Annotated in this window: 110 protein-coding genes, 1 tRNA gene, 4 pseudogenes and 2 riboswitches (1 of these 117 only partly in view); of the genes and pseudogenes, 53 read left to right on the forward strand and 62 right to left on the reverse strand. The window is 59.8% G+C overall.

What is annotated here, in order from left to right; translation table 11 throughout:
* Positions 1-2: 2 nt before the first annotated feature.
* From grxD to ASC97_RS11875, 4 genes are all read right to left on the reverse strand, one after another.
* The gene (grxD, locus tag ASC97_RS11860) at positions 3-338 is read right to left on the reverse strand and encodes a Grx4 family monothiol glutaredoxin (RefSeq protein WP_057468545.1); all 336 of its coding nucleotides are present in this window, start codon (positions 336-338) and stop codon (positions 3-5) included.
* 315 nt (positions 339-653) lie between these two features.
* Positions 654-887 carry a BolA/IbaG family iron-sulfur metabolism protein gene (locus ASC97_RS11865; RefSeq protein ID WP_037061327.1) on the reverse strand — a complete coding sequence of 78 codons (234 nt, stop codon included), beginning with the start codon at positions 885-887 and terminating at the stop codon, positions 654-656.
* 19 nt (positions 888-906) lie between these two features.
* Positions 907-3,141, reverse strand: coding sequence for a phosphoribosylformylglycinamidine synthase subunit PurL (gene purL, locus ASC97_RS11870; RefSeq protein ID WP_057468546.1), 2,235 nt, complete (start codon positions 3,139-3,141; stop codon positions 907-909).
* 208 nt (positions 3,142-3,349) lie between these two features.
* Complete coding sequence (locus tag ASC97_RS11875) at positions 3,350-4,768, reverse strand: aminotransferase-like domain-containing protein (protein WP_057468547.1); 1,419 nt, start codon at positions 4,766-4,768, stop codon at positions 3,350-3,352.
* Positions 4,769-4,847: 79 nt separating this feature from the next.
* Here ASC97_RS11875 and ASC97_RS11880 point away from each other — a divergent pair, with 79 nt between their 5' ends.
* Positions 4,848-5,105 carry a DUF1127 domain-containing protein gene (locus tag ASC97_RS11880; RefSeq protein WP_057468548.1) on the forward strand — a complete coding sequence of 86 codons (258 nt, stop codon included), beginning with the start codon at positions 4,848-4,850 and terminating at the stop codon, positions 5,103-5,105.
* On the opposite strand, the gene ASC97_RS11885 is transcribed toward ASC97_RS11880, so the two are convergent.
* From ASC97_RS11885 to ASC97_RS11910, 6 genes are all read right to left on the reverse strand, one after another.
* Positions 5,106-5,504 carry a hypothetical protein gene (locus ASC97_RS11885; RefSeq protein WP_057468549.1) on the reverse strand — a complete coding sequence of 133 codons (399 nt, stop codon included), beginning with the start codon at positions 5,502-5,504 and terminating at the stop codon, positions 5,106-5,108.
* Between the two features lie 52 nt (positions 5,505-5,556).
* Complete coding sequence (purQ, locus tag ASC97_RS11890) at positions 5,557-6,228, reverse strand: phosphoribosylformylglycinamidine synthase subunit PurQ (RefSeq protein ID WP_057468550.1); 672 nt, start codon at positions 6,226-6,228, stop codon at positions 5,557-5,559.
* Positions 6,225-6,482: a hypothetical protein gene (locus tag ASC97_RS11895; RefSeq protein WP_057468551.1), complete on the reverse strand. Its 258-nt coding sequence runs from the start codon at positions 6,480-6,482 to the stop codon at positions 6,225-6,227. The genes purQ and ASC97_RS11895 overlap by 4 nt, the downstream gene beginning before the upstream one ends.
* A gap of 18 nt (positions 6,483-6,500) precedes the next feature.
* Complete coding sequence (purS, locus tag ASC97_RS11900) at positions 6,501-6,743, reverse strand: phosphoribosylformylglycinamidine synthase subunit PurS (RefSeq protein WP_057468552.1); 243 nt, start codon at positions 6,741-6,743, stop codon at positions 6,501-6,503.
* A 30-nt stretch (positions 6,744-6,773) separates the two neighbouring features.
* Entirely contained in the window at positions 6,774-7,538 is a 765-nt protein-coding gene (purC, locus tag ASC97_RS11905; RefSeq protein WP_037061342.1) for a phosphoribosylaminoimidazolesuccinocarboxamide synthase, read from the reverse strand.
* A 228-nt stretch (positions 7,539-7,766) separates the two neighbouring features.
* Positions 7,767-10,061: a putative bifunctional diguanylate cyclase/phosphodiesterase gene (locus ASC97_RS11910; RefSeq protein ID WP_057468553.1), complete on the reverse strand. Its 2,295-nt coding sequence runs from the start codon at positions 10,059-10,061 to the stop codon at positions 7,767-7,769.
* A 533-nt stretch (positions 10,062-10,594) separates the two neighbouring features.
* Here ASC97_RS11910 and ASC97_RS11915 point away from each other — a divergent pair.
* Positions 10,595-10,939, forward strand: a complete 345-nt coding sequence (locus tag ASC97_RS11915) for a hypothetical protein (RefSeq protein WP_244481450.1) — start codon at positions 10,595-10,597, stop codon at positions 10,937-10,939.
* A gap of 76 nt (positions 10,940-11,015) precedes the next feature.
* On the opposite strand, the gene ASC97_RS11920 is transcribed toward ASC97_RS11915, so the two are convergent.
* Positions 11,016-11,288, reverse strand: coding sequence for a hypothetical protein (locus tag ASC97_RS11920; RefSeq protein WP_057468555.1), 273 nt, complete (start codon positions 11,286-11,288; stop codon positions 11,016-11,018).
* Positions 11,289-11,874: 586 nt separating this feature from the next.
* Entirely contained in the window at positions 11,875-12,429 is a 555-nt protein-coding gene (locus ASC97_RS11925) for an RBBP9/YdeN family alpha/beta hydrolase (protein WP_057469329.1), read from the reverse strand.
* Between the two features lie 158 nt (positions 12,430-12,587).
* Between ASC97_RS11925 and ASC97_RS11930 the strand changes: the two genes are divergently transcribed.
* Together ASC97_RS11930 and ASC97_RS11935 are read left to right on the forward strand one after the other, a co-directional pair.
* Positions 12,588-13,391, forward strand: coding sequence for a DUF2189 domain-containing protein (locus tag ASC97_RS11930; protein ID WP_057468556.1), 804 nt, complete (start codon positions 12,588-12,590; stop codon positions 13,389-13,391).
* Between the two features lie 74 nt (positions 13,392-13,465).
* Positions 13,466-13,963, forward strand: coding sequence for a low affinity iron permease family protein (locus tag ASC97_RS11935; RefSeq protein ID WP_057468557.1), 498 nt, complete (start codon positions 13,466-13,468; stop codon positions 13,961-13,963).
* Between the two features lie 23 nt (positions 13,964-13,986).
* Here ASC97_RS11935 and purB read toward each other — a convergent pair whose 3' ends face one another.
* The 4 genes from purB to ASC97_RS11955 form a co-directional block, all read right to left on the reverse strand.
* Positions 13,987-15,294, reverse strand: coding sequence for an adenylosuccinate lyase (gene purB / locus ASC97_RS11940; RefSeq protein ID WP_057468558.1), 1,308 nt, complete (start codon positions 15,292-15,294; stop codon positions 13,987-13,989).
* Positions 15,295-15,357: 63 nt separating this feature from the next.
* Entirely contained in the window at positions 15,358-15,849 is a 492-nt protein-coding gene (locus tag ASC97_RS11945; RefSeq protein WP_057468559.1) for a hypothetical protein, read from the reverse strand.
* A gap of 19 nt (positions 15,850-15,868) precedes the next feature.
* Positions 15,869-16,546, reverse strand: a complete 678-nt coding sequence (rpe, locus tag ASC97_RS11950) for a ribulose-phosphate 3-epimerase (protein WP_057468560.1) — start codon at positions 16,544-16,546, stop codon at positions 15,869-15,871.
* Positions 16,547-16,583: 37 nt separating this feature from the next.
* Complete coding sequence (locus ASC97_RS11955) at positions 16,584-17,666, reverse strand: branched-chain amino acid ABC transporter substrate-binding protein (protein ID WP_057468561.1); 1,083 nt, start codon at positions 17,664-17,666, stop codon at positions 16,584-16,586.
* A gap of 169 nt (positions 17,667-17,835) precedes the next feature.
* On the opposite strand from ASC97_RS11955, the gene ASC97_RS11960 reads away from it, so the two are divergent.
* The 7 genes from ASC97_RS11960 to ASC97_RS11990 are packed head-to-tail and all read left to right on the forward strand — an operon-like array spanning position 17,836 to position 23,531.
* Positions 17,836-18,330: a flavin reductase gene (locus tag ASC97_RS11960; RefSeq protein ID WP_057468562.1), complete on the forward strand. Its 495-nt coding sequence runs from the start codon at positions 17,836-17,838 to the stop codon at positions 18,328-18,330.
* A 21-nt stretch (positions 18,331-18,351) separates the two neighbouring features.
* The gene (locus tag ASC97_RS11965) at positions 18,352-19,281 is read left to right on the forward strand and encodes an AAA family ATPase (RefSeq protein WP_057468563.1); all 930 of its coding nucleotides are present in this window, start codon (positions 18,352-18,354) and stop codon (positions 19,279-19,281) included.
* A gap of 2 nt (positions 19,282-19,283) precedes the next feature.
* Positions 19,284-20,546: a vWA domain-containing protein gene (locus tag ASC97_RS11970; RefSeq protein WP_057468564.1), complete on the forward strand. Its 1,263-nt coding sequence runs from the start codon at positions 19,284-19,286 to the stop codon at positions 20,544-20,546.
* Positions 20,543-20,872, forward strand: a complete 330-nt coding sequence (locus ASC97_RS11975; RefSeq protein WP_057468565.1) for an XdhC family protein — start codon at positions 20,543-20,545, stop codon at positions 20,870-20,872. Before ASC97_RS11970 ends, ASC97_RS11975 begins: the two co-directional genes overlap by 4 nt.
* Positions 20,872-21,579 (forward strand): XdhC family protein, encoded by a 708-nt coding sequence (locus ASC97_RS11980; RefSeq protein ID WP_057468566.1) that lies wholly within the window; start codon positions 20,872-20,874, stop codon positions 21,577-21,579. Before ASC97_RS11975 ends, ASC97_RS11980 begins: the two co-directional genes overlap by 1 nt.
* Positions 21,576-23,210 carry an NTP transferase domain-containing protein gene (locus tag ASC97_RS11985; RefSeq protein WP_057468567.1) on the forward strand — a complete coding sequence of 545 codons (1,635 nt, stop codon included), beginning with the start codon at positions 21,576-21,578 and terminating at the stop codon, positions 23,208-23,210. The genes ASC97_RS11980 and ASC97_RS11985 overlap by 4 nt, the downstream gene beginning before the upstream one ends.
* Positions 23,211-23,213: 3 nt before the next feature.
* The gene (locus ASC97_RS11990; RefSeq protein WP_057468568.1) at positions 23,214-23,531 is read left to right on the forward strand and encodes a TfoX/Sxy family protein; all 318 of its coding nucleotides are present in this window, start codon (positions 23,214-23,216) and stop codon (positions 23,529-23,531) included.
* Between the two features lie 7 nt (positions 23,532-23,538).
* Here the strand turns inward: ASC97_RS11990 and ASC97_RS11995 are convergent, their stop codons facing one another.
* The 4 genes from ASC97_RS11995 to ASC97_RS12010 all read right to left on the reverse strand — a co-directional run bounded on the left by ASC97_RS11995 (position 23,539) and on the right by ASC97_RS12010 (position 26,693).
* Complete coding sequence (locus tag ASC97_RS11995) at positions 23,539-23,961, reverse strand: NUDIX domain-containing protein (protein ID WP_057468569.1); 423 nt, start codon at positions 23,959-23,961, stop codon at positions 23,539-23,541.
* A gap of 6 nt (positions 23,962-23,967) precedes the next feature.
* The gene (locus ASC97_RS12000) at positions 23,968-25,470 is read right to left on the reverse strand and encodes a DEAD/DEAH box helicase (RefSeq protein ID WP_057468570.1); all 1,503 of its coding nucleotides are present in this window, start codon (positions 25,468-25,470) and stop codon (positions 23,968-23,970) included.
* A gap of 287 nt (positions 25,471-25,757) precedes the next feature.
* Positions 25,758-26,180 carry a GFA family protein gene (locus ASC97_RS12005; RefSeq protein WP_057468571.1) on the reverse strand — a complete coding sequence of 141 codons (423 nt, stop codon included), beginning with the start codon at positions 26,178-26,180 and terminating at the stop codon, positions 25,758-25,760.
* 33 nt (positions 26,181-26,213) lie between these two features.
* Positions 26,214-26,693 carry a hypothetical protein gene (locus ASC97_RS12010; RefSeq protein ID WP_057468572.1) on the reverse strand — a complete coding sequence of 160 codons (480 nt, stop codon included), beginning with the start codon at positions 26,691-26,693 and terminating at the stop codon, positions 26,214-26,216.
* A gap of 175 nt (positions 26,694-26,868) precedes the next feature.
* Between ASC97_RS12010 and ASC97_RS12015 the strand changes: the two genes are divergently transcribed.
* Genes ASC97_RS12015 through ASC97_RS12030 form a run of 4 tightly spaced genes read left to right on the forward strand, consistent with a single transcriptional unit; the run spans position 26,869 to position 31,051 of the window.
* Entirely contained in the window at positions 26,869-27,996 is a 1,128-nt protein-coding gene (locus ASC97_RS12015) for an efflux RND transporter periplasmic adaptor subunit (protein WP_057468573.1), read from the forward strand.
* Positions 27,993-28,703 (forward strand): ABC transporter ATP-binding protein, encoded by a 711-nt coding sequence (locus tag ASC97_RS12020; RefSeq protein ID WP_057468574.1) that lies wholly within the window; start codon positions 27,993-27,995, stop codon positions 28,701-28,703. Before ASC97_RS12015 ends, ASC97_RS12020 begins: the two co-directional genes overlap by 4 nt.
* Complete coding sequence (locus tag ASC97_RS12025) at positions 28,700-29,845, forward strand: ABC transporter permease (protein ID WP_057468575.1); 1,146 nt, start codon at positions 28,700-28,702, stop codon at positions 29,843-29,845. The genes ASC97_RS12020 and ASC97_RS12025 overlap by 4 nt, the downstream gene beginning before the upstream one ends.
* A 6-nt stretch (positions 29,846-29,851) precedes the next feature.
* Entirely contained in the window at positions 29,852-31,051 is a 1,200-nt protein-coding gene (locus tag ASC97_RS12030) for an ABC transporter permease (protein WP_057468576.1), read from the forward strand.
* A 37-nt stretch (positions 31,052-31,088) separates the two neighbouring features.
* Here the strand turns inward: ASC97_RS12030 and ASC97_RS12035 are convergent, their stop codons facing one another.
* The 3 genes from ASC97_RS12035 to ASC97_RS12045 form a co-directional block, all read right to left on the reverse strand.
* Complete coding sequence (locus tag ASC97_RS12035; protein WP_057468577.1) at positions 31,089-32,396, reverse strand: M23 family metallopeptidase; 1,308 nt, start codon at positions 32,394-32,396, stop codon at positions 31,089-31,091.
* 97 nt (positions 32,397-32,493) lie between these two features.
* On the reverse strand, positions 32,494-33,321 hold the full coding sequence (locus ASC97_RS12040) for a ferritin-like domain-containing protein (RefSeq protein WP_057468578.1): 828 nt from the start codon (positions 33,319-33,321) through the stop codon (positions 32,494-32,496).
* Positions 33,318-33,791, reverse strand: a complete 474-nt coding sequence (locus tag ASC97_RS12045) for a peroxiredoxin (RefSeq protein ID WP_057468579.1) — start codon at positions 33,789-33,791, stop codon at positions 33,318-33,320. The genes ASC97_RS12040 and ASC97_RS12045 overlap by 4 nt, the downstream gene beginning before the upstream one ends.
* 118 nt (positions 33,792-33,909) lie before the next feature.
* On the opposite strand from ASC97_RS12045, the gene ASC97_RS12050 reads away from it, so the two are divergent.
* Positions 33,910-37,299, forward strand: a complete 3,390-nt coding sequence (locus ASC97_RS12050) for a YhdP family protein (RefSeq protein WP_057468580.1) — start codon at positions 33,910-33,912, stop codon at positions 37,297-37,299.
* A 55-nt stretch (positions 37,300-37,354) separates the two neighbouring features.
* Here the strand turns inward: ASC97_RS12050 and tyrS are convergent, their stop codons facing one another.
* Positions 37,355-38,611, reverse strand: coding sequence for a tyrosine--tRNA ligase (gene tyrS / locus ASC97_RS12055; protein ID WP_057468581.1), 1,257 nt, complete (start codon positions 38,609-38,611; stop codon positions 37,355-37,357).
* A gap of 116 nt (positions 38,612-38,727) precedes the next feature.
* Between tyrS and ASC97_RS12060 the strand changes: the two genes are divergently transcribed.
* Positions 38,728-39,849 (forward strand): anhydro-N-acetylmuramic acid kinase, encoded by a 1,122-nt coding sequence (locus ASC97_RS12060; RefSeq protein ID WP_057468582.1) that lies wholly within the window; start codon positions 38,728-38,730, stop codon positions 39,847-39,849.
* A gap of 116 nt (positions 39,850-39,965) precedes the next feature.
* Here the strand turns inward: ASC97_RS12060 and ASC97_RS12065 are convergent, their stop codons facing one another.
* On the reverse strand, positions 39,966-40,643 hold the full coding sequence (locus tag ASC97_RS12065; protein WP_018902229.1) for an alpha/beta hydrolase: 678 nt from the start codon (positions 40,641-40,643) through the stop codon (positions 39,966-39,968).
* A 203-nt stretch (positions 40,644-40,846) separates the two neighbouring features.
* On the opposite strand from ASC97_RS12065, the gene ASC97_RS12070 reads away from it, so the two are divergent.
* The 8 genes from ASC97_RS12070 to ASC97_RS12105 all read left to right on the forward strand — a co-directional run bounded on the left by ASC97_RS12070 (position 40,847) and on the right by ASC97_RS12105 (position 48,618).
* Complete coding sequence (locus ASC97_RS12070) at positions 40,847-42,013, forward strand: cysteine desulfurase family protein (RefSeq protein WP_057468583.1); 1,167 nt, start codon at positions 40,847-40,849, stop codon at positions 42,011-42,013.
* A gap of 143 nt (positions 42,014-42,156) precedes the next feature.
* Positions 42,157-43,626 (forward strand): Fe-S cluster assembly protein SufB, encoded by a 1,470-nt coding sequence (gene sufB / locus ASC97_RS12075; protein WP_057468584.1) that lies wholly within the window; start codon positions 42,157-42,159, stop codon positions 43,624-43,626.
* A gap of 72 nt (positions 43,627-43,698) precedes the next feature.
* A complete protein-coding gene (sufC, locus tag ASC97_RS12080) occupies positions 43,699-44,454 on the forward strand; it encodes a Fe-S cluster assembly ATPase SufC (protein WP_037066373.1) in 756 nt (251 codons plus the stop codon).
* A gap of 23 nt (positions 44,455-44,477) precedes the next feature.
* The gene (sufD, locus tag ASC97_RS12085; protein ID WP_057468585.1) at positions 44,478-45,752 is read left to right on the forward strand and encodes a Fe-S cluster assembly protein SufD; all 1,275 of its coding nucleotides are present in this window, start codon (positions 44,478-44,480) and stop codon (positions 45,750-45,752) included.
* Positions 45,753-45,764: 12 nt separating this feature from the next.
* The gene (locus ASC97_RS12090; protein ID WP_057469330.1) at positions 45,765-47,006 is read left to right on the forward strand and encodes a cysteine desulfurase; all 1,242 of its coding nucleotides are present in this window, start codon (positions 45,765-45,767) and stop codon (positions 47,004-47,006) included.
* An 11-nt stretch (positions 47,007-47,017) separates the two neighbouring features.
* The gene (locus tag ASC97_RS12095) at positions 47,018-47,398 is read left to right on the forward strand and encodes an SUF system Fe-S cluster assembly protein (protein WP_057468586.1); all 381 of its coding nucleotides are present in this window, start codon (positions 47,018-47,020) and stop codon (positions 47,396-47,398) included.
* Between the two features lie 76 nt (positions 47,399-47,474).
* Complete coding sequence (sufA, locus tag ASC97_RS12100; protein ID WP_057468587.1) at positions 47,475-47,867, forward strand: Fe-S cluster assembly scaffold SufA; 393 nt, start codon at positions 47,475-47,477, stop codon at positions 47,865-47,867.
* Positions 47,868-48,000: 133 nt separating this feature from the next.
* Complete coding sequence (locus ASC97_RS12105; RefSeq protein ID WP_057468588.1) at positions 48,001-48,618, forward strand: LysE family translocator; 618 nt, start codon at positions 48,001-48,003, stop codon at positions 48,616-48,618.
* A 105-nt stretch (positions 48,619-48,723) separates the two neighbouring features.
* Here the strand turns inward: ASC97_RS12105 and ASC97_RS12110 are convergent, their stop codons facing one another.
* From ASC97_RS12110 to ASC97_RS12130, 5 genes are all read right to left on the reverse strand, one after another.
* Entirely contained in the window at positions 48,724-48,996 is a 273-nt protein-coding gene (locus ASC97_RS12110; protein ID WP_057468589.1) for a DUF982 domain-containing protein, read from the reverse strand.
* A 93-nt stretch (positions 48,997-49,089) separates the two neighbouring features.
* Entirely contained in the window at positions 49,090-51,954 is a 2,865-nt protein-coding gene (gcvP, locus tag ASC97_RS12115; RefSeq protein WP_057468590.1) for an aminomethyl-transferring glycine dehydrogenase, read from the reverse strand.
* Positions 51,954-52,316 (reverse strand): glycine cleavage system protein GcvH, encoded by a 363-nt coding sequence (gene gcvH / locus ASC97_RS12120; RefSeq protein WP_057468591.1) that lies wholly within the window; start codon positions 52,314-52,316, stop codon positions 51,954-51,956. The genes gcvP and gcvH overlap by 1 nt, the downstream gene beginning before the upstream one ends.
* A 23-nt stretch (positions 52,317-52,339) precedes the next feature.
* Positions 52,340-53,476: a glycine cleavage system aminomethyltransferase GcvT gene (gene gcvT / locus ASC97_RS12125; protein ID WP_057469331.1), complete on the reverse strand. Its 1,137-nt coding sequence runs from the start codon at positions 53,474-53,476 to the stop codon at positions 52,340-52,342.
* A gap of 154 nt (positions 53,477-53,630) precedes the next feature.
* Positions 53,631-53,723: riboswitch (glycine riboswitch) on the reverse strand.
* Positions 53,724-53,831: 108 nt separating this feature from the next.
* Positions 53,832-54,101 carry a hypothetical protein gene (locus tag ASC97_RS12130; RefSeq protein WP_057468592.1) on the reverse strand — a complete coding sequence of 90 codons (270 nt, stop codon included), beginning with the start codon at positions 54,099-54,101 and terminating at the stop codon, positions 53,832-53,834.
* Positions 54,102-54,233: 132 nt separating this feature from the next.
* Here ASC97_RS12130 and crcB point away from each other — a divergent pair, with 132 nt between their 5' ends.
* The 7 genes from crcB to ASC97_RS12165 all read left to right on the forward strand — a co-directional run bounded on the left by crcB (position 54,234) and on the right by ASC97_RS12165 (position 59,755).
* Positions 54,234-54,611, forward strand: coding sequence for a fluoride efflux transporter CrcB (gene crcB, locus ASC97_RS12135; protein WP_057468593.1), 378 nt, complete (start codon positions 54,234-54,236; stop codon positions 54,609-54,611).
* Between the two features lie 90 nt (positions 54,612-54,701).
* A complete protein-coding gene (locus ASC97_RS12140) occupies positions 54,702-55,697 on the forward strand; it encodes an RluA family pseudouridine synthase (protein ID WP_057468594.1) in 996 nt (331 codons plus the stop codon).
* On the forward strand, positions 55,694-56,347 hold the full coding sequence (locus tag ASC97_RS12145; protein ID WP_057468595.1) for an HAD-IA family hydrolase: 654 nt from the start codon (positions 55,694-55,696) through the stop codon (positions 56,345-56,347). The genes ASC97_RS12140 and ASC97_RS12145 overlap by 4 nt, the downstream gene beginning before the upstream one ends.
* Before the next feature lie 9 nt (positions 56,348-56,356).
* The gene (locus ASC97_RS12150) at positions 56,357-57,142 is read left to right on the forward strand and encodes an ATP12 family chaperone protein (protein WP_057468596.1); all 786 of its coding nucleotides are present in this window, start codon (positions 56,357-56,359) and stop codon (positions 57,140-57,142) included.
* Between the two features lie 70 nt (positions 57,143-57,212).
* Positions 57,213-57,671 carry a hypothetical protein gene (locus tag ASC97_RS12155; protein WP_057468597.1) on the forward strand — a complete coding sequence of 153 codons (459 nt, stop codon included), beginning with the start codon at positions 57,213-57,215 and terminating at the stop codon, positions 57,669-57,671.
* 32 nt (positions 57,672-57,703) lie between these two features.
* Complete coding sequence (locus ASC97_RS12160; protein WP_057468598.1) at positions 57,704-59,236, forward strand: acyl-CoA carboxylase subunit beta; 1,533 nt, start codon at positions 57,704-57,706, stop codon at positions 59,234-59,236.
* Positions 59,237-59,362: 126 nt separating this feature from the next.
* A complete protein-coding gene (locus ASC97_RS12165) occupies positions 59,363-59,755 on the forward strand; it encodes a DoxX family protein (RefSeq protein ID WP_057468599.1) in 393 nt (130 codons plus the stop codon).
* A gap of 39 nt (positions 59,756-59,794) precedes the next feature.
* Here ASC97_RS12165 and sugE read toward each other — a convergent pair whose 3' ends face one another.
* From sugE to ASC97_RS12210, 9 genes are all read right to left on the reverse strand, one after another.
* The gene (gene sugE, locus ASC97_RS12170) at positions 59,795-60,109 is read right to left on the reverse strand and encodes a quaternary ammonium compound efflux SMR transporter SugE (protein WP_057468600.1); all 315 of its coding nucleotides are present in this window, start codon (positions 60,107-60,109) and stop codon (positions 59,795-59,797) included.
* 146 nt (positions 60,110-60,255) lie between these two features.
* Entirely contained in the window at positions 60,256-61,089 is an 834-nt protein-coding gene (fghA, locus tag ASC97_RS12175; protein WP_057468601.1) for an S-formylglutathione hydrolase, read from the reverse strand.
* A 1-nt stretch (position 61,090) separates the two neighbouring features.
* A complete protein-coding gene (locus tag ASC97_RS12180) occupies positions 61,091-61,552 on the reverse strand; it encodes a YaiI/YqxD family protein (protein WP_057468602.1) in 462 nt (153 codons plus the stop codon).
* Between the two features lie 102 nt (positions 61,553-61,654).
* Positions 61,655-62,233: an S-(hydroxymethyl)glutathione synthase gene (gene gfa, locus ASC97_RS12185; RefSeq protein WP_057468603.1), complete on the reverse strand. Its 579-nt coding sequence runs from the start codon at positions 62,231-62,233 to the stop codon at positions 61,655-61,657.
* Positions 62,234-62,336: 103 nt separating this feature from the next.
* Positions 62,337-63,464, reverse strand: a complete 1,128-nt coding sequence (locus tag ASC97_RS12190; RefSeq protein ID WP_057468604.1) for an S-(hydroxymethyl)glutathione dehydrogenase/class III alcohol dehydrogenase — start codon at positions 63,462-63,464, stop codon at positions 62,337-62,339.
* Between the two features lie 136 nt (positions 63,465-63,600).
* A complete protein-coding gene (locus ASC97_RS12195) occupies positions 63,601-64,869 on the reverse strand; it encodes a hypothetical protein (protein ID WP_057468605.1) in 1,269 nt (422 codons plus the stop codon).
* A 100-nt stretch (positions 64,870-64,969) separates the two neighbouring features.
* On the reverse strand, positions 64,970-66,979 hold the full coding sequence (locus tag ASC97_RS12200) for an acetyl-CoA carboxylase biotin carboxylase subunit (RefSeq protein ID WP_057468606.1): 2,010 nt from the start codon (positions 66,977-66,979) through the stop codon (positions 64,970-64,972).
* Positions 66,980-67,066: 87 nt separating this feature from the next.
* Entirely contained in the window at positions 67,067-67,774 is a 708-nt protein-coding gene (locus ASC97_RS12205; RefSeq protein WP_057468607.1) for a hypothetical protein, read from the reverse strand.
* Between the two features lie 97 nt (positions 67,775-67,871).
* Positions 67,872-68,798, reverse strand: a complete 927-nt coding sequence (locus ASC97_RS12210; protein WP_057468608.1) for a DMT family transporter — start codon at positions 68,796-68,798, stop codon at positions 67,872-67,874.
* A 390-nt stretch (positions 68,799-69,188) separates the two neighbouring features.
* Here ASC97_RS12210 and ASC97_RS33940 point away from each other — a divergent pair, with 390 nt between their 5' ends.
* Positions 69,189-69,359: a hypothetical protein gene (locus ASC97_RS33940; RefSeq protein WP_156390360.1), complete on the forward strand. Its 171-nt coding sequence runs from the start codon at positions 69,189-69,191 to the stop codon at positions 69,357-69,359.
* A 290-nt stretch (positions 69,360-69,649) separates the two neighbouring features.
* Here ASC97_RS33940 and ASC97_RS12215 read toward each other — a convergent pair.
* Positions 69,650-69,734 (reverse strand) — tRNA-Leu (locus ASC97_RS12215).
* 184 nt (positions 69,735-69,918) lie between these two features.
* On the opposite strand from ASC97_RS12215, the gene lipB reads away from it, so the two are divergent.
* Positions 69,919-70,632 (forward strand): lipoyl(octanoyl) transferase LipB, encoded by a 714-nt coding sequence (lipB, locus tag ASC97_RS12220; protein ID WP_443216740.1) that lies wholly within the window; start codon positions 69,919-69,921, stop codon positions 70,630-70,632.
* 67 nt (positions 70,633-70,699) lie between these two features.
* On the opposite strand, the gene ASC97_RS12225 is transcribed toward lipB, so the two are convergent.
* Together ASC97_RS12225 and ASC97_RS12230 are read right to left on the reverse strand one after the other, a co-directional pair.
* On the reverse strand, positions 70,700-71,068 hold the full coding sequence (locus ASC97_RS12225; protein WP_057468610.1) for a hypothetical protein: 369 nt from the start codon (positions 71,066-71,068) through the stop codon (positions 70,700-70,702).
* A 268-nt stretch (positions 71,069-71,336) separates the two neighbouring features.
* Positions 71,337-72,035 carry an HAD family hydrolase gene (locus tag ASC97_RS12230; RefSeq protein WP_057468611.1) on the reverse strand — a complete coding sequence of 233 codons (699 nt, stop codon included), beginning with the start codon at positions 72,033-72,035 and terminating at the stop codon, positions 71,337-71,339.
* A gap of 196 nt (positions 72,036-72,231) precedes the next feature.
* Between ASC97_RS12230 and rpiA the strand changes: the two genes are divergently transcribed.
* From rpiA to gor, 3 genes are all read left to right on the forward strand, one after another.
* On the forward strand, positions 72,232-72,930 hold the full coding sequence (gene rpiA / locus ASC97_RS12235; RefSeq protein WP_057468612.1) for a ribose-5-phosphate isomerase RpiA: 699 nt from the start codon (positions 72,232-72,234) through the stop codon (positions 72,928-72,930).
* A gap of 17 nt (positions 72,931-72,947) precedes the next feature.
* Entirely contained in the window at positions 72,948-73,508 is a 561-nt protein-coding gene (locus ASC97_RS12240; protein ID WP_057469332.1) for a DUF2059 domain-containing protein, read from the forward strand.
* 111 nt (positions 73,509-73,619) lie between these two features.
* Positions 73,620-75,005, forward strand: a complete 1,386-nt coding sequence (gor, locus tag ASC97_RS12245) for a glutathione-disulfide reductase (RefSeq protein ID WP_057468613.1) — start codon at positions 73,620-73,622, stop codon at positions 75,003-75,005.
* Positions 75,006-75,181: 176 nt separating this feature from the next.
* Here the strand turns inward: gor and ASC97_RS12250 are convergent.
* From ASC97_RS12250 to ASC97_RS12255, 3 pseudogenes are all read right to left on the reverse strand, one after another.
* Positions 75,182-75,764 (reverse strand): annotated as a pseudogene (locus ASC97_RS12250) (hypothetical protein); the annotation flags it as partial.
* Position 75,765: 1 nt separating this feature from the next.
* A pseudogene (locus ASC97_RS35285) lies at positions 75,766-76,135 on the reverse strand (hypothetical protein); the annotation flags it as partial.
* A 1-nt stretch (position 76,136) separates the two neighbouring features.
* Positions 76,137-76,991: pseudogene (locus tag ASC97_RS12255) on the reverse strand (TadE/TadG family type IV pilus assembly protein); the annotation flags it as partial.
* Between the two features lie 278 nt (positions 76,992-77,269).
* On the opposite strand from ASC97_RS12255, the gene ASC97_RS12260 reads away from it, so the two are divergent.
* Positions 77,270-78,643, forward strand: a complete 1,374-nt coding sequence (locus ASC97_RS12260) for a class II 3-deoxy-7-phosphoheptulonate synthase (RefSeq protein ID WP_057468615.1) — start codon at positions 77,270-77,272, stop codon at positions 78,641-78,643.
* Between the two features lie 114 nt (positions 78,644-78,757).
* Here ASC97_RS12260 and ASC97_RS12265 read toward each other — a convergent pair whose 3' ends face one another.
* The 3 genes from ASC97_RS12265 to ASC97_RS12275 all read right to left on the reverse strand — a co-directional run bounded on the left by ASC97_RS12265 (position 78,758) and on the right by ASC97_RS12275 (position 82,312).
* Positions 78,758-79,666, reverse strand: coding sequence for a hypothetical protein (locus ASC97_RS12265; protein WP_244481451.1), 909 nt, complete (start codon positions 79,664-79,666; stop codon positions 78,758-78,760).
* A gap of 134 nt (positions 79,667-79,800) precedes the next feature.
* Complete coding sequence (locus ASC97_RS12270; RefSeq protein WP_057468616.1) at positions 79,801-80,325, reverse strand: DUF1003 domain-containing protein; 525 nt, start codon at positions 80,323-80,325, stop codon at positions 79,801-79,803.
* A gap of 91 nt (positions 80,326-80,416) precedes the next feature.
* Complete coding sequence (locus tag ASC97_RS12275) at positions 80,417-82,312, reverse strand: LTA synthase family protein (RefSeq protein WP_200959460.1); 1,896 nt, start codon at positions 82,310-82,312, stop codon at positions 80,417-80,419.
* 249 nt (positions 82,313-82,561) lie between these two features.
* Between ASC97_RS12275 and ASC97_RS12280 the strand changes: the two genes are divergently transcribed.
* Positions 82,562-83,392 (forward strand): TolB family protein, encoded by an 831-nt coding sequence (locus ASC97_RS12280; protein ID WP_057468618.1) that lies wholly within the window; start codon positions 82,562-82,564, stop codon positions 83,390-83,392.
* A 25-nt stretch (positions 83,393-83,417) separates the two neighbouring features.
* Positions 83,418-83,601, forward strand: a riboswitch (cobalamin riboswitch).
* 41 nt (positions 83,602-83,642) lie between these two features.
* On the forward strand, positions 83,643-84,338 hold the full coding sequence (gene bluB / locus ASC97_RS12285; RefSeq protein WP_057468619.1) for a 5,6-dimethylbenzimidazole synthase: 696 nt from the start codon (positions 83,643-83,645) through the stop codon (positions 84,336-84,338).
* 3 nt (positions 84,339-84,341) lie between these two features.
* Here bluB and ASC97_RS12290 read toward each other — a convergent pair whose 3' ends face one another.
* A complete protein-coding gene (locus ASC97_RS12290; protein WP_057468620.1) occupies positions 84,342-85,424 on the reverse strand; it encodes a DUF2865 domain-containing protein in 1,083 nt (360 codons plus the stop codon).
* Positions 85,425-85,552: 128 nt separating this feature from the next.
* Positions 85,553-87,865, reverse strand: coding sequence for an NADP-dependent malic enzyme (locus tag ASC97_RS12295; RefSeq protein WP_057469334.1), 2,313 nt, complete (start codon positions 87,863-87,865; stop codon positions 85,553-85,555).
* 244 nt (positions 87,866-88,109) lie between these two features.
* Here ASC97_RS12295 and ASC97_RS12300 point away from each other — a divergent pair, with 244 nt between their 5' ends.
* Positions 88,110-88,919: a UDP-2,3-diacylglucosamine diphosphatase gene (locus ASC97_RS12300; RefSeq protein WP_057469335.1), complete on the forward strand. Its 810-nt coding sequence runs from the start codon at positions 88,110-88,112 to the stop codon at positions 88,917-88,919.
* A gap of 143 nt (positions 88,920-89,062) precedes the next feature.
* Complete coding sequence (locus ASC97_RS12305; protein ID WP_057468621.1) at positions 89,063-90,283, forward strand: MFS transporter; 1,221 nt, start codon at positions 89,063-89,065, stop codon at positions 90,281-90,283.
* Here the strand turns inward: ASC97_RS12305 and dgcA are convergent.
* Positions 90,235-91,218, reverse strand: a complete 984-nt coding sequence (gene dgcA, locus ASC97_RS12310; protein ID WP_057468622.1) for an N-acetyl-D-Glu racemase DgcA — start codon at positions 91,216-91,218, stop codon at positions 90,235-90,237. The genes ASC97_RS12305 and dgcA overlap by 49 nt on opposite strands.
* A gap of 83 nt (positions 91,219-91,301) precedes the next feature.
* Here dgcA and ASC97_RS12315 point away from each other — a divergent pair, with 83 nt between their 5' ends.
* The 5 genes from ASC97_RS12315 to ASC97_RS12335 are packed head-to-tail and all read left to right on the forward strand — an operon-like array spanning position 91,302 to position 95,885.
* Positions 91,302-92,486 (forward strand): MlaE family lipid ABC transporter permease subunit, encoded by a 1,185-nt coding sequence (locus ASC97_RS12315; RefSeq protein ID WP_057469336.1) that lies wholly within the window; start codon positions 91,302-91,304, stop codon positions 92,484-92,486.
* Between the two features lie 9 nt (positions 92,487-92,495).
* On the forward strand, positions 92,496-93,344 hold the full coding sequence (locus ASC97_RS12320; RefSeq protein WP_057468623.1) for an ABC transporter ATP-binding protein: 849 nt from the start codon (positions 92,496-92,498) through the stop codon (positions 93,342-93,344).
* Positions 93,345-93,353: 9 nt separating this feature from the next.
* On the forward strand, positions 93,354-94,724 hold the full coding sequence (locus tag ASC97_RS12325) for an MlaD family protein (RefSeq protein ID WP_057468624.1): 1,371 nt from the start codon (positions 93,354-93,356) through the stop codon (positions 94,722-94,724).
* A gap of 16 nt (positions 94,725-94,740) precedes the next feature.
* Positions 94,741-95,358 carry an ABC-type transport auxiliary lipoprotein family protein gene (locus ASC97_RS12330; RefSeq protein WP_057468625.1) on the forward strand — a complete coding sequence of 206 codons (618 nt, stop codon included), beginning with the start codon at positions 94,741-94,743 and terminating at the stop codon, positions 95,356-95,358.
* Positions 95,359-95,369: 11 nt separating this feature from the next.
* Entirely contained in the window at positions 95,370-95,885 is a 516-nt protein-coding gene (locus ASC97_RS12335; protein ID WP_057468626.1) for a GNAT family N-acetyltransferase, read from the forward strand.
* Between the two features lie 284 nt (positions 95,886-96,169).
* On the opposite strand, the gene ASC97_RS34635 is transcribed toward ASC97_RS12335, so the two are convergent.
* Both ASC97_RS34635 and ASC97_RS12340 read right to left on the reverse strand, forming a co-directional pair.
* Positions 96,170-96,325, reverse strand: a complete 156-nt coding sequence (locus ASC97_RS34635; protein WP_200959461.1) for a hypothetical protein — start codon at positions 96,323-96,325, stop codon at positions 96,170-96,172.
* Between the two features lie 89 nt (positions 96,326-96,414).
* On the reverse strand, positions 96,415-96,735 hold the full coding sequence (locus ASC97_RS12340; RefSeq protein WP_082529977.1) for a hypothetical protein: 321 nt from the start codon (positions 96,733-96,735) through the stop codon (positions 96,415-96,417).
* Between the two features lie 78 nt (positions 96,736-96,813).
* Here ASC97_RS12340 and coaD point away from each other — a divergent pair, with 78 nt between their 5' ends.
* The 5 genes from coaD to tgt all read left to right on the forward strand — a co-directional run bounded on the left by coaD (position 96,814) and on the right by tgt (position 100,732).
* A complete protein-coding gene (gene coaD / locus ASC97_RS12345; RefSeq protein ID WP_057469338.1) occupies positions 96,814-97,308 on the forward strand; it encodes a pantetheine-phosphate adenylyltransferase in 495 nt (164 codons plus the stop codon).
* A 30-nt stretch (positions 97,309-97,338) separates the two neighbouring features.
* A complete protein-coding gene (locus ASC97_RS12350) occupies positions 97,339-97,911 on the forward strand; it encodes a peptidylprolyl isomerase (RefSeq protein WP_057468627.1) in 573 nt (190 codons plus the stop codon).
* Between the two features lie 26 nt (positions 97,912-97,937).
* A complete protein-coding gene (locus tag ASC97_RS12355; RefSeq protein WP_057468628.1) occupies positions 97,938-98,447 on the forward strand; it encodes a peptidylprolyl isomerase in 510 nt (169 codons plus the stop codon).
* 72 nt (positions 98,448-98,519) lie between these two features.
* Positions 98,520-99,605 carry a tRNA preQ1(34) S-adenosylmethionine ribosyltransferase-isomerase QueA gene (queA, locus tag ASC97_RS12360; protein WP_057468629.1) on the forward strand — a complete coding sequence of 362 codons (1,086 nt, stop codon included), beginning with the start codon at positions 98,520-98,522 and terminating at the stop codon, positions 99,603-99,605.
* The gene (tgt, locus tag ASC97_RS12365; protein ID WP_057468630.1) at positions 99,602-100,732 is read left to right on the forward strand and encodes a tRNA guanosine(34) transglycosylase Tgt; all 1,131 of its coding nucleotides are present in this window, start codon (positions 99,602-99,604) and stop codon (positions 100,730-100,732) included. Before queA ends, tgt begins: the two co-directional genes overlap by 4 nt.
* Positions 100,733-100,763: 31 nt before the next feature.
* Here the strand turns inward: tgt and ASC97_RS12370 are convergent, their stop codons facing one another.
* The 3 genes from ASC97_RS12370 to ASC97_RS12380 all read right to left on the reverse strand — a co-directional run bounded on the left by ASC97_RS12370 (position 100,764) and on the right by ASC97_RS12380 (position 102,645).
* Positions 100,764-101,192, reverse strand: a complete 429-nt coding sequence (locus ASC97_RS12370; RefSeq protein WP_057468631.1) for a DUF4864 domain-containing protein — start codon at positions 101,190-101,192, stop codon at positions 100,764-100,766.
* A gap of 62 nt (positions 101,193-101,254) precedes the next feature.
* The gene (locus ASC97_RS12375) at positions 101,255-101,563 is read right to left on the reverse strand and encodes a hypothetical protein (protein WP_057468632.1); all 309 of its coding nucleotides are present in this window, start codon (positions 101,561-101,563) and stop codon (positions 101,255-101,257) included.
* A gap of 302 nt (positions 101,564-101,865) precedes the next feature.
* Positions 101,866-102,645, reverse strand: a complete 780-nt coding sequence (locus tag ASC97_RS12380; RefSeq protein WP_057468633.1) for an ABC transporter ATP-binding protein — start codon at positions 102,643-102,645, stop codon at positions 101,866-101,868.
* 246 nt (positions 102,646-102,891) lie between these two features.
* Here ASC97_RS12380 and ASC97_RS12385 point away from each other — a divergent pair, with 246 nt between their 5' ends.
* Positions 102,892-105,459, forward strand: a complete 2,568-nt coding sequence (locus ASC97_RS12385) for a PAS domain-containing protein (RefSeq protein ID WP_082529978.1) — start codon at positions 102,892-102,894, stop codon at positions 105,457-105,459.
* A 213-nt stretch (positions 105,460-105,672) separates the two neighbouring features.
* Here the strand turns inward: ASC97_RS12385 and ASC97_RS12390 are convergent.
* The 6 genes and pseudogenes from ASC97_RS12390 to metG all read right to left on the reverse strand — a co-directional run.
* Positions 105,673-107,097: pseudogene (locus ASC97_RS12390) on the reverse strand (ISNCY family transposase).
* A 272-nt stretch (positions 107,098-107,369) separates the two neighbouring features.
* Positions 107,370-108,383 carry an IS30 family transposase gene (locus ASC97_RS12395; protein WP_057468635.1) on the reverse strand — a complete coding sequence of 338 codons (1,014 nt, stop codon included), beginning with the start codon at positions 108,381-108,383 and terminating at the stop codon, positions 107,370-107,372.
* Positions 108,359-108,547: a hypothetical protein gene (locus tag ASC97_RS12400; protein ID WP_057468636.1), complete on the reverse strand. Its 189-nt coding sequence runs from the start codon at positions 108,545-108,547 to the stop codon at positions 108,359-108,361. Before ASC97_RS12400 ends, ASC97_RS12395 begins: the two co-directional genes overlap by 25 nt.
* A 193-nt stretch (positions 108,548-108,740) precedes the next feature.
* Positions 108,741-109,571, reverse strand: a complete 831-nt coding sequence (locus tag ASC97_RS12405; RefSeq protein ID WP_057468637.1) for an MBL fold metallo-hydrolase — start codon at positions 109,569-109,571, stop codon at positions 108,741-108,743.
* 4 nt (positions 109,572-109,575) lie between these two features.
* On the reverse strand, positions 109,576-110,358 hold the full coding sequence (locus tag ASC97_RS12410; protein WP_057468638.1) for a TatD family hydrolase: 783 nt from the start codon (positions 110,356-110,358) through the stop codon (positions 109,576-109,578).
* A gap of 7 nt (positions 110,359-110,365) precedes the next feature.
* Positions 110,366-111,672 carry the 3' portion of a methionine--tRNA ligase gene (gene metG, locus ASC97_RS12415; RefSeq protein ID WP_057469339.1) on the reverse strand. 244 nt of this gene lie beyond the right edge of the window, so the window shows 1,307 of its 1,551 coding nt (coding positions 245-1,551); the start codon falls outside the window, past its right edge — the gene reads right to left on this strand; it ends in the stop codon at positions 110,366-110,368.

Below are 111,672 nucleotides of genomic sequence, written 5' to 3' on the forward strand. Positions count from 1 at the left end.
GGTCAGGCGGCGCCGCGAACGGTGACGCCGTTTTCCTGCAGGTGCTGCTGCAATTCACCAGCCTGGAACATTTCCCTGATGATGTCGCAGCCGCCGATGAACTCACCCTTCACGTAGAGCTGGGGGATCGTCGGCCAGTTGGAGTAATCCTTGATGCCCTGGCGGATTTCCGAATCAGCAAGCACATTGATGCCCTTGTAATCGACGCCGATGTAATCGAGGATCTGAACGACCTGGCCGGAGAACCCACACTGGGGGAACTGCGGCGTTCCCTTCATGAAAAGGACGACGTCGTTGGTCTTGATTTCGTTGTCGATGAATTCGTTGATACCGCTCATGGGACCTAATCCTTTCAACAGGCGGGTTAAAGGCCCGCCGTTTCAATCGTTAAGCTTAGATAGCATGTGATGGGCGGAATTCCAGCGGGTGCAACCAAAAAAACGCCCAATGGCCCATGCGATCTCGCAGGCTGTTGCCTATCCGTTACGGGCGCAGCGGGCCGGTATCGGTTGCTCGAATAACAGATCAGGATACGCGGTTTGTCGGATATCCGCGCGACCGCTGAACAAACGAGCGCGTGATCGTTATCGTTGTTTCACATCAGTCAGAATCAAGCCGCCCGGCGGTTCACCGGGCGGCTCTCTGTCTCGTCACTACTCGGGAGCGGATGTCTGCAGCGCCAAGGCATGCAATATTCCGCCCATATTTCCCTTCAGTGCCTCGTAGACCATCTGATGCTGCTGCACGCGGCTCTTGCCGCGGAATGCTTCGGCAACGACTTCGGCAGCATAATGATCGCCATCGCCAGCGAGGTCTCGAATGGTCACCTTGGCACCGGGAATTCCGGCTTTGATCATGTCTTCGATATCACCAGGTTTCATAGGCATGATCGGTACTCCTTGCGCATTATTCCGCGGCAGCGAGCGTGCCGCGGCCTTCCATGTATTCAGGGAACCATGATTCATGGGCGTTGCGCAATTGCTGAATCGGCAGCGAAAGCAGATCGTCGACGATGAGATTTTCGCCTTCGACGGTGCCGAGACGGCGGAAGGGTACGCCAGCACCTTCGGCATTGGCACAGACGAAGTCGGCGACATCGGCGGGCAGGGCGAGCACATAGCGGGCCTGGTCTTCGCCGAAGAGAAGTGCATGGGGGGCACCTTTGCCTTCGCGCAGGTCGATCTTGAGGCCCTTGCCTGATGCCATAACCATCTCTGCAAGCGTGAGGGCAAGCCCGCCGGAGGAGATGTCATGGCAGGCGGTTGCCTGGCCGTTGCGGATGACCGAGCGCACGAAGTCGCCGTTGCGGCGTTCCGCGAACAGGTCCACTTCGGGTGCCGGACCGTCGGTGCTGCCGAGGATATCGCGGACGTAGATCGAGGAGCCCAGATGGCTGCCGTCGGTGCCGATCATGATCACCTTGTCGCCATTGGCGGCGCTGCCAATGCGGGTCATCTTCTTCCAGTCGGAGAGAAGGCCAACGCCGGCAATCGTCGGGGTCGGAAGGATCGCAACGCCATTGGTCTCGTTGTAGAGCGAGACATTGCCGGAAACGATCGGGAAATCAAGCGCGCGGCAGGCCTCGCCGATACCCTTCACCGCATGGACGAACTGGCCCATGATTTCCGGCTTTTCCGGGTTGCCGAAGTTGAGGTTGTCGGTCGCAGCGAGGGGCTCCGCGCCGGTCGCCGTGATGTTGCGCCAGCACTCTGCCACCGCTTGCTTGCCGCCTTCGAACGGGTCGGCTTCCACGTAGCGCGGCGTAACGTCGGAAGAGAAAGCCAGTGCTTTCGTCGGATGGTTTTCGACGCGGACCACTCCGGCGTCGCCGCCCGGCAGCTGCAGCGAGTTTCCCTGGATCAGCGTGTCATACTGCTCGTAGACCCATCGGCGGCTCGACTGGTTCGGAGAACCGACGAGCTGCAGCAGCGCCTGGCCGTAGTCGGCCGGTTCGGCAACGAGGTGGGCGGGGAGTGCCGCGCGCTTGTCCGGCTCGCGCCACGGCCTGTCATATTCCGGAGCCTGGTCGCCGAGATCCTTGATCGGCAGGTTCGCAACTTCGACGCCCTGGTGCACGATGCGGAAGCGCAGGTCATCGGTCGTTTTGCCCACGATTGCGAAATCAAGGCCCCACTTGACGAAGATCGCCTTCGCGACGGCTTCCTTTTCCGGCTCGAGAACCATAAGCATTCGCTCCTGGCTTTCCGACAACATCATCTCGTAGGCGGTCATCTCGTCCTCGCGGACCGGGACCTTGTCGAGATCCAGCAAGATGCCGAGGTCGCCCTTGGCGCCCATTTCCACCGCCGAGCAGGTGAGGCCGGCAGCACCCATGTCCTGGATCGCGATGACGGCACCGGTCTGCATCAGTTCAAGGCAGGCTTCGAGGAGGCACTTTTCGGTGAAGGGGTCGCCTACCTGCACGGTCGGGCGCTTCTCTTCGATGGATTCGTCGAACTCTGCAGACGCCATGGTGGCGCCGCCGACGCCGTCGCGGCCGGTCTTGGCACCGAGATAGACGACCGGAAGACCGACGCCCTTGGCCTCGGACAGGAAGATCGCGTTCGACTTGGCAAGACCTGCCGCGAAAGCGTTGACAAGGATGTTGCCGTTGTAGCGCGCGTCAAACTCGACTTCGCCGCCGACCGTTGGGACGCCGAAGGAATTACCATAGCCGCCAACTCCGGAAACAACGCCGGAAACCAGGTGACGGGTTTTGGGATGATCAGGCTCGCCGAAGCGAAGTGCGTTCATCGCCGCGATGGGGCGCGCGCCCATGGTGAAGACGTCACGCAGAATGCCGCCAACGCCTGTCGCAGCACCCTGGTAGGGCTCGATGTAAGAGGGGTGGTTGTGGCTTTCCATCTTGAAGACGACGCAATCGCCGTCATCGATATCCACAACGCCGGCGTTTTCTCCCGGTCCCTGGATGACGCGCGGACCTTTGGTCGGCAGCGTGCGAAGCCACTTCTTGGAGGATTTGTAGGAGCAGTGTTCGTTCCACATCGCCGAGAAGATGCCGAGTTCGGTAAAGGTCGGCTCGCGGCCGATCAGATCCAGTATCCGCTGGTATTCGTCCGGCTTCAGGCCGTGGGCGGCGATCAGTTCGGGGGTGATCGGGCGGGTATTGGAAATGGTCATGAGCTCTCGGAAGTCCCTGCCGTTGCGCGATTTCGGTGTCTTTAGCCTAAGTCTACGAAACGCGCGACAGGAAAATGCCCGCTGTTAACAGGCCGCGGGTCGGGAGAAGCAATTTCGTTGCCATGCCCGCGCGGGTCATGCTGTTGTTCGGGCCGTCCAGTCGTTGGGATTTTCAGATTTTCCGGAATGCTGCCGATCGGCAACAATTTCAGATTTCGCCGTCGTACCCGGAGCCGCCGCTTTCGAGCAAGCGCCGGAGCGTCATGAAGCCTGCCGCCAGTTCCTCTCTGCTCTTCGGAGAGGAAAAGCTGATACGTACACGGTGATACACCTTGTCAGTCCGCGCCGCCTTGAACTCGTCTTCGTCGTCGATCAGGACACCGTCGCGGAATGCTGCATTCTTGAAGGTTCCGGAAAGCCAGGGGTCCGGCAGCTTCAACCACAGGAACGGAACGTGCGGATGCGACACGAAATCGAATCCGTTGAGCTTCTCTCGGGACATCTGCTCGCGGATGTTCAATTCGGCGATTATCGTCTTGCGGATTTCATGCGCCTGACCGCTTTCGACCAGGCGCGCGCACGCCTCGGCGAGGATGAAGGGCAGCCCGCCGGTGATCATCTTGTGCGTTACCTTGATCCGCTGGGCAAAATGCGGCGGGCAGGCGACCCAACCACCGCGGACACCGGCAGCAACCGCCTTCGACAGGCCGCTGATCAAAAAGGTCCGATCCGGCGCCAGTGAGGCAAGCAGAGGGTTCTCGTCACTGGTCATGCCACCGTAAAGGTCATCTTCTATCAGCCAGACGCCATGGCGCCGCGCGATCTCGGCGACTTTCACCCGACGTTCGTGCGGCATGGTCGCCAGCGTCGGATTGTGGGCGGTCGGCATCAGAAATGCCAGCTTTGGATGCTGCTGATGACATAACCTCTCGAAATCCTCCGGAATGATACCGTTCTCGTCCGAGTCGACTGTGATGGTGCGGCGACCGAGAATGCGTGCACTGCGGCTCACCTGCGTGTAGCTCAGCGTTTCGAAGACGATCTTGTCACCAGGCGACGACACCGCGGAGATGACGGCGATGGCCGCTGCGTGAGCCCCGAGGGTCGGAACGATGTTTTCCGCCTCCGGCATCCAGTCGTTTCGGGCGAGCCAGCGTCGACCGGCCTCGTACCAATTCTTCGGAAAGACCCTGGAATAGGACGATATTTCTGACAAATGCTGCTCGCCGATCTCAGCGAGAATGCGCCCGATGATCTTTCCCTGGCCAAGATCGGGTGCCGCTGTCGTGTCGAAGCGAACTTTGTTCGGCGGTGCGTCGATTGTCCGGGTACCGCCCAGGGCGATGGTCAAAGGATCCGCCTGATTGCCGGGTGCGGCGTCGGCTCGGTCCAGGACATAGGTGCCGCGCCCGACTTCACCGGCGACCAGTCCGCGTTCGTGCACCAGCGCATAGGCTCGGCCGATTGTGCCGATTGTCACGCCAATGTCGTAGGCCAGATTGCGTTGCGGCGGAAGCTTACTGCCTGCGGGCAGCGTACCGCTCGCAATGGCGGATTCGATACTGTCCGCAAGCCTTAGATAGACGGGACCGGAACCACGGGTAACATCGGGAAGCCAATTTGTCATGATGACAATTTCCTAGATTGTCACTGTCTCGATGTCAATAGTATCAGTGCAATGGATACAATGAGAGATTGGAATCGAAATGTCTGTCGCACCAGGTGTCAACAATGCAAACACATGTCTCCCGACGCAAAAACAAGCGCGTCAGGTGGCCATTCGACATATTCTGTCGGGTCTGCAGCGACGTCGCGGCCTCTGGTGGCGCCATCTGGTGCAATGGCATCAGAAACGCGAGACACGCAGGGCGTTGAGAAACCTGACGGATACGGAACTGCTCGACATCGGTCTCACGCGCAAGGAGGCACGCAAGGAGGCAAGCAAGTCGTTCTTCTGGGATTGATCAGCTGCAGCTCTTGCTGCCTGACGCCCAACGCGTGACATCTTGCGCGATGCGCGGTCCAAGCGGCGATTGCATCATCGGCCCAAAGGCATCGAGCTTGGAGGGGTTGCCTTCCGCCTGAACAACGAGCAGCGGTCTGCTTTCCGGGCTGCCTTCGTGGACGACGAGAATACGCGGCCGGCCCGAGAAGGAATTGAGCTCCGGCGCGAGCTTGTAAGCCGCAAAAGCCGCATCACGCGATTTGAACCAGCAGGAATTTGCCGATACCGCCACGCGTTCCATCGTCGACAGCGCGCTTCGATCCGGAGCGCGAACGGAGGGCTTCGACTGGCAAGAGGCGACAAGCGCCGCTGTGGCGGCGAGCGCGAAAACACGTAGTACAGCGAGGCGAGGGCGCATCGATATCTTAGCTCCATTGGACCGGATGAGTGGCCTCATACGCGGGAAAGGGTTAAGCAGCGATTACGTCAAGCGCCGAAGCGAAGAGACCGCGACCGTCGGAGCCGCCGTGCGCAGCCTCGATCAGGTTTTCGGGGTGCGGCATCATCCCGAGAACATTGCCCTTTTCGTTCATGACAGCGGCAATATCATTGATCGATCCATTCGGATTGGTGCCCTCGGCGTAGCGGAAAACCACCTGTCCGTTGCTTTCGATCGCGGCCAGTGTCTCGGCGTCGGCGAAATAGTTCCCGTCATGGTGGGCAACCGGGCAGCGGATGACCTGACCCTTGCCGTAGGCCCGGGTGAAGTCGGTGTCGGCGTTCACCACCTCAAGCTTGATTTCGCGGCAGACGAACTTCAACGATGCGTTGCGCATCAGAGCGCCTGGCAGGAGGCCCGCCTCGACAAGGATCTGAAAGCCATTGCAGACACCAAGAACCTTTACGCCTTTGTTGGCCTTCTCGATGATCGCCTGCATCACTGGCATCCGCGCCGCAATTGCTCCACAACGCAGGTAATCGCCATAGGAGAAGCCGCCTGGAATGACGATCAGGTCGACATCAGGAATTTGCGTTTCCGTCTGCCAGATCGTCACAGGTGCCTTGCCTGAGATCTTGGTAAGCGCAGCGATCATGTCGCGATCGCGATTGAGGCCCGGGAGCTGAACGACGGCTGATTTCATGGGTGCGGTTCAAACCTTGCTTGTGCTTCTGCCAGTTCTCGAAGTTCGAGACGGTTTTCTATGCGTTCCAGTCGGTCGTCATGCCGACTGAGCACGCTGTAGATATTGTGAGTGTCCTGTTGCATCGAGATCATCGTGCCGCGTATCGCATTTAGCTCGGCCTTGATTTCGCTCTGGCCTTGCTTCAGCCCCGAAATGTCGGAGTGCATGCGCTTCAGCAGCTCATACATCAAGTCTTGCGTCACTGCGGCCATCGCACATTTCCACAACCTTCAGTCGAGAGAAATACTATAATTCTCGATAACGGTGTTGGCGAGGAGTTTCTCGCACATTGCCTTGAGGTTGCTTTCGGCGATCGCCTTGTCGGCTCCTTCGAGTTCGACGTCGAATACCTTGCCCTGGCGGACATGGCCGACGCCGTCGAAGCCGAGCGCGCCAAGCGCGCCTTCGATTGCCTTGCCCTGCGGATCGAGAACGCCGTTCTTCAGCGTGACGGTTACACGAGCCTTGATCACTTTGTCTTCCCTGTCTTCTAACCGAATGTTTTACTTCACGAGAACAGGGCCAGTGCCGCGCACGGGCTCGTTCTCGTTGATGATCCCGAGGCGGCGCGCGACTTCCGAATAGGCTTCGAGAAGCCCGCCCAGATCGCGCCGGAAGCGGTCCTTGTCCATCTTTTCCTGAGTGTCGATATCCCAGAGGCGGCAGGAGTCCGGCGAAATTTCGTCGGCGAGGATGATGCGCATCATGTCGCCTTCGTAAAGGCGCCCACATTCGATCTTGAAGTCGACGAGCTGAATGCCGACGCCGAGGAAAAGACCGGTCATGAAGTCGTTGACGCGGATCGCCAGCGCCATGATGTCATCGAGCTCGGCGGGGTTGGCCCAGCCGAAAGCCGTAATGTGCTCTTCGGAAACCATCGGATCCTCGAGCGCGTCCGACTTGTAGTAGAACTCGATGATCGAGCGCGGCAGAACCACGCCTTCCTCGATGCCGAGGCGCTTGGCCAGCGAGCCAGCGGCGACGTTGCGCACGACGATTTCAAGCGGGATCATCTCCACTTCGCGGATCAACTGCTCGCGCATGTTAAGCCGGCGGATGAAATGGGTCGGAATGCCGATCTTGTTCAGATGATTGAAAATGAATTCGCAAATGCGGTTGTTCAGAACGCCCTTGCCATCGATGACTTCGTGCTTTTTCTTGTTGAAGGCGGTGGCATCGTCCTTGAAGAACTGGATCAGTGTGCCCGGTTCGGGTCCCTCATACAGAATCTTTGCCTTGCCCTCGTAAATACGGCGGCGACGGTTCATTGCGATTGTTCTCTGTCGTTGGCGCTCTGGGATAGCGCGAGTGGATCGATCTCGTGGCGTCCCCTTAAAGGAAAAGCGAGGGTTTCACAATCCGCCTGTCACTCCTTCCCCGGATTCCGGATTATCCGGAGCGCCGCCAAGAGAATCGAAGGGCTTCACGTAACTATTTTACAGGGTTTTGCGCGATAACGGAACGACAGGCCGCGTCCGATCCCGTTTTGCAACTATTTATTTGGAGACGTAGCCTTTGAGCGGCTTGTGATGCTCGACTTGCGGACCGCGGTCCTCTGCTTCGGTCTGCCGCCAACCGGCGGCACGCACGAAAGCGGGGATTTGCAACGCCGGCATCGGCCGGGCAAGCGCGTAGCCCTGCAGCATATCGCAGCCCAGATCGGCGAGAATGCGGACGTGGTCCATCGTTTCGACGCCTTCGGCGGTGACGAGAATGTTCAGGGATCGCCCGATTTCGATGATGGAGCGCACCAGCTTCCGTTGCCCCGACGAATGCGGCACCATCCGCACGAGTTCCCTGTCGATCTTCAATGTTCTGGGGCTGAGCTTCAAAAGGCTGACGATCGACGCGTGTCCGGTTCCGAAATCGTCGATTTCGATATCGATTCCCAGCCTGCGCAACTGCCGCAAGTTTGCGATCACCGCGTCGTCGCAATCATCGAGCGATATCGATTCAAGCAGCTCGAATGCGACCGTTCCCGGCGCGATCTTCAGTGCGCGAAGCTTCTTCCCAAGATTGGGATCGTCGAGGCGACGAGACGAGACGTTGACTGCGATCTTCGGAATGACAATGCCTTCGCTTTCCCACCGGTCCCTGTCCGCCAAAGCTTGTTCGAGAATGAGGCCGTCGATCGTGGCGACGACGTTGATATCCTCGGCAATTGCCAGGAATTTGTCGGGCGTCATCAAGCCGCGTTCGCGATGCTGCCAGCGGGCGAGGGTCTCGACGCCGGCAACATCGAGCGTGCGGGCATGAAACTGCGGCTGGTAGAATGGCACGAATTCCCGCCGTTCGAGCCCGAGGAGAATATCGTCCGCGAGGCGCTTGCTGGCAATGATGCGGCGGCGGGCGTCGGTGGAAAAGAATTCGTGACGGTTCCGCCCGCCGCTCTTTGCACGATAGAGCGCAATATCCGCGTTCAAGAGCAGTTGTTTCCCGTCGAGAGCCGAGCCACTGCCGGTGGCAATACCGATGCTCGCTCCGAAGCGGCAGTCGTGATTTTCGTAGCGAATGGGGCGGCAAAGCTCGCGGATGATTCGCTCCGCGAGGTTCGATATTTTCTTGGGCGTGACGTCGATGGTGCACAGGACGACGAACTCGTCGCCGCCGATGCGCGCGACAAAATCGTTCGCGCGTACGTTTGCCTTGAGGACCGTCGCCGCGTGTTGCAGCATCGCGTCGCCTGCGCGGTGGCCGAGCGTGTCGTTGATCTGCTTGAACCGGTCCAGATCAATATGAAGGACCGCCAGCGTCAGGTTGTCGCGGCGGCATCGCGCGGAGTATTCGTCGAGCATGCGGTCGAGATAGCGACGGTTTGGCAATCCAGTGAGATAGTCGTGGAGTGCAAGATGCTCGATGTTCTCCTTGGCGGCCTCGAGATCAAGGTTGCGGGCTTCGGCAAGGTCTTTGGCGCGTTGTAGTTCCGCGTTCAGAAGGGCTTCTTCCGTCACGTCCCAATTGGCGCCGATCAGCTTGCGGCGGCCATCGCCATCGACGAAAAACGCGCTCTTCGCACGGATGACGCGTTCGGCGCCGTCGCCACGGATAATGCGAAATTCGTGCTGGAAACCGCTATTCCGCTCGACGTTCTCTGCGATCGTGGCAAGCACGCGTTCCCGATCGTCGGGGTGGAGCGCTTTGGACCATGCGTCGCCCGCAGACTTCAGCGTAGGCTGCTCTATGCCGTATATTGCAATCAGGCGAGCGTCCCACTCAACGGTACCGGCGTCGATGTCAGCTTCGAATACGCCGATGTTCGAGATATCGAGGGCAAGGTCAAGTCGTCGTGACATGTGAGACAGCCGCTCCTCGGCTGCCTTGCGCGCGGTTATATCGGTATCCGTGCCGACCAATCGCGCTGGTGCGCCTTGGTCGTCCCATTCGACGCAGGCGCCCCGGCATTCGATCCAGACCCAACGGCCGTCCTTGTGGCGTTCCCGGTATTCGAAGACCTGATAGTTCGGATCGCCGGCATTCTGACGTTCGATCGCCTCTACAACGAAATCCCGGTCGTCCGGATGGATCAGTGCGATCCACGCCTGGTAGTCGCCATCCGCTTCCTCCTCGGGAGCCATGCCGCGTATGGCTTTCCATGTATTGGAATAGTATCGCGTGCCGAGGCGAAGATTGTGATCCCAAACTCCCAGGCCCGAACCGACGAGAGCGTAGTTCCAACGGCTCTCTCGTTGCACGAGTTCAGTTGTCGCCGCTCCCTGCGCCGCGTTCCGGGTGTCGGCATCCGCGGCACTGTCTTTTGAAATGACCAGATGGTCCGGCTTCGTCTGTTTCAATTTGCACACTCGCTCGGCTAGCGCGTGTCAGTGTGCTTTTCTTGAATTAAATTGGCATTAATTTTGGTATAGCTAATTTTGCGTGGTTGTAATTTCCTTGGTTTGCGCGCGTTGCCATTTTCCATTACCGCTTTGTTTCCGTTATTCTTTGCATCTTTTGGCAAAGCGCTCTGCGTCGATGGTCGATCGATCCACCACTTTGTCGGCCGTTTTTACCACCGCGTCGTGCAACCCTTGGCGACATGTCCCGGCACCAGGTGCCTTGAACGTCCTTCGGGATGCCCGATGCCCGAAAAGGTGATGTACACACAGCGAATGACGGTGAACACCACGAGATTTGCCGCATGGCGTCAACGTGTATTGCTTCACTTCGATAGAGGGAAAAAGCCCGTAGCTCATCACAAGAAGGTAGGCGCTCTTGGTTGTGATGTCTGTCGATGAATTGTAATTTAGTTATTACTAAAACGAAGGAGGAACCCGTTGTGAGAAGGATACTTTCGGGCATCGGTACACTGGCGTTCCTATTATCGTGCGTGAACGCCTATGCCGAGGACCTTCCGGCGGGTGCCAGGAAGGCGACGATTGAAGAGTTCAAATCCTTTGCTGACGGCAAGCATGTCAAGGTCGAGATTTTCGATCTTGGAAAGCCGGTGATCGCCGATCTGGTGTGGAGCTGGAAGAAAGGTACCATCACCGGGAAGGCCAAAGTCGACGGCAAAATGGTGGACGTGAAAACCAAACTTACGTTCAAAGGAGATCAAGCTTGCTCGAATGGCAAAGGTGAGAAGCCAAGCTGCCACTTCATCTACATCGATGGGAACAAGTTTTACGAGGTCAGCGATGACATGACGGTCCATGCGGTCTCAACTCTCGGGTGAGTTGTGCCCCAGGCAGGATTGATCTGGCAAGGCGGCTTCGTACCGCCCTACCGTTTTTGTATCGTTTCTAAGAAGGTTACGGCTTTGTTCCGCCATCCGACGGTGCAGCCGGAGCTGAAGCGGGCGGCGTGGCCGGCGTCATCGGCTCGGGAGCCGGTTGCGTAATCGGGGGTTTCGTCGATGCCGTGGTTTCAGGGTCGGTTCCGGTCGAACCTCCCCATTGCATCCAGGCAAAAGCGGCCACCAGGATAACCGCAGCGACGGCGATCCATGTTCCCCACATGCTGCCGCGCCGAGTTACCGGCGGGGTGGTGCGAAGGTCAGGCTCTCTGTTGGGATCGTAAGTCATCAGGATTCCTCCGTGTTGCTCTGGAATATTAAATCCATAGGGGAGCTTTTGTTCCATCGCGGGGATTCGGGCATTGCGACCCCATCGGCAAAGTAAGCGAGCCCGGTGCCGAAATACCGACACCGGGCTCTATTTTCCCGCCGGCAAGTTGAGGTCGACTGCCGACCGAGCAGCGCTACAGGAAAACGCCGCTGCGACAACAATGACGATCGAGCGACATTGTTCCATAAATGAAAAGTGCCCGGTGCTAGGGCGAGCACCGGGCCTTTGGGCTGCAAAAGAGGGGCTATGCAGCCGTGCGCAACGTTTGTTTGGGGCATGCGTTGCGACAATAAAACGCCGGAAGCCCCGATTGGTTCCAAACGCGTTTATTCTTATGTCTGGCAGGTCCCACTTGGCGGCCTTGCCCTACATATACCACAGGGAGGAAGAACAATGGCTCAGGACTGGCCCATGTTCATCATGCAGTGCATCGTGCTGATCGGTCTGGCCGGCGTCTTCTGTATTCGTGGCGAGGGCGACTAGACTGAAAACCGCCCTGCAAACCGAAGCGGACAGATGCTCGCGTATGGCGATGTAGCGACGGCTACGGGTTCAGGCGGCTGAGGAATTGTGCGAACACCATCGTGCCCTCGGGCCATGGTCCATGGCCCGACGCGGCGTTGATGTGGCCGGATTCTCCTGCATCGACCAGAAGCGAACCCCAGCTTGCAGCGATATCGTCGGCGTGCTCATAGGTTCCGAAGGGATCGTTGCGGCTGGCGACTGTGATCGTCGGGAATGGCAGCGGCTCGCGCGGGTAGGGACCGAAGGTCATCAGATGCCGGGGGCGTATGCCGGGGTTGGCAACGTCGGGCGGTGCCACGAAGAAAGCGCCCGCAATCTTGTTGCGAAAATGCGGGATGGCGTGAATGACGGATGGCACGCCGAGCGAATGCGCCACTAGTACGACCGGGCGTGTCGACGCATTCACCTCCTCGGCAATCCTTGTCACCCAATCGTCACGAACAGGCTTGGCCCATTCGGCCTGTTCGACGCGGCGGGCTGTGCTGAGTTTTGCCTGCCAGCGGCTTTGCCAATGGTCTGGACCGGAATTGGTGTAACCGGGAATAATGAGGATATCGGCGTCTGAAGCTTTCATAGTGCCGCCGATGTGAGAAAGCTTGATGGCAAAGTCAAGGGAAAGCAGGACAGCAGCGCCGATTTTTGTTATGCTTCCTCCAGTGCCGGTTGCGTTTTCGTGTCGGCTTACGCCGATGCCGTTCGCCGCCGGCCAGCTTGGCTGAGGAGGAGAAAGCAATGACGGCATTCCATGTCATGTCCGGCGCAGGCGAGGCCTATGCGCGCCCGGTCGTCAATAAGATCAGCATTGCAGATGTTTTCGACGCGCTTCGGCGCGGTTTTGATGATTTTCGGGAAAAGCCGTCACATTATGTGTTCCTATGCCTGATGTATCCGATCGCAGGCGTTTTTCTGGCGCTCGCCACGTCCAGCGCGAATCTGCTGCCAATGATCTTTCCTCTGGTGGCCGGCTTCGCCTTGATTGGCCCGATCGCCGCGATCGGTCTCTATGAGATCAGCCGCCGTCGGGAAGCGGGAATGGACACATCCTGGACGCACGCATTGGAGGTGACCCGGTCGCCGGCATTTCCGTCGATCGTCACCGGCGGCCTCATGCTTTTCGCCTTTTTCGTCGTTTGGCTCGTTGCAGCGCAGACGCTGTATGCGAATGTCTTCGGCGATGTTTTTCCGAGGTCGATTTCCGCGTTTACGTCCGAGGTGTTCAGCACGCCGCAAGGCATGCAACTGATCTTCTGGGGTAATCTGCTCGGTCTCGGCTTTGCGATCATCGTTCTTGCGACCACCGTGGTCACGTTTCCGATCCTGCTTGATCGGGATGTAGGGCTCGTTGCAGCGATGGAAGCGTCGGTTCGCGCCACGATCACCAACCCGATACCCGTTTTCTGCTGGGGGCTTATCGTTGCCGTGTCGCTGGTCGTCGGAACGATACCGGTGTTCATCGGTCTCGCGCTCGTCATCCCGATCCTTGGTCATTCCACCTGGCATCTTTACCGGAAACTGATTGCTCCACCGGTGGTTTGATACCGTTGGTGTCAGCCCCGGGAACCTAGCGCCTGCCTCGGAGTTTCACTTGTGCAGCTTTGAGGGAGGCGTTCATGGCCACGGCAGCCCATCTATTCACTCGTTTCGCGACCGGGGCATCGGAATGGGCGGGCAAACCGGTCACATTCGTGCTTGCGGTCGCTCTGGTTCTGGCCTGGGCGGTTACCGGCCCCATTTTCGATTTTTCGGAGACCTGGCAGCTTGTCATCAACACCGGGACGACGATCATTACGTTTCTGATGGTCTTCGTCCTCCAGAATGCGCAAACGCGGGATACTCGCGCCATTCAGGCCAAGCTCGACGAGCTCATTTTGACGAGCCATGCCGAAAATCGCTTCATAGGTATCGAAAACCTGGATGAGGAGGATCTGAAGCATCTTGACCAACTGGTTGCCAAGGCGGCGAAGGGCCGACGCCGGCGCGAGCCTCAGGATGCGTCAGTGACCACGACCGCCAAGAATGCAGCAGCCGATACGCGCAAAAGAGCCACCGCTAAAGCACCCAAGCAGAAACGCAAAACGGCGCCACGAGGGGCGCCGTCCGAAAGGTGAACGCCTTATGTCAGGCGTCATGGTCAGGCGTTGCCGAAAACGCGCCTGAAAATCGTGTCGACGTGCTTGGTGTGATAACCGAGATCGAATTTCTCCCGGATCGCTTCTTCGGAAAGCGCTGCGCGCACCTCGGCGTCGGCCAGCAGCTCTTCCAGAAAGTCCTTGCCCTGTTCCCACACCTTCATCGCGTTGCGCTGCACGAGGCGATAGGAATCCTCTCGCGACACACCGGCTTGCGTAAGGGCAAGCAAAACGCGCTGCGAGTGAACAAGTCCGCGGAACTTATTCAGATTGTTCATCATGTTTTCGGGGTAGACGAGCAGCTTGTCGATAACACCGGTCAGGCGGGCAAGTGCAAAATCAAGCGTAATGGTGCCGTCCGGTCCGATCATGCGTTCGACCGACGAATGGGAAATATCGCGCTCGTGCCAGAGCGCAACGTTTTCCATGGCCGGTACAGCGTAGGAGCGCACCATGCGGGCCAGACCCGTCAGGTTTTCCGTGAGCACCGGATTGCGCTTGTGCGGCATCGCCGAGGAGCCCTTCTGGCCAGGCGAGAAATATTCCTCGGCTTCCAGGACTTCCGTACGCTGCAGATGGCGGATTTCGGTGGAGAGGCGCTCGATGGAGGATGCCACGACGCCGAGCGTTGCGAAATACATTGCATGGCGATCGCGCGGGATGACCTGGGTCGAGACCGGCTCCGGCTTCAGTCCCAGGGCTGAAGCAACATGCTCCTCGACGCGCGGATCGATGTTGGCGAAAGTACCGACGGCGCCGGATATGGCGCAGGTGGCGACTTCCTCGCGGGCGGCCACAAGGCGCTGCCGGCAGCGTTCGAATTCGGCATATGCGAGCGCCATCTTCACGCCGAAGGTGATCGGCTCCGCGTGGATACCGTGCGAACGGCCGATCGTTATGGTGTCCTTATGCTCGAAGGCGCGGCGCTTCAGCGCTTCCAACAGCTTGTCGATATCGGCGATCAGGATGTCGGTCGCCCGAACCAGCTGTACGTTGAAGCAGGTGTCAAGCACGTCTGACGACGTCATGCCTTGATGGACGAAGCGTGCGTCAGGGCCGACGATCTCGGCCAGATGCGTGAGGAAGGCAATGACGTCATGCTTGGTGACGGCTTCGATTTCGTCGATGCGGGCGACGTCGAAGGTCGCGGCACCGCCTTTTTCCCAGATCGTCTTGGCGGCCGACTTCGGAATGACGCCCAGTTCGGCGAGCGCGTCACACGCGTGAGCTTCAATCTCGAACCAGATGCGAAACTTGGTTTCGGGCGACCAGATGGCGACCATTTCGGGTCGGGAGTAGCGCGGGATCATGGCTTCCTGCTTTCGTTCACAAAAGGAATTCTGGCGCCCCTGTAGCAAAGACGGGCGGCAATCTCAACGCATGCGTTTCGCAAGCGCAAAACTCGTTGCCAAAAGACATACGAGACCGAGGGGCAGGAACAGCCGCAAACCCAGCACCGAGAACTGATAGGCAGCGCTGGCACCGGTGAAAAGAAACTGAAACGCCCATGTGATCGTGCCGGGAGGCGCATGCCAGCGTGCGTAGAAGAGGCGATAGTCCATGGCGAACAGAAACGCTGTCATCAGGATCGTTCCGGCAGCGAGCGTGACGAAGAAGGCTGCGAAACGCGTTTCGATCGACCTCCGGTGCGCAAGGAAGCGGCCAAGCGGAAGCACGAACGGCCAGGCGAGTGAGCCGCCCGCAAAATAGAGGATCGCGAGATCGTCCACATGCGCCGTCGCCATTCTGTTGCGCAGGTAAAGTGCAACCAATGCCGAAAGCAGCATCTGGGCGCCCCAAAGCGGGGCGCCGGCAAGCAGGTCGGGGTAGGGCGGCCACGCTGCCTTGAGCCTCTCCGAGTTCAAAGGCGGGCCGCTTTCGCCATCACTCGGACCGGCCCTCTGCGGCGCCGCGCAGGGCGTCGATTGCCGACTTGTACGCTTCTACAGAACCGCCCTTGAAAATCGCCGATCCGGCGACCAGCACGTTGGCACCGGCCTTGCCAATCAGCGGCGCGGTATCGACCGTCACGCCGCCGTCGACTTCGAGGTCTATCGGCCTGTCTCCGATGAGGGACCTTGCCGCTGCGATCTTGTCCGCCATCGCCGGGATGAACTTCTGGCCGCCGAAACCGGGGTTTACCGACATGATGAGGATGAGGTCGATGTCATCAAGGACGTTCTCGATCACGGAGAGCGGCGTTGCCGGATTGAGCGTGACGCCCACCTTTTTCCCGAGGTTCCGGATGGTCTGCAGTGAACGATGAAGATGCGGGCCAGCCTCGGCATGAACGGTGATTCGGTCGCAGCCTGCCTTGGCGAATGCTTCGAGGTAGGGATCGACGGGCGCAATCATCAGATGGCAATCGAACGTGGCATCCGTGTAGGTGCGCAGCGACTTGATCACATCGGGACCGAAGGAGATGTTGGGAACAAAATGCCCGTCCATCACGTCGAGGTGGATCCAGTCGGCTCCGGCTGCCGTCACGTCGCGAACTTCCTGTCCAAGCCTGGCGAAGTCCGCCGCCAGAACGGATGGCGCAATACGTATGGGCTTAGTCATCGTGTGTCTCCGTTAAAGTCGCCTGAGCCGGCATGCGTTACCGCATCGGTCCACCCGGCGCAACGAATGCGCCCGCACGCCATTGCAACAGCTGGTAAGGGTTGTCGGCCAGTTCATGGCCGGCATCGAATGCGATCCGACCGATTACAGTATCGAAGGGCATGCCGCCGAGGTGCTGAGCGACCGGTCTATCGTCGGTCGCGGCATCCTGCGCGGCCTTGGCTGCAATCTCGACGGCGGCATAGGCCGGGAGGACATAGCCCTCCGGTTCGACACCGCCAGCGCGAAGCTCAGCCACAGCCGACGCCGCTTCCGGGCGCGCTGCATATTCGGGCAGCGTCACGGAAAGTGTACCGTCGGCGAGGGCGAGAGGTTGGTCTGCCGCACGCATGGCGTCACCGCCAAGCAGATCCAGCTGGATTTTTTCCGCTTTGGCATCGCGTGCGATGATGGCGACATCACTTCTGTCGCCGCCGACGAACACTTTCGCGGCACCGGCCTTCTTAAGGCGCCGGACAAGGGCGACCTGCTGTTCCTGGCCGGGACGGTACGTATCGGTGAAGACGGGTTTCAGGCCCTTTTCCTCAAGCGCGTTGCGGATTGCCTCGGTCAATTCGCGGCCGTGGATCGTTCCGTCTTCCACCAGGGCGATCGGGTCGGATGCCCAATCTCGCAGTATGATCTCGATTATACGCGCAGCTTCGGCCGTATCGGCGGGAGCCATACGAAAAAGCGGCCATCCGTTCTTCGCCGCGTCCTCCATGAGGATGCGGGAGCGCACGGACACGGTAATGGCGGGGATGTTGGCGTCCTTCAGCTTTGGAAGCGCCCCTTCGAGCGTTTCGCTGCAGAGGAAACCGACGGCCACTTGCACCTTCGCCGCGATGAGAGCATCCGCGATCGCGGCGCCGCTGTTTTCCTCACAGGTTTCATTGACCGAGACGATCGTATTGCCGTCTTTTGCAATCCTTGCGCCGGCACCTGCGGAGATTTGTGCGCCCAGGGCGGCGAAATTGCCGTCCTGCGGAGCTACGACGCCGATCGTCACGCCGGCTGCATGGCATTCGCCCGCTGCCAGAAGCAGCATCGGCAGAAGTCCTAAGCCACGCGAGATATTCATAAACGATGCACGCCCCTCGGTTTGTCCTGCTCTTTTATCCGTACGGTGTCGATCGTCAAAGAAAAACGCACGATTTCATGGCTTTTCGCACGGTGTTTGTAGAAAAGGTAACCGATCGCCTTCATATAGTGGGATAGTTACGAGCCGGCCAAGCCGGGGGAGAGTGTTTTTGTTAAATAGACAACCGATCGATCCGGGCCTTTACCGAAACGCGATGAGCCGCTTTGGCGGACACGTTCAGCTTGTCACGACGGCCATCGGTGATCAGCAGCGCGGCGTTACGATCACCGCCGCCTGCTCGGTGTCCGACAATCCGGCGACGGTGCTCGTATGCCTCAACAACAGCAATCCGAAGAACGATATCTTCTTTCGGAGCGGCATTTTCGCGCTGAATACGTTGGGCGCTCATCACCAGGCCTTGGCGGACGCATTCTCCGGCCGCACACTGCTCAGCAATGAAGAGCGCTTTGCCACGGGCAAATTCGACAAGCTCGTGACCGGAGCACCCGTCCTCCACGATGCGCTTGCCTCCTTCGATTGCCGCGTGACTGAAATCAAGGAAATGACCACCCATCACATCATTTTCGGCGAAGTGGTTGCCGTGCGTTTTGATGAGGCGAAGCCCGCGCTTCTCTATATGAACCGCGACTATCACACGCTATAACCTCCTGAAAAGGGAGGAAGCATGGCTGAGCAAGTTCATCCGTCGCTGCCGTCATCGATCGACGAGACGATCGACATGCTCGGCGATCAGAACTATCTCTCGGGGCGAGCGCTTGCCACGGTGATCTTCCTCGCATTGAAAATGAAACGCCCCCTCTTTCTCGAGGGTGAGGCCGGTGTCGGGAAGACCGAAATCGCAAAGGTGCTTGCAAAGGCACTGGACCGCCCTTTGATCCGCCTCCAGTGCTACGAAGGGCTCGACATCGCATCTGCGGTCTACGAGTGGAATTATCCGGCGCAGATGCTGGAGATCAGGCTGGCAGAAGCATCAGGTATCAGGGATCGGGACAGGATCGAATCCGATATCTTCTCCGAGCGCTACCTCATCCGGCGGCCTGTCCTGCAGGCGTTGTCGTCGACGCAGGGAAAGTCACCTGTCTTTCTGATCGATGAACTGGACAGGACGGACGAAGCATTCGAGGCTTATCTGCTGGAAGTGCTTTCCGATTTCCAGGTGACGATCCCGGAGCTCGGCACGATCAAGGCCGCCGAGCCGCCGATCGTCATCATCACCACGAACAGAACGCGTGAGGTGCACGACGCACTGAAGCGGCGCTGTCTCTACCATTGGGTGGATTACCCGGATGCGAGCCAGGAGCTCGAGATCATCCGGCGGAAGGTGCCGAACTGCAGTGAAGCGCTCTCCGCCCAGATCGTGGCCTACGTGCAAAAGCTTCGCACGCTCGACCTCTTCAAAAATCCGGGGGTCGCCGAGACCATCGACTGGGCAACGGCGCTGACTGAACTGGACCGCCTGGCGCTCGACCCGGAAACGATATCGGACACGATTGGAACTCTTCTCAAATACCAGGACGACATAGCCAGGATACAGGGAGGCGAAGGCTCGAAGGTGCTCGCAGACGTGAAGAACGAACTGCAGGCGGCAGGTTAGCCATGCAAGCGGCAAGCGGACACGGTGGCAATGTCCTTCCGCCCCAGCCGCCGGGAGACGGTCGCTTCGCCGACAACATCGTGTTCTTTGGCCGAACGCTTCGAAAGGCCGGGCTGAAGATTGGCCCGGGTGCCATCGCCGATGCGATCGCGGCAGTCGAAATGATCGGCGTCGGTTCGCGAGAGGAATTTCAGGCCGCGCTCTTTGCCGTCTTCGTGAAACGCCACGAGGACAAGGCTGTTTTCGATGAAGCGTTCCGGCTGTTCTGGCGCTCGCGCAATCTCGTCGAAAAGATGATTGCACTGATGTCTCCGCGTGCGCCGGATACGCGTGAGAAGGAGAAGGCGAGACCCGGCGAAAGCCGGGCGAGCGATGCGCTTCTCGGTGAGCGGCAGGATAATCGGCCGCCGCGCGAAGAGCCTGATGTGGAAATCGATGCGCGCTTCACCATGTCCGGCAGCGAAGTCTTCCGCCGAATGGACTTTGCGCAGATGTCCGCTCTCGAAATTGCTGCCGCCAAGAAGGCACTCGCCGGATTGCAGCTACCCCTCGACAGGGTTCGCACGCGCCGCTTCAAGCTCTCTCACAGGCATGCCGACATCGATCCCCGTGCGACGATGCGGGCTGCTTTGCGCAACGGCGGCGCGCTGATCCTGCCTCGTTATCGCGAGGTGCGGGAAATCCAGCCGCCATTGGTCGTGCTTGCCGATATCTCGGGCTCCATGAGCCAATACACACGAATTTTCCTGCACTTCCTGCATGTCCTCACAGAGAAAAGGCGGCATGTTCATACCTTCCTTTTCGGAACCCGCCTCACCAATGTCAGTCGCCAAATGCGCCACAAGGATCCGGACGAGGCGATGGACGAATGCGCAGCCGCGGTGAAGGATTGGTCGGGTGGGACACGCATCGGCGAGACACTGAAGGAATTCAATCGCTTGTGGGCGCGCAGAGTGCTGGGGCAGGGCGCCGTGGTCCTTTTGATCACTGACGGTCTGGAGCGCGAAGGAACGGAATTGCTTTCCATGGAGATGGACCGCCTGCACCGATCCTGCCGGCGGCTCATTTGGCTCAACCCCCTGCTTCGCTTCGATGGCTTCGAGCCGCGGGCACGCGGTGTTCGTGCCATGCTGCCGCATGTCGACGAGTTCCGTCCGGTTCACAACCTGTCATCTCTCGGCGATCTCGCAGCAGCGCTCGGCGCGAACCGATCGAGTGCGCACGATCCACGCCGGTACCTTGACATGCTAAAAGGTGGCGCATGACAGACGATCTCTTGGGCCTCGATCCATTGATGGCGGCGGAGGCTTGGAAGAAAAGCGGGCGCGATGTGGCGATCGCCACGGTCGTCGAGACCTGGGGGTCGGCGCCACGTCCTGTTGGGAGCCATCTTGTTGTCGACCGCGACGGCAACTTCGAAGGATCCGTCTCGGGCGGCTGTGTCGAAGGTGCGGTTATCGCCGAGGCGCTTGATGTGATTGCCGATGGCAAGGGAAAAATGCTCGAGTTCGGCGTCGCTGACGAGACCGCATGGCGCGTGGGCCTTTCCTGCGGGGGACGAATCCGTGTGTATGTTGAAAGGCTCGACTGATGGATGCGGCCAGTCTTGCACGTCTCAATGAAGCTCGCCGCGACCGCAGGGCCGTTGCGCTGATCACCGATCTCGACGGCGGTCGGGATACGGTTGCATTGGAGGGAGACGATCCGGGCACCTCGCTCAAGCTCGCGGTTGAGGCCGCCTTCCGCTCGGGAAAAGCGAATCTCGTCGAGGCGGGAGGACGGAGATACTTCATCAACGTCCATTTGCCGCCCGCGCATATTGTGATTGTCGGCGCCGTCCACATCAGCCAGGTTCTTGCGAAGATGGCAGCCCTCGCGGGCTTTGACGTTCGGGTCATCGATCCAAGAACCGCGTTTGCGACGCCGGAACGTTTCGAAGGTGTCGACCTTACCACCGACTGGCCGGTCGACGCACTCGCGGATCGGCCGCTGGACGCCTACACGGCGCTTGTCGCTGTCACGCACGATCCGAAGATCGACGATTTGCCGATCGGGGAGGCGTTGCAGGCCGGCTGTTTCTATGTCGGCGCGCTCGGCAGCCGCAAAACGCATGCTGCGCGCCTTGAGCGGCTCCGCAACCAGCGCATCTCCGAAGGGGCGCTCGACAGGATACATGCGCCCATTGGGCTTGCCATCGGCGCGGCGAACCCCGCGGAGATCGCCGTCGCCATCCTTGCGGAGATCGTGCAGTCCCTGCGATCGCGGCATCTATCGTCACCATACGGTGACATCAGATGAAGTTCGGAGAGTTCACCGTCGAGGATGCAGAGGATGTCGTCCTTGCCCATGCCGTGAAACTGCCTGATGGGACGCTTGCGAAGGGTCACAGGCTGCAGCGTGCAGATATCGCCAGACTGCGGGCCGCCGGTGTTGCCAGCGTAATCGCGGCTCGTCTCGACCCTGGCGACATTGGCGAGGACGAAGCTGCACGGCGGCTGGCAAATGCCATCGCTTGCGATCATATGCGTTTTTCGGAGGCCGCGACGGGGCGGGTCAACGTCTACTCCACGACTGAGGGTCTCTTCGTCGTCAATCGGCATGCTGTCGATCGATTGAACAGGGTCGACGCCGGCATTACGCTTGCCTGCCTTGCAGACCACGTGCCGGTGAAAAGCGGCGACATGGTCGCGACATTCAAGATCATTCCGCTCGCCGTGCCCGGCGACAAAGTCGAGATCGCGTGCGAGGCGTTGCAGGCCGAGACCGTCTTCGAGGTCAAGCCATTTGCAATGCATTCGGTTTGGTTGATTGCGACCGAACTACCCTCGCTCAAGACCGCGGTGATGGATAAGACCGCGCGCCTCCTAATGCGGCGGCTTACAGCGTCGGACAGCCGGCTTGCGCGGGAAGAGCGCGTTGCGCATCGCGTGGAACCGGTCGCGGCGGCCATCCGCAAGGCGGCCGATGCCCAAGGGAGGGACCCGAGACTGATTGTTCTCTTCGGCGCGTCAGCAGTGATTGATGGGGAGGATGTCATCCCGGCCGCCATCCGGCGGGCGGGCGGCGAGGTCATACAGGTCGGCATGCCGGTCGATCCCGGCAACCTGCTCGTGCTTGGTCGGGTCGGCGATATTCCTGTCATCGGCGCCCCCGGTTGTGCCCGCAGTCCCAAGGAAAACGGTTTCGATTGGGTGCTCGATCGCATTCTGGCCGGCGAGCGGCCCGATGCGCTCGATATCAGCGGTATGGGCGTCGGAGGCCTCCTGATGGAAATACAATCCCGCCCGCACCTTCGCGATGCGGAAAAACACCCGGGCCGTCCGGCAAAGATCGCTGCTCTGATCCTTGCTGCCGGAAAGGCGACCCGGATGGGAGAGGGCGGGGCGCACAAGCTGCTTGCGGAGTTCGATGGCGTGCCGCTGGTGAGGCGCTGCGCGCTTGCGGCGATCGACAGTGGTGTATCGTCGGTGAGTGTCGTCACAGGGCATCGGCATTTGGAGATAGAGGCCGTTCTCTCCGGATTGGAGCTGGCCATCGTTCACAACCCGGATTTTGCATCCGGCATGGCATCGTCGCTGGTGGCCGGATTCTTGTCGGAAGCAGCAAGTCAGGCGGACGGCATCCTGGTGATGCTGGCCGATATGCCCGGCGTATCCACTGCCGATCTCGACGCCTTGATGGAAGGCTTCCGGCAGGCGCATGGCCAAGCCGTCGTGCGGGCTGTTTCGCGCGGCAAACGCGGCAATCCGGTCATTCTGCCAAGACAGCTGTACGACGCAGTGATGCGCCTGGAGGGGGATGTCGGTGCACGCCACATCGTCGAAACAGCGGGATTGCCGGTTGTGGATGTTGACATCGGGGACAGCGCGCATCTGGATGTCGATACGCCGGAGGCGGTGATCGCAGCGGGCGGCATATTGAAGGAATAGCTTATGGACGCGGCAGCAATCGAAGAGATGTTTCAAGGGCTTGGGCCGGTAACGATCAAGCGCATGTTTGGCGGCAAGGGAATCTATCACCTTGGCCGCATTGTCGCGCTGGAGGTCCGTGGCGAAATGTTGCTGAAGGCCGACGAGAAAAGCGCGCCGGAGTTTTCTGGCGCCGGTGCATCCCAATGGACCTATAATGGAAAGAAGGGCAATCCCGTGAAGATGCCCTATTGGTCGATACCAGAGGATGCCTATGACGATCCTGACGTCATGGCGAAGTGGGTGCGTCTTGCCTACGAAGCGGCGCTAAGAGCCGAATAGCTGTTTCTCAGGCAAACTGTTCGGCATCGAGATGCGCAATCGCGGCCTGCGCAAAAGCCGAGAGCGGCTGGGGCAGGTCTCTGCGCGTGAACCAGCCGAAGCTAGAAAGCTTGTCGGGTTCGGTCAACTGCGGCTCGCCCTCAAAGTCTTGAGCGATGTACAGCAGTGAAATCCAGTGATGCCCGTCTGTCTCGCTGATGAGTTCGGTGGGACCGAGCAACTCGACGCAACCGATTTCGAGGCCGGTTTCTTCCTCGGCCTCACGCCGGGCCGCCTGTTCGGCCGGCTCCATGTGATCCACCTTGCCGCCCACGATGCTCCAGTGACCGGATTCAGGCGCACGCATCCGCTTGTAGAGCAGGATCTTTCGATCACGTAAAATCACCAGGCCTACGCCTAGGCCCGGAAAATCAGTACCTGCCTGACCCATCGCAGATCAGATCTTGGCGTTGGCCGTGATCAGCATGAAAGCGGGGATTTCATCGCCGAAACCAACCGGCGTCGGGCCGTCGTCGTGATCGCGGTAGCGACGGCGTTCGCGGTTGTCGTCGTTCGCCGGGTATGGCCGAGTGTTGCGCGCATTGTTGTGCGGCTTGTTGTGGTCTGCTGCTTTGCGCTCTTGCTTCACGCTTTCGGCCTTTGCTGGTGCTGCGACGGCTACTTCGATCGTCCCGACGTCATTATGCTCGACGGCGATATCAGATTTATGACCCGTGCGGCTCTTGCCCCGGCCACGGTCCTTATCCCGCTCACGACCCTTGCGGCGGGAGCGATCGTCATCGCGGCTGGGTTCAGCCGGCGGCAACGCGGAAAGATCGCCATTGTGCCATTCGACCTTCTCGCCGATCAATTTTTCAATCGCGTCGACATGTTTCTGGTCGTGGCGGGTGACGATGGTGAAAGCAGCGCCGGAACGGCCTGCGCGGCCTGTACGGCCGATGCGATGCACGTAATCCTCAGCGTGGATCGGTACATCGAAGTTGAAGACGTGGCTCACGTCGGGAATATCGAGACCACGGGCGGCTACGTCGGAAGCCACCAGAAGCTGGAGCTGACCGTCGCGGAAGCTCTGCAGCATCGTCGTTCGCGAACGTTGATCCATGTCGCCGTGCAGAGCGCCGACGGAAAAACCGTGGCGTTCCAGCGAGCGGAACAAGTCGGCGACATCCTTCTTGCGATTGCAGAAGATGATTGCGTTCTTCAGCTCTTCCTGAGCCCGGACGAGGTCGCGCAGAACGGCGCGCTTCTCATAATCCTTGCCATGGGAGGCAATAAAACGCTGGGTGATGTTGGTCGCCGCCGACGCTGGCTTGGCGACTTCGATGCGCTCCGGGTTTTGCAGAAAGCGATCGGCCAGCTTCTGGATTTCCGGCGGCATCGTTGCCGAGAAGAACAGCGTCTGGCGCGTGAACGGGATCATCTTTGCGATGCGCTCGATATCGGGAATGAAACCCATGTCGAGCATGCGATCGGCTTCGTCGATGACGAGAATTTCGACACCGCTCATCAGCAACTTGCCGCGCTCGAAATGATCGAGCAGGCGGCCGGGCGTGCAGATAAGAACATCGGCACCGCGCTCGAGCTTGCGATCCTGATCTTCAAACGATACGCCGCCGATCAGCAGCGCAACGTTGAGACGGTGGTTCTTGCCGTATTTCTCGAAGTTCTCCGCGACCTGCGCGGCAAGTTCGCGCGTCGGCTCCAGGATGAGGGTGCGCGGCATACGAGCGCGAGCACGGCCCTTTTCCAGAAGCGACAGCATCGGCAGCACGAATGAAGCGGTTTTGCCTGTGCCCGTCTGTGCAATGCCGCAGATGTCGCGGCGCTGAAGCGCAAACGGAATCGCACCAGCCTGGATAGGGGTTGGCACCGTGTAGCCCGCGTCGGTGACAGCGGAAAGCACTTTTTGGCTTAGGCCAAGATCAGCAAATGTCGTCAAAGGGAAAACTGTTTCCGTTCCGGTTCGGCCGGACTCACGTTGAGTCGGCGTGATTGCATGCCGCAATGCAGCGCGACATAGGCCCAAATGGCCGGGAAGTCAAGGAATAGGCTGCTGCGACTGATGTAGAGGTAAAGGCGTGGTTAGTACAATTAATTATATTTAAGGGTCACCCTGCAGGATCGCGTTCACTGTGTCTTGAACGCTTACCATAACGCAAGAAGCTCCTCAATCTTCAACGTCGCGGTTCGTCGGACTCGACAGGCTTTTAAAGTACCGCTGCCCGGCTAGAACCAGACATCGGCGACCACGCGCTCATCCGGCGGGAGGTCTTCGAAACTGTGGAGGCCGTCGAAGCGCTGCAGCCGAATTCCCGCCACGTCAGCAGGTTCAGCAAGACGAAGGTTGACTGCTATCCGCGTTAGGCCTCTATCGTTCGGTCTCAAGGCGCGCCAACTCACAAGGTTGCCACAGAGCCTGTAGAAATTGAAGGAAATCTTCCGCGAGCCACAGATGTAGACGGTCAGGGCACTGCTCGGGTCTTCTACGTGGACGTCATCGCCGTCATAGCCATAAGCCCAGAGCACGCCATAACGGCGGCAAACTGTGCAGTTGCAGATCGTCGCATCCGGAATTGCCCCTCGAAACTCCCAGTGTACCGCCCCACAATGACAGGAGCCGCGGGTTGTCTTAAGTGGTTTTTGCTCCATTCGGACTGCTCCGATCGGTCCGCTGACATTCGTTCACCGCAGGCGACACAAGCGCGACAATTGTGATTGCGCCCAGTCGCGCGCGAGGCCCCGGGTATCCGAAAGCCCAGACAACAGGCTACCTAACTCGCCGCCGATTTCAATATCGGCGTCGGTTATCCTGCATGCGCCGATATCAACGGATGCGGTGGCAACAACTTCGCTTTCGATGGACGGCGTTTGAAAAAGTGCATCCGGGCCGGTTTCGCAGCTTACCAGAGCCGTTGCCCTGATCGACGAGAGGCCGTTGCCGTTCGAACAAACGTCGGCCGACAAGACCTTGAAGCTGCTTGTGTGATTTGGTCCCATTGGCAGTTGCTCGCACAGTTGGGCGGAAGCCATTGCGCGCGCGATACCGGGCCACTCCGGGCTTCCTGTCGCCGATCTGCAAGCTGCCCAAGCGGGGCCCAGCGACATAGCGAAAAGGCCGGCGGAAACACAGGCCGCTTTGCATAACGTCTCGCCAGGCTTCATGTTCACCTCCCGGATATTCCGCCCCACGCCAGGATAAGACCTCTGATTCCCGAGTTTTTGATGGCAGCTGTCGAGGTATCGCGGTGAGGAGACCAAAAGGTCCTAAATCGCGATCTGATACGGACCGGAATGCGTTTCAGGTCTCGTAAGATCTTCAGTCGGCCATGTTGCCGGGATGAACACCTCCATCGAACACCACCGCAGACTTGCCGAGACACTCAAGTCGCTGTCGCTTGAGTCCGTCACCACTGACGTCCAACCGCCGAAGCGAGGTCTGCGGCGTCTCTTCCTTGTCGGAGGTCTTCCCGTGCTGACGCTAGCCGCCGGTTTGGCCGTCATCCTCACGCAACCGGCATCGGTGCGCCGTATCAACACCGCGGCGCGTACCCTGCCAGCGTGGGCGGGAACTATGTCCGACGACGAGATCGCGGCCCCGCTGCAAGCTGCGAGTACGCCGCAGGATGTACGCGACTTGGAACGATCCGCCTCTCACAATCGTGTACCGGCCGCCGACGAAGTTACCGGCTCCGGCTTCGTGATCGCGCCGCGCATGTCGACGGTCTTTTCGAAATATGCGGGCAGGATCATGCAGATCGCGGTGGAGTTGGGCGATTCAGTTGAGGCTGGCCAAATTCTTATAAGGCTCGATGACGCCCAGGCTCACTTCGCGCTCGAGCAAGCCTGGGCCTCAAAGGTAGCGGCGAACCTGTTGCTTGCAGCCCGCACCATCGATCACGCGCAAGCCCGCTCTTCCCTGATCCGTACCGAAACGCTGGCTGCCCGTAACGCGGCATCTCGCCAGCAGCTCGAAGAAGCGCGAACCGTTGCCGATCGGGCATCGAATGCCGTCGCGCAAGCCAAGCAGGATCTTGCCAACGCAGGCCTCGCTGTTCGCATCGCGGATGAACCCGTTGCGGAACTGACAATACGCGCGCCGTTTGCAGGGATCGTGACGCGTCTCGACGCCCATGTCGGCGACACTGTCCTCGCGCGCGTCGACAGCGTCCGCGAGAGCCAGAGTCTGATCACGATCACCGATACGAAACATCTGGTGATCGACGCCGACATCGCTGAAACAAACATCGCGTCGCTCCGGCCCGGGCTGCACGGCGAAGCCGTGCTCGATGCCTTTCCAGACCATCCCTTCAGTATCCAGATTGTCCGCCTCGCGCCTATCGCCTCCACCGAGAAGGGCACCATCACACTCCGCCTTTCCCTGATCAATCCGCCCACCGGCATTCGGCCGAACATGGCCGCCCGTATTCTCATTCCGCTCAACAACGCTGGAGGCACTCCTCAATGACGCAGCTTTTCGGCCAGCAACCCCATATCATGCTCAGCGGGGTGCAGAAGGGATACCGTTTCAGCGGGGAGGCGATCCCGATTTTCTCCGGTCTCGACCTCACCATCCCACGAGGTGATTTCGTCGCCATCATGGGACCGTCAGGCTCGGGAAAATCTACCCTGCTCAATATGCTGGCGGGGATCGACCGGCTAGATTCCGGCACCCTGTGCATCGGTGCCAGCCGTCTCGACCAGATGGACGAAGCTGCGCGCTCGTCGTGGCGGGCGCATCACATGGGTATGATCTTCCAGTTCTACAATCTGCTGCCGATGCTAACCGCCGAGGAGAATGTCGAGCTGCCACTGCTGCTGAAACCTTTGTCGAGGAAGGAGCGGCGCGTCCGTGTCGAGAAGGTTCTCGATCTGGTCGGGCTCGGCGCTCGCGCAAAGCAATATCCGGCGCTGATGTCCGGCGGCCAGCAGCAGCGCGTCGGCATCGCCCGCGCCATCGTCTCCGATCCGGACCTCCTGCTTTGCGACGAGCCGACCGGCGACCTCGATCGGAAGTCGGCGGACGAAGTGCTGGACATGCTGCGCTTCCTCAATCGGGAGCTGGAAAAGACCATCGTAATGGTGACGCATGATCCGCAGGCGGCTCTCTTTGCCAGGCGCACGCTGCATCTCGACAAGGGTAATTTCGTCGAAGAGAAGAGAGCTGCGCTATGACCTTCTTCGATCTGGCCCGAAAGAACGCATGGCGAAAGCCGCTAAGGACAGTGCTTCTCGTCGTCTGCATCGCCGTCGCCTTCCTGGTCTACGGCCTGACCGCCAGCTTTATGAATGGCTCGCAAAGCGCCTCCGCCGCCAGCGACAATATATTAGGCGTCATGAGCGCGGCGGGGCGGAGCCAACCTCTGCCCATGGCGTCCATCTCCCGGATCGCTGCCGACCCCGATGTTGCGGCGGTCGGCTACATGACACGCATGCGCGGTTTCGTAGGCGTTGAGAAAAATGTCGTTGCCATCAGTGCAGCCGATCCCATGCTTCTGATGGCTGTGAATGGCAAGGGCCTCGGGCTGACGCCCGACAACATCGACGCGATCAGTCAGGGGCGAGACAGGGTGCTGGTCGGCCGTGCGCTGGCCGAAGCGCAAGGATGGACGATCGGCCAACGCATCTCGGTCACAGCCTTCGACACGGCGAAACAAAGCGGCGGTGGTCGCGAGTGGCGCTTCGAGATCGCCGGTATATTCGAAGGCGAGAACGCCTCCTCCGATACCTACTTCGTGATCGCCCGCTACGACTACGTGAATGCTGCGCGGGCGAGGGGCAAGGACACGGTGGATGCCTTCATCGTTCGACCCCGTGAAGGAATGTCGCCGGGGGAGCTCGCCGCCCGCATCGATTCACTGTTTGCCAATTCCGCCGCACCGACCCGCACCCAGTCTGAAAAGCAGTTTCTCGAAGCCTTCCTGCGCCAATATGCGGATGTCCGTCTTATTGTTAACCTCGTAGTGGGTGCGGCCTTTGTCACCCTGCTGATGATCGTCGTTAATACCCTTGTCTTCGCGGTGCGCGAACGCACATTCGAGATCGGCGTTCTGAAGACTCTCGGTTTCTCCGGCCAACGGATCATGGCCCTGATCATATGTGAGGCTCTGCTTGTATTCGCCGTCGGCGGCAGCTTCGGCCTTGGCCTGGCAAAGTTCGCGACGGTGCTTGCCGGGCCGGCCCTCGGTCTGGTTTTCTCCCCATTAATCCTGGCCAAGGCATTGGCTATCGTCGCAGTCCTCACGCTGACGACCGGCGCGCTGCCGGCCTACATTGCGATGCGAGGCTCCATCATCAAAGCTCTCAGAACGAGGTAGCTCTTCATGTCGTCGCATTTCAAGCAAACGCTCGTGATGATACGAGCCAACATTTTGAGCCTGCCGCGGCGTCTCGCGATTTCTCTCTCCATGGTCCTGTCGATCGCACTTGTCGTCTGCGTTCTCACCGCCTTTCTCTCCATGGCAAAAGGCTTCGAGACCGCACTTGCCGGCACTGGCTCCCGCTTGGTCGCTGTCGTCCTCGGCGGCGGCACCAATCAGGAGGCGGGCTCCGACATTCCCGCAGCTGTCATTCGCAAGCTCGATGCGATGACCGGTGACATGGGCGTCGCCCGCGACACGCATGGCAACCTGGTCTCGACCCGGGAGATTGTCGTGCCGGTCGATATCAAGCAGACAGCGGATGGGGTTCAGCGAACCCTGACGTTGCGCGGCATGGACCCCCTTGGACCTACGTTCCGCAATGGCACTTCGCTATCGGCTGGTCGATTCTTCGGGCCAGGCACACGAGAGGTGGTGGTCGGTGATCGACTGGCCAGCGAATTCGGTCTTCGCATCGGCGATACGGTCCGTCTCGGCGCGGTCGACTGGACAGTGGCGGGGCACTTCTCTGCCCACAGGAGCGCTTTCGAATCGGAAATCTGGGCCGATCTAGATGCTGTGCGTTCGGCCTTCGACCGACAAGGGCAAGTCCAGAGCCTACGACTTCGCCTCAACGATGCCGCTGCTCTCGGAAGATTGCAGGACAGGCTCGCGACGATTACGGACACAGTGCTGGTAGCTGTTTCCGAAGCCGACCTCTTTGCCGCCCAATCCGGACGTACGGCTGGCCTCATCCGGCTGTTCGGCTGGCCGCTCTCGCTTCTTTTGGCGATCGGGGCGACTGCGGGTGCGCTCAATACCATGATGAGTTCCGTCTCAGACAGGACAGTCGAGATTGCCACCATCCGGGCCCTCGGCTTCAGCCGGCTCTCGGTATTTCTTGGGACATGGCTTGAGGCCGTTGCGCTCGCAAGCGTCGGCGCGCTCCTTGGTCTTATCGCCTCATGGCTGGGCTTCAACGGTTGGCAGGCAAGCACGGTAGGTGCGAACAATGCACGCCTCGCCTTCGAGCTTGCCGTTGCGCCAGACGTCATGTTCATCGCCGGCCTGTTGGGCTTAGCGATCGGCATTATCGGTGGTGCGCTTCCCGCTATTGCCGCAACGAGATTACCGTTGACGACAGCGCTGCGGGCACGGGGTTAGCGCACAATTCTTGATGAGATCGCCAAACGGTGCTCCACTACTTCATGTAGCCCGCGAGCTTGGTGCCGGCACTCATGAAATAGATGGGGTCGACAGCGCGTCCGTCCTGCCGGACTTCGTAGTGCAGGTGCGTACCGGTGGAGCGCCCGGTGCTGCCGGCAAGGCCGATCACGTTCTGGCGGCCGACGGTGTCGCCGATCTTGACGAGGATTTCGGACATGTGGCCGTAGCGCGTCGAAATCCCGTTGCCGTGATCAACTTCCACCATGTTGCCGTAGCCGCCGGTCCAGCCGGCCGCGATGACTTTTCCCGGTGCCGTCGGGCGTACCTTCTCTCCCGGCGAAAACCGAAAGTCGATACCGGAGTGGAGCGCAAGGCGCCCCAGGAATGGGTCGCGTCTGTTGCCGAAAGGACTTGTGATTTCCTTGCCGACAGCCGGGCTCCGAAACGGAAGCGACACCGCCGTGCTGCGGATCGCTTCGAGACGGGTGAGGGCGCTGTCGAGCTGGGTCAGCGACGTGTCGAAATCGTCGTCGCTCTCGGGTTCGACATACGGGCCGCCGACCGCATTTTCATCTCCGGCTTTGATACCGGCTGCCTCTGGGGGCACGGCAATGCGAAAACGCGTCAGGATGTGCGAGATTGCGTCCGCAGTGTCGCTGGCGTCACTGGTCAGCTGGGCGACGCGATCGCGCTGTCTCTGTTCGACGCCCTTCAGCGACAATGTCACTTTTGAAAAAACGCGATCTGCTCTGTCGCCGATCGTTTCACGCGCGGGCACATAGGCAAGCGTCGTATTGTCAGGCGTGGCGTCGGCCGGCTCCGCGCTCTTTGCAAGCTGATTCTCTATGGCCTGCATGGCGCCCGAGAGCGCGGCTCGCTTGTCCCTTGCATCCGGGGCATTGGTCTGTGCGGGCAAGTCCTGCTTCTCGTTCAGGCCGGAACTCTCGGCTCGATCCAGCAAGGAACCCAGCTTTCCGTGGCGAGACGTCAGCGCCAGCTGCTGTTCCATCAGCTTGTCGACCTTGTCCTCGACGACCTGCTGGTCGAGCAGTTGGCGCGATGTTACGCGATCCACCTGCGCTCTCAAGGCCGCTATCCGATCCTCGTAGTCGTGCTGCATGCGCGCCTGGCGCGCCATCGTCGCGCCGATAAGGTCGTCACGCAGAACCAGGTACGACGTCGCAAGCAGATAGCCGATCGCGAACACACCGACGAAACAGAAGGCGAGCGCTGCCATCCACGGCCTGACGGTGAGGTGACGGACTCGGTCGCCGCTTGCGAGGATCAGGATATGTTCCTGTTTTCGCTTGCCGAATACGCGGCTCTGCTGTGCGTGCGTCACGGAGAATCTCCCAATTGACGGCCTTGCCTCAATTGCCTTGATTACACACGGTTAAGGTTAATAAATACTTAGATGGACTTTTACGGGAGTACGCGGCTCAGGCGTGGCTGGTGGAGGTCAGCGATCGGTAGAACGAGGGAGTGAGTCCCGCTTCGGCACGAGCGATGTCGTTGAACGGCGGCTTCAGCGGGCCGCGGAAATTGGCGCGTACGAGTTCGTGAAAAGTCCGGGCGGGATCGCGCTTTTCGCGGGCGCACAAGAAGCGAAACCACTTGGCGCCAATCGCCACATGTCCCTTTTCGTCCTTGTAGATCACGTCCAATACGGCCGCGCTCTCAAGGTCCCCGGTCTCACGCATCTTGGCCTGGAGCGATGGCGTAACGTCGAGGCCGCGCGCTTCGAGGATCAGCGGCACGACGGCCAACCGTGCAGTCAGATCATTTCGGGTCGCGTGTGCCGCCTGCCACAGGCCGTCATGGGCGGGTAGATCGCCATAGTCGGCTCCGAGATCGTTGAGGCGGGTGCGGACAAGCTTGAAGTGCTTGGCTTCTTCATAGGCGACCTGCATCCAGCCGTCGAAGAACGAGTTCGGCACCGGTTCCGTCGCAAATCTTGCAACAATGTCGAGAGCAAGATCGACAGCGTTCAATTCGATATGGGCGATCGCGTGGAGAAGGGCGATCCTGCCCTTGAGCGTATGCAGCGAGCGCTTCTGTACTTGCGTCGGCGGAGTGAGCTCCGGCTTGTCCGGCCGGCCGGGGCGCTCCGGCAAAGTTGCGTCGAGCGGCGAACGCAGCGAGAGCGTTCGGGCAAACCAGCGCGCTGCCGTTTCCTGTGCAATCGCCGTCTTGCGGTCGAGATCGGGCGAGCCTATTGCGATGATCGCTCCACCTCGTAGCGATGGGATCGGCGACGTGGAACTCATCGTATGAGGTTCTGAACAGCCGCCAGTACAGCCTCCGCGTGGCCGGGCACCTTCACTTTTTGCCAGATGGTCCCAATCGAACCGTCAGCACGGATCAGAAATGTCGTGCGTTCGACACCCATGAAGCTGCGGCCGTACATGCTCTTCTGCTTCCAGACGCCATAGGCTTCGAGCGTGGTGCGTTCCTCGTCAGAGGCAAGCACCACCGAGAGGTTATGCTTCTTGACGAAACGATCATGGCACTTAACGGAATCGGGTGACATGCCGATGACAGTCGTCCCGGTCTTTTCAAACTCTTCGGACAGTGCGGTGAAAGCCAACGATTCGGCCGTGCACCCTGACGTATCGTCCTTTGGATAGAAGAACAGTACCAGCGGCCTGCCGTGAAAATCTGCCAGTTTCACGCGGCCGCCGCCGTCACGAGGAAGATCGAAGTCAGGTGCGCTAGAACCGATGCCGATATCCGCCATGGTGAAACCTTTCTTTTGCCGGGTTTATGGATAACAGGTGATTTGCCAGATATATATCGGACCATTATGCGTCCAGCCAGTCTGGTCCAACCACAAGATACGGAGTCAGGCGAGGCGCATGTCGGCGATCCGCGGCGAGAAGATTACATTTCGCAAAAAAGATATGGTCGCACTGCACGAGCTTCCCTCCGCGCAGGCAGAAGAGCCGATGATCGTACATTGCCCGCCGGCGCGTTCTCGCGTCCGGCGAACGGCAACCTTCGCCGGCGGCTGCATCGGAATCCTGATTTTTATCTTCGCGGCCATTATCTTCACGGTCGAAAGCGGCGTTTTCGATGAGACGCTTTCAAGGCAAGCTCAGGCCGCCCTGAACTCGGCGATCGGCCCACGCTACCGAGCCGAAGTCGGTTCCACTGTTATCCGCTTCACCTCGAACATGCGGCTCGCGCTCGAAGCCCGCAACGTCAATATGATAGACGAGAAAAGCGGTCAGCACCTGTCCACGACCAGTGCAATGCGGATGGCTCTCGACCCACTTCAGCTTTTCCGTGGTCGAATCGCGATCGGGCAGATCGAGGCGGAAAATATTGCGCTCGACACCGCCCTTCTGCCATCCGGGAAGCCCGTCAAGCTGGAGGACATGCGCATCGACGCAATTCCAGCGGCGATGGAAGCGGCTTTCGATCAGCTCGATATCATCGACAGCTTCGTCGAACGCGGCGGTACGCGATCGGTGAAACTGGAAGGCATCGACATCAAGCTCGCCGATACCGCCAACGGGCCGCTGGCGATCGTCGTCGAAAGTCTGACGTTTTCCAGGAACGAGCAGAACGCGCTGCAGCTCAACGGCGAGATTGCCATCAATGGCGAGAAGGCGACCCTGACCGTCACCACGGACAAGTCTGGCGGACGCACGTCCAGGCTCACCGGTCAGTTGACCAACGCCGATCTGGCGCCGTTCACGCTCAAGCGCAACACGCTCGGGCAGATCCGGCAGGGTATAGACGGTTTCTCCGACCTCATGATTTCGGCGATTCGGACGGGAGAGGGCTCGAAGCCATCGCTTGCGGCTGCGATCGACCTCAAGCCCGGCAAACTTTACATGGACGGCGACGCACAGGAGTTGAGCGGCGGCCGAATCAATCTCGCCTACGACTTTTCCAAGGAAACGCTCGAGATTGCGCGCTCGCAAGCTCAGTTTGGCGCCACCATTATTCCCTTGAACGGTGCTCTGATCGATCTGGACAAGATCGACGCGTCGGCGGGGAAAGGTTTCGGCGTCGATCTTCTGATCAGCGGCGGCACTGCGGCGGCAACCGGTCCGGGCGAGCAGCCGCTTGCCTTCGATATACAGGCCACCGGCAGGTATTTTGTCGCATCCCGGGAACTTCAATTCGCCAACCTGGCAGCGTCCAGTCCAGCGGGATCGCTGTACGGCTCGCTGCATGTCCGCTTCGGCGATGTTTCCCCGGAAATCAGCTTTGTCGGGAAGTCGCAACAATTGCAGACGACCGCCATCAAGCAGCTCTGGCCGTTCTGGATGGCGACGAAGGCGCGAGACTGGGTCGAGCGCAACCTGTTCGGCGGGACGGTGACGGACGCTTCGATTTCCGTTTTCATTCCGTCCGGGCGGCTGGACGAAGCCATCGGCAAGGGGCTGAAACTCGATGAGAAGCAGATCCAGATCGCCTTCGATATTGCCGGCGCACGCATGAACGTCAGCGGCGACATTCCGCCGATCCGTGACACGAATGCGCATTTTGAGCTGGTTGGCCCCAAGGCGACGATCTCAATCAAGAGCGGCAAGTCGTTCTTTCCCTCGGGGCGTTCGGTGGATATCGGAGCGGGAACCTTTGTCCTGCCTTCGACCTACGACAAGCCACTCATGGCGGAGATCGATCTACCGATTTCAGGCGCTGCGGATGCGATCGGAGAGCTCCTGACCTACAAGCCTATACAGGTTCTGCAGCGTGCCGGTTTCGTTCCCGAGGACCTGAAGGGCCAGATCGCTGCCCACGTTCAGGCGCGCATCGGCCTCGTTTCCGCGCAGAACCCGCCGCCGGCCGAATGGAAAGCGTCCCTGCAGCTGCAAGATGTCGATGTGTCAAAGCCGATCTCGGGAAGGAAGATTACAAGTCTTGACGGCGTTCTCACGGCCGATCCGAAACAGGTCAGCCTGGACGGCAAGGGCAATATCGACGGTATCCCCGCCACCATCAAACTCACCGAGCCGACGGACAAATCGTCGGACGTGCAGCCCCAGATGTCGATCAGCGCGACGCTGAGCAACGATCAGCGGGAGAAAATGCTGCCGGGCCTATCGAGCATCATCGATGGCCCAATCAGCCTCGAACTCAAACGCCTCGACAAAGACCGGCAGGCTGTGTCCCTCGACCTTGCGAAGGCGCGGCTCGATCTGCCGTGGATCGGATGGTCCAAGGGAGGCGGCATCGGCGCCAACGCGACATTCGAGATCTCCGGACCCGACGACAACCAACAGATCAAGAGCTTCGTCCTGAAGGGCGATGGGTTTGGCGCCAATGGGACGCTGTCGCTAAGCAAGGGGAATTTGCTCAAGGCGGACTTCGACAGCGTGAAACTGTCGTCGCTCGATGACTTTGCAGTTTCTCTCAGGCGCAACAAGGGAAGCATCGATGTTTCCATTTCCGGAAGCAGCGCCGATGTGCGACCGATCATTGCAAGAATGAAGTCCGGCAGCAGACAGGGCGACGGCAAAAGCGACGGAAGCTTTTCCGTTCGGGCAAAACTCGACCGCGTCATCGGGTTCAATGACGAGAAATTGCGAAATGTCGAGGCTGCCTATTCTGCTCAGGGAAGCCGCATTCTATCGCTCAACCTGTCCGGTTTGACCGACGGTGGCGAGGCGGTGGTCGCGCGGACGCAGGCCGGCGGCGTGATCAACGTGACCAGCGGCGATGCCGGCGCGGTATCACGGTTCGCGGACCTCTATCAGCACATGAGGGGCGGCCTGCTCAATATGGCGATCCGTCTGGGTGCAGGCGACGACTGGAACGGATCAATCGACGTCCGACGCTTCTCGCTCGTCAACGAGCAGCGTCTGCATTCGATCGTATCGACGCCGGTCGGCCAGGAGCAGCGAAGCTTGAACTCCGCAGTCAAGCGGACCATCGATACTTCCGCACAACGTTTCCAGCGAGGTTTTGCCCGCATCTTCTCGCAGGGCGGAGTGGTCAGTGTCGAGAATGGCGTGGCACGCGGCGATCAGGTCGGCGCGGTCTTCCAGGGTGTCCTCAGGGATCAGCGGGGCAACATGGACATGACCGGAACGTTCATGCCTGCCTACGGCCTCAACCGCCTGTTTGCAGAATTGCCGATCATCGGCATTATTCTCGGCAACGGAACGGACCGAGGGCTGATCGGCATCACGTTCAAGCTGACAGGCAAGCTGGATGCGCCTAATCTGGTGGTCAATCCCTTGTCGATCATTGCGCCCGGCGTTTTCCGCAACATCTTCGAATTTCAATAGGCGCAAAAAAGCCGGCACAGACGGCCGGCTTTTGATGATCTCCTGAATTCGTTCCTCAGGCCGCGCGGCGGACGAGAATATGCTTCTTCTTGCCGAGAGAGAGCTTGATGACACCATCGGATGTGACCTCGCCGCTGCCGATCAGTTTGCGCTCGTCGCTGACGGCATGATCGTTGACGCGAACCGCACCGCCCTGGACGTGGCGACGCGCTTCGCCGTTTGAGGCGGCCAGACCGGCACGAACGATGAGCGAAAGCAGGCCGATGCCGGCATCGAGTTCGGCCGCAGGGACCTCGATCGAAGGCAGGTTTTCGGCGACACCGCCTTCTTCAAAGGTTTTTCTGGCGGTTTCGGCTGCCAGCTCTGCCGCCGGACGGCCATGCAGGATCGCAGTCACTTCGGTCGCCAGGATCTTCTTGACCTCGTTGAGTTCGGAGCCGGCAAGAGCAGACAGGCGCGCGATTTCGGTCATGGGTAGCGTTGTGTAGAGCTTGAGAAAACGCGAAACGTCCGCATCTTCGGTGTTGCGCCAGTATTGCCAGAAATCATAGGCCGAGAGCATGTCGGCGTTCAGCCAGATTGCACCCGTCGCGGACTTTCCCATCTTGGCGCCCGAGGACGTCGTCAGAAGTGGCGAGGTGAGGGCGTAGAGCTGCTGCGTTCCCATGCGGTGACCGAGGTCGATACCGTTGACGATGTTGCCCCACTGGTCCGAACCGCCCATCTGCAGGCGGCAATCATAGCGCTTCGCCAGCTCGACGAAATCGTAGGCCTGCAGGATCATGTAGTTGAATTCGAGGAAGGACAGCGACTGCTCGCGGTCGAGGCGGGTCTTGACGCTGTCGAAGGCGAGCATGCGGTTGACGGAGAAATGGCGACCCACATCGCGCAGGAACTCCAGGTAGTTGAGCGACCGGAGCCACTCCGCGTTGTTGATCATCAACGCGTCCTTCGGCCCTTCGCCGTAGGTAAGGTAGTTCGAGAACACGCGCTTGATCGAGGCGATATTGCCCTCGATGGTATCGACGGTCATCAATTGGCGCGCCTCCTCCTTGAAGGAGGGATCGCCGACCATGCCGGTGCCGCCGCCCATCAGCGAGATCGCGCGGTGACCGGTCGCCTGCATCCAGTGCAGCATCATGATCTGGATCAGCGAGCCGGCGTGCAGGCTGGGCGCCGTGGGGTCGAAGCCGATATAGGCCGTCACGGTTTCCTTGGCGAAGAGGTCGTCGAGGCCGGATTCATCTGAAATCTGATGAATGAAGCCACGTTCTTTCAACGTGCGGAGGAAATCGGATTTGAACTCGGACATGACCTTTTGCTCTCGGATCAGGATTTTCGGATTGGCTATTGTTGAAGTGTCGCGGCGCGTTTAGCACTGTTTTGCCGATCAGTCACCATTTGGTGGGAATCTTCCAGCGAGGGACAATGGGGAACATACGCACCGCAATCGGCCTGATGAGCGGCACGTCTATGGACGGGATCGACGTGGCGCTGCTACGCACGGACGGCAACGCCGTCATCGAGCGCGGGCCATTCCTCGGGGTGCCTTACGATGTCGGCTTCAGGAGCCGGCTGAAGGGGGCAATCGAGCAGGCGAAGGTGATCACGCATCGGGAACAGCGGCCGGACGAGCTTGCGGAGATCGAGCGTGAACTTACGCTACGTCATGCATTTGCCGTTAGGGAATTTCTCACCTTGAACAGCCTCGAGTCCGCGGCGATCGACGTCGTCGGCTTTCATGGCCAGACGGTACTGCACAGGCCGGATCAGGCGCTGACAGTACAGATCGGCGATGGCGAGTTGCTGGCGCGTGAGACCGGCATCGCCGTGGTTCATGACCTCCGGGCAAACGACATGGTTCATGGGGGGCAGGGAGCGCCGCTGGTCCCGGTGTACCATGCAGCACTGGCAGGCAATCTCAAAGGTGCCACGCTGCCGGTCTGTTTCGTCAATATCGGGGGGATTTCGAACCTCACCTATGTCGGTGCCGATGGACAAATCGTCGGATACGACAGCGGGCCCGGCAATACGCTCATCGACCAATGGGTCGAGACCCACGCGGGTGTGCCGTTCGATCAAGGCGGCATGATTGCCTCGGAAGGCAGGGTCATCGACGACCTGGCAGATCGCTATCTGAGCAGCCCTTTTTTCATGGGAGCAAAACGGCGGTCGCTGGACCGCAACGACTTTCTTCCGCCCTGCGGGTCCGACGCGGAGCTTGCGGATGGGGCAAGGACGCTTGCCTACGTGGCGGCGGCATCCATCATCAAATCTGCCGGTCACCTGCCGGCGACACCGACGCTCTATGTCGTTTGCGGCGGCGGTCGCCTGAACCGCATCCTGATGAACGATCTCGCGGATCTCGCCCGCCAGCAAGGCGCAGATGTGAAATCGGCCGAGCAGGCCGGTTTCGACGGCGATGCGATGGAGGCGGAGGCCTGGGCCTATCTCGCGGTTCGGTCGCTCGACGGACTTCCTCTGACATTTCCCGGCACGACCGGCGTTCGCCAACCTGTCAGCGGCGGAGTCTTCACGATGCAACGCTAGTGTCGACCGGTCTTGGCAACGCGCTCCAACGAAAATCGGCATGCGAAGCCGCATGCCGATGATCATCGACGGGATATCCTGTCCGGCGGTCGGCTGAGCGCCGGGGTGCAATACGCCTAGCGGATTCTCTTGGCTGCTGGTTCAGGCACGAGTTCGCCGTTGAGGCGACGATCGAGGTAATCCTCGCATTCGCCCATCAGCGTTTCGACCTGGCCGTTGAAGAAGTGGTTGGCCCCCGGCACCGTGCGGTGCGTGATCAGGATACCCTTCTGTGTCTTGAGTTTCTCGACAAGGCCGTTCACGTCCTTCTCCGGCGCAACCTTGTCGGCGTCACCGTTGATGATCAGGCCGGAAGACGGGCAGGGTGCCAGGAACGAGAAGTCGTAGGTGTTCGGCTGCGGCGCGATCGACATGAAGCCTTCAATCTCGGGGCGGCGCATCAGGAGCTGCATGCCGATCCACGAGCCGAAAGAATAGCCGGCGACCCAACAGGTCTTCGAATCGGGATGCAGGCTCTGTACCCAATCAAGGGCCGACGCGGCATCGGAAAGTTCCCCAGCGCCGTGGTCGAACTCGCCCTGGCTGCGGCCGATCCCCCGGAAGTTGAAGCGCAACGTCGTAAAGCCGCGCTTCTGGAACATGTAGAAGAGCTGATAGACGATCTGGTTGTTCATCGTGCCGCCGAACTGGGGGTGCGGGTGCAGAATGAGAGCAATCGGCGCGCTTTTTTCCTTGGAGGGCTGGTAGCGGCCTTCAAGGCGGCCTGCGGGGCCGTTGAAAATGACTTCGGGCATCGGTACTCCGGCTTTTATTTCTTCCAGTTCACTCTGCGCAGACTTGACGGATGTTGTCAGCTTTTCTAAAACGCAGTTTAGAACAATTCGAAACTTGCATGGCGATCCACGCATTGTGGATGTGTCATAAGGCAAGCCCGGCGGACTTTTCAAGGAAAATGAGCCGAGGCGCCTCGCAAGGACCTAGCGCAGGACGAAAGATCATGGCGTCGTCACGCCTTTATCTCGATTGGAACGCAACCTCGCCGCTGCATCCAGCAGCGCGAGAAGCCGTCCTGCAAGCACTCGATCTCTTCGGCAATCCGAATTCCGTTCATGGCGAAGGTCGCGTCGTGCGCGCCGCCATCGAAGGCGCACGCCGGCGGGTGGCGGCTTTGACCGGTGCCGATCCGGCGCATGTAATCTTTACCAGCGGCGCCACAGAGGCAGCCAACATGGCGCTGACACCGGATTTCCGGATGGGCCGCACGCCGCTTTCCATCGGTCGTCTCTATTATTCGGCGATCGAGCATCCGGCGGTCCGTGAAGGCGGCCGTTTTTCGAAGGCCAACATCACGGAGGTCGCGGTGACGTCGTCCGGCGTCGTCGATCTCGACGCGCTGCGGTCGCTGCTTGCCGCGCACGACACGTCGGCTGGCCTGCCGATGGTCGCCCTGATGTTGGTCAACAATGAAACCGGCATCGTTCAGCCGATCAAAGAGGCGGCCGAGATCGTGCACGCCCACGGCGGTCTGCTAGTGGTGGATGCCGTTCAGGCAGCCGGCCGGCTAAAGCTCGACATCCGGGATCTCGGTGCAGACTTCATGATCGTCTCGTCGCACAAGATCGGCGGGCCCAAAGGCGCCGGCGCGCTTGTCACGCGCGGCGAGGTCTTGATGCCGCGTCCTCTGATACATGGCGGCGGTCAGGAAAAGGGGCACCGGTCGGGGACGGAGAATTCGCTGGCCGTGATCGGCTTCGGCGCGGCCGCGCATGCTGCCATCGAGGAATTCGAGGAGCGGAACCAGACATTGTTGCAGTTGCGCGATCGTCTGGAGGCCGGAATGCGCCTCGCGGCGCCTGATGTGATCGTCTACGGCGCAGATGGAGTGCGTGTTTCGAACACCACGTTTTTCACGCTTCCGGGACTCAAAGCCGAGACGGGTCAGATCGCTTTCGATCTCGAGGGCGTGGCCCTTTCGGCAGGTTCGGCTTGCTCTTCCGGCAAGGTCGGCGAAAGCCACGTCCTGACCGCCATGGGCCACGATCCGAAGCTGGGGGCACTCCGCATCTCGCTCGGCTTTGCAACAACGGATGCAGATATTGCCAAGGCGGTTGCCGCCTTCACGAAAATTGCCGCCCGGCGCAAGCCGGCCGGCGAGGCGGCATGACCGTTTCATAAATTTGCCGAAACGCAAATTTCCACTTGCCATTCGGGCTGAAAAGTCCCTTTTGGCCACTTACATAGAGGGCAAGCCAAATTGCCCGAACGACAAGCTGCCGGACCTTTTATCCGGCAAGATTGGAGAACGACATGCCCGCCGTCCAGGAAACCGTTGATCGCGTCCGCGAGATCGATGTTGACCAGTACAAATACGGTTTCGAGACCATCATCGAAATGGACAAGGCACCCAAGGGCCTGTCCGAGGATATTATCCGCTTCATCTCTGCCAAGAAGCAGGAGCCGGAGTGGATGCTGGAATGGCGCCTGGACGCCTACAAGCGCTGGCTGACTCTCGAGGAGCCGACCTGGGCACGCGTCGACTACCCGAAGATCGATTTCAACGACATCTACTACTACGCCGCGCCGAAGAGCACGCCGGGTCCCAAGTCGCTTGACGAGGTCGATCCGGAACTTCTGAAGGTCTACGAAAAGCTCGGCATTCCGCTGATGGAGCAGGAAATCCTCGCCGGCGTCGAAAGGCCCAGGATTGCCGTCGACGCGGTCTTCGATTCCGTCTCAGTCGTCACAACGTTCAAGGACGAACTGAAGAAGGCCGGCGTGATCTTCATGTCGATCTCCGAAGCCATCCGGGAGCATCCGGAACTGGTGAAGAAGTATCTCGGCACCGTCGTGCCGACGAGCGACAACTACTACGCAACGCTCAATTCGGCGGTCTTCACGGACGGCTCGTTCGTGTTCGTGCCGAAGGGCGTTCGCTGCCCGATGGAGCTGTCCACCTACTTCCGTATCAACGAGAAGGGCACCGGCCAGTTCGAGCGCACGCTGATCATCGCGGAGGAAGGCGCCTACGTCTCCTACCTCGAAGGCTGCACGGCACCCCAGCGCGACGAAAACCAGTTGCACGCGGCCGTCGTCGAACTCGTTGCTCTCGATGATGCCGAAATCAAGTATTCGACGGTCCAGAACTGGTATCCGGGCGATGCGCAGGGCAAGGGCGGCATCTACAACTTCGTCACCAAACGTGGCGATTGCCGCGGCGACAGGTCGAAGATCTCGTGGACGCAGGTCGAAACCGGCTCGGCGATCACCTGGAAGTACCCGTCCTGCATCCTGCGCGGCGACGACAGCCGCGGCGAGTTCTACTCGATTGCCGTTTCCAACGGCCATCAGCAGATCGACAGCGGCACCAAGATGATCCATCTCGGCAAGAACACGTCGAGCCGCATCGTCTCCAAGGGCATCGCAGCCGGCGTTTCGCAGAACACCTACCGCGGCCAGGTTTCGGCCCACCGCAAGGCGTCGAACGCGCGCAACTTCACGCAGTGCGATTCGTTGCTCATCGGCGACAAGTGCGGCGCACACACGGTGCCTTACATCGAGGCGAAGAATTCGACAGCGCAGTTCGAACACGAAGCGACCACCTCGAAGATCTCCGAAGACCAGCTGTTCTACTGCCTGCAGCGCGGCATTCCGACCGAAGCGGCGATCGCGCTGATCGTCAACGGCTTCGTCAAGGAAGTCCTGCAGGAGCTGCCGATGGAATTCGCCATCGAGGCGCAGAAGCTGATCAGCATCTCGCTCGAAGGCTCCGTAGGCTGACGCCAGACGGATTGATTATGTGAGGGCGCGCATGACGCGCCTTTCTCCGAACGTTTTTTATGGGACAAGATCATGCTTGAAATCAAGAACCTGCACGCGCGCATCGCCGAGGACGGCACCGAAATCATCCGCGGTCTGAACCTGACGGTCAAGGCCGGCGAAGTTGCTGCCATCATGGGGCCGAACGGCTCGGGCAAGTCGACGCTTTCCTATATCCTGTCGGGCCGCGAAGACTACGAAGTGACTGAAGGCGACATTCTTTACAACGGCGAGAGCATCCTCGAACTCGATGCTGCCGAGCGGGCTTCCAAGGGCATCTTCCTTGCCTTCCAGTATCCCGTTGAAATCCCGGGCGTTGCGACGATGCAATTCCTGAAGGTCGCCATGAACGAGCAGCGCAAGGCGCGTGGCGAAGAAGAGCTGAAGACACCCGACTTCATGCGCCTCGTCAAGGATGCCGCCGCCAAGTTGCAGATCAACACGGAGATGCTGAAGCGTCCGCTGAACGTCGGCTTCTCAGGCGGCGAAAAGAAGCGCGCCGAGATCCTGCAGATGGCGTTGCTGCAGCCGCAGCTTTGCGTGCTCGACGAAACCGACAGCGGTCTCGACATCGATGCGCTGAAGATCGTCGCCGACGGTGTGAACGCGCTGCGTTCGCCGGATCGCGCCGTCATTGTCATCACTCACTACCAGCGCCTCCTGGACTATATCGTGCCGGATACCGTTCACGTTCTCTATAAGGGCCAGGTCATCAAGTCGGGCGACAAGACGCTGGCGCATGAACTGGAAGCCAACGGTTACGCCGACATCATCGGAGCGGCAGCCTGATCAAGGCGGAAAGGACGAGTCTCATGAACATGCAGACGACGAGCCGCCTGACCGCCGCGGAAGCGGCGCTCATCGAGGCTTTCAACGACCAGATTGGGGAATTGCCCGGCGACGGCGCGGTTATCGCCATTCGCGACCGATTGCTGGACGACCTGAAGAAGTCCGGCCTGCCGACGCGTCGCGTCGAGGCCTGGCATTACACCGACCTCAAGAACCTCCTGCGGGCCATCCCGGCTCAGGCCGGCGATCCGGGTTCGGAAGCGCTGGAACCGCTTGTCGAGGGGGCTTCGGTTCTTGCCGTGATCCAGGGTACGGCCGATCGCCACAGTCAGGCAGCCGGTCTCGACATCTCGGCATACTCGGCGCAACTGTCGGATGGCTCCGCCGCAGGCGGCCTCGGTGCGCTGGATAGAGACGACGCAGTCGGACGGATCAACGGCAGCTTCGTACGCGACGGTTATGTCATCGACGTACCTGCCGGGACGGAGCTGAAAGAGCCGCTGGAAATCCAGTTCGTTCACGCTGGCGGCCAGGCACATACACGGCTGCCGGTGAATTTCGGATCCGCCGTCAAGGCGACGGTGATCGAGCGTCACCTGTCGGTGACTCCAGACGCAGCACTTGTGTCTCACGTTAGTGACATTACTATCGGCGAGGGCACCGAACTGGTCTGGATCATCCTGCAGCAGCAGGGCGTAGACGATACGCATCTTGGCCAGATCCGCGTCGATCTCGGTGCCGACGCCAAGCTGAAGCTGTTCGTCATCAATGCCGGCGGCAAGCTGGTGCGTCAGGAACTGCACATCGGGGTGACGGGCGAGGGCGCCGATCTGACGCTTCGCGGCATCAACCTGCTGGGCGCTGAGACCCACACCGATGTTACGATGGTGCTTGGCCACAATGTTCCGCATACCGGCTCGACGGAAGTGATCCGCAACGTGGTCTTCGACCGCGCCAAGGGTGTGTTCCAGGGCATGATTCGGGTCGCCCCGGACGCGCAGAAGACGGACGCCAAGATGGCGTGCAACACCCTGCTGATGTCCGACGACGCAGAATTCTCTGTGAAGCCGGAGCTTGAGATCTTTGCCGACGACGTTCAGTGCGGCCACGGCGCTACCGTTGCCGATATCGACCACAACCACCTCTACTACCTCATGGCGCGGGGCATTCCGGAGAACAAGGCGCGGGCGATGCTCGTTAATGCCTTCGTCGCCGAAATCGTCGAGGAACTGGATGACGAGGCCCTTGTCGAGGCGCTGGAAGGCGTGATCTCGACCTGGCTCGAAAAGCACGCCTGATCGGATCGCATGATGGACAAGATAGTTCCAGCCACCGCCTACGACGTCGAAGCCATTCGCAAGGATTTTCCGATTCTTGCGAGGGAGGTCTATGGCAAGCCGCTGGTCTATCTGGACAACGGCGCCTCTGCACAGAAGCCACAGGTCGTCATCGACGCGATCTCGCATGCCTATTCGAACGAATATGCGAACGTGCATCGCGGCTTGCATTTCCTGTCGAACGCCGCCACCGATGCCTACGAGGGGGCGCGCGAAAAAGTTCGGCGCTTCCTCAATGCACCTGACGTCAACGACATCGTTTTCACGAAGTCGTCGACCGAAGCCATCAATACGGTGGCCTACGGCTGGGGCATGCCTGCTATAGGCGAGGGCGACGAGATTGTCCTCTCGATCATGGAGCATCACTCGAATATCGTGCCCTGGCATTTCATCCGCGAGCGGCAGGGTGCCAAGCTCGTCTGGATACCAGTCGACGACGAGGGCGCCTTCCATATCGAGGATTTCGAAAAGAGCCTGACTGAGCGCACCAAGCTCGTCGCGATTACGCATATGTCGAACGCACTCGGCACCGTCGTACCGGTGAAGGAAATCTGCCGGATCGCACACGAGCGCGGCATTCCAGTGCTCGTCGACGGCTCGCAGGGCGCGGTACACATGCCGGTCGATGTCCAGGATATCGATTGCGACTGGTACGTGATGACCGGCCACAAGCTTTACGGCCCGTCGGGCATCGGCGTGCTTTACGGCAAAAAGGACCGGTTGCGCGAGATGCGCCCCTTCCAAGGCGGCGGCGAGATGATCTTCGAGGTGACTGAAGACGACGTCACCTACAACGAACCGCCGCACCGCTTCGAAGCAGGGACGCCGCCGATCGTCCAGGCGATCGGCCTCGGCTACGCGCTGGATTACATGGACACGGTCGGCCGCGAGGCGATCGCGCGCCATGAAGCCGATCTGGCGGCCTATGCCGCCGAGCGGCTGCAGTCCGTCAACGCGCTTCGCGTCTTCGGGACGGCGCCGGGCAAAGGTGGTATATTCTCCTTCGAGCTAGAGGGTATCCACGCCCACGACGTCTCGACGGTCATCGACCGGCAAGGTGTTGCGGTGCGCGCAGGCACCCATTGCGCGATGCCGCTCTTGAAACGCTTCGGCGTCACCTCCACATGCCGTGCATCCTTCGGAATGTACAATACCCGTGCCGAGGTCGATGCCTTGGCCGATGCGCTGGAATATGCGCGCAAGTTCTTTGCTTAAGGAGTGTCCGTATGAGCCTGGACGAAAGCGAACAGAAGATCGACGTGCGCGAAGGCATCGTGCATTCCAGTATTCCCGCAGATGAGCTGGCACGACTCAGCGATGACGTCATTTCTGCACTGAAGACGGTCTATGACCCGGAAATCCCGGCTGATATCTTCGAGCTCGGTCTGATCTACAAGATCGACATCGAAGACGACCGCATGGTCAAGATCATGATGACGCTGACGGCGCCCGGTTGCCCTGTCGCCGGCGAGATGCCGGGCTGGGTCGAGAACGCCGTTGGTGCCGTCGAAGGCGTATCGGGTGTGGACGTTGCGATGACTTTCGATCCACCGTGGACGCCGGACCGCATGTCGGAAGAGGCGCAGGTTGCCGTCGGCTGGTATTGAAGCCTTAAGCCACACGCTTTACATTAAGACTCGAAGCGCCGGATCTTGACCCCGGTCGTGGAAGGAGAATGAGCCGATGGGCTTTGCAGTGATGAGCATGACGGAGACCGCCGCGGCGCGTGTCAAGGCAATCGTCGAAAATTCCGGATCGGACGCCAAGGGCATCCGCGTCGGCATCAAGAAGGGTGGTTGTGCCGGGATGGAATATACCATCGACATGGTGACCGAACCGAATGCCAAGGACGATCTGATCGAACGCGACGGTGCGAAAGTGTGGATCGAGCCCTCTGCGGTTCTCTATCTGCTCGGCACTGAAATGGGCTTCGAATCGACGACGCTGCGCTCCGGTTTTACCTTTACCAATCCGAACCAGACGTCTGCCTGCGGCTGCGGCGAGTCCGTCGAGCTGAAGCCTGCCGATCTGGCGGCGCTTGCGTCGCGCGGCGATGCGGTGGTGCCGGCGCACTGATTGTCACATTCCCATGGATTTCGTCGCAGGCCGCCGTTTCCGGCGGCCTTTTTCGTTGCCATGGTTCCCCAAGCGGTTAGAGAGCATCAACGAGCCGCGGGCTGGTGCCTTCGGATAAGGAAACGATAGACGAATGCTGCTGCTGTTCCTGAAAGGCGCTCTGCTGGGTGTCATCATCACCGCGCCGCTTGGGCCCATCGGAATGCTCTGCATCAACCGAACACTGGAACGCGGGTTTCTGGCTGGTTTCTCCTGCGGATTGGGAACGGCGGTCGGTGACGCCACCTATGCGCTGGTGGCCGTGACAGGCATTGCAGTCTTTGCCGAGGCCATGTCGGCTGCTGCCTTGCCGCTTGCGGTCGGGGGCGGGGCGCTGCTGCTCTGGCTTGGCTATCGCGGACTGACGCGCGATCCGATCGTGGCCGTCGATATCGGCTCTGGCGGCCTGCTTGCCACCACGGTTGCCACTTTCCTGCTGACAATCTCGAACCCAGCGACGATTCTTTCGTTCGGCGCACTGTTTGCCGGCTTCGGCTTGATGGACGAAACGCGGCGTTTCAGCTCTGCCGTTATCGTCGGCGGCGTGTTCTCGGGGTCGCTGGCCTGGTGGTTCTTCCTCAGCGGCGCCGTCAGCCGTGCGCGCGATCGCCTGTCTGACGGTTTCACGATCAAGGTGATGCGGGGAACGAGCTATCTGCTCATCCTCTTCGGATTTGTCGCGCTCTGCTCGGCCGCTTTTACGCTCGTCTAGTGAGCGCTTGCTGGCCACGAATCGAACCACGGGAACGCCTTCCGGCTATCACTGGCGGTTACGTCAGGCGCTTATGTGTTCGGATCGTTAGCTGCTTGGGAAGCGTCAATCAGCCTTGATATCGATGCCTGCTTCGACCGCCGCTGCGATGAAGGCCTTACGGGCGTCCTCGTTCGTACGTTTACCCTTGATGACGTCGGCGCAGATCAGCAAGGCCTTGTCGAGCTCGGGGCCGTCTTCCGTCGGCCAGTCCTCGATCATCGCCCAAGAGGCGGCCTGGGTGGTCGCTATAGTCACGTACTGGCCCGGTTCTTCCAGAGCCAGTAGCACCGGCTTCGGCCAGAGTGCCTGGGTGAGATCGCTATCGGATTTTGCCATGGGGCGTGACCTGTTTTTGCATCGCGGGAATTGCGTCGGATGCATACCCTTCCCCAGCCCCTCCCCACAAGGGGGAGGGGCTAAGAGGCGTATTTATTCCGCTGCTTCCGCGTAGCTTTCGACCGGCGGGCAGGTGCAGATCAGGTTGCGGTCGCCGAAGACGTTGTCGACGCGGTTGACCGGCGACCAGTACTTGTCGACACGGAATGCGCCGGGTGGGAAGCAGGCCTGTTCTCTGGAATAGGGACGATCCCATTCGCCGACGAGGTCTTCGACGGTGTGTGGGGCGTTCTTCAGCGGGTTGTTGGCCTTGTCGGCGCGGCCCTCCTCGATGTCACGGGCCTCCTGACGGATCGCCAGCATCGCTTCGCAGAAGCGGTCGAGTTCGGCCTTGGTCTCGGATTCCGTCGGCTCGATCATCAGCGTGCCGGCAACCGGCCAGCTCATCGTCGGGGCGTGGAAGCCGCAGTCGATCAAGCGCTTGGCAACGTCGTCGACGGTAACGCCGCAGCTGTCGACCAGCGGACGGGTGTCGATGATGCACTCATGCGCAACGCGTCCGGCCTGCGACTTGTAGAGCACGTCGTAGGCGCCCTTCAGCCTCGCTGCGATGTAGTTGGCGTTGAGGATCGCGACTTTCGTGGCCTGGGTCAGCCCTTCGCCACCCATCATCAGGCAATAGCTCCACGAGATCGGCAGGATCGAGGCCGAGCCGAAAGCCGCCGCCGATACCGCGCCGGAACGGCCGTCGGTTTCGGGATGGCCGGGGAGGTAAGGTGCCAGATGCGACTTGACGCCGATCGGCCCCATGCCGGGACCGCCGCCGCCATGCGGGATGCAAAAAGTCTTGTGCAGGTTGAGGTGCGAGACGTCCGAGCCGATGTCACCGGGGCGTGACAGGCCGACCATGGCATTCATGTTGGCCCCGTCGAGATAAACCTGGCCGCCGTGGTTGTGCACGAGATCGCAGATTTCCCTAACGGTTTCCTCGAAGACACCATGGGTCGAGGGATAAGTGATCATGCAGCAGGAGAGGTTGTCAGCATGCTGCTCGGCCTTGGCGCGGAAGTCGTCGAGGTCGATATCGCCGTTTTCACGAACCTTGACGACAACGACCTTCATGCCGACCATCTGGGCAGATGCCGGGTTGGTGCCGTGGGCCGATGTCGGGATCAGGCAGACGTCGCGGTGACCGTTGCCGTTGGCGATATGGTAATTGCGGATCGTCAGCAGACCCGCATATTCGCCCTGCGCGCCCGAGTTCGGCTGCATGGAGAAGGCATCGTAGCCCGTGACGGCGCAGAGCTTTTCCGTGAGATCGTCAATCATCTCGCGGTAACCAAGCGCCTGATCGGCGGGCACGAAGGGATGGATATCCGAGAATTCCGGCCAGGTGATCGGCAGCATCTCGGCCGTCGCGTTCAGCTTCATCGTGCAGGAACCGAGCGGGATCATTGACCGGTCTAGCGCCAGGTCGCGGTCGGAGAGACGCCTGATGTAGCGGGTCATCTCGCTTTCGGCGCGGTTCATGTGAAAGATCGGATGCGTCAGGTATTCACTGGTTCGGGCGAGCCCCTTCGGCAGGCGATAGCTCGGCTCGAATTCGGCAACGGCGAAGTTGCCGCCGAAGGCGCGCCATACGGCTTCCAGCGTCGCCGGGCGAGTTCGCTCGTCAAGGCTCATGCCGATCTTCGTCGCGCCGACCTTGCGAAGGTTCACGCCTTCGGCGACGGCTGCCCGCAGGATGACGGCCTGCATATGGCCGACGTCGACGGTTATCGTGTCGAAGAAGGTTTCCGGCTCGATGGCATAGCCCAGCTTTTCGAGGCCCTTGGCCATCAGTACGGCCTTCTGGTGCACCTGCTGAGCAATCGCCTTGATGCCCTTGGGGCCGTGGAAGACGGCGTACATCGACGCCATCACGGCGAGCAGGACCTGTGCGGTGCAGATGTTGGACGTCGCCTTTTCGCGGCGGATGTGCTGTTCACGAGTCTGAAGCGACAGGCGATAGGCACGGTTGCCACGGGCATCGACCGAGACGCCGACGAGACGGCCCGGCATGGAGCGTTTGTGAACGTCCTTGACCGACATGTAGGCCGCATGCGGGCCGCCGTAACCCACCGGTACGCCGAAGCGCTGGGAATTGCCTACCGCAATGTCGGCGCCCATTTCGCCCGGAGACTTCAGCAGCGTCAGCGCAAGAATGTCAGCTGCGACAACAGCGATGGCACCGGTCTGGTGCAGACGCGAGATCAGGCCGGTAAAATCATGCACGTGGCCATGCGTGCCCGGGTATTGGAATATGGCACCGAAGACGTCGACCGGGTCGAGATCGGTGAAGGGGTTGCCGACGACGACGCTCCAGCCGAGCGGCTCGGCGCGCGTCTTGATCAGCTCGATCGTCTGCGGATGGCAAGCGGCGTCGACGAAGAAGGCCTTGGCTTTCGATTTGGAAACGCGCTCGGCCATGGCCATGCCTTCGGCGGCGGCGGTCGCTTCGTCGAGAAGCGATGCGTTGGCGACGTCGAGGCCGGTGAGGTCGCAGATCATCGTCTGGTAGTTCAGCAGTGCTTCGAGACGGCCCTGGCTGATTTCCGGCTGGTAGGGCGTATAGGCGGTATACCAGGCGGGGTTTTCCAGGATGTTGCGCTGGATGACCGGAGGCGTGATCGTGCCGTAGTATCCCTGGCCAATCAGCGAGACGAGCACCTTGTTCTTGTTTGCGGTCTCGCGCAGCTTATCGAGTGCCTCGCGTTCGGTCATCGGAGCGCCCCAGATTAGGGGCGCCTTCTGGCGGATGGAAGGCGGCACGGTCGCGTCGATCAACCCGTCGAGGCTGTTGTAGCCGACGACCTTGAGCATATCGGCCATCTCGGCCGGCGAAGGGCCGATATGGCGACGGTTGGCGAAGTCGTACGGCTGGTAGTCGGTGAACTGAAATTCTGTCGGCGTCGTCATTACGCAGTGAGCTCCTTGTAGGCCGCCTCGTCGAGCAGGCCATCGGCGTCTGCAGCATTTGCGAGCTTCAGCTTGAAGAACCAGCCGGCGCCCTGAGGATCGGAATTGACCAGCGAGGGATCGGCGGTGATCGCCGGGTTCACCTCGGTGATCTCGCCATCAAGCGGACAATAGACGTCGGAGGCAGCCTTCACGGATTCCACGGTTGCAGCGTTGTCGTTCTTGGAGAACGTCGCGCCGACCTCCGGCAGCTCGACGAATACCAGGTCGCCGAGCTGATCGACGGCATAGTTTGTGATTCCGACCGTCGCAACGCCGCCTTCGATCTGCAGCCATTCGTGTTCTTCGGTAAATTTCAGCATTGTTCGTCCTCTCTGGAATTGGTTCAGCGTTTGTAAGTCGGCGTGATGAAGGGAAGTGCGGATACGGCGATGGGCAGGTATTTGCCACGCACCTCGGCGTAGATTTCGGTTCCTGCCGCGGCGTGGGAGACCGGAACGTAGCCCATGGCGACAGGGCCTTCGACGCTCGGGCCGAAACCGCCCGACGTGACTTCACCGATCTCGGTCTTGCCTTCGGCATCGGCATACAGCTTGGCGTGGCTGCGCACCGGCGCCTTGCCTTCCGGCTTCAGGCCCACGCGGCGGCGCGTCGCGCCGGTGTCGAGCTCGGAGAGAATGCGGTCTGCGCCGGGAAAGCCGCCGGCGCGGGCGCCGCCAGTCTTGCGCGCCTTCTGCATGCCCCATTCAAGCGCTGCTTCCACGGGTGTCGTGGTTGTGTCGATGTCGTTGCCGTAAAGGCAAAGGCCGGCTTCCAGGCGCAGCGAATCGCGGGCTCCAAGGCCGATGGGTTGGGCATCCGGATGTTCGAGGAGGCGCTTGGCGATGTCTTCCGCCATTTCGTTCGGCACGGAAATTTCGTAGCCATCTTCGCCGCTGTAGCCGGAACGCGACACGAGGCAGGAAACGTCGTGCAGACGGCAGTGGCGCACGTCCATGAATCTCATCGACGCGACGTCCGCCCAGAGTTCGGCCAGTACATCGACGGCACGAGGCCCTTGGAGCGCAATCAGTGCGCGGTCGAGCACGGTGATGTCGCAGATTTCACCGATGTGCCTTTGCAGGTGCGCGAGATCGGCATCCTTGCAGGCGGCGTTGACGACGACGAAGAGGTGGTCGTCGAGGTGGGTGATCATCAGATCGTCGAGAATGCCGCCCTTGTCGTCCGTGAAGAAACCGTAGCGCTGGCGACCTTCTGCGAGACCTAGAATATCGACGGGCACAAGGCTCTCGAGCGCAAGGGCGACATCCTCATACTTGCCCGACTTGGCCTTGATGACGACCTGGCCCATGTGGGACACATCAAAAAGACCGGCTGCAGCGCGCGTCTGCAAATGCTCCTTCATGACGCCGGCAGGATATTGCACCGGCATGTCATAACCGGCGAATGGCACCATGCGGGCGCCAAGCGACACATGCAGTTGATGCAGCGGGGTTGTCTTCAGGGCAGCAGTATCGTCCAACGACGCCTCCGGGGTTTGCGCGTGGAATTCCATGCGCGGGCTCAAACTTTCAGGCGCAGTTACGCCTTGTCTTTCGAGCCCCCTCTGTCCCTTTGCCTGAGATTGTTATCCCTTCGGCGCGCGTTTCGAGAACGCTTCTCTCCAGAGTTCCGTCTGCCCCTTGCTGGTCCTTTGGCCTGAGAGTTTCCGGGGCGGTTGCTCCTTCGGCACCGATCGCAAACAGACCGGCTTCTCCCAACAAGGTTGAGCGCAATTATCTGGCGATGACCGTACTTGGCAAGGGGGAATGTCGCCGTCGAACATATTTTTGTCGCGTGACCCGAATGCGGATGGCGCGTGCCGCGGGCGTGCTTGGTCAGACGTCCTCGTAGAACCGCAGCGCCTGCTTCAATCCCGCCTGCGGTTGCTTCTGCCCCATGGTCATGAGATCAAGCGCAACTTCCGTGGATTGAATGACGTTGGACGGTTCGCTGACGTCCTGGACGCTGCCGCCTTTGGACTTGCGGTCGGCGGCGCGGCGCGCTTCCTTTGCCGCCGTACTCGCTGGCACGCGTTGAGGGATGCGCAGCGTTTCGAATGCTGCGGCCGCGGTGCTTGCGGATATGGTGCCCACCAGAACTGTCATTTCGTGACCGTACCGGACCGCCGGTTGGAGACAGGCTAAGAAAACCTCTCGGATTTTATACATTCCCAGTTCGGCCCTGATTTTGCGTGGAGATCAATTGGATTTCGCCTCCGGCTGCGTTAAACGGAGGGCATGACTCAAGCTCTCCTGGTCGCGTTCGGCGGCGCAATCGGTTCGGTTCTCAGGTACTACGTCGGCCAATGGGCGCTCCGGGCGATGGGGCCCTCATTTCCGTGGGGGACGCTGACGGTCAATGTCGTCGGCTGCTTCGTCATCGGCGTCTTCGCCGAAATGATCGCGCGCAGGTTCGACGCTTCGCCCGAGCTGCGGTTGCTGCTGATCACGGGATTCCTCGGTGGTTTCACCACGTTTTCCGCCTTTTCTCTCGACGCCATTTCGCTCTTCGAACGCGGCGCGGTGATGGCCGGAGCGATCTACATGATCGCAAGCGTGGGTCTTTCCATGGCCGCCGTCATCGCAGGCCTCGCAATCATGCGTGCCGTCTTCTGAGATTACGGTTTCCGTTTTCGGAAAAAATGCTCTAAAGCCTGCGACAAAGGCCGCGCTGGGCGCGAGCGACAGATTTCCGAAAGAATATAGATGGCTGGCATTGAACATATAAAGGTGGAACCGGACGAAGCGGGCATGAGGCTCGATCGCTGGTTCAAGATCCATTTCCCCGGTCTCGGCTTCGGTCCGCTTCAGAAGCTCATGCGCTCCGGGCAGGTGCGCGTCGATGGCGGGCGCGTCAAAACCGACGCGCGCGTGCAACCCGGTCAGGTGGTGCGCGTACCGCCGCTGGATGTTGATGCCAAATTGAAGAATACACCGATCGCCAGTCACGATCTGAAACATTCGGGCGACTACGAGTTGCTGCAGCGCATGGTGCTGCATGAAGACGATAAGGTGATCGTGTTGAACAAGCCAGCCGGCCTTGCCGTTCAGGGCGGCTCCGGCGTGACGCGAAATATCGACAAGATGCTTGAAGCCTGGACCAGCCCGAAGGGCGAGAAGCCGCGGCTGGTGCATCGCCTCGACCGAGACACGTCAGGCGTCCTGGTGATCGCCCGCACACGGGGAGCGGCACAGAAGCTGACGGCTGCCTTTCGCGAGCGCGACACCAAGAAGACCTACTGGTCTCTGGTCAGGGGCGTGCCGCGCAAGCATGAGGACAAGATTTCCACGTGGCTGGTGAAGGAAGCCACGCCCGATGGGGACCGTATGCGGGTTGCCAAGCACGGCGAAGACGGCGCAGATCACGCGATTTCCTATTATCGCGTCCTTGAGACCGCGGCTCAGAACCTCGCCTGGCTGGAGATGGAGCCCTATACAGGGCGTACGCACCAGCTCCGCGTCCATGCGCTGCATATCGGGCATCCGATCATCGGCGACCCGAAATATTTCATCGACGATCCGAACTGGGATTTCCCCGGCGGCGTCCAGAAGAAGCTGCACCTGCATGCGCGCAAGATCGACATTCCGCATCCGTCGGGCGGACGCCTGCGCATCACCGCTCCCTTGCCGCCGCACATGGTGCAGACCTGGAACCTGCTCGGGCTTGATCTCGCATCGGCGGAAAGGGAAGATCAGGAATGAAGTTGGCGCTCTTCGATTGCGACGGAACTCTGGTCGACAGTGCCGCGCTCATCCATGAAGTCATGGCGCGTACCTTCACGCATTTCGGCTATGACAGGCCCGATGTATCCCTGACAAAGTCGATCATCGGCCTGACCCTAGACATAGCGATCTCGCGGATGCAGGGAAAGCCGCATGTCGACGACGAAGCCCTGGCAATGACAGCGCACTACAAGGCGATCTACGCTGGTGTGCGCGATGAGCCGGGCATGGACGTGATGCTGTTTGACGGCATCGAGCCGCTCATCCGGACACTTGCCGGCAGCGATGAAATCCTGATCGGTGCCGTGACAGGAAAGTCCCGGCGTGGCCTGGTGCATATCCTCGAGACGCACGGACTTGCGCCGCATTTCATCGTTTCGCGTACGGCCGACGACTGCCCGTCGAAGCCGCACCCTGCAATGGTCACCGAATGCTGCAGCGAAACGGGCATGAATCCTGCCGATACCATTGTCATCGGCGATGCCGTCTACGATATGGAGATGGCAAAAGCCGCGGGCGCAACGGCGGTGGGCGTTTCGTGGGGCTATGCCAGTGTCGAGGACCTGGTTGCTGCGGGTGCCGACAGTATCGCCTACCGTCCAGGCGACGTTTTGAAGCATTTTTCCTGAGGTGACGCCATGCGCGATCTGCTGAACGACCTGTCCGAAGGACTGAGCAATCCCGACCCTATCCGCCGCGCGCAGATCCAGATGAAGAAACCGCTGCCGAAGCGCTTCTACAACACGGTATCCGTTGCCTCAAGGGACGAAGGGTTTGCAGTGGAACTGGACGGCAAGCCGGTCCGCACACCGGCACGTCAGATCCTGGCTGTCTCGACGGCAGCACTCGCGGAGCTGATCGCTGCTGAGTGGACTGCGCAGGTCGATGTCATCGATCCGGCCAAAATGTCGGTGACGCGGCTCGTCAATACGGCCATCGATGGCGTGGCCACGGATACGCAGGCCGTCTTCGAAGACATATTGCGGTTCTCGACCAGCGATCTCCTCTGCTATCGGGCCGAAAGCCCCGAGGCGTTGGTGCAGAGGCAGGCAGAACTTTGGGATCCGGTGCTCGACTGGTGCGCCAACGATCTTGGTGCCCGCTTCATGCTGATCGAAGGCGTGATGCATCACGATCAGCCGCGCGAGGCTATCGCTGCTTTCTCCGCAGCGTTACGCAGACACAGCGACGCGATGGTGCTCGCAGCCCTTCATACGATCACCACTTTGACCGGCTCCGCGTTGCTGGCGGTTGCCTTCGCGGAGGGCTTTCTGCGCATGGAAGATGTGTGGTTACTTGCCCATCTGGACGAAGACTGGACAATAGAGCATTGGGGCAGCGACGAGGAGGCTGAACAGCGCCGGGCGCAGCGCTTCAAGGACTTCGAAGCAGCCGTGAATGTTTTTTTGGCGTTGAGGGACTGAAACAGGTTGCCTTGGAGCCTGTTATGGCGAAAAGCTGCGACTCTATCGGGGGCGGGTGCGGGTTTTCTAAATGTATTGGCTTAGGTCTTGTATTTTTCGGGTCGCGTTCATCTGCGTCGCGCTGACATCATGCGCTACGTTCTTCTCGCGGGGGGAGCCTACGCCAGTGTACGACGTCCGCAACGTCGTGGTTTTGGCCGGCCCCAACATCCCGGCGGCAGTGCTTGCGGGGGTTGGCGATCGGGTCAATAAAGCAATCAATGCGACAGTGCGGACCGAAGTCTATCCGCGTGTCGTCCTGACTATTCGGGTCCTTTCGGTTCAGAATGATCAGGGCTACGACAAAAAGCACAGCGTGGCCAAGGTTACGGTCGATGCAGCCTCGGTCGATGACGGCACGGTGATTGCGGTCAGCTCGTTCGAGGTAAACAGCAAATCAAACAGCGCGGATGCGTCCGACGAAATCCTGGCGGAGGACATTTCGGCCCGGATTCGCTCGATATTTTCCCTGAGTGCCGGCCACGCGTGATAGATGAGCCGCAGGCGCGGCGAGGGGGATCCATGAAGGAAATTCTCGTAGAACTCGAACGTCGCCGCGGCGTTGCCAGATTGGGTGGGGGCCAGCAGCGCATCGATGCGCAGCACAAGCGCGGCAAGCTCACGGCGCGCGAGCGCATCGACCTGTTTTTGGACGAAGGATCGTTCGAGGAGTTCGACATGTTCGTCGAACACCGGTCGACGGATTTCGGGATGGACAAGAGCCGGATTGCCGGCGACGGGGTGGTGACAGGGTGGGGAACGGTCAGCGGTCGCACCGTTTTCGTGTTTGCCAAGGACTTCACCGTCTTCGGGGGCTCGCTTTCGCAGGCGCATGCCGAAAAGATCATGAAAGTCCAGGATATGGCGCTGAAGAACCGCGCGCCGATCGTAGGCATTTACGATGCCGGAGGCGCGCGTATTCAAGAGGGCGTGGCGGCGCTTGGCGGTTATGCCGAGGTTTTCCAGCGCAACGTGCTGGCATCCGGGGTCATTCCCCAGATCTCCGTCATCATGGGGCCTTGCGCAGGCGGGGACGTGTATTCGCCTGCCATGACCGACTTCATCTTCATGGTGCGCGACAGTTCCTATATGTTCGTGACCGGCCCCGATGTGGTGAAGACGGTAACCAACGAGACCGTGACGGCGGAAGAGCTTGGCGGGGCGTTGGTGCATACGACGAGGTCTTCGATCGCCGATGGGGCCTACGAAAACGATGTCGACACGTTGCTGCAGGTGCGCAGGCTGATCGATCTCCTGCCGCAATCCAACACGTCGCCGGTGCCCGAGATCGATTGCTACCAGTCGGTCACAGAAACGGATGCCTCGCTGGATACGCTGGTGCCGGCGAGCGCCAACAAGCCCTACGATATCAAGGAACTGATCCTCAAGACCGTGGACGAGGCTGACTTCTTCGAGATCCAGGCGAATTTCGCCAGGAATATCGTATGCGGCTTCGGACGGATCGAAGGATCGACCGTCGGCATTGTCGCCAACCAGCCGATGGTGCTGGCCGGGGTGCTCGACAGCGATGCGTCGCGCAAGGCGGCACGGTTCGTGCGCTTTTGCGATTGCTTCAACATTCCGATTGTGACTTTCGTCGATGTGCCGGGGTTCCTGCCAGGCACGGCCCAGGAGTATGGCGGGCTGATCAAGCATGGCGCCAAGCTGCTTTTTGCCTATGCCGAGGCCACCGTTCCGAAACTCACGGTCATCACGCGCAAGGCCTTCGGCGGCGCTTATGATGTCATGGCGTCCAAGCATCTTCGCGGCGACCTCAACTATGCCTGGCCGACGGCGCAGATCGCGGTCATGGGTGCCAAAGGCGCGGTCGAGATCATTTTCCGCAAGGACATCGCCGATCCGGAGAAGATCGCCGAGCATACCAAGATGTACGAGGAGCGATTCCTGTCTCCGTTCGTTGCGGCCGAGCGCGGTTACATCGATGAGGTCATCATGCCGCATTCGACACGCAGGCGGCTTGCGCGTGGTCTCAAGATGCTTCGCAACAAAGATCTGGCCAATCCCTGGAAGAAACACGACAACATTCCACTCTAAAGAGTAAAAAATGGGGAAAACCAAGCAAAATCAAGAGGAAGTGATCGCGCGTCAGCGATCCGTGTCTTCATTCCTTATTGTGAAGCAGCTAACGCTCGGCTGTCATTACACAAAAGGAGAGATTTCATGTCGAGTTTGGAACGTCTGAGCGCATATCAGCCCTATGCGCTTGCCGGTCTCAGGATCATTGCCGCCTTGCTGTTTATCGAGCATGGCACGATGAAGCTTTTTGCTTTCCCCGCCGCACAGATGGAAGGCTCGCTGCCGCCCCTCATGCTTTTTGCCGCACTTCTTGAAGTGGTCGGTGGCATTCTCATTCTGATCGGTTTCTTGACTCGACCCGTTGCCTTTATCCTCTCCGGCCAGATGGCGTTCGCCTATTTCATGGCACATTATCCCAAGAGCTTCTATCCCGCTCTCAACGGGGGCGATGGCGCAGTCCTGTTCTGCTTCATCTTCCTGTTCTTCGTCTTTGCGGGCGCCGGGGCTTTTTCGGTCGATCAGCGCAAGACTGCCTAAGGGAAAAAGCTGTGGCCGGAGAACAGGCCACAGCTTCTCTCATGCCGTCAATTTCAGGCCGGCGATGCCGGCAATAATCAACCCGATGCAAAGCAGCCGCCCTGCGGTGGCGGGGTCGCCCAGCAGCCAGATCCCAAGCAAAACCGTTCCAACAGTACCGATCCCGGTCCATACGGCGTAAGCTGTGCCGATCGGCAGGGTCTTGACGGCAAGTCCCAGCAGAATGACGCTCACCACCATCGAAATGGCAGTCAGGACGGTCGGAACAGGGCGTGTGAAACCATCTGTGTATTTTAGACCGATCGCCCATCCGCATTCAAAAAGTCCGGCGAGAAACAATAAAAACCAAGCCATTCGTTTTTCCTTATCGAAAGCAAGCACGCCCTTCACCGCTGCTTGCGGTCGAGCCGGTCAACGGCGTCTCTCCCGCTGATCGGGAAAGTGCGGCTCCACAAACGTAGGGAACCGCGTCGCCTGCATTCCACCCGTTTGTTGCGCGCCTAGGCCAGTCTCTCTGCGTGCCAACGCAGATGATCGTCCATGAAGGTCGAAATGAAGTAGTAGGAGTGGTCGTAGCGCTCGTGCATTCGCAACGTAAGCCTGATGTCGGTCTTCGCGACAGCCTCCTCGAAGAGCCACGGCCGGAGACCGTTTTCGAGAAAGCCGTCGGCCTTGCCCTGGTCGATCAGGAATTCCGGGAAGCGTGCACCGTCGCTTACCAGGGCGCAGGCGTCATATTTGCGCCAGGCCGCGCGATCCGGACCCAGATATTTTTCCAGCGCGGGCGCAGACCAGTCGGCCGTCGAAGGTTCGACAATGGGCGCAAAGGCGGAGCAGCTCCTGAAACGCTCCGGGTTCCTGAGGGCTATGGTTATCGCGCCATGGCCGCCCATCGAGTGACCGAAAATGCCCTGGCGGCTCATGTCCATGCGAAAGTGCTGGCTGACATAGGCGGGCAGCTCCTCGGTGAGATAGCTGTACATCCGGTAGTTCTCCGCCCAGGGCTCCTCGGTTGCGTCGAGATAGAAACCGGCGCCTTTGCCCATCTGCCAGTTGGTGAGTTCGTCCGGCACGTCGTTGCCGCGCGGGCTTGTATCCGGGCAGACGACGATGAGCCCGAGTTCGGCGGCCATCCGCCGGTATTCGCCTTTTTCCATGACATTGGCATGGGTGCAGGTCAGTCCCGAGAGGTACCAGAGGACCGGACGGGGCTCGCTTATCGCTTGCGGCGGCACGAAGACCGCAAACGTCATATCGCATTTGCAGCTTTCGGACGTATGCGTGAATACGCCCTGCATGCCGCCGAAAGCGGTCGCCTGGGAAAGGATGTTCATTCTATTCTCCGGTCTTTGGAACAGCGGCCTTGGCGCGACGGCACAGCCGATCGAATGTTTCGAGGAAGCGAGATCGGTCCTTCGGGCTGAACGCAGCATTATAGCCCTTGCTTTCGCCGGTTTCCCTGAGATGGGCTCCAAGATCCCGCATCGCGCTTGCCATGCCGATATTCATGTCGTCGAACACGCGACCGGTGGGACCGCTAACGAACGCACCTGTTGCAACACAACGAACGGCAAGTGGCACGTCCGCAGTCACCACCAGATCACCTGGCCCAGCATGCTCGGCAATCCAGTTGTCGGCCGCATCGAACCCGTTGGAGACGATGACGTTGCGGACCATCGGATCGCGCGAAGGGCGAAGGCCGGAATTGGCGACGAAGGTCACTTCGATGCCGTGGCGCTCGGCGACCTTCAGGATTTCCGGCTTGACCGGGCAGGCGTCGGCATCAACGTAGATCATGAATTTCAATCTGTTATGTTCAAGACGCTACGCATCCGGACGACCGCGTAGCGTCTGTTCAGTCTGGTGTCATAGTCGTTCCGTAGGTCTCCCTTCAAGCCATCACGCCTCCTTAAGCGTTCCTGCTTTCTTGGCGACCCAGGTTGCGATGACATCCATGAGCGTCGGGTTGAGGCAGTCATAGGTCTCAAGACCGAGTTCCTTAAGCCGGCCACGCACGCTGGTCATCGCGGAAGGCGGTGTGCCTGTTTCGATGATCGACGAAACGAACGCCGCAAATGTCGGCTCCGGCCATCCGCTTTCCTGAAAGCGTTCGGGATGGATGAAGTCAAGGCCCTTGAACGCATGGTCTCGCTCCACCGGACTGTACATGTGGACACCGCAAGCCTTGCAGGCGTGACGCTGTATCAGTGTGTCCGGATCGACGACCTGAAGCTTGTCTCCATTCTCCAGCACACTGACGTTCTCATGCGAGGCAACGGCGACGACCGCGAACGTGGCTCCCTTCGGCTTCCAGCATTTGCTGCAGCCGCAGGCGTGGTTGTGGGCGATCGTGCCCTTGACTGCGACCTTGACGGGACGATCAACGCAGGCGCAGACCAGCGTGCCGCCGTTGAAATTCGCTTGACCTATTTTTACACCGCCGTCCAGGGCCGGGTGTATCGATACTTGATTGGGCATGTTCAGCTCCTCCTCCTAGCTGCCCACGGCTCCCAAATCAGGATCAATTTGCGAAAAAGTCGCAGGCCATTTCAAAGTCGCGCCGCATTCCGTCATCGCTCTCCTAGTAGATTACCACGCCGCGGATGCTTTCGCCCGAATGCATCAACTCAAACCCCTTGTTGATGTCTTCGAGCGGCATGGTGTGGGTGATCATCGGGTCGATCTGGATCTTGCCGTCCATGTACCAGTCGACGATCTTCGGCACATCGGTGCGGCCGCGCGCACCCCCGAAGGCGGTGCCCATCCAGTTTCGGCCGGTGACAAGCTGGAAGGGACGGGTTGAGATTTCCTGACCTGCACCCGCGACGCCTATTATGACCGATTTGCCCCAGCCGCGGTGCGATGATTCCAACGCCTGGCGCATGACCTTGGTGTTACCGGTGCAGTCGAACGTATAGTCCGCGCCCCCAATCAGGTCGCCGTTGCGCTTCGTCATGTTTACGAGGTGCGGTACGATATCGTCGCCGACTTCCTTCGGATTGACGAAGTGCGTCATCCCGAACTTTTCGCCCCATTCCTTGCGGTCGCCGTTGATGTCGACGCCGATGATCATGTCGGCACCGGCAAGGCGAAGGCCCTGCAGAACGTTCAAGCCGATACCGCCGAGGCCGAAGACGATGGCGGTCGAGCCGATTTCCACCTTGGCCGTGTTAATGACGGCGCCGATGCCTGTCGTCACGCCGCAGCCGATGTAGCAGATCTTGTCGAACGGTGCGTCGGGATTGACCTTGGCGAGGGCGATCTCTGGTAAGACGGTGAAGTTGGCGAAGGTCGAGCAGCCCATATAGTGATGGATCTTGTCCTTGCCGATCGAGAAGCGCGAGGTGCCGTCAGGCATCAGGCCCTGGCCTTGCGTTGCACGGATCGAAGTGCAGAGATTGGTTTTCCGCGACAGGCAGGAATAGCACTCGCGGCATTCCGGCGTGTAGAGCGGGATGACGTGGTCGCCCTTCTTGACCGAGGTCACGCCCGGGCCGACATCGACAACGATCCCGGCACCCTCATGGCCGAGAATTGCCGGAAACAGGCCCTCCGGATCGGCGCCGGAGAGCGTGAAATCATCCGTGTGGCAGATGCCGGTCGCTTTCACCTCGACCAGCACTTCGCCGGCCCGCGGCCCGTCGAGCTGCACGGTCATGACTTCGAGCGGTTTTCCAGCCTGTACGGCAACGGCGGCGCGAACGTCCATCTTGGGGTTCTCCAATGCTGATTTGATCGTTCGGACTTTTGCACGCGGGGCGAGGGCGGCTCAAGGGGAAAACCCGCCGGCTGTGCCGTTTTCATTGCCCGATGAGCAGGTTGCGCCAGTTTCTGTGCGGCCTGCGTCAGAAAAGGTTACCGATCGCAAACACGATCGCATAGCCATGCATGGCGATGGCAGCATAGAGGCCGAATCCCATCAGCATACGCTCGGGGTCCGTCATCTCCTCGAGCTTCTGGCGCGGTTTGACCGACCGCGCTCCGATCAGGCTGACGACGACAAAAACCAGCAGTCCGACCGTCAACATATTCGCGGAGAGGCCGATCTCAAAGCCGATCAAGAGGATGCAAAGAGTAACGACGAAGCTGGCGGTAATCTGCGACCACCTGGTCCGGAAAATCTGCCGCAGAACCTGTCCGCCGTCGAAGCGGTGCATAGGCAAGAGGTTGAGCAGGTTGAATGCCCCCAGGATCAACAGGAAGACCAGCAGTGGGGCGCTCGACGCGGCAGGAAGTATTCCCCTACCGGCGACTTGGTGCGCGACGATGAGGATCGGAACGAGGAATGCAGACATGCCAGCCCCCATCAATGCGCAGGTCGCGACTTCGAACAACGACCGATAAGGCCTGCCGCCGATAGCGATCCCGCCCAGAAGCGGCACGAAGATCATCTTGACGGACGCATGACCGAACATTCGGTAGGCGGCCATGTGCCCCAGTTCATGCAAGGTGATCACCATCGTCAGAAATGTAGAGATCATGAGACCTTGCATGGTGAGCCCGAGGAAGGGCCACAAAAGAAGGGTAGACAGGACTGCAAGGCCAAACTGTGCGAGCGGATGCTCGAAACGGCCCTGCGGACGCGATTCACCAGTCTTCAACCACCCCTCCAACGCCTGCATTTCCCGTCTTAGGGCAACGTAGCGGAAAATCAGGAAGGCGAGACCGCGATAGCGATCGGTCTGATCGATTTCCAGCAGGGCGCCGTCGCGCGTCGGACGGACAATGCGGCGTTCGCGGAAGTCTTTCCAGAAAGATGGATCCAGCGTGCTGTCGTCGATGACGGACGATTGGAAGCCGTGGGCATTGCCCGAGACCGCAGGCAGCGGTTCAAGAGCGAGAAGCCTGCGCAGAGGCACATCGTTCCTGTCGGGGTGGGTGTAGGTCTGCTCGACCACGCCGCGGCGGCCGGCAAGCGGCTTGCTCGTGATCACCGAGTGATGCCAGTTTCCGGCGGTTCCCGCAGGATGCATGGCGCTCCAGAGCGTCTCGGGCGAGCATTGGAACGTCCGGCTCAAATGCAGGGTCCTGATCCCAAGGGGGATTCGCATCAAGAGCCCAAGCAAGCCGAGATTGATGAACAACAGCAGGATCGCCGATTGCAGCATGGTCATTTGCGCACTCCATCCGGCAGATCGCCGGACGTCGCATTTTAGGTCCCGATCCGTTAATAAAAGCGGACCGTCTCGGAGTGCTGTTCTGTATCAAAACGGCTCAGGCGAACTCCATGATGACCGCATCGACAGCCAGGCTTTCGCCAGCCTTGGCATTGATCGTGCCCACGGTCAGGTCGCGCTCGGCACGCAGAACGTTTTCCATCTTCATTGCTTCGACGACAGCTAGCGTTTCGCCCGCCTTGACCTCCTGACCCTCCGTCACGGCAATCGAGACCACGAGCCCCGGCATCGGGCACAGTAGAAGCTTCGACGTGTCGGGCGGCAATTTGACCGGCATCAACTTGTCCAGTTCCGCGTGGCGCGGCGTGAAGACCTTGGCTTTCACCGACAGCCCCTGCCAATCGAGCCTGATGCCATTGAGGACCGGCCGCAACTGCGCAGTGACGCTGACTTCCCCGACCTTTCCGCGCCAGACCGGGTCGCCAGGTCTCCAGTCGGTGACTATATTCACGGCCTTGCCGCCGACAGCCGCGTCCATGTCGAAAGGGATGGTGACCGGGCCGTCGACAAGCCGGATGTCGACATATTGCTCATTGAGCTTCACAGTCCATTCCTCGCGGAGCGCGCCGAAGGCAGAGCGCAATCGGTCGTCGAAGCGCTCACGCCGGTTTGCCTCGATCAGCGCAGCTGACAAGGCGACTGCCGCGAGGATTGCCTGCTGTTCATCGTCGGGCCTCATTGGGCTGAAACCATCGGGATATTCTTCGGCGATGAAGCCGGTCGACAGGCGGCCCTCGCGCCAGCGCGGATGTTTCATCAGTGCAGACAGGAAGGGCACGTTGTGTTCGATGCCGTCGACCACAAATCCGTCAAGGGCCTGGCCCATCGCCTCGATGGCCTCGAGGCGTGTCGGTGCCCAGGTGCAGAGCTTGGCGATCATCGGGTCGTAGTACATCGAAATCTCGGCACCTTCGAATACGCCCGTGTCGTTGCGGACGACGGCATTGCCGAACTGCCCCTCCGCCGGCGGCTGATAGCGCGTCAGGCGGCCGATGGAGGGAAGGAAATTGCGGTAGGGATCTTCGGCATAGAGCCGGCTCTCGATCGCCCAGCCGTCGAGCTTGATGTCGCTTTGTGCGAAAGGAAGCCTTTCGCCTGCCGCAACGCGGATCATCTGCTCGACGAGATCGATCCCTGTCACCAGTTCGGTCACCGGATGCTCGACCTGCAGGCGCGTATTCATTTCAAGGAAGTAGAAATTGCGATCGCGGTCGACGATGAACTCCACTGTGCCCGCACTCTGGTAATTCACGGCCTTGGCAAGCGCCACGGACTGTTCACCCATGGCCGCACGCGTCGCCTCGTCGAGGAAAGGCGAGGGCGCTTCTTCGGCAACCTTCTGGTTTCGGCGCTGGATGGAGCACTCGCGCTCACCGAGATAGACCACACTGCCATGTGCATCAGCCAGAATCTGGATCTCGATATGACGCGGCTCGACGACGTATTTCTCGATGAAGACCCGATCGTCGCCGAAGGAACTCTTCGCTTCGGAACGTGCGCGATCGAAGCCATCTCGCACCTCGGCCTCGCTCCAGGCGATCCGCATTCCCTTGCCGCCACCGCCGGCAGAGGCCTTGATCATGACGGGGTACCCGATTTCGGCAGCGATCCTTTCTGCGTGCACGGCGTCCTCGATGACCCCGAGGTAGCCTGGGACGGTGGACACCCTTGCAGCATTGGCGAATTTCTTCGACTCGATCTTGTCGCCCATGGCCCTTATCGCCTTCGGCTTCGGACCGATGAAAACGATGCCTTCCTTCTCGAGCGCTTCGCAGAAGGAGGCACGCTCGGACAGGAAGCCGTAGCCTGGATGGACCGCCCGCGCGCCGGTCTGCTTGCAGGCAGCAATGATCTTATCCGCCACGAGATAGCTCTCGGCGGCCGATGCCGGACCGATGTGCACGGCTTCGTCCGCCATCTCGACATGGAGCGCATCCCGGTCGGCGTCCGAATAGACAGCGACCGTCGCAATTCCCATGCGGCGTGCAGTCTTGATGACGCGGCAAGCGATCTCGCCGCGATTCGCGATCAGGATTTTCTCGAACATGAAAACTCCACCCGTGACATGTGCTCCGAGTCTTACGCAGAAAGACCTGAACGCACAATCAGGCGAAATGCGAACACACGGTTGGCATCATGCGACCGCAGTCTCGCTGCCGAGGCTGTCATCGACGATCCGAAGCCAGCGGCTTCGTCGAGCCGGTTCGGCATACTCGACGAGGCGCAAGGCCGACAGAATGCTCGCCCAGCGCGGGTGATTGGCCGTGGGCAGAGTCTCCTCGCCGATCCGCATCAGCACGCCCCAGGCCAGCGGCTGTACGTTTACGTCTCCACCATCGCATATGCCGCGAAGAATGCGCATCACATAGTCGACATCCTGTCGCGTGATGCCCTTGCGATCAACGGAACGGCAGAGATGATAGGCGCCGACCTGCTGTGAGATGGCGAGGCGAAGCTGATCAAGCGCAAAAGCGCGCAGCTCGTCGGGGACATGTGCGGCAATCTCTATCACATGAAGCACGAGCTCCAGCTCCAGCTCCGAGTTTACGACGCCATCGGTTGCGACCATACGCATCAACCAAGCAACGTTTATCTCGTCGAGCGATCCCTGCGGATAGCTGTGATTGACGATGAACGCGGCGAGCTGCTCAACGAAGAAAGTATTCCACTCCGGACATTTTTCAGGGCATGAATTGTTCAGCGCCAGCATGACGACGACATCATCCGGTGTCCGGATCCCGTCCGGAAAGCTGTGCTTGCGCAACAGGCCGATATCCTCGACGGCCAGCCGATGCTTTCCGGCGATGACACATGCCGGAAAAGCGAGGCGAAATTCGCTCATCTTTTCTCTCCAGGCTTCATCATGAAGCCGAAGTTTCTTCTAGCGCCAGCACATTGACGATCCCTCAATATGTGAGGTTAACGACCGATTGGCGCAATCATGCCGCTTTTAATGAACGCGCCTGGACGCGCTCGCGCCATATGATGAAGAGGCCGGACGCAACGATGATCAGGATGCCGATCCATTTTGAAAAACTGGGAAAATCACCGAACAGCGCGTAGCCGAGCACGGTCGCCGAGATGATTTCGAAATACTGGAAGGGCGCCAAGAGCGATAGCGGCGCCATGCGGAACGCCCTGACGACGATCATGTGGACATAGCCGGAAAGAGACCCCAGGATCACGAGCAACAGGAGCCCGAGACCGGAGGACGGCAACGACACGTCGAAATCGCTCACGCCAAAACCGTTTCCAACGAACAGTGCGGCCGTCATGAACACCGTGCCGCCGATGCCTGCCATGGTCTGCATCGTCAAGGGCGAATCCGCCATTCCGATCGCGCGGTTCATGAAGAGATAGAGCGAAAACAGAAACGCACAGGCCACGGGCAGCAACGCCTTGAGGCCGAATATCTCATAACTCGGCTGGATGACGATCATTGCGCCGCCGAATCCAACAACGATCGCCGCCCAACGCCGCCAGCCTACCTTTTCGCCGAGAAAGAGCGCAGAGAGGCCCGCGAGCATAAAAGGCTCGACAAAGTAGATCGCGAATACGTCTGCCAGCGGCATGTATTTCACGGCAGCGAAAAACAGTAGGCTGGCCGCGCCGTGAAGCGCGCCGCGAAGCAGATTCATCCACGGCCGTTTGGCATGCAGGGCATTCCAGCCGAAAATGGCGAAAAGTATGGGCAGCGTGCAGACCAGCTGAAAGAAGAATCGATAAAACGTGATCTGGCCGGGCGACATGCCCTCGAACGTCGCCATGTACTTGGCGATGGCATCCATCGCCGGCAGGACGATCATGGCACCCGCCATCAAGAGCATGCCTTGAAGCGGATTGTGGTGTTCAGAATCGGGTTTCATCGATGAAAATTTTTCGTGAAAAGATCCGTCGCCTATACAGAAGCAGCGAACAATCGTGAAGGCTCAATGTCGATCATGCCAATGTTCCAGAGGCCGGAGCGTAGTCGACCTTGCCAGACATCGCGCCAAGTGTGTCGCCAAGCGGCAGCGCCATAAAATGGGGCCCGCATGTGGCGACGAAAAGCCGGCTGCGAGGTCGGCGCGAAAACCGAAACGGCCATAATACGCCGCATCGCCCAATACGAAGATCGCAGTCCATCCATCCGTCGTGCGCGCGCTATGGCCGCCATTGTCAACGCCGCACCGATTCCCTGATTTGGTGCTCAGGCAGAACTGACAGCGGTGCCAAACCAAGAGCGCAAAATGGAGTCGACATGGCGAGAGCATAACATGGCCGACGACCAAGTTGCCGACGTCGGCGACAAGCGAAATGGCTGCATCTCCGTCTTGGCGGAGGCGATCGGCGAGCGACACCTCATCGCGTTGGCGAAAGCCTCCTCGACGACGGAGCGTACGGCTGCGGCATCATTTTCGTCGCGCACGATCATCTTGGCACCATAGGAAGAATCAGCGGAGACCCAATCTGGGGCGTGCGGGTTCGGCGAAGACATGACGACAAGAGCAATGGATGCCGGGCTAAGGCGAATCGCGCGATGGCGATCAAGGAATCACATGTTCAAGCTACCGACAGCGACGTCCCTGGGGAAGGTGGCGGGTATGTTCGGCATGCGGAGGATGGCGGCTAATAAAACGGCTCTTGGCCTATCAGCTCGGGTGCCACTCTGGGGACGAGGGTCCGATCGTAATCTCAGAAGCATAGCTATCTGAAGTCTCACAACTCTGGTGAGAGATGGTGCGGTCGAGAAGACTCGAACTTCCACGGGTTGCCCCACAGCGACCTCAACGCTGCGCGTCTACCAATTCCGCCACGACCGCATCGTGGTAGGTGCCGGTTTGTGCCGGCGACGCAGCATGTAGCAAAAGGATTCCTGGGACACAAGTGCGATGTGACACATTTTTTCCGGAGAAGTGACAGCGTTTGAATCGGCAGCGAAACGGAGCCATATAGATGCTCGCAGCGACCTGCCTGCAAAGACGAGGCAGGCGACAAGGATTGACCATGCTACGCACAGATCTTGAGTTTTCCATGCTTCCGACGGCCGGTTCGCGCCCAGTGCGATGGCGCATCTCCGATGGGCTCGTGCCCTACGTTGAGGCTGTGGATATCATGGAGCGGGAAGTTGCCGCTATCGCGGACGGCGGCGATGAGCTGGTCTGGCTCGTGGAGCATCCGCCTCTCTATACCGCCGGCACCAGTGCCAATGCCAAGGATCTCGTGCAGCCGGATCGCTTTCCCGTATTCGCGACGGGCCGTGGCGGAGAATACACCTATCACGGCCCCGGTCAGCGGGTGGCGTATGTGATGCTCGATCTCAAACGCCGGCGCCAGGACGTTCGCGCGTTCGTCGCGGCGCTCGAGGACGTGATTATTCGCACGCTCGATTCGATGAACATTCGCGGCGAGCGTCGGGAAGACCGTGTTGGCGTGTGGGTGCGACGGCCCGAGAAGCCACCACTGCCCGATGGAACGGTGGCCGAAGACAAGATCGCGGCGCTGGGTATACGGCTCCGAAAATGGGTGACCTTTCACGGCCTCTCACTGAATGTGGAGCCCGATCTCGACCACTTCGGAGGAATTGTTCCCTGCGGAATCTCGACGTATGGGGTTACCAGCCTGGTTGATCTGGGCATGCCCGTCATGATGACCGACGTCGATATATTGCTGCGTGAGGCATTCGAATCGGTTTTCGGCGAGACCGTGAGCGATGCCTGACCAAACAAATTGTCAGGCGTCGGCGGAGTAGGGCCGGAATCTGCCGGCCCTATCGCTTCAGGACCCGTTACTTGTCGCCGATATCACGGCAGGCGTCGGTATGCGAAGCACCGCTATCGCCGCCTTGCGTATGGACCTTGGTGCTCTTCGACATGTAGTTGCAGTCCGGCAGGGGCTTGATGCTCGCGGTTGCCATCTTGTCGACCTTGGGCGCGACATGAACCGGCGCGAATCCGTCGCTGTCGCTCGTGTAATCGTTCGAATATTCGGGCACCTTGTGCTGCGCATAGTGGACGGCCTTCGGTGGCGCCGTTTTGACGGGAGCGAAGCCATCGCCGGCGTTTGAGTAGTCGTTGGAATACTGGGGTTGGGCAAGGGCCGTGCCTGCCATTCCGAGGGCAAGAATTGCGGCAGCGGCAGCAAGTTGAATGCGCATTGTATCGATCTCCTCAATCCGTCGTTGTGAACAACGTGACGTCAAACCCTCGGCGAAGACGAGTTCGCGCTCGAATTGAGGCGGGAATGTGAATGAAATAGTCGGTAGAACCGAACATTTTTTCAAATGAAATCACAGAGTCGCGACTGGATTTGATCGTTTTTTGATAGTGCCTCAACGGCTAAACCGCAGGACGAAATAGACCAATTATTGCAATCACAGCGAGGCTTTGTTGTGGGGAACAACTCGATGCACGCTACGCCGGCGCCTATTCCGCGCTCGCGCTCGGCACAAAGGCGCCAATGAGCGATTCTACCAGGTCGGGCGTGAGTTCGCTGAAGTGCAGGATGATCTGCGTCGGTTCGAGTGTCTCGATCGGAACATCGGAATAACCGAAAGGAACCGCGATGGAGGGAACGCCTGCATTGCGCGCGACGAGGATGTCATTGGCGCTGTCACCGACCATGAGAACGCGGCGCGGATCGCCTCCAGCCATCTGGATCGTACCGAGCAGATGACCAGCGTCCGGCTTGCGGACGGCAAAGGTATCCCCTCCGGTGATCGCATCGAAATAGCCGGTCAGCTCCAGCCGATCCAGCAGCGTGCGCGCCAGTCCTTCCAGCTTGTTGGTGCAGACGGCAAGCTTGTATCCACTGGCCCTCAGCTGGTCCATCGCGGCGACGAGCCCAGGATAGGGTTCGGTGCGGCCCGGCATGTTCTGCGTATAATGGGCGATAAAGCGGTCGAGCAGGGCGGGCAACGCGTCCGGTTCAAGCGAATGGCCCTGGAGTTTGCAGGCACGCTCGATCATCACCTTGGCGCCATGGCCGACCAGGTGCGTGAGGTCGTCGTAACTCACCGGGGCGAGATCGAGCGCCGCAATCGTGTGGTTCAAGCTTTCGACCAGATCGACATGCGTATCGAGAAGGGTTCCGTCGAGATCGAAGACGACAAGGGCAGGGGTCAAGGGATTAGCCTGTTCGATAGTGGAATATGCTGCTGAGGTAAGCGATGAAGGCCGCAAAAGCAACGCTTTGCCGGTCGCGGTTGTGCGATCGGATATCTATCCGGAATTTCGAAATGGGCAGTGCTGTTTTGGCTTTCGTTTGGCAGGCGAGCCGTGTAAACAGCTCAACCAACGTAACATTTGGAGTAAGCGGCGCATGGATGCCCGCGAAATGAAGATCAAAGCCGCCGAGGCTGCGCTCGCCCATGTAGAGAGCGGGATGCGGCTTGGAATAGGGACGGGCAGCACCGCGGAGGAATTCGTTCGGCTCCTCGCTGAAAGAGTCGCGGACGGGTTCAAAGTTGAGGGTGTGCCGACGTCCGAGCGCACTGCTCGGCTTTGCGTGGAGCTCGGCGTGCCGCTGAAGTCCCTGGACGAGCTGCCGCAACTCGATCTCACAATCGATGGTGCCGACGAGATCGACGTGGGTCTCCGGCTGGTCAAGGGTGGCGGCGGCGCATTGCTACGCGAGAAGATCGTCGCGGCCGCGTCCAGCCGCGTGATTGTTATCGCGGACGAAACGAAACTGGTTGAAACCCTCGGCGCATTTCCGCTGCCGATCGAAGTCAACATCTTCGGCCTCGTATCGACGCGGATGGCGATCGAAAAGACGGCGTCCAAACTCGGGCTCATCGGTGCTCTCGCTCTTCGCCAATCCGGCGACGGCGTTTTCACGACAGACGGTGGGCACTATATTATCGATGCATCTTTTGGCCGCATTCCTGATGCAGAGGCGCTTTCAAACGAGTTGAACTCGATACCCGGCGTCGTGGAACACGGACTCTTTCTCAATATGGCCGCGCTTGCGATTATTGCCGGCCCGGATGGCGCACGCGAGCTGCGGGCAAACAGGTAACAGGAGCTATGAAACTCATGATTAAATTTGCAGGTCTTGGCCGTTTTGCTGCTGCGACCGTCATTCTTTCCGGTGTTGCGTTCGGCTCCGCCGTCCAGGCTCAGGAAGCATCTCCCGAGCAGTTGAAGGCAGCACGGGCAGCGATCAATGCGATCGGCGCGACGACACAGTTCGATAACATTCTTCCTGGCCTCGCTGAACGGCTCAAGGCAGACCTGATCCAGGATTCGCCGAACTACCAGGACGCAATCACCGCCGAAGTCGACAAGCAGGCGCTTGCACTTGCGCCGCGCCGCGCCGATCTCGAGAAGGAAGCCGCGTTGACTTACGCGAAGGCATTTTCGGTCGAGGAACTGAACGCCATTGCCGCGTTCTACAGCTCGCCGGTCGGCCAGAAGCTGCTCAAGGACGGCCCGATCGCATCGCGCGAGACAGTCAAGGCCGCCGATATCTGGGCCCAGGGCATTTCTCGCGACCTGCAGAAGCAGACAAGCACCGAGCTCAGCAAAGTGATCAAGGCCGCACCAGCGCCGACGAGTGACCCGGCAGCGGCGCCCAAGCCTGCTGCAAAGCCCTAACATATCGATCGCGATCGCTTCGAAAGCCCGGCTTCGTCCGGGCTTTTGTTTTTCTGACGGGCGATACTATATCAGTTGCGTCCTCCCAGCCGATTCCATCCGGAGCTTCCCATGGCATTCTATGATTACGACCTCTTCGTCATTGGCGGCGGTTCCGGCGGCGTACGCAGTGCGCGCGTCGCCGCAGCGCTCGGCAAGAAGGTTGCGATCGCCGAGGAGTACCGCTACGGCGGCACTTGCGTCATCCGGGGATGCGTTCCAAAGAAGCTGTTCGTTTATGCTGCGCAGTATCACGAGCATTTCGAGGACGCCGCCGGATTCGGCTGGACGGTCGGCCAAAGCTCTTTCGACTGGAAGAAGCTGGTCGCTGCCAAGGACGCTGAGATCGCGCGCCTGGAGGGTCTCTACAAAAAGGGCCTTTCCGGAGCGAATGCCGAAATCCTGGAGACGCGGGCCGAGCTGATCGATGCGCATACGGTGCGCCTGGTGAATTCAGGTCAGATTGTGAGTGCCAAGACCATCGTCATTGCGACCGGCGGTCAGCCAAACCCGCATGCGGCCCTGCCGGGGCACGACCTCTGCATTTCTTCGAACGAGGCCTTTCATCTCGACGAGCTTCCTCGATCGATCGTCATTGCGGGCGGTGGCTATATCGCCGTCGAGTTCGCCAATATCTTCCACGGGCTCGGGGTCGAGACGACGCTCATCTACAGGGGCGCGGAAATCCTGTCGCGCTTCGATCATGACCTGCGTCGCGGACTGCACGAGGCGATGGTGGCCAAGGGCATTCGCATCCTGTGTCACGACATGTTGCAGAGCGTCGCGAAGAGCGGCGAGGGCCTGCGCGTCGAGACCTTGAACAACGGCGTGCTGAATGCGGACGTGGTGATGCTGGCGCTTGGCCGGGTGCCGAACACGCAGGGGCTTGGTCTTGAAGCAGCCGGCGTCAAGACCGACGAGCGCGGCGCAATTGTCGTGGACGAGTATTCGCGCACCAGCGCCCATAACATCTATGCTCTGGGCGATGTCACCGACAGGGTACAACTCACGCCCGTCGCGATCCATGAGGCAATGTGCTTCATCGAGACGGAGTACAAGAACAACCCGACAAAGCCCGATCACGAGACTATCGCCACCGCCGTTTTTTCGCAGCCCGAGATCGGCACGGTCGGCCTGAGCGAAGAGGAGGCTGGCAAGCGCTACAAGGAGCTGGACGTTTATCGCGCACAGTTCCGGCCGATGAAGGCAACGCTTTCAGGCCGCGCCGAAAAGATGATCATGAAGCTGCTCGTCGATGCTGCCAGCCGCAAGGTTGTCGGAGCCCATATTCTCGGCCACGATGCGGGCGAGATGGCGCAGTTGCTCGGCATTACGCTGAAGGCCGGCTGTACCAAGGATGACTTCGACCGAACCATGGCTGTCCATCCGACCGCGGCGGAAGAACTGGTCACTATGTACGTGCCGAGCTATCGCGTCCGTGATGGCGTGCGGGTCTGACGCCCGGCCGTCAACTGGTTAAGCGCGGCATCCGGATCACCTTCAGAAACAGTGCCTTCATCGCCTCGGTGATGCCCTGTGTCGGTGTGACCTCGAAGTAGAGCCCGGGTGTGGCACACTCCTGCATTTTCGTGGGAATTTCGCTCTGGAAGGGCCTGATCCAGGTGGTGTACCANCTGTGTCGGTGTGACCTCGAAGTAGAGCCCGGGTGTGGCACACTCCTGCATTTTCGTGGGAATTTCGCTCTGGAAGGGCCTGATCCAGGTGGTGTACCAACTGTTCTTGGGAAGCGGCAGATAGGTGGTGTAAAGCACCGCGATCTTGACGCCCTTGTCCTTCAGCGGTTTGCAGAAGGATGTGTCGATCGGCTCCTGACAGCGTTCGCCGGTCTTGGCTTTGGTGCAGTTCGCTTTCTTGCTGTCGCCTACGCCGTCCGAGACGAAAAACAGGATCTTCTGCGGCTGGGATTCGGTGTTGCCGTCGCCGGGGTTCACGATGATCTTGTTCATTTGCGTCAGCGCACTGTCGAAGCTGGTTTGCTGGTCGTTGTTGTAGCCCTGCTTGGGGATCGACATGAGAGTGACGGCACTCGTATAGGTAGCGACTTTGTCCAGGTCGGTGATCGGCGGCGAGATCGTGGTCAGACGCCCGGCCCCGACATGACGCTCTCGATCAGCCGCGCGCTCGCACAGGGCAAGAAGGCGGCACTCTTCGCTGGCGCCTCTGACGAACGGGCGGCTGCCGTCGGGCACTGCCGATNTCGCCTACGCCGTCCGAGACGAAAAACAGGATTTTCTGCGGCTGGGATTCGATGTTGCCGTCGCCAGGGTTCACGATGATCTTGTTCATTTGCGTCAGMGCACTGTCGAAGCTGGTTTGCTGGTCGTTGTTGTAGCCCTGCTTGGGGATCGACATGAGAGTGACGGCACTCGTATAGGTAGCGACTTTGTCCAGGTCGGTGATCGGCGGCGAGATCGTGGTCAGATTGGCATCCTCGGCCTTCTTGCCAAAGGTATAGACGCCCATCTTGAACTGATTGTCCGACGCACGCTCGGCCTTGGCCGTTTCGGTSAGCTTCTGTTCCTCCTCCACACCTCCACGGATCCGCTGATCCTGACGCTCTACGAAAANATCACCGCGGGACCGATGATGAGGCGGCCAAGCAGCGTCGGTGATCGGCGGCGAGATCGTGGTCAGATTGGCATCCTCGGCCTTCTTGCCAAAGGTATAGACGCCCATCTTGAACTGATTGTCCGACGCACGCTCGGCCTTGGCCGTTTCGGTGAGCTTCTGGGTTGCCTGACGCACGACGTCTACACGTAACGTGACGCCATTGTTGCGAGCGATATTGTAGTAGCTGTTCTTATCCTCGACACCCGCTTCCGACACGATATGGCACGCGAAAGCGCAGGTATCGGACGTCTTCCTTTCCATCGTAGCGACGTCAGCCGGCGTTGCGCCGACGCCCATGGACGGCGTGTTGTCGAGCAGGATGTAGAAATCGATGAACGAGGCTGTCTGGAACATCGCCGTGGCGGTACCGGCGATCTTGACGTCCTGTCGACCGAAAATCCGCATGAACGTGGTCGGGACCGATGCATTGAATGAAACGGAGGAGGTGAGCTTGTTCGCGGTTCTATTCACCTGTACGTCGACCGCAACCTGGTCAGCGGTCAACTCGCCTTGCATCTGGGCACTGAAAATGCCGCGTGCGTCGTCCTTGCCCACGGATATGGGACCGTCACCGGTCATTTTCATCGCTGCCGCGGCCGCGCTCGACTTTTCCGCGATCGCGCCGACTGCAGCCGCGTCCGCAGCGGCGTAAAGCTGAGTCCGAAGGCTCAGAGCGTGTGCGAAATCTATCGCCACGCCTGCGGAACCGATGAGCGGCACCATAAGGATGGCCGTCAGGACGCCGAAATTGCCGGAGCGGTCGGCGAGGAAGCTGTCAAATCTGCGCACCAAATAGTCCCACGATTCCACCATAGCATTGGTGTGTGTAGCGGGGTCTTCATGACCGCACGATTTAAGGCATGGAGCATCTGTATGCGAGAAACTTAAATTTGATGCAAATGGTCTTGGTAGACTGAACGTTAATACTGAGGGTGCGGCGTCGCATACATGCAGTGTCGATCGACGGCTCCATGGCGTTTCAAGCGACTGAAACGCTGCTATGCAAAATGGCGCTAAAGGTTTATAAGCCGCCCAACATTTTTAGGACGAGACATCCCGCCACGCGCGGGATGCTGAAACAGGTGAGTGAGATGGCACAGAATTGGACTCCGAGCAGTTGGCGGCAAAAACCGATCCAGCAGGTTCCGGATTATCCGGATCAGGCGGCAGTAGCAGCGACGGAAGCCCAGCTTGCATCTTATCCACCGCTTGTCTTTGCAGGTGAAGCGCGCCGTCTGAAGAAGCATCTTGCCAATGTCGCGGAAGGCAACGGCTTCCTGCTTCAAGGCGGCGATTGCGCAGAGAGCTTCGCCGAGCACGGCGCGGACAACATTCGCGACTTCTTCCGCGCGTTCCTGCAGATGGCCGTTGTCCTGACTTTCGGGGCGCAGTTGCCTGTCGTCAAGGTAGGCCGCATCGCCGGGCAGTTCGCCAAGCCGCGTTCTTCGGGCATCGAAACCCTGGATGGCGTCTCGCTGCCGAGCTATCGCGGCGATATCATCAACGGAATCGAATTCACGGAAGAGGCCCGCATTCCTAACCCCGAACGTCAGGCCATGGCCTACCGCCAGTCCGCCGCGACGTTGAACCTGTTGCGCGCGTTCGCGATGGGTGGCTATGCCAACCTAGAAAACGTGCACCAGTGGATGCTGGGATTCGTCAAGGACAGCCCGCAAGGCGAGCGTTACCGCAAGCTTGCTGACCGTATCAGCGAAACCATGGATTTCATGAAGGCAATCGGCATCAGCTCGGAAAACAATCCGAGCCTGCGCGAGACCGATTTCTTCACCAGCCATGAGGCGCTGCTTCTCGGCTACGAAGAAGCCCTGACCCGCGTCGATTCCACGTCGGGCGACTGGTACGCGACCTCCGGCCACATGATCTGGATCGGCGACCGTACGCGTCAGGCCGATCATGCGCATGTCGAATATTGCCGGGGCATCAAGAACCCGATCGGCCTGAAGTGCGGCCCGTCCCTGCAGGCAGACGACCTTTTGAACCTTATCGACATCCTGAACCCGGCGAACGAAGCAGGCCGTCTGACCCTGATCTGCCGCTTCGGTCACGACAAGGTTGCCGAGCATCTGCCGCGCCTGATCCGCGCTGTCGAGCGTGAGGGCCGCAAGGTCGTCTGGTCCTGCGATCCAATGCACGGCAACACGATCACGCTCAACAGCTACAAGACACGTCCGTTCGAACGGATCCTGTCGGAAGTGGAGAGCTTCTTCCAGATTCACCGCGCCGAGGGCACGCATCCGGGCGGCATCCATATCGAGATGACAGGCAAGGACGTGACGGAGTGCACGGGCGGCGCCCGCGCCGTGACAGCCGACGATCTGCATGATCGTTACCACACGCATTGCGATCCGCGTCTTAACGCCGATCAGGCGCTCGAGCTGGCTTTTCTGCTCGCCGAGCGGATGAAGGGCGGACGCGACGAAAAGCGCCTGGCCGTCAACGGTTGATCGAACTCGACAGTTGAAACTGAGAACGAGCCCGGCCGCAACGCCGGGCTTTTTCGTTGTATCTGCGCTGCCTGTGGACCTCCGCGAGGGAAAGGTTGCTCAGACGCGCGAACACTATCCGATGCGGGTCGCTGCCCAGTGTACGGCCTTGTCGAGCTCGGCAAATTTGGCCGATTGCCAATGAAAATAATCTTCAATGAATGTGCGGGAGAGCCAGAGATTGCCACGATTGCGCGGGGCATTCCATCCCAGCAGACCGGCCGCTTCTGCCTTCTTGAACATCCGCTTGACGTTCGTCAGCGAAATGCCGAACTCGTTGGACGTTTCGACGAGACTGACACCCTCGAGCACAATGCGATCGTGCTCACGCGCATCGTCGGGCAGACGCCTGATGAGATCGTGAAGAACGAGGCCGCCGACGTCGGACCAGAGAAAGTGACCGATGCTCTCACGTGGGTCTCTCCATACCGGTTCCAGGCAGAGAGCAGCCGCAGCACGTGGCTGCGCAATCTGGAAGAGGCGAGGGACCGATATGACGAGTGCGGCGCGGTTGCCGCCGTCGAGCCGATCGAGGCAGGACATATGACCGAGGAACCATGAGTGCATCGCTTCCTCGCTGATCTCGGTGGTCTCGAGGCGACGCAGCCGGCGGTCCGGCGTTTCATCGGGAACATCGCGCAGGAATTTGTAGGCAACCAGTTCTGCCAAGAAGGATGCAGCGGTATTCCTGCTTGCCACCTTGAGATCGCTTGCCACCTGCATCAGCCGGCTCGCTGTCAGGCCGGAAAGGGGATCGCTCGGGTCCCGGCCGGCATGCATGGCGAAGAGTGTCTGCGTGAGCAGCCATTTCCGATGCGATGCCGCCAGTCGCGCGAGGCGCGGAGCGCGCCTGTGAATGCCGATGAGGTGTGTGGCGATCTCGCGTTCTATCGCGAGAAACGAGGGATGATGAAGGATTTCCTCGCGAGAATGGAGTCTGCCCGTGAGTATCTGCCTTGGTGAGGATCTGGAAACGTCATCCATTTCTTTTCCGCTGCATGGTTCGTCGCGTGTCGATTGCTCCTCTTACATTTGCGACGTTAATTCAACGTGCCGTGCATCCCGCATCGCCCCAATCTCCGGGTATAGTTAAATCAAGCGCTTGCGCGTTACGGATTTCACCGTGTCAATTGCTGCGACAGGCGCGCGATGTCCTCGCGCATGGCGGCAATCTCGGTCAGAACCTGCAGGTCGATCTTCTGGTGAAGGGACAGCACTTCCAATTCCGCCTTCAGATTTACCTCATAGTCCTTCGCGGCCTCGAAGCGGTCGCGCTCGGCCTGCCTGTTCTGCGACATCATGATGATCGGAGCCTGGATGGCGGCAATCATCGACAGGATGAGGTTCAGGAAAATGAACGGGTAGGGATCGAATGGCTGGGTCGTGAGGACAATCGTGTTGACGACTGACCAGAAGACCAGGAACACTAGGAAGGCGGATATGAAGCCCCAGGAGCCGCCGATGCGGGCGATCGAATCAGACAGGCGTTCGCCGAGCGAAGATTCCGCCTGGAGCGCCGCATTGATGTCGGTGGAGATGATCTTGCGCTCATGTGCTTTGGCTAAAACGCGTTTCTCGACATCGCCTAGCTCGTCGGCGGACTTGTCAAAGTGAAGGTGAACGAAATTGGGCAGGCTGTGCATGGATCGACTCCCGAGACTGTATTCTTAGGTCGGGGCGAGTATTCCGTTATGCCGTGAAATTGCAATGCGACACGCAATACGCTGGTTCGGATCAGGAACTCGGATTGTGTATCCAAGCGTGCTGAGGGAAGAAGCGCTCGAGCGTCTGGGCTTTGCCGAACATGATGTCATGCTGGATATAGCGGTAATCGCGCACCAGTGGATCAAGGTTCTTCGGATTGAGAACCCAGTTCGGGGAGGGTGTATTGTCGCGCGCAATGAGTTGATATCGGTCAACGACGGAGTACTTCTTCTGAACGCGGCCGAGGAAGCCGGTGTAGTACGGGTGCTCGTAGCCCGCGAATTTCAGCAAATGGTAAGGCAGCAGAGAAGGGCTGATGGTGCCGATGTCCCCCTTCGATCCCTTCTTGTTGGACCAAATGACCAGCGGCGTTTCGTGCTCCTGCTTCATGACACTGACCGATGCCTTGCGGGTTGCCACCTGATCCGGCATATAGCCCGTGTCCATGTAGACATTGCCAAGCGGGGGAAGATGGTCGCCCCAAAGCACGATGATGGTTTCGCGCTCGCGCTTTTTGGCCCAGTCCACAAGCATCTTGAAGCTGTCGTCGGCTTCCTTGACCCCTTGGGTGTAAGTCGCCAACGTTGCACGGTCGGCGTCCGTCAGATGGCCTTGAATATCGATGGTGTTCTTGGCGTAGCGGTCGGCTTCGTAGGGGCCATGTCCTTGCAGCGTGACGGCAAAGAAGAAGAAGGGGCTGTCCATCCCATGGGCTTCCTGCATGATCTCCTTCATCAGGGAATCGTCCGAGGCGAAGATGCCGCGCTTTTCCATCGGCGGCATGGTTTCTTCGCTGCGAAACTCTTCGAAGCCGAAATCCTTGTAGACCTCGTTGCGATTCCAGAACCAGCCGCTGAACGGATGCAGCGCCCGCGCCGCATAGCCCTCTCCGCGGAAGAACGTTGCAAGCGACGGAACGTTCGTACGGACGTATTGCTGATAGGGAATGCTTCCGTATGGAAGAAATGCATTCGAGAAGCCGGTCAACGCCTCGAACTCCACATTGGCCGTCATGCCGCCGAACTCCGGCGAAAAGACGTAACCGGATTGGGCTGCGCGGATATTCGGCAACGGATCTTCTGACAGCTTCAACGTCTTCAGGCGCGTCGGATCCCAGAAGGATTCGCTCATCAGCATGATGACATCAGGCTTCTCGCGCGGCCCGCTCAGATAACCATAGTTGCGTGCGGGAATGGCATCGAGCGCTTGGCCGCCGAAGCCGGCTGGAGCAGCGACGTCGGCCATCGGAATGTTGAAGATGAAAGCCAGGACAAACCCGTTGCTGCGGTAATTCTCCTTCTGGTCCCACATCATCGGCACGACCTGCAGACGATCGCGGATCCAGGAATACTGGGAATAATCCATCAGCGAAGCGAAGGCGGCGATCACCGGCAGGCCGAGGCAAAGGCTTCTCGTGCGGCTGCTGCGCGACAACTTCGGAAAGTGGCGCCAGGCAAAGCGCCAGGCGAGGGCGATTCCGATGACCGAGAGCAGAATCCCAACGGCAAGTGCCACGGCCATGAACGGACGGTCGCGGACCATGACCGGCAGAAGCTCCATGATCTGCCGTCCGAAAAGCACATCCGATGGATAGAGCGGGTCCGAAAGATAGTGCTGCTTCTGATTGGAAACGAAGGCCGGAACGAGCACAGCAGGCAAAACGATCAACGCGGACAGAAAACGCCGGCCGAATACCGCGTCGAGCGACAGCATCAGCACTGTCAGCATCGCGACTGTCGTCATGCCGGGACGGGCGGTCGACGTCAAGAATTCACGGACATCAGAGGCACCGCCGCGTGCGATCGATTCGACAGCAACGGTAGCAGCAAGCGCGATCAAAAACGACAGAGCGACGCTGCTCGCCCCGCGCAACGCGGTCGGGCGTCCGCTTGCACCGACACGAGTATAAAACGACGCGACGCGCATTGCCGCTCCGGACCTAAAGACTTGCGCGATCAACGGTGAAACTCCAGTGTCATCGAACCTTCATCGAACTGTCACATCTCGGTCATGAACGCCAGATGAACCGATTAGGTTTCCGGCATGTATGGCTTTTTTGATCGAATTGTCCTCAACCCTTTCTCCTGAACCGGCTTCGAGAAGTATCCTTGCGCGAGGGCAGGTGGTGGCGTAGTTCAGGCCACTAGTTTGAATCTGAGTTTGAGGAGGCTTTTCGTGCGCAGTTCGGTGGAGATCTTTAATGTCCGGACAGGCGTGTCCCGGATCGTCTGGCAAACCGATCAACTTGTCGAAGCGCCGAATTTTTCGCCCGATGGCAGCTACCTGCTGCTGAACGGGGAAGGGCTTCTGCACCGTCTTGCACTCGACGGTTCAGGCGTGGAGACGGTCGATACGGGCTTCGCGGTCGCGTGCAACAATGATCACGGCATCTCTCCGGACGGTTCGCAGATCGTCATTTCCGACAAGACCGAATTCGGCAAGTCGGCGATCTACGTCCTGCCTGTCGGAGGCGGGACTCCCCGCCTGGTCACGAAGAACCTTCCGTCCTATTGGCACGGCTGGTCACCCGACGGTCAAGAACTTGCTTACTGCGGCATCCGCAACGACCTGTTCGACATCTACACGATCCCCGTAAGCGGTGGCGAGGAGAAGCGCCTCACCCACGGAGAGGGCCGCAACGACGGCCCTGACTACTCCTTCGACGGCCAGTGGATCTACTTCAATTCCAGCCGCACAGGTCTCATGCAGATCTGGCGCATTCATCCGGATGGAACAGGTCTCGAACAAATCACCCACGACGACTACGGCAACTGGTTCGCCCATCCTTCGCCCGACAATGACAAGGTACTGATCCTTTCCTACGATTCTCAGGTGTTCGACCATCCGCGTGACCTCAATGTCAGACTGCGGCTGATGGACATGGACGGCGGTAATCTGACGACACTCTTCGAACTCTTCGGCGGGCAGGGCACGATCAATGTACCCAACTGGTCCCCGAGCGGTGACGAGTTCGCTTACGTCCGTTATTTCCCGGCGTCGCCCTGACCGATTGCGTTCGGCGACATTTCACGACATAGGTTGCCCGTCGGGTGCCCGCATGATGGCGGGAGAATCGGGAATTCGGTGCAAGACCGGAACGTGCCCAACGCTGTAAGGCTGACGTTTGCCGCACAAATGCCACTGGCTACATGCCGGGAAGGCGCGGTAGGCGGTTGACGCCAAGTCAGAAGACCGGCCCGACAATCGTAGACTGACCCGCGTGGACGGCGGGCGGTTGTATTGTTGGGGATTGACGATGCGACCAGACCATTCCGGCTCTCAGCCGAGAGCCGTAGCCTTCTCTGCGGATGAACGCAGGGCGGTTTACCGGGCAATTGAGACGCGACGGGACGTTCGTTCGGAGTTTCTGCCTGACAAGATACCGGACGACGTGATCAGCCGCCTTCTCGGAGCCGCTCACCACGCACCCTCCGTCGGTTTCATGCAGCCGTGGAACTTCATTCTCGTGCGCGACGCGGACGTCAAGTCTGCCGTGTGGGAGGCCTTCAATCGTGCCAATCTTGAGGCTGCCGAGATGTTCTCGGGCGAACGGCAGCGGGCCTACCGGTCGCTGAAGCTGGAAGGCATCCGCGGCGCGCCGCTTGGGATCTGCATCACCTGCGATCCGGATCGGTGCGGCGACGTGGTGCTTGGACGGACGCACAATCCGCGCATGGATTCATACTCGACCGTCTGTGCGATACAGAATCTCTGGCTGGCAGCGCGAGCGGAAGGGGTCGGCGTCGGCTGGGTCAGCATCTTCCACGAAGCCGACCTCAAGCAGATTCTCGGCGTGCCCGAGCGGGTCGAGGTCGTCGCATGGCTCTGTGTCGGCTATGTCGACCACCTCTACGAGGAGCCCGAACTCGCCGTCAAAGGGTGGCGGCAGCGAATGCCGGTCGCGGAGTTGATCTTTGCCGATCGCTGGGGCAATTGCGACGAGGGCAAATAGCTCCTACCGCTGCTGCGGCTGAGCACCGGTGGTCGCCGGGTTCTTGAGGTCGATTGCCCCTTGGTCACCGGCCAGAAAACGGGGGCCGACCTGACGCACGTTGCCGCTCTGCGGATCATAGGGCCGGTCGGGCACCTGTGATTGCGGAACAGGCGCCGTTGTCGCAGGTATCTCCGGCTTCTTGGTCTCTATCGTGGTGATCGAGCCCTGTTGGGGTAATTCGGCGACTGCGGCCCGGTTCCTCCTCATCTGATCATAGTAGGCAGGGAGGTCGCAACTGCAGGACGACTTTTCCCCAGGCTTGCGGTTCTTGTAGGCAAAGGCGTTCGGCATCGCGCTGTAGGGTGAACCTGTCGCCGTGGAGATCATGTCCGACGTCTCTCCGATGGAGACGTCGTGATAGAAAAGCTCCGTGTCTACGCCCGGGCACATCTTCGCGCATGTTTCGGCGTCGCGTGCGAAGTCCATGGAAGTCGCATTGGAGCTGAGCGGAAAGAAGCCTCCGTCGCAGGTGCGTACGCAGACCGTGTTGAGATGGGAAAGAGGTTGCATGCCGGGCGCCGCGTAAGACCTCCGGCCCTGGGCGCCGCCGAGGGGTATGAACGTGTCGTTGCGCATCGCCTGATCGTCGACGCTCGGAGGCGGTGCGTATTGGGGATCATCGGGGAAGGACGGCTCAACGTTGCAACCGTTGGCGTCGAGTGCGGCGATCAATTCGTTGCGGGTGCGGGTGTCGTCGCTCTGCGCCCGCAATTCGTCGCGGCGCTGCTGCAGATAGCTGATGTTGTCGGCCATCCTGGCTTCCGCCTGTTCAAGCTCACCACAGTAGTCGGCATTGTCGCCGCCGATCGTCACCATGCTTCCGGCGCTGCACCCATTGCGTCGCAGGTCGCTTCTGACCTTTCGAAGCTCGAGGTTCTGCTCGGCGATCGCGCTCGCATATTTGCGAACCTCAGGCGTACTTCCGATCACCTGCGGCAGGTCCGCAAGGTGCGCGCGCAACTCACCACACGTTGGCGCAACCTGCGCATAGGCCGGTGTTGAAATGGCAATCAGGAGCGCAAAAGGCAAATTCCGGCGTTTCAAGGCATCGTCCCGTGGATGAGCAAATACCAGTGGATCGGGGCGGACGTCGGCCGCCCCCTTCCCGATAGCCTGTTTGTCTTAACAAGCTGCCGTTGAGATTCTAACGCATTTTCCCAATCTCTGCCAACTCAAGCCGGCTGGGACGCCTCCACGACAGCAAGGGCTGCCATATTCACCACGCCTCGGGAGGTGACCGATGGTGCCAGAATATGGGCCGGCATTGCCGCGCCGAGCAGGATCGGGCCGACATGCAGACCATCGGTCATCGATTTCACGACGCCGAGCGTGATGTTGGCGGCGTCGAGGTTCGGAAATACCAGCAGGTTTGCTTCGTCGTGCAGGGTCGTATCCGGCATTACACGCTTGCGCAACGCCTCGGAGATCGCGCTTTCGCCATGCATCTCACCATCGACTTCCAGTTCAGGCGCGGCATCGCGAACGAGCTGCAGGGCGGCACGCATCTTCGTGGCACTCTCGGATTCCCGCGAGCCGAAATTCGAATGCGAGACGAGCGCGGCGCGGGGCGTGATCCCGAAGCGCCTGATTTCCTCGGCCGCCAGGATTGCGGATTCGGCGACCTCCTCCGCGGTGGGATTGAAGGTCACGTAGGTATCGGTGAAGAAGGTGGCGCCACGCTGCGAGATCAACAGGCTCAGTGCCGAAAAGTCACGGACGTCCTTTCGCTTGCCGATAATCTGCCGGACGTCGCGCAGGTGCTTTTCGTAACGGCCTTCGAGCCCGCAGATCAGGGCGTCTGCTTCGCCCCGCTTCAGGGCCAGCGCACCGATGACTGTCGTATTGGTACGGACGATTGTGCGCGCGGCCTCCGGAATGACGCCGCGGCGACCGACCAGCGAGAAGTAGAGGTCGACATATTCGCGGAAGCGCGGATCGTCTTCCGGGTTGATTACATCGAAATCCGACAGCGGGCGGATGCGAAGTCCGTAGCGCTGCAGACGGGTTTCGATAACCTGGGGGCGGCCGATGAGGATCGGCTCGGCAATTCCTTCCTCCAGCAGGACCTGCGCCGCGCGCAGTACGCGTTCGTCTTCGCCTTCGGAGAAGATCACGCGCTTGCGTTCGGCATTCTTCGCGGCGGCGAAGATCGGCTTCATCACAAAGCCCGAGCGGAAGACGAAACGGTTCAGCTGATCGAGATAGGAATCAAAATCGGTGATGGGCCGCACGGCGACGCCGCTTTTGGCCGCGGCCTTGGCCACGGCTGGCGCAATGCGCAGGATGAGGCGCGGATCGAACGGCGAGGGGATGAGATAGTTCGGCCCGAAGACCGGCGTTTCGCCGGAATAGGCGCGGGCAGCGACGTCCGACGGCTCCTCGCGGGCAAGTGCTGCGATGGCGCGAACGGCGGCCATCTTCATTTCCTCATTGATCGTCACAGCGCCACAATCAAGAGCGCCACGGAAGATGTAGGGGAAGCAGAGGACGTTGTTGACCTGGTTTGGGAAATCCGATCGACCGGTGCAGATCATCGCATCCGGGCGCGCTGCGCGGGCTAGGTCCGGCATGATTTCAGGCGTCGGGTTTGCGAGAGCCATGATCAGCGGCTTTTCGGCCATCTGCGCCAACAGTTCCGGCTTCAGCACGCCGGCTGCCGAAAGCCCGAGGAAGACGTCCGCGCCGCCGATGTTTTCCGCCAGCGTGCGCGTCTCGCTCTTCTGTGCGTAGACGCTCTTCCATTCGTCCATCAGCTCGACGCGACCCTCGTAGACGAGCCCCTCGATGTCATGGACCCAGATATTCTCGCGCCTGGCACCGAGCGTGACGAGAAGGTTGAGGCAGGCGAGGGCCGCAGCGCCGGCGCCTGAGGCGACGATCTTGACCTCCTCGATCTTCTTGTTGGCGAGTTCAAGGCCATTCAGGATCGCAGCCGCGACGATGATGGCCGTCCCGTGCTGGTCGTCATGGAAGACCGGGATCTTCATCTTTTCGCGCAGGCGGCGCTCGATCTCGAAGCATTCAGGCGCCTTGATGTCTTCCAGGTTGATGCCCCCGAAGGTCGGTTCAAGGGAAGCGACGGTCGAGACCATCTGCTCCACGCTGTTGGCGTCTACCTCGATATCGAAGACATCGATGTTGGCGAACTTCTTGAACAGGACGGCCTTGCCTTCCATGACAGGCTTGGAGGCAAGCGGGCCTATATTGCCAAGGCCCAGAACGGCAGTTCCGTTGGATATAACGGCAACAAGGTTGGCGCGCGAGGTATAGTCGGCGGCTGTCTCCGGATCGTCGCGGATGGCGAGGCAGGGAGCAGCGACGCCGGGCGAGTAGGCCAGAGCGAGGTCACGCTGGTTGCCGAGCGGCTTGGTGGCCTGGATCTCGAGCTTGCCCGGACGGGGATAGCGGTGAAAGAAGAGCGCCTGTTCGTCGAGGCTTCCACCTGCCATGTTGTTTTCCGTCTTGGACTTGTCGTGATGATCCATCATCGCCTCCGGGCTGCCGCACATGCTGTCGTTGGTGCGCCTTCCATACATCAATAAAAACGCGGGAACAGTCTGAATTTCGGTTCTCTCGCGAAAACACCTCGAATGTGGACACTAGCTGCGGGCACCGTGCACCGTCCGAAATCCCGCCAAACACCGCAATGTCATCATCCTGAAACACGAGTCTGGTTTTCAAGGACCAGATGAACAATGGGACACGGGCAGGATGCTTGTGAAGGACAATATGGATACCCGCCACTTCCGTACGCTCTTTATCTCCGACGTGCATCTCGGCTCAAAGGCCGCGAAGGCGGACTTTCTTCTCGATTTTCTGAAATACCACGACGCCGATACGATCTTCCTCGTCGGCGACATCGTCGACGGCTGGCGCCTGAAACGCAGCTGGTATTGGCCGCAGGACTGCAACGACGTGATACAGAAGTTGCTGCGCAAGGCGCGCAAGGGAACACGGGTCGTCTACATACCCGGCAATCACGACGAGTTTCTGCGGGATTTCCCGGGCATGCACTTCGGCGGCATCGAAGTCGCCGAGCGCATGATCCATGAAGCTGCCGACGGCAAGAAATATCTCGTTCTGCACGGCGACGAATTCGACGTGGTCGTGCGCAATGCGCGACTGCTCGCTTATCTCGGCGACTGGGCCTACGACATCGCTATCATGATCAATGTCGGGCTGGCGGGAGTGCGTCGTCGTCTGGGGATGCCCTACTGGTCGTTCTCGGCCTGGGCGAAGCTGCAGGTGAAACATGCAGTGAACTTCATCGGCGAGTTCCAGAGGGTCGTCGCCGACGAAGCACGCAAGAATGGCGCGGATGGCGTCATCTGCGGGCACATTCATCACGCCGTCATGGAGGACATGGACGGGATCCGCTACATCAATACCGGCGATTGGGTGGAGAGCTGCACGGCGATCGTCGAGCATGAGGACGGCACCTTCGAACTGATCGAATGGCGCAAGAACGGCGAAGCGGTGCCCGCTCCCTTGGCAATTGCGCATCACGAGAAGCGCGAACTGGCACAGCAGGCCGCGTGACGGGGACCGGGCGGAAGTGCTGGCGTTGCTCGATCGCGACAGGCCAGGTTTATTTTTGAAATCGGTTTGGCAAGGCCATTTCTCGCCATGGTCGCCCCAGGGTTGACGTGTTAGGCAACGTTTAGTTTCCTCAGGTTCGACCCATGATTCCCGCCGATAAAGCCCCCGCAGCCGAGGGTGCGCCTGCGCACTTCCGATTGCTGAGCGCACTTTCCTACTGCGCACCGCTGCTCGTGAACGGCGTTGCCGTGCCGTTCTTTCCCGTCTGGCTGGCGCTTCACAAGTTCAACGATCATGAAATCGGCATCATCCTGGCAGTGCCGATGGTGGTGCGCGTTCTGGTCGCGCCCATCGTCGCCATGTATGCGGACCGAATGAAGGAGAGAGCGGACGTTCTTCTGTTTTCGGGCGGACTTTCGCTGCTGACGGCAATCGCGCTCTACTGGACGAGCACGTTCTGGCCTGTCCTGATTGTTTATACGGTACAGGGGGCGACTTTCTCTCCTTATGTTCCAGTGGTCGAGTCCATCGTCATCTCGGGCGTCCGGCGGTGGGGTCTCGACTATGGTTCCATGCGCGTCTGGGGGTCAGTGGCTTTCATTGTCTCCACTCTGGCAGGCGGGCAGCTGATCGGTCGCTGGGGCGGCCAGATGGTGCTGCCGGTGATGATATTCGGATTCGTCATGACCATGGTCATGGCGATGTTTTGTCCGCGCATCGGTCCTACGCGCAGGAGAGGCACGCCGGTCGACATTCCGGCTGCAACGGGCAGTTCGTTGCGACAGCCGCACCTGCTCGTGCTTCTGATCGGCGTTGCCATCCAGCAGGCAAGCCACGCCGTGGTCTATACGTTCGCCACGATCTATTGGCGCGACCTCGGCTTTTCGGGAACTGAGATTGCCGTGCTGTGGAGCGCCGGCGTGGCCGCGGAAGTCGCGGTGTTTTTCCTGTCCAAGCGATTGAGCCGGCGCTTCGATGCCTGGACCCTGATCCGTTTTGGAGCCGGCGTGAGCGTTTGCCGTTGGCTTCTCTTTCCCATGCATTGGGGTTTCCTGGGCTTCTTTCTGCTGCAATGCCTGCACGCGTTCAGCTATGCCTTCGTTCATACAGGCGTGCAGCGGCGCATTGTCGCCTCCGTGCAGGAGACACAGGAATCCTCGGCGCAGGGCGCCTATTTCTTCTACAACGGCATCTTCCTGGCCCTGATGACGCTCGCGTCGGGCTACCTCTACACATCGCTTGGTCTAGCAAGCTACTATGTGATGGCGCTCGTCGCCCTCGTGGGTCTCGGCCTTATCGTGGTGGCCTACTATCTTCAGCCCCAAAGAGCCGGTTCCGGAGGCCAGACGAGAGAGGCCTCGTAGCGCAGGCCGGGCTCACGGTCACGCGCGAGAAGCAGCGGGCCGTCAAGGTCGACGAATTCGACACCCTGCGCAAGCAGAACGGCGGGCGCCATGCCAAGCGACGTGCCGACCATGCAGCCGAGCATGATCTGGAAGCCGAGGCGTTGCGCCTCCCGTTTCATCGCCAGCGCCTCGCTCAGACCGCCTGTCTTGTCTAGCTTAATATTGATGGCGTCGTAGCGATCCCGGAGGCTGGCGAGATCGCCAGTATGATGGACGCTCTCGTCGGCGCAGACGAGAATTGGTCGCTCGATGTCGGCAAGCATCTCATCCCTGCCCGCCGGGAGGGGCTGTTCGACAAGGGCAATGCCGGCTTCAGCGGCAACGCGCAAGTGATGTTCCAATGTGTTTTCCGGCCAGCCTTCGTTGGCGTCCAAAATGATTGCCGCTTCGGGGGCCGCTGCCCGCACGGCGCGTATCCGGGTTTCATCGTCGGCTGTGCCGACTTTGACCTTGAGCAGTGCGCGCGTGGCGTTCGCCCGCGCCTGCGCGGCCATCACGTCCGGCTCCCCGAGCGAAATGGTGAAGGCCGTTGTCAGCGGCTGCGGGGCACTCAGGCCAAGCCGTGCTGCGACCGGCGTTCCAGTCAGCTTGGCTTCCAGATCCCAGAGCGCGCAATCGACCGCGTTTCGTGCGGCGCCTGGCGGCATCGCCCGCTGAAGCTCCAAGCGCGTGAGGCCGGCTTCCAGGAGCGGCCTTGCCGCTTCGATCTGGGCGGCGACGCTTTCCATCGTTTCGCCGTAGCGACGGTAAGGCACGCACTCGCCCCTGCCGACCGCCAGATCCTCACTAACGAGGCAAACGATCACCTCCGCCGAGGTTTTTGTGCCACGGGCGATCGTGAACGCACCGGCGATCGGGAAAGAGTCGGTTAGAATTTCGAGTGACCGTGGCATATTTGCAATCCTGCGCGCATGGAAATTTGATGTGGCTTGCGTATATTGAGTGCGAGCGGCGAACCGTAGTTCGCGAGTCGGCAATGTCGCCGCAAGCCTTGAAAGACACAAGCATTTTGAAGTCCGAGAACCGCAACGCCGCCTCACTGCATGTGGACGACCAAGCAAATGGTTCGGGTGCGCGCGTTCATCTTGAAGGAAGCTGGCGAAGCGCCAACATTCATTCCATTCTTCGAGACTTCGATCATCTCGCGGCTCGTAGCGCCGGCGATCTTACGCTCGATCTTTCCGGTCTTTCTGACATCGATACGGCGGGGGTCTGGTTGCTGTGTCGGCTGAGGAAACAAGTCGAAGGTGCCGGCGGAACCCTGCGGTTCGAGGGCAGCAATCCGCACATCGACGAGATGTTGGCCACCTTCTCGGAGGAGCCTGCAAAGCAGGAGCAGGAGGAGAGGCCGGCATTGTCCCTGGGGGAGCGGATCTTCGCGCCTATCGGCAAGATCATATACGATCTGTGGGACAATCTCGCTGCGGCGATGTACATCCTCGGCTCGGCGGTGCGTGGCGCACAGATGAAATTCGGCCGAGGCAGTGGCGTTTCGCCTGCATCGATCGTCAATCAGATCGATCATATGGGCGTTCGGGCCGTTCCGATCATCCTTTTGATGTCGTTTCTGATCGGCGCCATCATCGCGCAGCAGGGAGCATTCCAGCTGCGCTATTTCGGTGCCGAAGTCTTCGTCGTCGATCTCGTGGGTATTCTGCAACTGCGCGAAATCGGCGTTCTCCTGACGGCCATCATGATCGCGGGCCGCTCGGGAAGCGCCATTACCGCCGAAATCGGCTCCATGAAGATGCGCGAGGAAGTCGACGCGTTGAAGGTTATGGGGCTCAACCCGGTGGGCGTCCTGATCTTTCCGCGCCTTGTGGCGCTGACCGTCGCGCTGCCGCTTCTGACGGTCCTTGCCAACTTCGCCTCGCTCTTTGGTGCCGCTGTCGTTGCCTGGGGCTACTCAGGCATTACGTTTGCCAACTTCATTTCGCGGCTCCATGAGGCGATCACGCTCTCGACAGTGCTCTCCGGAATGATCAAAGCGCCCTTCATGGCGCTGGTTATCGGTATCGTTGCAGCCGTGGAGGGCTTAAAAGTGGGTGGCAGTGCCGAGTCGCTCGGCCAGCATGTGACGTCGGCCGTTGTGAAGGCGATCTTCGTCGTTATCCTCATGGACGGGCTTTTTGCCATGTTCTATGCGGCGATCAATTTTTAAGGACTGTACGTGGACGGACAACAGACAGAGACCAAAAGTGAAGAAGGGCGGGATATCGTTCTATCCGCGCGCGATGTCACCGTCGGCTTCGGGTCGAAAATCGTGCTCGACAATCTCAACCTCGATATCTACCGCGGCGAGATTCTCGGTTTCGTGGGGGCATCCGGCACAGGCAAGTCCGTTCTGATGCGCACCGTGCTTCGGTTGCTGCCGCGCCGATCCGGTCACATCAAGATTCTCGGCCAGGATTTCGATGAACTCGACGAGCCGCAGCGCAATGCGCTCGACATGCGTCTAGGTGTTCTTTTTCAGCAGGGCGCGCTGTTTTCTTCGCTGACCGTGAAGGAGAACATTCAGGTACCGATGCGCGAATATCTCGATCTGCCGGTATCGCTGATGGACGAGCTCGCCCACCTGAAGATACGGCTGGTCGGTCTCGCGGCGGATGCGGCCGACAAGTACCCGTCGGAACTTTCGGGCGGCATGATCAAACGCGCCGCACTGGCGCGCGCCCTGGCACTGGATCCCGAGCTTGTGTTCCTCGACGAACCGACGTCCGGTCTGGATCCCATCGGCGCAGCGGAATTCGACGAACTGATCGCAAAGCTTCGCGATACCCTTGGCCTCACCGTTTACATGGTGACTCACGATCTCGACAGCCTGTTTTCCGTATGTGACCGCATAGCGGTGCTCGGAAAGAAACGCGTCATGGTGGAGGGGACGATCGAAGACATGCTGGCCTACGACGATCCGTGGGTTCAGGCTTATTTCAAGGGCAAGCGCGCGCGTTCGATCGTGCCGCAGGACAGCCACGCCTCCGCCCACGACGGGCCGGCGCAAGACAGCCGCGGGAAGTGAGCGGATACGATGGAAACCAAAGCGAACTACACGATTGTCGGTTTTTTCACGGTGCTGGTCATCGCCGCCGCATTCGGCTTCGTCTACTGGATGGCCGAATACGGGCGCGGCGGACCGATGGTGGAGCTTGTCGTGCGCATTCCCGGCTCGGCGAACGGCCTCAGCGTAGGCTCGCCTGTCCGGTTCAACGGCATTCAGGTGGGTTCGGTGCAATCGCTGTCGATTGATGCCGACGATCCGCAGTTCTCGCTGGCATTTACCGAAGTAAGGGTGGACGCCCCTATCTATCCGTCGACGAAGGCGATTCTGGAGATTCAGGGGCTCACCGGTGCTGCCTACATCGAGCTTTCCGGCGGCAAGGTGGGTGAGAAGAATATCCTGCAAGAGTCGATCGATACCGGCAAACGGGCGGTTATCGTCGCCGATCAGTCGAGCGTGACCAATCTCCTGGCCACGGCGGACAAGATTCTCGACCGTGCAAACGACGCGGTCGGTCAGATCCAGGGTTTTGTGAAGGACGCACGAGGTCCGCTCACCAAGACATTGCAGAATGCTGAGACTTTCTCGGATGCGCTGGCGAAGAATTCCGACAACATCGACTCCTTCCTTCAGAGCGTCGGCCAGCTCTCCGAAACCGTGCGCAAAGTTTCCGGTCGCGTGGATTCGACGCTGGAGGCGGTCGAGGCACTCGTCAAAGCCGTCGATGCGAAGAAGATCGACCACATTTTGGCGAATGCGGAAACGATCAGCAACAACGTTGCCGACGCTTCGGGCGACCTGAAAGGCGCCGTCCAGAAAATCCAGGAGACGGCGACGACCTACAACGATTTCGGCAAGAAGGCGCAGGCAACTCTCGACAAGGTCGATACGCTCGTTGCGCAGATCGATCCGGCAAAGGTCAAGGGCTCGGTGGAAGATATCGCGCAGGCCACCAAGGATGCACGCGTCGCTGTCGCCTCCATAAAGGATGTTGCGAATACTGTATCTGCCCACCAGAAGGACATCGACCAGACCATCCAGAACGTCACGCAAATCGCGAACAAACTGAACGCAGCGTCGACGCGTGTCGATGGAATCCTCGCCAAGCTGGACACCTTGCTTGGGTCCGACAGCACGCAGTCGCTTTTTACTCAAGCGCGTAACACACTGGATTCGTTCAAGAAGGTTGCCGATAACCTCAACGCGCGCATTGGCCCGATCGCTGACAATCTGCAGAAATTCTCGAGCGGCGGTCTGCGCGATGTGCAGTCGCTCGTCAACGACACACGTTCGACCATGCAGAACCTCAACGATGCGATCAGCAATTTCGATCGCGATCCGCAGCGACTGATCTTCGGCGGCGACACTGTAAAACAATTCGACGGCCGGACGCGGCGTTAAAATGGGAACTCGGCATATGGCTGTATCGGATTTGTTCGTGCGTCGTTCGTGGCTGTCGAAACGCGCGATCGTACTGCCCCTGCTGGCGGTTGCCCTTGCGGGATGCGGGACATCGGCGAAGAACGATACCTTCGACCTGTCGGCATCCGTCAGCGGCGATGGAGGACCAGCGGCGAAGAACCGGCAAATCCTCGTACAGCAGCCGACGGCATTGAAAGCCCTCGACAGCGAACAGATCGTCATCCGTGTCTCCTCGTCGGAAATCCAGTACCTTGCCAAGGCACAGTGGAGCGACAAGCTTCCGCGGATGGTGCAGGCCAAGCTTGTCGAGGCATACGAGAATTCCGGCAAGCTCGGCGGCGTCGGAATTCCGGGGCAGGGGCTTGCGATCGACTACCAGGTTGTAACCGATATACGCGCCTTCGAGATCGCGACCGGCAACGGCGGTCAGGCTGTCGTCGAAATCTCCGCTAAAATTCTCAACGACCGCAACGGTTCCGTCCGCGCCCAAAAGGTGTTCAGGCAAGCCGTTCCGGCCGGTGGCGGATCGACCGACGGTTTTGTCAAGGCGCTGGACCGCGCCTTCTCATCTGTCAGCAGTGAGATCGTCGACTGGACACTGAAGTCGATCTGATCGGCATCGATATGGCCAAGGACACGAAGGGAGAGACGATCCGCATGCTCGGGGCCGACGACGTCGAGGCATTCCGGCGCATCCGGCTGGAAGCCTTACGTGCTGAGCCCTCGGCCTATGCCAGTAGCCTTGAAGACTGGGAGGGCCTTTCAAAGGACGAATGGACCAGGCGGCTGCTCGATGCTCGGGTGTTCGTCGCATTCCAACAGGACGACCCTGTCGCAATCATGGGCATGATAACGCAGGCGGCAAGCAAGATGTCTCACCGTGCAACGGTCGTTATGGTCTATGTTCGGGAAACAATGCGCGGAACCGGCCTCGCGATGAGGGTACTCGATCGGCTGGTTACTCACGCCTGCGATTGCGGCATACGGCAGTTGGAACTCGCGGTCAGTATCGAAAATGCAGCTGCCAAACAATTCTATGCGCGGGCGGGTTTTGTTGAGGCGGGCCTGATCCCCAGCGCGTTGCTGCATAGAGGCAGAGAAATCGACGAGTTCATCATGGTGCGGCGAATTGCACACTAAGGGGTTGGGGCCTGTCTCGAAGATTTTGTTGCCGGCGGGCTCTTTGAGAGCCAAGCCAGCAAAGATTTATCGTCTCCGGCCCATCCACGAGCATTCGTCGGGAACACTGGCGCGCCTTAGAAAAGGCTGTGCTTCCCATTGAATTTCTTAATGTCTTCGTTTTCACGGCGAAGAGCCGCGACGGTGGAAGCCACAGATAGGATAAACATTGTGCTGATAAGGGCAGTAAGCAGAGTCAAGATCGTGAACATATGCAATCCTCCAGGATTTTGCGTTCACGCCCCTCAGTATTGGCTCATGACGGCTGCGCGGGCCGACGCATAAGGGCCATACACCTTGGACGCATCAACTTTCTGATCGTAAAGCGCGACAGTGGCTGCAAGCATACCGGTCATCATTACCATCCAGACTGCATTAATCATGGTAATCTTATTTGGCATATTATCATCCTTGTGGCGCGTATCGCGTTACGCTTCGGTTGAAAGAACGCATCCGTTTGGAAATGGTTCCGCTGGTATTGAGATGTCGTTTACCAATGCGCATCTGAAGCCTCTTTGAATGCCGCGTTCATCTGGCGTTCAGACTTCTTAATCGGTTTAAATGCCACTCTGCCGGTCGCCCTGACGATCGCATGGTGCTCCCTGATATCCGAACGCACCCACGAGGCTTCGCGGATTTCCTGCACGCAGGCATAGAAAAATTCGGCGACCAGCGAGACCGCGATTGCAAAGGCGACAAGAATGATCAGCATGGGAATTCCGAGAGGAACCGAAACCGGAAGGGCATCGGCGAGGTTGACGCTCTTTGATATAAGCACGGCAGCTGAAGCGGCCTTGAATGCATCATTCATCCGCCGTTCAGTCGTGGGCAAATGACTTGCGGGAAGCCTTTATCCGTGACAAAAGGCGTCGAAACAAACGGCCGGGCTATGACGACAGCTTTTTATCCCGGGTCCTTCGACCCAATCACGAACGGACATGTGGACGTACTCGTCCAGGCGCTGAACGTCGCATCCAAGGTGATTGTCGCTATCGGCATTCATCCGGGAAAGACGCCGCTTTTCTCTTTCGAGGAAAAAGCAGACCTGATCCGAAAATCGCTCGCGGAAACACTGCCCGAGCGAACTGGGGATATCTCGGTCGTGGCGTTCGATAATCTGGTGGTCGATGCAGCGCGCGCGCATGGTGCGATCCTCCTGATCCGTGGCCTGCGCGACGGCACCGATCTCGATTACGAAATGCAGATGGCGGGTATGAACCGGCAGATGGCACCCGATATTCAGACTGTCTTTCTGCCAGCGGGAACTGCCTCGCGGCCCATAACCGCCACATTGGTCCGCCAAATCGCGGCGATGGGAGGCGATGTCAGCGCTTTTGTACCTGCCGTCGTCTTGAAAGCCCTTCAATCCAAGCGCAAATCCTAGGCGTCTTATTTCGCAGCAACGGAGCCTCACATGAAACTCTTCTATCTCGCATTTGCCGGTGTGCTTTATCTTGCTTCGTTTGCCGGCGACGCATTTGCGCAATCGGGCGATCACACGCTGACCATCCAGCTGAAAGACGGTCCGGTTGTTATCGAATTGGCGCCTGATGTTGCTCCGAAGCACGTCGCCCAGATCGAAGCGCTCGCAAAGAAGGGTGCATACGATAACGTCGCCTTCCACCGCGTGATCGAAGGCTTCATGGCACAGACGGGTGACGTCCAGTACGGCAACATGGAAAAGGGCTTCGATGCGAGCCTTGCCGGTACCGGCGGCTCCGACATGCCGAACATCCCGGCCGAGTTCTCCAAGACGCCTTTCGAACGCGGTACGGTGGGCATGGCCCGCTCGCAGGATCCGAACTCCGCCAATTCGCAATTCTTCATCATGTTTGCTGACGGCGCCTTCCTGAACGGACAGTACACGGTCGTCGGCAAGGTCGTTTCCGGCATGGAGAATGTCGACAAGATCAAGCGCGGCAAGGGCCAGAACGGCGAAGTCACCGACCCCGACCGTATGGTCAAGGTCACCGTCGGCAAGAAGTAAGTTTCAAGACAAATAGGAGAAGAAGAATGGCCGAGATCAAGGATCCCGAAAACACCATCATCCTGGAAACCACAAAGGGCAACGTTGTCATCCAACTGCTGCCTGAGGTCGCGCCGGAGCACGTCGCCCGCATTAAGGAACTCGCCCGCGAGAAGGCCTATGACGGCGTCGTCTTCCATCGCGTGATCAACGACTTCATGGCCCAGACCGGCGACGTGAAGTTCGGTAAGAAGGGCGGCGAAAGCTTCAACCCTGGCCGCGCCGGCATGGGCGGGTCCGAGAAGCCTGATCTGAAGGCCGAATTCTCTGCGATCAGCCATGTCAGAGGCACCTGCTCGATGGCGCGTTCGCAAAACCCGAACTCCGCCAACTCTCAGTTCTTTATCTGCTTCACGGATTCTCCGTGGCTGAACAAGCAGTACTCCGTCTGGGGCCAGGTCATCGAAGGCATGGACAACGTGGACAAGATCAAGAAAGGCGAGCCGGTCACCGATCCGGATTCGATCGTCTCGATGCGGGTTGCCGCCGACGTCTAATCGTGATTTCTGCTGAAACCCGCCCTTGCGCCAACGGCGCGGGGCGGGTTTCACTTTGCCTGGAACTGCCCTATGCGCGTTGACCTTTTCGATTTCGATCTGCCGGATGAACTGATTGCGCTGCGGCCTGCCGAGCCGCGCGACAGTGCGCGCCTGCTCGTCGTCAATCCTCAGTCCGAAACGGTTCTGGCCGACCACCACGTTGGCGATCTGCCATCGTTTCTGCGGGCAGGGGATGCGCTCGTTTTCAACGATACGAAAGTCATTCCCGCGCAACTCGAGGGCATTCGCAATCGCGAGGGTGCCGGCGGACAGCAGGTTTCGGCGACGCTGCACATGCGCATGGGTGCCAGCCGCTGGAAGGCCTTTGCCAGGCCCGGCAAGCGCATCAAGATCGGCGACCGCATATCGTTCGGTCACGACGGCTCGAGCTGCCTGCTTGGAAAGCTGGAATGCACGGTCGAGGAGAAGGGCGATGGCGGTGAGGTGACGCTTGCTTTCGACCTTTCCGGACCGGCGCTCGATGAAGCCATACATTCGGTCGGCCATATTCCACTACCGCCATACATCGCGGCAAAGCGTGCCGAAGACGAGCGCGATCGCGCGGATTACCAGACCATCTACGCCCGCGAAGAGGGCGCGGTGGCCGCTCCCACTGCCGGACTGCATTTCACTCCAAAGCTCTTCGAGGCGCTCGACCGAGCCGGCGTCGAAAAACACTTCGTGACGCTGCATGTCGGCGCCGGAACTTTCCTGCCGGTCAAGGCCGACGACACCGACGACCACAAGATGCATCTTGAAAGTGGCTATGTCAGCGGCGAAACGGCCGCCAAGCTGAATGCCGTCAAGGCGAGAGGCGGGCGGATCGTCTGCGTCGGCACCACTTCGCTCAGGCTGATCGAGAGCGCGGCCCAGGACACCGGCGAAATCCGCGGATGGGCCGGCGCCACCGGCATCTTCATCACGCCCGGCTACCGCTTCAAGGCGGTCGATATCCTGATGACGAATTTCCACCTGCCGCGCTCGACACTGTTCATGCTGGTTTCGGCATTTTCCGGCGTCGAGACGATGCGCGCGGCTTACAACCACGCGATTTCCACGGGCTACCGCTTCTACTCCTATGGCGACGCGAGCCTTATTTTGCGGAAAGACACATGACCGAAAACTTCCAGTTCACCCTCAAGAAGACGGACGCCGGCGCGCGTCTTGGCGAAGTTTCAATGCCGCGCGGTGCGATCCGCACGCCCGCCTTCATGCCGGTCGGCACGGTGGGTACGGTCAAGGCGATGTACCTCGATCAGGTCCGCGAAAGCGGGGCCGATATCATCCTCGGCAACACCTACCACCTGATGCTTCGCCCGACAGCGGAGCGCGTTGCACGTCTTGGCGGACTTCACAAGCTGATCCGTTGGGAACACCCGATCCTGACCGATTCCGGGGGCTTTCAGGTCATGTCGCTGTCCGGTCTGCGCAAGCTCGACGAGCAAGGCGTGACATTCAAATCGCATGTCGACGGCAGCCTGCATCACATGTCTCCGGAACGCTCGATCGAGATCCAGGGCCTGCTCGGTTCCGACATCCAGATGCAACTCGACGAGTGCGTAGCACTTCCCGCAGAGCCTCGCGAGATCGAACGTGCGATGGAAATGTCATTGCGCTGGGCCGAACGCTGCAAGGTCGCCTTTGGCATCCAGCCGGGCAAGGCGATGTTCGGCATCGTTCAGGGCGGCGATATTCCGGCGCTCCGCGTCCGTTCCGCCCAGGCGCTGACCGAGCTCGACCTCAAGGGCTATGCCGTTGGCGGACTGGCTGTCGGCGAACCACAGGCGGTGATGCTGAAGATACTTGAAGAGACGCTTCCCGTCCTGCCGACAGAGAAACCACGCTATCTCATGGGCGTTGGTACGCCAGATGATATTCTGAAGTCGGTCGCCCGCGGTATCGACATGTTCGACTGCGTGATGCCGACTCGCTCCGGCCGGCATGGTCTGGCTTTCACCCGCCGCGGCAAGGTCAATATTCGCAATGCCCGCCACGCCGAAGATATGCGTCCGCTCGACGAGCAGTCGAATTGCGCGGCGTCGCGCGACTATTCGCGCGCCTATCTGCACCATCTGGTCCGTTCGAACGAAGCACTTGGCGGCATGCTGCTGTCCTGGAACAACCTAGCCTACTATCAGGAGTTGATGCAGGGAATCAGAAAAGCGATCACGGAAGGCCGGTTCGCCGACTTCATGGCGGAGACGCAGGAAGAATGGGCGAGGGGTGATCTCGAGCCGGTCTGAACCAGGGCCGTGTACGACTTTACACGTTCGTCTAGATCCCCTTGCTGTCGGTATTCGGAACGATCTGGACGCCGCTGATCTTGTAGCTGCCGTCGGGTTGGCGCGCGATCTGGTAGATCGCGGTCCAGTCCTTGCCGTCGCGCCCGGTGATCAGCACCTCATGATAGATCATTGCACCGTTGTCGATAGACCGGCTGCGTCCGAACGCGTAGTTCCCCGGATGATAGACCGGCTGATAGCTCTTCTTGACCATTGCGAAGAACACGTCCTTGTCGGGATAGAGCGCCTTCAGGCCGGGCGCCGCGTAGGCGTAGGCCGCCCCGGCGTCGTCATGCAGGAATGCCTTAATTTGCTCATCGATCATGGTGCGCGTCATGTCGATCGGATCTTCGGCACGCGCGGTTGGAATGGAGAGAAGGCAAGAAGCACACAGGACTAGAACTGCGAGGAAAGCGCGCATGGACGTAGCTCCAACTTCTGTAAGAAGTGTAGGGCTTTTTACGCGCAAGGAAAGACTCCGGATCAGGCGCGGACCCCTCCGAATATCCGCGCCAGCAGCAGTCCGGTTGCGAGGACGCCGGCTGCGACAAAGATCGTGTCTCCCGGCGTGCCGATATAGAGAGGGCCGATATTGGCAAAGAGCAGGAAAGCAATCAGGAAATTGATCCACCCCCAGATCACATTGACCTGCGGCGAACTCAGCCTTTCCGAGGCCGAGCGGGCAAACGGCGTCGGAAACGGCCGGCCGCTGGCACCGTTGACGAAATGAGGAATGCCGTTCGTCATGAATGCGGCTGCAACAAAATGGACGATGTAAGCAATCCAGGGCATCCGCGTCTCCAGGGGCAGGACGCGCAACAGCATGTTACGCTACGTCACAATCCAGATCCCGCGCGATCAACGCTTCGCTGCAACCTATTGTTCCCAATGGAAAAGAATTCCGCCTTCCGGCGCCTATTATCGCCCGCACAGGGGGCTGTTCGTTCTCGACTTCGGGAGTGCTGTCACCCGGGCCTGCTGGAGCTGGCTTTTCCGGTTGCGGTCACCCTGTTTATCGACAAGGGCGGCGCGGCCACTGCGGGACCAAGGCTTCCAAGATTGCGCGGCCGCGTCTATGGCCGCGCCCGGGCCGCCTACAGGAGATAGCTGACCGGTTCGTGACTGACAGGGTGCGGGAAAACACCCATTTCGACGCCGAAGACTGACTTCAGCACGTCGGCCCGTACGATATCCCTCGGCGTCCCGCGCGCCAAAATGGCGCCACCGTCCAGCGCAACGATTTCGTCGCAGTAGCGCGCGGCCAGATTGATATCGTGAAGGACCACCACGATCGTCAGGTCCCGCTCGTGGCATAGTTCGCGCAGAAGGGAGAGGACGCCCGCCTGATGTGCAAGGTCGAGTGCAGAGGTCGGTTCGTCCAGCAGCAGGCAACGCGCATTCTGCGCCAGCATCATGGCGATCCACGCCCTCTGCCGCTCGCCGCCCGACATATTTGCGACAAGACGGTCGGCGAACTTTTCAAGCTCGGTTCGCCGGATGGCCTCGTCGACCATGTCGCGGTCAGCTCGGGTAAATCGTCCCAGCGTGCCGTGCCAGGGAAAACGACCGAGCGCCACAAGCTCGCGGACCGTCATGCCATCCGTTGTCGACGTGAATTGCGGCATATAGGCAACCTGGCGCGCAAAGGCTCTCCCGCGCCATGATGAGGCGGCTTGTCCCTGTACCTCGATAGTGCCCGACGTGGGTTCGATCTGGCGCGCAACGATCTTGAGCAGCGTGCTCTTGCCGGAACCATTCTGCCCGACAAGCCCATAGATCCGCCCCGCGTCCAGCGTCAGGTCGATGCCGGAAAGAATGCGTCTCTTGCCTGCATCATACTGGATTTGCGACATCGTCAGGAATGGTGGGGACATCTACGGCACCTCCGGTTGGCACTGGATAAAATGTTGGGAACATGGACTGTCCAATGCTCCTGCAAAAGTTTACTATACTTGTCAACTTAGATGCCATGCAGCAAGTCGATCGTGCTGCTGCAGAAGTGGGCTATCTGATGGAAGGGCCTCTTTTCTTCTTCGCATATTGCGCCACATAGTCGTCGTTGCCGCTCAATTCTCTCATGACCGATCATCCGTCCAGTCACACTCATTCAAGTCGAAACGATGCCGCTTAGCCAAACGCCGCCCTCAAGTGCCATCCGGACTCTCCTTCATACGGCGGACTGGACGCGATCACCCCTCGGGGACCCTGCGGGCTGGAGCCCAACGCTGCGTGCCTCCTTCGACCTGATGATCAATGCCCCTGTTCAGATCGTCATGTTCTGGGGGAAGGGGTATGTCGCCCTTTACAACGACACCTACATGCCGACGATCGGCGACAAGCATCCCCGCGCATTCGGACGTCCGGCAGAAGAGAATTGGGCCGAGCTGTGGGACGACCTCAAGCCTTTGCTCGATCAGGTTTGGGAACAGGGCGAACCGGTCCTTGCAAAGGATCGGCCTTTCTCCATTACCCGCCACGGCCATCCGGAAACGGTTACCTTCGATATTTCCTATTCGGCGGTTCACGAGCACGATGGCAAGGTCGCGGGCGTCATCTGCATCGTCGAGGAGACCACGGATCGGACCAACTACGAGCGTCGTCTGCGCGAAAGCGAAGAGCGGCTCAAGGCCATAACCAACTCCATTGATCAGATGATCTGGTCGACGCGTCCGGACGGCTATCACGACTACTACAATGATCGATGGTACGAATATACCGGTGTTCCCCATGGCTCCACGGACGGCGAGTCATGGAACGGAATGTTTCATCCGGACGACCAGGGGAGGGCGTGGAGCAGCTGGAGACACAGCCTCGCGACCGGAGAGCCGTACCAGGTCGAATACCGTCTCAGGCACCGTTCGGGAAATTACCGGTGGGTCATCGGCAGGGCGCACGCCGTTGTGGACGCAGAGGGTAAGATTACAAGATGGTATGGAAGCTGTACGGATATTCACGAAATGAAGACCGCCGAGATCCAGCGATCTGCCGTCATCGAATTACAGGAGCAAATCAGGGAACTAGACAATCCTGACGAAATCGCATTCGCAGCTGCCCGGACGCTCGGAATGCTGCTGGAAGCCAGCAGGGCGGGCTACGGGACCATAGACCTAGAAACCGAGACCGTCACGATTGCCAAGGATTGGACGGCTGACGGCATAAAATCGCTGCGCGGGGTCGTCCGTTTGCGAGATTATGGAACATTTATCGACGACCTGAAGCGTGGCGAGACTGTTGTATTCACAGATGCGGAGAGGGACAGTCGAACGCAAGGAAAAATCCATGCTCTACGCGAGGCAAGCGCGCTCTCAATTGTCAACATTCCAATCAGGGAGCGCAACGGGCTCGTGGCAATGCTGTTCATCAACAATGCGACGCCCCGCGAATGGTTGGCCGAGGAGCTTCGATTCATCCGGGAGGTAGCCGAGCGAACACGGCAGGCCGTGGAGCGAAGGCGCGCCGAAACCGAGCTCAAACAGCTGACGGTTTCGCTCGAGCAGCAGGTCGACGCGCGAACGGCTGACCTCTTGAAAGCCGAGGCACAGCTTCGACAATCGCAAAAGATGGAAGCAATCGGTCAGCTTACCGGTGGGATTGCGCACGATTTCAACAACAATCTTGCGGTCATTATGGGCGGCCTCAACCTTCTGAAGCGAAGGCTGGAGCGCGGCGAAACCGATGTCGAACGCTTCATATCGGGTGCGATGGAAGGCGCGCAGCGAGCAGCGTCGCTCACGCAGCGCTTGCTTGCCTTTTCCCGTCAGCAGCCGCTATCGCCGGAAACCGTCGACAGCAACAGGATGCTGATGGGGATGAGCGAGCTTTTGCGCCGCACGCTCGGAGAACATATCCGCGTCGAAACCGTCCTCGCGGCGGGTCTCTGGAAGGTGCGGGCCGACGTTGCGCAGCTCGAAAACGCAATGCTCAATCTTGCCGTCAACGCCCGTGACGCCATGTCTGACGGCGGCAAGCTCACCATCGAAACGGCAAACACCCATGTCGATGAGGCTTATGGCCGCGAGTATGACCTCACGACAGGGCAGTACGTCATGATCGCCATCAGCGACACGGGAACCGGAATGAGCAGAGAGGTTGCGGCAAAAGCATTTGATCCGTTCTTTACGACGAAGGGGGTTGGAAAGGGAACCGGTCTTGGACTCAGCCAGGTGTTCGGCTTTGTTCGCCAGACAGGCGGTCACATCAAGATCTATTCGGAAGTGGGCGTCGGCACGACCATCAAGATCTATCTGCCGCGTCTCTACGGCGATGCCGCCACCGTCGATCATGCCAGAAGTACCCAACAGGAGGTGCCGCGGGGCGGCGCCGAAACCATTCTGCTTGTCGAGGACGAAGAACGCGTGCGAAAATTCACCGAGGAGGCCCTGGTCGACCTCGGGTATGATGTCACCAGTGCCGGCGGCGGCCCCGAAGCTCTGCAGCTGCTGGAGAGCGGAAGGACTTTCGATCTGCTGCTGACCGATATCGTCATGCCCGATATGAACGGTCGAAAGCTCGCCGATCTCGCGCGGCGGCATGTACCAAGCATAAAGGTGATCTACGCGACCGGATATACCCGCAACGCAGTCGTTCACAACGGCATGCTCGATCCCGGAACGAACCTGCTGCAAAAGCCGTTCAGTCTCGATCAACTCGCGAGGAAAGTCAGAACGGTGCTGGACGGCCCACCATGAGCGGAAGGAAAAGGCACTTCATCCTTGAATCCACCCCGCTCCATGAGATGTCAAAGCTGGTTAGATGGGCGACGCTGTCAGCCAGTTAGAAACGCGACACTTGCGCTTCGGATTAGCCGCCGATCCGACCGGCTGGGCCGGGTTGCAAGGGAGGAGCGGGGGCGGGTGAGGAACATCCCTTCGGCTTTAGCTTTGAGACTTTGCGTGCCCCATTTATTCCGCTGCCTCCATCCGTGCCAGCGCCTTCTGCCTTTTTGCGATGACCTCCGGATCATTCATGAAGTCCGTCCGCCGGCCAGGCTTGCGGCCACGCTTCTGATAACCATTGCCCTGGCTGCCATCGGGAATACCGAACAGATGATCCGTCTGGCCGGTGCGGCGAGGGCCGCTCTTGCTGCGCTGCTGTTCCCGCCCAGCCTGCAGCTCGGCGACGATGGAAAGCATGTCGTCGAGACGCTTGTTCTCGACAACCTCTGCCCGGTGGACCGACCGCAGTGTATCGAAGGTTCTGTAGGGGAGGGTGAAGCTCTCGTGCATGATCTCGAGGCGGCCGTCCGGGTAGTCGCAGACAACGACCTTCTTTCCCGCCAGCCCTTTGGCCCGCTCCGTCGGATCAAGAATGAACAGCACCTTGTCGTAGCGCAGCGTCAGCGACTGCGACAGCGTGCGGACCTCCTTCCGGCACATGGCGCCGTCAAGGTTCTCATGATCGGCCAGTGGCCGATGCATATCCTTCGGGTTGCGTGGCGGTTTGCCAAAACGGGAATTAAAATCCGCAATGAATTCTGATGCATAAGCGTTGGCCGCCTCGATCGTATCGATGCCACGAAGCCGCAATTCCTTGACCAACCGGTCCTGCAGCGTCTGATTGGCGCGTTCTACGCGGCCTTGCCTGCGGGGTATTGGCGCAGATGATGTCGATGTTCAGCTCATAAAGCGCACGACCAAACTGCGTCAGACCGCTCGTCCGGTCTTTCTCCGACGCATGCGTGCTACGGAAAACCCCATGCTTGTCACTGTAGAAGGCCAGAGGTTTGCCCATTGCTGCAGATAAGCCTTCGTCGCATGCAGATAGTCGAACGTGTTCTCTGACCCAGCGAACCGCAGCTGCAGCAACTTGCCGGTGGCGTCATCGATATAGACAAGCAGGGCGCATTTGGGACCACGGTTCTCGAACCACCGGTGATGCGATCCATCGATCTGAACCAGCTCCCCGAAACAGTCGCGCCGGCCGCGCGGCTGGAAAACCCGCTTCTTGCGCTCACGCCGCGAGATCCAGATGCCGGCCTCCGTCATCCATTGCCGCAGCGTCTCCTTGGCGACCGAAATATGATGCAGTTCGATCAGCTTCTCGCGAGCCAGCGTCGGACCGAAATCAAGATAGCGCTCGCGGATCAGATCCAGCGCCGCATTGCGAAACTCCTCGCTGTGGCGCCGATTGCTTGGTCTCGATCGCTTCTTCGAAACCAGCCCGGCTGCACCGGAATGGTCATAGGCCTGCAGCAGCCTGTGAACCTGACTTCGGCTGAGCCCAAGCAACTCGGCGGCCTGGACGACGCTCAGGCGCTGATCACGGATCTTCTGAATAACTTCGAAGCGATGCAACTCTTTCTGCGACATGGTGATTAAACAGGACATGACGACTCCGACCGCTCATGGTCTCGACCAAGCTGAAGGTCGTCATCCTTGCTCCCAACGTTGGCATTGACCAGCGCGTCGAGAGGCGAGACTGTCGCATCTCTAACCGGCCCAACTGTCGCATTACTAAATAGCCTGCTGGTTCCAGATCGAATGCAACGCAGTTCAGCAGCCTACCTGAGGGTGCCCTCCAAAGCCAATAGATGCTGGCTGAAGATCTCGGTCGGCGTCTGANTGCTGGTTCCAGATCGAATGCAACGCAGTTCAGCAGCCTACCTGAGGGTGCCCTCCAAAGCCAATAGATGCTGGCTGAAGATCTCGGTCGGCGTCTGAAACCCCAGGCACTTGCGCGGCGTGTCGTTAAGCCGGTCGCACAGGGTGCGGATGTCCTCGTTGGTCACATCTAGTACAATTGTCTCCGGCGGCAGATAGCGCCGGACGCGCTTGTTGGTGTTCTCGACCGTGCCTTTCTGCCAAGGCGCTTGCGGGTCACAGAACCAGGCTGTTGTTCCCATGCCATTCTCCAGTTCGCGCCATGAGACGAATTCAAGCCCCCGGTCGAATGTCAGGCTTTGTCGGGCTTGCGCGGGCAGGGGTGCCAGATGACGGATCAACTGGTTCATGATCGGCTTCGATCGCCTGTCATTGTTACGGAACAGAACGGTGTATCGGCTCTTGCGTTCGACGACGGTGGCGATGTTGGCGGAGCCGTGCTCCTTCCTGAAGATCATCAGGTCCGCTTCCCAGTGGCCAAATTCGCTGCGGGAATTGACGGCTTCAGGCCTGTTTCGAATGGCGCATTCCATTGGAAAGACGAGACTTCTGGGCTTGCGCGCATATCTCGGGCGCCGTTTCCTGCGCCGCTCCGGCAAGTGCCGAGCCAGTTGCTGATCCCGGCCTTCCTGGGAGTAGACATACTGATAGATCGTCTCATGGCTCAATCTGGAAGACGAGCCGCTGGCAAGCCTCAGTCGCCCGGAAATCTGTTCCGGCGACCAGCCGTCCTTCAGGCGATCGATCACGGCGGCGCACAGGTGTGGATCGCGCAACAGCTTGCGATACCGCCGGCGGCGATCGTTAGCCATCTCCTGCGCCGTCACATGCCAGTAGCCTTGGGCGAGTGAAACTTCACGATCGTGCCAGAAATTCCGACGCAATTCACGGCTGATCGTCGACCGGTCTCGGCGCAGCGTCCGTGCGATCTCCGCCTGACTGATCTTCTTCTCATGCATCCGCGCGATGACGCGACGTTCGTCCATACTCAACTGCACAAAAGAGCGGGCCATTCCATCCTCCTGAAATCATGGCCAATATTGTCTCTGTTGCATTTGAAAATGGAATCCACCCGCGAGATGCGGATGCTGGTCACCGACACGCTGATCTTCTTCTCATGCATCCGCGCGATGACGCGACGTTCGTCCATACTCAACTGCACAAAAGAGCGGGCCATTCCATCCTCCTGAAATCATGGCCAATATTGTCTCTGTTGCATTTGAAAATGGAATCCACCGCCCTTACATGGCAAGATCGGATAAGATAGATTATGGAACCAACATGCAGCTTTGTAACTGCTGGTGAGATCGCGTCGCCGGATATGCGGCTCAGCGAGTGCCTTGAGCACACCAGAGCTCATCGATGAAAATCTATGTGTTTTCGAGTTCGGTCAATTCGACGTCGAAACTCATCTGGTCGTAAGCTGGAACCACATGCTCCGGCGTCTCGGCCATGACGGTGTCGTAGTCAAGCGGCGTATGCATGTGCGTGAGGATCGCCTTCTTCGGCTTCAGGCGATCGATCCAGTCGAGCGATTGCTCCAGCGACAGATGGCTTGGATGATACCGGTATTGCAGGGCGTCGATGATGAGGACATCGAGCGCTCCAAGTTTTCCAACAGTATCCGGCGGAAAATCACTGATATCGCTGCAATAAGCGACATTGCCGATGCGAAATCCCAACGATATTATATCGCCGTGCTGTTGAGCGTGCGGACGGAATGAAATGACGCCGCCCGCACCGCTCACGCGCAGCGGCGCGTCGATACTTTCAATGACCTTGGCTTCCACGATCGGCGGATAGTTGCTGCCGGGCGGCGTTTCCAGGCAATAGGAAAAACCCTGCCGGATACGATCCATCGTGATCTCGGTCGCGTAAATGGGAACGCGCTGCTGAGAGCCGAAGTAGTATCCCCGCAGGTCGTCCAGCCCATGAATGTGGTCGGCATGCGCATGGGTGTAGAGGACGGCGTCGACATGCTCGACCCGGGCGGCAATCATCTGCTCGCGGAAGTCCGGGCCGGTATCGATAACGACGGTCGTCACTCCGCCGTTGTCGTCATACTGCTGCACCATGAAAGATGCCCGTGTCCTGCGGTTTTTCGGGTTAGCCGGATCGCAGGCGCCCCAGTCGCCTGTGATGCGTGGTACGCCCGGCGAGGACGAGCAACCGAGTATGGTGAAACGCCGCCGGTAGCCCACGTCCTCAGATCCTTGGCATCTTCGAGAAAATGCGGAAGGCATTGTCCGTCGTCATCCGCGCCGTCTCAGCGTAGCTGAGACCGATCGTTTCGGCCAGGACCTCGGCGGTATTGACGACATACGACGGCTCGTTGCGCTTGCCGCGCCAACGTTTCGGCGCGAGGTACGGCGCGTCCGTCTCGACCAGCAGCCGGTCGTGCGGGACGGTCTTGGCGATCTCGCGCAATTCCTCCGACTTCGGGAACGTCAGGATTCCGGAAAACGAAATATAGCCACCGAGTTCGACACCCGTCCTGGCAAGCTCCGGCCCTGCGGAGAAGCAGTGCAGGATGAAGGGGAAGGCACCCTTCCCCGTCTCCTCGGTCAGAATGCCAGCCATATCCACATCGGCGCTGCGGCTGTGAATGACCAAAGGCAAGCGCGTTTCGCGGGCGGCCGCGATATGACGCCGGAACCCGGTCTTCTGGTCCTCCGGCGTCTGCGTGTCGTAAAAATAGTCGAGGCCGGCTTCGCCGATCGCAACGACCTTCGCATGGGCGTTGGCGAGACGAACGAGGTCGTCGACCTGAATATCGAGCTCTTCATTGGCGCTGTTCGGATGAGTGCCGACCGAGCAGAATACCGAGGGATACTTCTCGGTAATCGAGAGCAAACCGTCGAGCTTGCGGACACGGGTCGAGATCGTCACCATCTGTTTCACACCTGAATCGTGGGCGCGCTTGACGATGTCGTCGCGCTCCTCCTCGAAGTCGGCGAAATCCAGATGGCAATGCGTGTCGATCAGCATGACGGCCTCACGCCTCCGGCGCGATATAACGCGGGAATACCGGCTTCGGCGCTTCGAGCGGCGTTCCCGGCACCAGGCGACCGGCCTCTCCGAGCGCGGCGAAGTCTCGCTTGCCTTCAGGCGCGGCGACGAGATCGAGCAGCTTGCCTGCCGATTCAGGCACGAATGGCTGAAGCAGGATCGCGATCTGGCGCACGACTTCGGCCGTCACGTAGAGCACGGTCCCCATGCGCGCCGGATCGGTCTTCTTGAGTGCCCATGGCTCCTGGCCGGCAAAGTAACGGTCGGTCTCGGACACGACTGCGATGATCGACGCGAGTGCGCGATGGATCAGCTGTTTGTTCATGTCGTCGCGGGTAGACGCCAGCAATGCGTCGGCCTGCGCCAGCATTGCCTTGTCCTCGTCGGACAGCGGGCCGCAGTCGGGGATCTTGCCGTCGCAGTTCTTGACAATCATCGACAGAGAGCGGCTGGCGAGGTTGCCGATGCCATTGGCGAGGTCGGAATTGATGCGGGTGCCGATGGCTTCTTCGCTGTAGCTGCCGTCCTGGCCGAATGAGACTTCGCGCAGGAAGAAATAGCGGACCTGGTCGAGGCCGAAGTGGTTGACCAGATTGACCGGGTCGACGACGTTGCCGAGAGACTTCGACATCTTCTCGCCCTTGTTGAGCAGGAAGCCGTGCGCGAAGACTCGCTTGGGCAGAGGAAGTTTCGCCGACATCAGGAAGGCTGGCCAATAGACCGCGTGGAAGCGGATGATGTCCTTGCCGATGATGTGGACATCCGCCGGCCAGTACTTCGCCCTGGGGCCGTTCTTGTCTTCGATATAGCCGGTCGCGGTGATGTAGTTGGTCAGCGCGTCGACCCATACGTACATGACGTGCGAGGGATCGTTCGGAACCTTGATGCCCCAATCGAAGGTCGTGCGCGAAATAGAGAGATCCTTGAGTCCCGACTTGACGAAGGAAATCACCTCGTTGCGGCGCTCCGCCGGACCGATGAAATCGGGGTTGGATTCGTAAAGCGCGAGAAGCTTGTCCTGATACTCGGAAAGCTTGAAGAAGTAGCTCGCCTCCTCCACCCATTCGACCGGCGTGCCTTGCGGGCCGTAGCGCACGCCGTCGGCGCGCAGCTCCGTCTCGTTCTCCTGATAGTACGCTTCATCGCGAACCGAGTACCAGCCGGCGTAAGAATCCTTGTAGATATCGCCGTTCTCGGCCATCAGGTTCCAGATGTCCCGGGACGTCTCGTGGTGGCGCTCTTGCGTCGTGCGAATGAAATCGTCATTCGATGCGTTCAGCAACTCGGCCATCG

The sequence above is a fragment of the Rhizobium sp. Root1203 genome, assembly GCF_001424945.1.
In the GTDB taxonomy this organism is placed as follows: domain Bacteria; phylum Pseudomonadota; class Alphaproteobacteria; order Rhizobiales; family Rhizobiaceae; genus Rhizobium.

What these genes read in the sequence shown, in the direction of transcription:
- grxD (WP_057468545.1), bottom strand. Translation starts at nt 338, where the DNA reads ATGAGCGGTATCAACGAATTCATCGACAACGAAATCAAGACCAACGAC.
- ASC97_RS11865 (WP_037061327.1), bottom strand. Translation starts at nt 887, where the DNA reads ATGCCTATGAAACCTGGTGATATCGAAGACATGATCAAAGCCGGAATT.
- purL (WP_057468546.1), bottom strand. Translation starts at nt 3,141, where the DNA reads ATGACCATTTCCAATACCCGCCCGATCACCCCCGAACTGATCGCCGCC.
- ASC97_RS11875 (WP_057468547.1), bottom strand. Translation starts at nt 4,768, where the DNA reads ATGACAAATTGGCTTCCCGATGTTACCCGTGGTTCCGGTCCCGTCTAT.
- ASC97_RS11880 (WP_057468548.1), top strand. Translation starts at nt 4,848, where the DNA reads ATGTCTGTCGCACCAGGTGTCAACAATGCAAACACATGTCTCCCGACG.
- ASC97_RS11885 (WP_057468549.1), bottom strand. Translation starts at nt 5,504, where the DNA reads ATGCGCCCTCGCCTCGCTGTACTACGTGTTTTCGCGCTCGCCGCCACA.
- purQ (WP_057468550.1), bottom strand. Translation starts at nt 6,228, where the DNA reads ATGAAATCAGCCGTCGTTCAGCTCCCGGGCCTCAATCGCGATCGCGAC.
- ASC97_RS11895 (WP_057468551.1), bottom strand. Translation starts at nt 6,482, where the DNA reads ATGGCCGCAGTGACGCAAGACTTGATGTATGAGCTGCTGAAGCGCATG.
- purC (WP_037061342.1), bottom strand. Translation starts at nt 7,538, where the DNA reads ATGAACCGTCGCCGCCGTATTTACGAGGGCAAGGCAAAGATTCTGTAT.
- ASC97_RS11920 (WP_057468555.1), bottom strand. Translation starts at nt 11,288, where the DNA reads ATGACTTACGATCCCAACAGAGAGCCTGACCTTCGCACCACCCCGCCG.
- ASC97_RS11925 (WP_057469329.1), bottom strand. Translation starts at nt 12,429, where the DNA reads ATGAAAGCTTCAGACGCCGATATCCTCATTATTCCCGGTTACACCAAT.
- ASC97_RS11930 (WP_057468556.1), top strand. Translation starts at nt 12,588, where the DNA reads ATGACGGCATTCCATGTCATGTCCGGCGCAGGCGAGGCCTATGCGCGC.
- ASC97_RS11935 (WP_057468557.1), top strand. Translation starts at nt 13,466, where the DNA reads ATGGCCACGGCAGCCCATCTATTCACTCGTTTCGCGACCGGGGCATCG.
- purB (WP_057468558.1), bottom strand. Translation starts at nt 15,294, where the DNA reads ATGATCCCGCGCTACTCCCGACCCGAAATGGTCGCCATCTGGTCGCCC.
- rpe (WP_057468560.1), bottom strand. Translation starts at nt 16,546, where the DNA reads ATGACTAAGCCCATACGTATTGCGCCATCCGTTCTGGCGGCGGACTTC.
- ASC97_RS11955 (WP_057468561.1), bottom strand. Translation starts at nt 17,666, where the DNA reads ATGAATATCTCGCGTGGCTTAGGACTTCTGCCGATGCTGCTTCTGGCA.
- ASC97_RS11965 (WP_057468563.1), top strand. Translation starts at nt 18,352, where the DNA reads ATGGCTGAGCAAGTTCATCCGTCGCTGCCGTCATCGATCGACGAGACG.
- ASC97_RS11970 (WP_057468564.1), top strand. Translation starts at nt 19,284, where the DNA reads ATGCAAGCGGCAAGCGGACACGGTGGCAATGTCCTTCCGCCCCAGCCG.
- ASC97_RS11975 (WP_057468565.1), top strand. Translation starts at nt 20,543, where the DNA reads ATGACAGACGATCTCTTGGGCCTCGATCCATTGATGGCGGCGGAGGCT.
- ASC97_RS11980 (WP_057468566.1), top strand. Translation starts at nt 20,872, where the DNA reads ATGGATGCGGCCAGTCTTGCACGTCTCAATGAAGCTCGCCGCGACCGC.
- ASC97_RS11985 (WP_057468567.1), top strand. Translation starts at nt 21,576, where the DNA reads ATGAAGTTCGGAGAGTTCACCGTCGAGGATGCAGAGGATGTCGTCCTT.
- ASC97_RS11990 (WP_057468568.1), top strand. Translation starts at nt 23,214, where the DNA reads ATGGACGCGGCAGCAATCGAAGAGATGTTTCAAGGGCTTGGGCCGGTA.
- ASC97_RS11995 (WP_057468569.1), bottom strand. Translation starts at nt 23,961, where the DNA reads ATGGGTCAGGCAGGTACTGATTTTCCGGGCCTAGGCGTAGGCCTGGTG.
- ASC97_RS12005 (WP_057468571.1), bottom strand. Translation starts at nt 26,180, where the DNA reads ATGGAGCAAAAACCACTTAAGACAACCCGCGGCTCCTGTCATTGTGGG.
- ASC97_RS12010 (WP_057468572.1), bottom strand. Translation starts at nt 26,693, where the DNA reads ATGAAGCCTGGCGAGACGTTATGCAAAGCGGCCTGTGTTTCCGCCGGC.
- ASC97_RS12015 (WP_057468573.1), top strand. Translation starts at nt 26,869, where the DNA reads ATGAACACCTCCATCGAACACCACCGCAGACTTGCCGAGACACTCAAG.
- ASC97_RS12020 (WP_057468574.1), top strand. Translation starts at nt 27,993, where the DNA reads ATGACGCAGCTTTTCGGCCAGCAACCCCATATCATGCTCAGCGGGGTG.
- ASC97_RS12025 (WP_057468575.1), top strand. Translation starts at nt 28,700, where the DNA reads ATGACCTTCTTCGATCTGGCCCGAAAGAACGCATGGCGAAAGCCGCTA.
- ASC97_RS12030 (WP_057468576.1), top strand. Translation starts at nt 29,852, where the DNA reads ATGTCGTCGCATTTCAAGCAAACGCTCGTGATGATACGAGCCAACATT.
- ASC97_RS12040 (WP_057468578.1), bottom strand. Translation starts at nt 33,321, where the DNA reads ATGAGTTCCACGTCGCCGATCCCATCGCTACGAGGTGGAGCGATCATC.
- ASC97_RS12045 (WP_057468579.1), bottom strand. Translation starts at nt 33,791, where the DNA reads ATGGCGGATATCGGCATCGGTTCTAGCGCACCTGACTTCGATCTTCCT.
- ASC97_RS12050 (WP_057468580.1), top strand. Translation starts at nt 33,910, where the DNA reads ATGTCGGCGATCCGCGGCGAGAAGATTACATTTCGCAAAAAAGATATG.
- tyrS (WP_057468581.1), bottom strand. Translation starts at nt 38,611, where the DNA reads ATGTCCGAGTTCAAATCCGATTTCCTCCGCACGTTGAAAGAACGTGGC.
- ASC97_RS12060 (WP_057468582.1), top strand. Translation starts at nt 38,728, where the DNA reads ATGGGGAACATACGCACCGCAATCGGCCTGATGAGCGGCACGTCTATG.
- ASC97_RS12065 (WP_018902229.1), bottom strand. Translation starts at nt 40,643, where the DNA reads ATGCCCGAAGTCATTTTCAACGGCCCCGCAGGCCGCCTTGAAGGCCGC.
- ASC97_RS12070 (WP_057468583.1), top strand. Translation starts at nt 40,847, where the DNA reads ATGGCGTCGTCACGCCTTTATCTCGATTGGAACGCAACCTCGCCGCTG.
- sufB (WP_057468584.1), top strand. Translation starts at nt 42,157, where the DNA reads ATGCCCGCCGTCCAGGAAACCGTTGATCGCGTCCGCGAGATCGATGTT.
- sufC (WP_037066373.1), top strand. Translation starts at nt 43,699, where the DNA reads ATGCTTGAAATCAAGAACCTGCACGCGCGCATCGCCGAGGACGGCACC.
- sufD (WP_057468585.1), top strand. Translation starts at nt 44,478, where the DNA reads ATGAACATGCAGACGACGAGCCGCCTGACCGCCGCGGAAGCGGCGCTC.
- ASC97_RS12090 (WP_057469330.1), top strand. Translation starts at nt 45,765, where the DNA reads ATGGACAAGATAGTTCCAGCCACCGCCTACGACGTCGAAGCCATTCGC.
- ASC97_RS12095 (WP_057468586.1), top strand. Translation starts at nt 47,018, where the DNA reads ATGAGCCTGGACGAAAGCGAACAGAAGATCGACGTGCGCGAAGGCATC.
- sufA (WP_057468587.1), top strand. Translation starts at nt 47,475, where the DNA reads ATGGGCTTTGCAGTGATGAGCATGACGGAGACCGCCGCGGCGCGTGTC.
- ASC97_RS12105 (WP_057468588.1), top strand. Translation starts at nt 48,001, where the DNA reads ATGCTGCTGCTGTTCCTGAAAGGCGCTCTGCTGGGTGTCATCATCACC.
- ASC97_RS12110 (WP_057468589.1), bottom strand. Translation starts at nt 48,996, where the DNA reads ATGGCAAAATCCGATAGCGATCTCACCCAGGCACTCTGGCCGAAGCCG.
- gcvP (WP_057468590.1), bottom strand. Translation starts at nt 51,954, where the DNA reads ATGACGACGCCGACAGAATTTCAGTTCACCGACTACCAGCCGTACGAC.
- gcvH (WP_057468591.1), bottom strand. Translation starts at nt 52,316, where the DNA reads ATGCTGAAATTTACCGAAGAACACGAATGGCTGCAGATCGAAGGCGGC.
- ASC97_RS12130 (WP_057468592.1), bottom strand. Translation starts at nt 54,101, where the DNA reads ATGACAGTTCTGGTGGGCACCATATCCGCAAGCACCGCGGCCGCAGCA.
- crcB (WP_057468593.1), top strand. Translation starts at nt 54,234, where the DNA reads ATGACTCAAGCTCTCCTGGTCGCGTTCGGCGGCGCAATCGGTTCGGTT.
- ASC97_RS12140 (WP_057468594.1), top strand. Translation starts at nt 54,702, where the DNA reads ATGGCTGGCATTGAACATATAAAGGTGGAACCGGACGAAGCGGGCATG.
- ASC97_RS12145 (WP_057468595.1), top strand. Translation starts at nt 55,694, where the DNA reads ATGAAGTTGGCGCTCTTCGATTGCGACGGAACTCTGGTCGACAGTGCC.
- ASC97_RS12150 (WP_057468596.1), top strand. Translation starts at nt 56,357, where the DNA reads ATGCGCGATCTGCTGAACGACCTGTCCGAAGGACTGAGCAATCCCGAC.
- ASC97_RS12155 (WP_057468597.1), top strand. Translation starts at nt 57,213, where the DNA reads ATGTATTGGCTTAGGTCTTGTATTTTTCGGGTCGCGTTCATCTGCGTC.
- ASC97_RS12160 (WP_057468598.1), top strand. Translation starts at nt 57,704, where the DNA reads ATGAAGGAAATTCTCGTAGAACTCGAACGTCGCCGCGGCGTTGCCAGA.
- ASC97_RS12165 (WP_057468599.1), top strand. Translation starts at nt 59,363, where the DNA reads ATGTCGAGTTTGGAACGTCTGAGCGCATATCAGCCCTATGCGCTTGCC.
- sugE (WP_057468600.1), bottom strand. Translation starts at nt 60,109, where the DNA reads ATGGCTTGGTTTTTATTGTTTCTCGCCGGACTTTTTGAATGCGGATGG.
- fghA (WP_057468601.1), bottom strand. Translation starts at nt 61,089, where the DNA reads ATGAACATCCTTTCCCAGGCGACCGCTTTCGGCGGCATGCAGGGCGTA.
- ASC97_RS12180 (WP_057468602.1), bottom strand. Translation starts at nt 61,552, where the DNA reads ATGATCTACGTTGATGCCGACGCCTGCCCGGTCAAGCCGGAAATCCTG.
- gfa (WP_057468603.1), bottom strand. Translation starts at nt 62,233, where the DNA reads ATGCCCAATCAAGTATCGATACACCCGGCCCTGGACGGCGGTGTAAAA.
- ASC97_RS12190 (WP_057468604.1), bottom strand. Translation starts at nt 63,464, where the DNA reads ATGGACGTTCGCGCCGCCGTTGCCGTACAGGCTGGAAAACCGCTCGAA.
- ASC97_RS12195 (WP_057468605.1), bottom strand. Translation starts at nt 64,869, where the DNA reads ATGACCATGCTGCAATCGGCGATCCTGCTGTTGTTCATCAATCTCGGC.
- ASC97_RS12200 (WP_057468606.1), bottom strand. Translation starts at nt 66,979, where the DNA reads ATGTTCGAGAAAATCCTGATCGCGAATCGCGGCGAGATCGCTTGCCGC.
- ASC97_RS12205 (WP_057468607.1), bottom strand. Translation starts at nt 67,774, where the DNA reads ATGAGCGAATTTCGCCTCGCTTTTCCGGCATGTGTCATCGCCGGAAAG.
- ASC97_RS12210 (WP_057468608.1), bottom strand. Translation starts at nt 68,798, where the DNA reads ATGAAACCCGATTCTGAACACCACAATCCGCTTCAAGGCATGCTCTTG.
- ASC97_RS33940 (WP_156390360.1), top strand. Translation starts at nt 69,189, where the DNA reads ATGGCCGACGACCAAGTTGCCGACGTCGGCGACAAGCGAAATGGCTGC.
- lipB (WP_443216740.1), top strand. Translation starts at nt 69,919, where the DNA reads ATGCTACGCACAGATCTTGAGTTTTCCATGCTTCCGACGGCCGGTTCG.
- ASC97_RS12225 (WP_057468610.1), bottom strand. Translation starts at nt 71,068, where the DNA reads ATGCGCATTCAACTTGCTGCCGCTGCCGCAATTCTTGCCCTCGGAATG.
- rpiA (WP_057468612.1), top strand. Translation starts at nt 72,232, where the DNA reads ATGGATGCCCGCGAAATGAAGATCAAAGCCGCCGAGGCTGCGCTCGCC.
- ASC97_RS12240 (WP_057469332.1), top strand. Translation starts at nt 72,948, where the DNA reads ATGATTAAATTTGCAGGTCTTGGCCGTTTTGCTGCTGCGACCGTCATT.
- gor (WP_057468613.1), top strand. Translation starts at nt 73,620, where the DNA reads ATGGCATTCTATGATTACGACCTCTTCGTCATTGGCGGCGGTTCCGGC.
- ASC97_RS12260 (WP_057468615.1), top strand. Translation starts at nt 77,270, where the DNA reads ATGGCACAGAATTGGACTCCGAGCAGTTGGCGGCAAAAACCGATCCAG.
- ASC97_RS12265 (WP_244481451.1), bottom strand. Translation starts at nt 79,666, where the DNA reads ATGGATGACGTTTCCAGATCCTCACCAAGGCAGATACTCACGGGCAGA.
- ASC97_RS12270 (WP_057468616.1), bottom strand. Translation starts at nt 80,325, where the DNA reads ATGCACAGCCTGCCCAATTTCGTTCACCTTCACTTTGACAAGTCCGCC.
- ASC97_RS12275 (WP_200959460.1), bottom strand. Translation starts at nt 82,312, where the DNA reads ATGCGCGTCGCGTCGTTTTATACTCGTGTCGGTGCAAGCGGACGCCCG.
- bluB (WP_057468619.1), top strand. Translation starts at nt 83,643, where the DNA reads ATGCGACCAGACCATTCCGGCTCTCAGCCGAGAGCCGTAGCCTTCTCT.
- ASC97_RS12295 (WP_057469334.1), bottom strand. Translation starts at nt 87,865, where the DNA reads ATGGATCATCACGACAAGTCCAAGACGGAAAACAACATGGCAGGTGGA.
- ASC97_RS12300 (WP_057469335.1), top strand. Translation starts at nt 88,110, where the DNA reads ATGGATACCCGCCACTTCCGTACGCTCTTTATCTCCGACGTGCATCTC.
- ASC97_RS12305 (WP_057468621.1), top strand. Translation starts at nt 89,063, where the DNA reads ATGATTCCCGCCGATAAAGCCCCCGCAGCCGAGGGTGCGCCTGCGCAC.
- dgcA (WP_057468622.1), bottom strand. Translation starts at nt 91,218, where the DNA reads ATGCCACGGTCACTCGAAATTCTAACCGACTCTTTCCCGATCGCCGGT.
- ASC97_RS12315 (WP_057469336.1), top strand. Translation starts at nt 91,302, where the DNA reads ATGTCGCCGCAAGCCTTGAAAGACACAAGCATTTTGAAGTCCGAGAAC.
- ASC97_RS12325 (WP_057468624.1), top strand. Translation starts at nt 93,354, where the DNA reads ATGGAAACCAAAGCGAACTACACGATTGTCGGTTTTTTCACGGTGCTG.
- ASC97_RS12330 (WP_057468625.1), top strand. Translation starts at nt 94,741, where the DNA reads ATGGCTGTATCGGATTTGTTCGTGCGTCGTTCGTGGCTGTCGAAACGC.
- ASC97_RS12335 (WP_057468626.1), top strand. Translation starts at nt 95,370, where the DNA reads ATGGCCAAGGACACGAAGGGAGAGACGATCCGCATGCTCGGGGCCGAC.
- ASC97_RS34635 (WP_200959461.1), bottom strand. Translation starts at nt 96,325, where the DNA reads ATGCCAAATAAGATTACCATGATTAATGCAGTCTGGATGGTAATGATG.
- ASC97_RS12340 (WP_082529977.1), bottom strand. Translation starts at nt 96,735, where the DNA reads ATGAATGATGCATTCAAGGCCGCTTCAGCTGCCGTGCTTATATCAAAG.
- coaD (WP_057469338.1), top strand. Translation starts at nt 96,814, where the DNA reads ATGACGACAGCTTTTTATCCCGGGTCCTTCGACCCAATCACGAACGGA.
- ASC97_RS12350 (WP_057468627.1), top strand. Translation starts at nt 97,339, where the DNA reads ATGAAACTCTTCTATCTCGCATTTGCCGGTGTGCTTTATCTTGCTTCG.
- ASC97_RS12355 (WP_057468628.1), top strand. Translation starts at nt 97,938, where the DNA reads ATGGCCGAGATCAAGGATCCCGAAAACACCATCATCCTGGAAACCACA.
- queA (WP_057468629.1), top strand. Translation starts at nt 98,520, where the DNA reads ATGCGCGTTGACCTTTTCGATTTCGATCTGCCGGATGAACTGATTGCG.
- tgt (WP_057468630.1), top strand. Translation starts at nt 99,602, where the DNA reads ATGACCGAAAACTTCCAGTTCACCCTCAAGAAGACGGACGCCGGCGCG.
- ASC97_RS12370 (WP_057468631.1), bottom strand. Translation starts at nt 101,192, where the DNA reads ATGCGCGCTTTCCTCGCAGTTCTAGTCCTGTGTGCTTCTTGCCTTCTC.
- ASC97_RS12375 (WP_057468632.1), bottom strand. Translation starts at nt 101,563, where the DNA reads ATGCCCTGGATTGCTTACATCGTCCATTTTGTTGCAGCCGCATTCATG.
- ASC97_RS12380 (WP_057468633.1), bottom strand. Translation starts at nt 102,645, where the DNA reads ATGTCCCCACCATTCCTGACGATGTCGCAAATCCAGTATGATGCAGGC.
- ASC97_RS12385 (WP_082529978.1), top strand. Translation starts at nt 102,892, where the DNA reads ATGCCGCTTAGCCAAACGCCGCCCTCAAGTGCCATCCGGACTCTCCTT.
- ASC97_RS12395 (WP_057468635.1), bottom strand. Translation starts at nt 108,383, where the DNA reads ATGGCCCGCTCTTTTGTGCAGTTGAGTATGGACGAACGTCGCGTCATC.
- ASC97_RS12400 (WP_057468636.1), bottom strand. Translation starts at nt 108,547, where the DNA reads ATGGCCCGCTCTTTTGTGCAGTTGAGTATGGACGAACGTCGCGTCATC.
- ASC97_RS12410 (WP_057468638.1), bottom strand. Translation starts at nt 110,358, where the DNA reads ATGCTGATCGACACGCATTGCCATCTGGATTTCGCCGACTTCGAGGAG.